At 36.6% G+C, this 84,444-nt stretch carries 89 protein-coding genes, 2 pseudogenes and 1 riboswitch; of the genes and pseudogenes, 31 read left to right on the plus strand and 60 right to left on the minus strand.

Annotated features, from left to right (window positions below):
• Positions 1-138: 138 nt before the first annotated feature.
• Complete coding sequence (locus tag ABH968_RS17585; protein WP_370046006.1) at positions 139-1,185, minus strand: DUF418 domain-containing protein; 1,047 nt, start codon at positions 1,183-1,185, stop codon at positions 139-141.
• Positions 1,186-1,405: 220 nt separating this feature from the next.
• Here ABH968_RS17585 and ABH968_RS17590 point away from each other — a divergent pair, with 220 nt between their 5' ends.
• The 3 genes from ABH968_RS17590 (at position 1,406) to ABH968_RS17600 (ending at position 3,924) form a co-directional block, all read left to right on the plus strand.
• Positions 1,406-1,669, plus strand: coding sequence for a Parvovirus coat protein VP1-like protein (locus ABH968_RS17590; protein WP_370046008.1), 264 nt, complete (start codon positions 1,406-1,408; stop codon positions 1,667-1,669).
• 498 nt (positions 1,670-2,167) lie between these two features.
• The gene (locus tag ABH968_RS17595; RefSeq protein WP_370046010.1) at positions 2,168-2,668 is read left to right on the plus strand and encodes a sigma-70 family RNA polymerase sigma factor; all 501 of its coding nucleotides are present in this window, start codon (positions 2,168-2,170) and stop codon (positions 2,666-2,668) included.
• Positions 2,665-3,924 (plus strand): DUF4179 domain-containing protein, encoded by a 1,260-nt coding sequence (locus ABH968_RS17600; RefSeq protein WP_370046012.1) that lies wholly within the window; start codon positions 2,665-2,667, stop codon positions 3,922-3,924. Before ABH968_RS17595 ends, ABH968_RS17600 begins: the two co-directional genes overlap by 4 nt.
• A gap of 324 nt (positions 3,925-4,248) precedes the next feature.
• Here ABH968_RS17600 and ABH968_RS17605 read toward each other — a convergent pair whose 3' ends face one another.
• Complete coding sequence (locus ABH968_RS17605) at positions 4,249-5,019, minus strand: GNAT family N-acetyltransferase (protein WP_370046014.1); 771 nt, start codon at positions 5,017-5,019, stop codon at positions 4,249-4,251.
• Positions 5,020-5,200: 181 nt separating this feature from the next.
• On the opposite strand from ABH968_RS17605, the gene ABH968_RS17610 reads away from it, so the two are divergent.
• Entirely contained in the window at positions 5,201-5,728 is a 528-nt protein-coding gene (locus ABH968_RS17610; RefSeq protein ID WP_370046016.1) for a GNAT family N-acetyltransferase, read from the plus strand.
• Positions 5,729-5,958: 230 nt separating this feature from the next.
• Here the strand turns inward: ABH968_RS17610 and ABH968_RS17615 are convergent, their stop codons facing one another.
• Both ABH968_RS17615 and ABH968_RS17620 read right to left on the minus strand, forming a co-directional pair.
• Positions 5,959-6,582, minus strand: coding sequence for an HAD family hydrolase (locus ABH968_RS17615; RefSeq protein WP_370046018.1), 624 nt, complete (start codon positions 6,580-6,582; stop codon positions 5,959-5,961).
• A gap of 183 nt (positions 6,583-6,765) precedes the next feature.
• The gene (locus tag ABH968_RS17620) at positions 6,766-7,629 is read right to left on the minus strand and encodes an AraC family transcriptional regulator (RefSeq protein ID WP_370046020.1); all 864 of its coding nucleotides are present in this window, start codon (positions 7,627-7,629) and stop codon (positions 6,766-6,768) included.
• Between the two features lie 399 nt (positions 7,630-8,028).
• Between ABH968_RS17620 and ABH968_RS17625 the strand changes: the two genes are divergently transcribed.
• Positions 8,029-8,421: an NUDIX hydrolase gene (locus tag ABH968_RS17625; RefSeq protein ID WP_370046022.1), complete on the plus strand. Its 393-nt coding sequence runs from the start codon at positions 8,029-8,031 to the stop codon at positions 8,419-8,421.
• Positions 8,422-8,542: 121 nt separating this feature from the next.
• Here the strand turns inward: ABH968_RS17625 and ABH968_RS17630 are convergent, their stop codons facing one another.
• The gene (locus ABH968_RS17630; protein WP_370046024.1) at positions 8,543-8,752 is read right to left on the minus strand and encodes a hypothetical protein; all 210 of its coding nucleotides are present in this window, start codon (positions 8,750-8,752) and stop codon (positions 8,543-8,545) included.
• Positions 8,753-8,774: 22 nt separating this feature from the next.
• Positions 8,775-8,951 carry a sporulation protein Cse60 gene (locus ABH968_RS17635; RefSeq protein WP_156304561.1) on the minus strand — a complete coding sequence of 59 codons (177 nt, stop codon included), beginning with the start codon at positions 8,949-8,951 and terminating at the stop codon, positions 8,775-8,777.
• A 218-nt stretch (positions 8,952-9,169) separates the two neighbouring features.
• Between ABH968_RS17635 and ABH968_RS17640 the strand changes: the two are divergent.
• From ABH968_RS17640 to ABH968_RS17650, 3 genes and pseudogenes are all read left to right on the plus strand, one after another.
• Positions 9,170-9,330, plus strand: a pseudogene (locus ABH968_RS17640) (IS1595 family transposase); the annotation flags it as partial.
• 28 nt (positions 9,331-9,358) lie between these two features.
• Positions 9,359-9,838, plus strand: a complete 480-nt coding sequence (locus ABH968_RS17645) for a hypothetical protein (protein WP_370046026.1) — start codon at positions 9,359-9,361, stop codon at positions 9,836-9,838.
• A gap of 127 nt (positions 9,839-9,965) precedes the next feature.
• Complete coding sequence (locus tag ABH968_RS17650) at positions 9,966-11,069, plus strand: hypothetical protein (RefSeq protein ID WP_370046027.1); 1,104 nt, start codon at positions 9,966-9,968, stop codon at positions 11,067-11,069.
• 112 nt (positions 11,070-11,181) lie between these two features.
• Here ABH968_RS17650 and glnA read toward each other — a convergent pair whose 3' ends face one another.
• On the minus strand, positions 11,182-12,516 hold the full coding sequence (gene glnA, locus ABH968_RS17655; protein ID WP_370046029.1) for a type I glutamate--ammonia ligase: 1,335 nt from the start codon (positions 12,514-12,516) through the stop codon (positions 11,182-11,184).
• A gap of 458 nt (positions 12,517-12,974) precedes the next feature.
• On the opposite strand from glnA, the gene ABH968_RS17660 reads away from it, so the two are divergent.
• The 4 genes from ABH968_RS17660 to ABH968_RS17675 all read left to right on the plus strand — a co-directional run bounded on the left by ABH968_RS17660 (position 12,975) and on the right by ABH968_RS17675 (position 16,833).
• Complete coding sequence (locus tag ABH968_RS17660) at positions 12,975-14,105, plus strand: SpoIIE family protein phosphatase (protein ID WP_370046031.1); 1,131 nt, start codon at positions 12,975-12,977, stop codon at positions 14,103-14,105.
• Between the two features lie 3 nt (positions 14,106-14,108).
• Positions 14,109-14,531 (plus strand): ATP-binding protein, encoded by a 423-nt coding sequence (locus tag ABH968_RS17665; protein ID WP_370046032.1) that lies wholly within the window; start codon positions 14,109-14,111, stop codon positions 14,529-14,531.
• 27 nt (positions 14,532-14,558) lie between these two features.
• The gene (locus ABH968_RS17670) at positions 14,559-16,253 is read left to right on the plus strand and encodes a methyl-accepting chemotaxis protein (RefSeq protein WP_370046034.1); all 1,695 of its coding nucleotides are present in this window, start codon (positions 14,559-14,561) and stop codon (positions 16,251-16,253) included.
• Positions 16,254-16,446: 193 nt separating this feature from the next.
• On the plus strand, positions 16,447-16,833 hold the full coding sequence (locus ABH968_RS17675; protein WP_370046035.1) for an STAS domain-containing protein: 387 nt from the start codon (positions 16,447-16,449) through the stop codon (positions 16,831-16,833).
• A gap of 70 nt (positions 16,834-16,903) precedes the next feature.
• On the opposite strand, the gene ABH968_RS17680 is transcribed toward ABH968_RS17675, so the two are convergent.
• From ABH968_RS17680 to ABH968_RS17750, 15 genes are all read right to left on the minus strand, one after another.
• The gene (locus ABH968_RS17680; protein WP_370046037.1) at positions 16,904-18,250 is read right to left on the minus strand and encodes a sodium-dependent transporter; all 1,347 of its coding nucleotides are present in this window, start codon (positions 18,248-18,250) and stop codon (positions 16,904-16,906) included.
• A 153-nt stretch (positions 18,251-18,403) separates the two neighbouring features.
• Positions 18,404-18,991, minus strand: a complete 588-nt coding sequence (locus ABH968_RS17685) for an ECF transporter S component (RefSeq protein ID WP_370046038.1) — start codon at positions 18,989-18,991, stop codon at positions 18,404-18,406.
• Between the two features lie 220 nt (positions 18,992-19,211).
• A riboswitch (FMN riboswitch) is annotated at positions 19,212-19,409 on the minus strand.
• 316 nt (positions 19,410-19,725) lie between these two features.
• Entirely contained in the window at positions 19,726-21,030 is a 1,305-nt protein-coding gene (locus tag ABH968_RS17690; protein WP_370046040.1) for an RNA polymerase subunit sigma, read from the minus strand.
• A complete protein-coding gene (sigX, locus tag ABH968_RS17695; RefSeq protein ID WP_370046042.1) occupies positions 21,027-21,560 on the minus strand; it encodes an RNA polymerase sigma factor SigX in 534 nt (177 codons plus the stop codon). The genes ABH968_RS17690 and sigX overlap by 4 nt, the downstream gene beginning before the upstream one ends.
• 83 nt (positions 21,561-21,643) lie before the next feature.
• The gene (locus ABH968_RS17700) at positions 21,644-23,419 is read right to left on the minus strand and encodes an ATP-binding protein (RefSeq protein WP_370046043.1); all 1,776 of its coding nucleotides are present in this window, start codon (positions 23,417-23,419) and stop codon (positions 21,644-21,646) included.
• Positions 23,412-24,128 (minus strand): response regulator transcription factor, encoded by a 717-nt coding sequence (locus ABH968_RS17705; RefSeq protein WP_049668637.1) that lies wholly within the window; start codon positions 24,126-24,128, stop codon positions 23,412-23,414. Before ABH968_RS17705 ends, ABH968_RS17700 begins: the two co-directional genes overlap by 8 nt.
• A gap of 170 nt (positions 24,129-24,298) precedes the next feature.
• Positions 24,299-25,486, minus strand: a complete 1,188-nt coding sequence (ccsB, locus tag ABH968_RS17710; protein ID WP_370046045.1) for a c-type cytochrome biogenesis protein CcsB — start codon at positions 25,484-25,486, stop codon at positions 24,299-24,301.
• The gene (gene resB / locus ABH968_RS17715) at positions 25,483-27,159 is read right to left on the minus strand and encodes a cytochrome c biogenesis protein ResB (RefSeq protein ID WP_370046047.1); all 1,677 of its coding nucleotides are present in this window, start codon (positions 27,157-27,159) and stop codon (positions 25,483-25,485) included. The genes ccsB and resB overlap by 4 nt, the downstream gene beginning before the upstream one ends.
• Before the next feature lie 13 nt (positions 27,160-27,172).
• The gene (gene resA / locus ABH968_RS17720; RefSeq protein ID WP_370046049.1) at positions 27,173-27,706 is read right to left on the minus strand and encodes a thiol-disulfide oxidoreductase ResA; all 534 of its coding nucleotides are present in this window, start codon (positions 27,704-27,706) and stop codon (positions 27,173-27,175) included.
• A gap of 352 nt (positions 27,707-28,058) precedes the next feature.
• Positions 28,059-28,790, minus strand: coding sequence for a pseudouridine synthase (locus tag ABH968_RS17725; RefSeq protein WP_370046050.1), 732 nt, complete (start codon positions 28,788-28,790; stop codon positions 28,059-28,061).
• 668 nt (positions 28,791-29,458) lie between these two features.
• A complete protein-coding gene (locus tag ABH968_RS17730) occupies positions 29,459-29,785 on the minus strand; it encodes a hypothetical protein (RefSeq protein WP_370046051.1) in 327 nt (108 codons plus the stop codon).
• Positions 29,736-30,047, minus strand: a complete 312-nt coding sequence (locus ABH968_RS17735; protein ID WP_370046053.1) for an Asp23/Gls24 family envelope stress response protein — start codon at positions 30,045-30,047, stop codon at positions 29,736-29,738. The genes ABH968_RS17730 and ABH968_RS17735 overlap by 50 nt, the downstream gene beginning before the upstream one ends.
• 196 nt (positions 30,048-30,243) lie before the next feature.
• Complete coding sequence (locus ABH968_RS17740; protein ID WP_370046055.1) at positions 30,244-31,314, minus strand: D-alanyl-D-alanine carboxypeptidase family protein; 1,071 nt, start codon at positions 31,312-31,314, stop codon at positions 30,244-30,246.
• A 90-nt stretch (positions 31,315-31,404) separates the two neighbouring features.
• The gene (scpB, locus tag ABH968_RS17745; RefSeq protein ID WP_370046150.1) at positions 31,405-31,998 is read right to left on the minus strand and encodes an SMC-Scp complex subunit ScpB; all 594 of its coding nucleotides are present in this window, start codon (positions 31,996-31,998) and stop codon (positions 31,405-31,407) included.
• A complete protein-coding gene (locus tag ABH968_RS17750) occupies positions 31,970-32,752 on the minus strand; it encodes a segregation/condensation protein A (protein ID WP_370046057.1) in 783 nt (260 codons plus the stop codon). Before ABH968_RS17750 ends, scpB begins: the two co-directional genes overlap by 29 nt.
• 55 nt (positions 32,753-32,807) lie before the next feature.
• On the opposite strand from ABH968_RS17750, the gene ABH968_RS17755 reads away from it, so the two are divergent.
• Positions 32,808-33,314 (plus strand): DUF309 domain-containing protein, encoded by a 507-nt coding sequence (locus ABH968_RS17755; protein WP_370046058.1) that lies wholly within the window; start codon positions 32,808-32,810, stop codon positions 33,312-33,314.
• Here the strand turns inward: ABH968_RS17755 and ABH968_RS17760 are convergent.
• The 12 genes from ABH968_RS17760 to ABH968_RS17815 form a co-directional block, all read right to left on the minus strand.
• On the minus strand, positions 33,308-33,682 hold the full coding sequence (locus tag ABH968_RS17760; RefSeq protein ID WP_370046060.1) for a GNAT family N-acetyltransferase: 375 nt from the start codon (positions 33,680-33,682) through the stop codon (positions 33,308-33,310). The two genes, ABH968_RS17755 and ABH968_RS17760, sit on opposite strands and share 7 nt — an antisense overlap.
• 199 nt (positions 33,683-33,881) lie before the next feature.
• Positions 33,882-35,201 carry a diaminopimelate decarboxylase gene (lysA, locus tag ABH968_RS17765; RefSeq protein ID WP_370046062.1) on the minus strand — a complete coding sequence of 440 codons (1,320 nt, stop codon included), beginning with the start codon at positions 35,199-35,201 and terminating at the stop codon, positions 33,882-33,884.
• A gap of 250 nt (positions 35,202-35,451) precedes the next feature.
• Complete coding sequence (locus ABH968_RS17770) at positions 35,452-36,900, minus strand: spore germination protein (RefSeq protein ID WP_370046064.1); 1,449 nt, start codon at positions 36,898-36,900, stop codon at positions 35,452-35,454.
• A 15-nt stretch (positions 36,901-36,915) separates the two neighbouring features.
• A complete protein-coding gene (gene sigF, locus ABH968_RS17775) occupies positions 36,916-37,707 on the minus strand; it encodes an RNA polymerase sporulation sigma factor SigF (RefSeq protein ID WP_370046065.1) in 792 nt (263 codons plus the stop codon).
• 10 nt (positions 37,708-37,717) lie between these two features.
• The gene (spoIIAB, locus tag ABH968_RS17780; protein WP_370046067.1) at positions 37,718-38,158 is read right to left on the minus strand and encodes an anti-sigma F factor; all 441 of its coding nucleotides are present in this window, start codon (positions 38,156-38,158) and stop codon (positions 37,718-37,720) included.
• Positions 38,151-38,504, minus strand: coding sequence for an anti-sigma F factor antagonist (gene spoIIAA / locus ABH968_RS17785; RefSeq protein WP_249075721.1), 354 nt, complete (start codon positions 38,502-38,504; stop codon positions 38,151-38,153). The genes spoIIAB and spoIIAA overlap by 8 nt, the downstream gene beginning before the upstream one ends.
• 657 nt (positions 38,505-39,161) lie before the next feature.
• Entirely contained in the window at positions 39,162-40,412 is a 1,251-nt protein-coding gene (locus ABH968_RS17790; RefSeq protein WP_370046069.1) for a thymidine phosphorylase, read from the minus strand.
• Positions 40,413-40,426: 14 nt separating this feature from the next.
• On the minus strand, positions 40,427-41,608 hold the full coding sequence (gene deoB / locus ABH968_RS17795) for a phosphopentomutase (RefSeq protein WP_370046071.1): 1,182 nt from the start codon (positions 41,606-41,608) through the stop codon (positions 40,427-40,429).
• An 89-nt stretch (positions 41,609-41,697) separates the two neighbouring features.
• On the minus strand, positions 41,698-42,600 hold the full coding sequence (gene xerD / locus ABH968_RS17800; protein WP_370046073.1) for a site-specific tyrosine recombinase XerD: 903 nt from the start codon (positions 42,598-42,600) through the stop codon (positions 41,698-41,700).
• 303 nt (positions 42,601-42,903) lie between these two features.
• Positions 42,904-43,368 carry a ferric iron uptake transcriptional regulator gene (fur, locus tag ABH968_RS17805; protein ID WP_370046075.1) on the minus strand — a complete coding sequence of 155 codons (465 nt, stop codon included), beginning with the start codon at positions 43,366-43,368 and terminating at the stop codon, positions 42,904-42,906.
• Between the two features lie 318 nt (positions 43,369-43,686).
• Entirely contained in the window at positions 43,687-44,199 is a 513-nt protein-coding gene (locus tag ABH968_RS17810; RefSeq protein ID WP_370046077.1) for a hypothetical protein, read from the minus strand.
• Positions 44,200-44,272: 73 nt separating this feature from the next.
• On the minus strand, positions 44,273-44,809 hold the full coding sequence (locus tag ABH968_RS17815) for an NUDIX domain-containing protein (protein WP_370046078.1): 537 nt from the start codon (positions 44,807-44,809) through the stop codon (positions 44,273-44,275).
• 76 nt (positions 44,810-44,885) lie between these two features.
• Between ABH968_RS17815 and ABH968_RS17820 the strand changes: the two genes are divergently transcribed.
• The 4 genes and pseudogenes from ABH968_RS17820 to ABH968_RS17835 all read left to right on the plus strand — a co-directional run bounded on the left by ABH968_RS17820 (position 44,886) and on the right by ABH968_RS17835 (position 48,071).
• On the plus strand, positions 44,886-45,785 hold the full coding sequence (locus tag ABH968_RS17820; protein ID WP_370046080.1) for an aldo/keto reductase: 900 nt from the start codon (positions 44,886-44,888) through the stop codon (positions 45,783-45,785).
• Positions 45,782-46,252 (plus strand): VanZ family protein, encoded by a 471-nt coding sequence (locus tag ABH968_RS17825; RefSeq protein WP_370046082.1) that lies wholly within the window; start codon positions 45,782-45,784, stop codon positions 46,250-46,252. The genes ABH968_RS17820 and ABH968_RS17825 overlap by 4 nt, the downstream gene beginning before the upstream one ends.
• Positions 46,253-46,502: 250 nt before the next feature.
• Entirely contained in the window at positions 46,503-47,060 is a 558-nt protein-coding gene (locus ABH968_RS17830; protein WP_370046084.1) for an aspartyl-tRNA synthetase, read from the plus strand.
• A gap of 229 nt (positions 47,061-47,289) precedes the next feature.
• Positions 47,290-48,071 (plus strand): annotated as a pseudogene (locus tag ABH968_RS17835) (MBL fold metallo-hydrolase).
• A 262-nt stretch (positions 48,072-48,333) separates the two neighbouring features.
• Here ABH968_RS17835 and ABH968_RS17840 read toward each other — a convergent pair.
• The 3 genes from ABH968_RS17840 to ABH968_RS17850 form a co-directional block, all read right to left on the minus strand.
• The gene (locus ABH968_RS17840; protein ID WP_370046086.1) at positions 48,334-48,651 is read right to left on the minus strand and encodes a hypothetical protein; all 318 of its coding nucleotides are present in this window, start codon (positions 48,649-48,651) and stop codon (positions 48,334-48,336) included.
• A 323-nt stretch (positions 48,652-48,974) separates the two neighbouring features.
• Positions 48,975-49,184 carry a hypothetical protein gene (locus ABH968_RS17845; RefSeq protein WP_370046088.1) on the minus strand — a complete coding sequence of 70 codons (210 nt, stop codon included), beginning with the start codon at positions 49,182-49,184 and terminating at the stop codon, positions 48,975-48,977.
• Positions 49,185-49,498: 314 nt separating this feature from the next.
• Positions 49,499-49,912: a topoisomerase gene (locus ABH968_RS17850; RefSeq protein WP_370046090.1), complete on the minus strand. Its 414-nt coding sequence runs from the start codon at positions 49,910-49,912 to the stop codon at positions 49,499-49,501.
• A 219-nt stretch (positions 49,913-50,131) separates the two neighbouring features.
• Here ABH968_RS17850 and ABH968_RS17855 point away from each other — a divergent pair, with 219 nt between their 5' ends.
• Both ABH968_RS17855 and ABH968_RS17860 read left to right on the plus strand, forming a co-directional pair.
• On the plus strand, positions 50,132-50,743 hold the full coding sequence (locus ABH968_RS17855) for a tyrosine-type recombinase/integrase (RefSeq protein WP_370046152.1): 612 nt from the start codon (positions 50,132-50,134) through the stop codon (positions 50,741-50,743).
• Positions 50,725-50,892 carry a tyrosine-type recombinase/integrase gene (locus ABH968_RS17860; RefSeq protein WP_370046153.1) on the plus strand — a complete coding sequence of 56 codons (168 nt, stop codon included), beginning with the start codon at positions 50,725-50,727 and terminating at the stop codon, positions 50,890-50,892. Before ABH968_RS17855 ends, ABH968_RS17860 begins: the two co-directional genes overlap by 19 nt.
• Positions 50,893-51,005: 113 nt before the next feature.
• Here ABH968_RS17860 and ABH968_RS17865 read toward each other — a convergent pair whose 3' ends face one another.
• Positions 51,006-51,485 (minus strand): SMI1/KNR4 family protein, encoded by a 480-nt coding sequence (locus tag ABH968_RS17865; protein ID WP_370046092.1) that lies wholly within the window; start codon positions 51,483-51,485, stop codon positions 51,006-51,008.
• 172 nt (positions 51,486-51,657) lie between these two features.
• A complete protein-coding gene (locus tag ABH968_RS17870; protein WP_370046155.1) occupies positions 51,658-52,152 on the minus strand; it encodes a DUF6584 family protein in 495 nt (164 codons plus the stop codon).
• A gap of 807 nt (positions 52,153-52,959) precedes the next feature.
• Here ABH968_RS17870 and ABH968_RS17875 point away from each other — a divergent pair.
• Positions 52,960-56,736, plus strand: coding sequence for a S8 family serine peptidase (locus ABH968_RS17875; protein WP_370046094.1), 3,777 nt, complete (start codon positions 52,960-52,962; stop codon positions 56,734-56,736).
• 395 nt (positions 56,737-57,131) lie between these two features.
• Here the strand turns inward: ABH968_RS17875 and ABH968_RS17880 are convergent, their stop codons facing one another.
• From ABH968_RS17880 to ABH968_RS17935, 12 genes are all read right to left on the minus strand, one after another.
• Positions 57,132-57,401: a CPCC family cysteine-rich protein gene (locus ABH968_RS17880; RefSeq protein ID WP_370046096.1), complete on the minus strand. Its 270-nt coding sequence runs from the start codon at positions 57,399-57,401 to the stop codon at positions 57,132-57,134.
• 398 nt (positions 57,402-57,799) lie between these two features.
• Positions 57,800-58,303 carry a GNAT family N-acetyltransferase gene (locus tag ABH968_RS17885; RefSeq protein ID WP_370046098.1) on the minus strand — a complete coding sequence of 168 codons (504 nt, stop codon included), beginning with the start codon at positions 58,301-58,303 and terminating at the stop codon, positions 57,800-57,802.
• A 320-nt stretch (positions 58,304-58,623) separates the two neighbouring features.
• Complete coding sequence (locus ABH968_RS17890; protein ID WP_370046100.1) at positions 58,624-59,277, minus strand: L-fuculose-phosphate aldolase; 654 nt, start codon at positions 59,275-59,277, stop codon at positions 58,624-58,626.
• 42 nt (positions 59,278-59,319) lie between these two features.
• A complete protein-coding gene (locus ABH968_RS17895) occupies positions 59,320-60,108 on the minus strand; it encodes a DeoR/GlpR family DNA-binding transcription regulator (protein WP_370046102.1) in 789 nt (262 codons plus the stop codon).
• A 20-nt stretch (positions 60,109-60,128) separates the two neighbouring features.
• The gene (mtnA, locus tag ABH968_RS17900) at positions 60,129-61,163 is read right to left on the minus strand and encodes an S-methyl-5-thioribose-1-phosphate isomerase (RefSeq protein WP_370046104.1); all 1,035 of its coding nucleotides are present in this window, start codon (positions 61,161-61,163) and stop codon (positions 60,129-60,131) included.
• The gene (gene mtnK / locus ABH968_RS17905) at positions 61,163-62,356 is read right to left on the minus strand and encodes an S-methyl-5-thioribose kinase (RefSeq protein ID WP_370046106.1); all 1,194 of its coding nucleotides are present in this window, start codon (positions 62,354-62,356) and stop codon (positions 61,163-61,165) included. The genes mtnA and mtnK overlap by 1 nt, the downstream gene beginning before the upstream one ends.
• Before the next feature lie 12 nt (positions 62,357-62,368).
• Entirely contained in the window at positions 62,369-63,343 is a 975-nt protein-coding gene (locus ABH968_RS17910) for an ABC transporter permease (RefSeq protein ID WP_370046108.1), read from the minus strand.
• Complete coding sequence (locus tag ABH968_RS17915) at positions 63,330-63,896, minus strand: ATP-binding cassette domain-containing protein (protein ID WP_370046110.1); 567 nt, start codon at positions 63,894-63,896, stop codon at positions 63,330-63,332. The genes ABH968_RS17910 and ABH968_RS17915 overlap by 14 nt, the downstream gene beginning before the upstream one ends.
• Positions 63,883-64,842, minus strand: a complete 960-nt coding sequence (locus ABH968_RS17920) for an ATP-binding cassette domain-containing protein (RefSeq protein WP_370046112.1) — start codon at positions 64,840-64,842, stop codon at positions 63,883-63,885. Before ABH968_RS17920 ends, ABH968_RS17915 begins: the two co-directional genes overlap by 14 nt.
• Before the next feature lie 249 nt (positions 64,843-65,091).
• Entirely contained in the window at positions 65,092-66,183 is a 1,092-nt protein-coding gene (locus tag ABH968_RS17925) for a sugar ABC transporter substrate-binding protein (RefSeq protein ID WP_370046114.1), read from the minus strand.
• A 558-nt stretch (positions 66,184-66,741) separates the two neighbouring features.
• A complete protein-coding gene (locus ABH968_RS17930) occupies positions 66,742-67,008 on the minus strand; it encodes a YqkE family protein (protein WP_370046116.1) in 267 nt (88 codons plus the stop codon).
• 23 nt (positions 67,009-67,031) lie between these two features.
• Positions 67,032-68,216, minus strand: a complete 1,185-nt coding sequence (locus ABH968_RS17935) for an acetyl-CoA C-acetyltransferase (RefSeq protein WP_370046118.1) — start codon at positions 68,214-68,216, stop codon at positions 67,032-67,034.
• Positions 68,217-68,471: 255 nt separating this feature from the next.
• Here ABH968_RS17935 and ABH968_RS17940 point away from each other — a divergent pair, with 255 nt between their 5' ends.
• A complete protein-coding gene (locus ABH968_RS17940) occupies positions 68,472-69,443 on the plus strand; it encodes an alpha/beta hydrolase (RefSeq protein ID WP_370046120.1) in 972 nt (323 codons plus the stop codon).
• A 332-nt stretch (positions 69,444-69,775) separates the two neighbouring features.
• On the opposite strand, the gene ABH968_RS17945 is transcribed toward ABH968_RS17940, so the two are convergent.
• From ABH968_RS17945 to sirA, 3 genes are all read right to left on the minus strand, one after another.
• Entirely contained in the window at positions 69,776-70,279 is a 504-nt protein-coding gene (locus ABH968_RS17945; RefSeq protein ID WP_370046122.1) for an S-ribosylhomocysteine lyase, read from the minus strand.
• A gap of 217 nt (positions 70,280-70,496) precedes the next feature.
• Complete coding sequence (locus ABH968_RS17950; RefSeq protein WP_049668607.1) at positions 70,497-70,715, minus strand: YneF family protein; 219 nt, start codon at positions 70,713-70,715, stop codon at positions 70,497-70,499.
• A 102-nt stretch (positions 70,716-70,817) separates the two neighbouring features.
• Positions 70,818-71,243: a sporulation inhibitor of replication protein SirA gene (gene sirA, locus ABH968_RS17955; protein WP_053483154.1), complete on the minus strand. Its 426-nt coding sequence runs from the start codon at positions 71,241-71,243 to the stop codon at positions 70,818-70,820.
• 273 nt (positions 71,244-71,516) lie between these two features.
• Here sirA and ABH968_RS17960 point away from each other — a divergent pair, with 273 nt between their 5' ends.
• From ABH968_RS17960 to ABH968_RS17985, 6 genes are all read left to right on the plus strand, one after another.
• Positions 71,517-71,870, plus strand: coding sequence for a lmo0954 family membrane protein (locus ABH968_RS17960; RefSeq protein ID WP_370046124.1), 354 nt, complete (start codon positions 71,517-71,519; stop codon positions 71,868-71,870).
• A gap of 15 nt (positions 71,871-71,885) precedes the next feature.
• Entirely contained in the window at positions 71,886-72,524 is a 639-nt protein-coding gene (locus ABH968_RS17965) for a PspA/IM30 family protein (protein ID WP_370046125.1), read from the plus strand.
• 108 nt (positions 72,525-72,632) lie between these two features.
• Entirely contained in the window at positions 72,633-73,757 is a 1,125-nt protein-coding gene (locus ABH968_RS17970; protein WP_370046127.1) for an alpha/beta fold hydrolase, read from the plus strand.
• Positions 73,758-73,821: 64 nt separating this feature from the next.
• Positions 73,822-74,514 carry a cell wall-active antibiotics response protein LiaF gene (liaF, locus tag ABH968_RS17975; protein ID WP_370046129.1) on the plus strand — a complete coding sequence of 231 codons (693 nt, stop codon included), beginning with the start codon at positions 73,822-73,824 and terminating at the stop codon, positions 74,512-74,514.
• Entirely contained in the window at positions 74,511-75,548 is a 1,038-nt protein-coding gene (locus ABH968_RS17980; RefSeq protein WP_370046130.1) for a sensor histidine kinase, read from the plus strand. Before liaF ends, ABH968_RS17980 begins: the two co-directional genes overlap by 4 nt.
• Positions 75,523-76,155, plus strand: a complete 633-nt coding sequence (locus ABH968_RS17985; protein ID WP_370046132.1) for a response regulator transcription factor — start codon at positions 75,523-75,525, stop codon at positions 76,153-76,155. The genes ABH968_RS17980 and ABH968_RS17985 overlap by 26 nt, the downstream gene beginning before the upstream one ends.
• Positions 76,156-76,362: 207 nt before the next feature.
• Here the strand turns inward: ABH968_RS17985 and ABH968_RS17990 are convergent, their stop codons facing one another.
• Together ABH968_RS17990 and ABH968_RS17995 are read right to left on the minus strand one after the other, a co-directional pair.
• Positions 76,363-77,016, minus strand: a complete 654-nt coding sequence (locus ABH968_RS17990) for an HAD family hydrolase (protein WP_370046134.1) — start codon at positions 77,014-77,016, stop codon at positions 76,363-76,365.
• Positions 77,017-77,036: 20 nt separating this feature from the next.
• Positions 77,037-78,023 (minus strand): serine hydrolase domain-containing protein, encoded by a 987-nt coding sequence (locus ABH968_RS17995; RefSeq protein WP_370046135.1) that lies wholly within the window; start codon positions 78,021-78,023, stop codon positions 77,037-77,039.
• Between the two features lie 137 nt (positions 78,024-78,160).
• Here ABH968_RS17995 and ABH968_RS18000 point away from each other — a divergent pair, with 137 nt between their 5' ends.
• Positions 78,161-78,508 (plus strand): hypothetical protein, encoded by a 348-nt coding sequence (locus ABH968_RS18000; RefSeq protein WP_370046137.1) that lies wholly within the window; start codon positions 78,161-78,163, stop codon positions 78,506-78,508.
• A 30-nt stretch (positions 78,509-78,538) separates the two neighbouring features.
• Here ABH968_RS18000 and tkt read toward each other — a convergent pair whose 3' ends face one another.
• Both tkt and ABH968_RS18010 read right to left on the minus strand, forming a co-directional pair.
• Positions 78,539-80,533 carry a transketolase gene (gene tkt / locus ABH968_RS18005; protein ID WP_370046139.1) on the minus strand — a complete coding sequence of 665 codons (1,995 nt, stop codon included), beginning with the start codon at positions 80,531-80,533 and terminating at the stop codon, positions 78,539-78,541.
• Positions 80,534-80,659: 126 nt separating this feature from the next.
• On the minus strand, positions 80,660-80,893 hold the full coding sequence (locus ABH968_RS18010) for a DUF896 domain-containing protein (protein WP_370046141.1): 234 nt from the start codon (positions 80,891-80,893) through the stop codon (positions 80,660-80,662).
• A 209-nt stretch (positions 80,894-81,102) separates the two neighbouring features.
• Between ABH968_RS18010 and ABH968_RS18015 the strand changes: the two genes are divergently transcribed.
• On the plus strand, positions 81,103-81,615 hold the full coding sequence (locus ABH968_RS18015) for a GNAT family N-acetyltransferase (protein WP_370046142.1): 513 nt from the start codon (positions 81,103-81,105) through the stop codon (positions 81,613-81,615).
• Positions 81,616-81,680: 65 nt separating this feature from the next.
• A complete protein-coding gene (locus tag ABH968_RS18020) occupies positions 81,681-82,220 on the plus strand; it encodes a DJ-1/PfpI family protein (protein WP_370046144.1) in 540 nt (179 codons plus the stop codon).
• Between the two features lie 278 nt (positions 82,221-82,498).
• Here ABH968_RS18020 and ABH968_RS18025 read toward each other — a convergent pair whose 3' ends face one another.
• Entirely contained in the window at positions 82,499-83,164 is a 666-nt protein-coding gene (locus ABH968_RS18025) for a YneB family resolvase-like protein (RefSeq protein WP_370046146.1), read from the minus strand.
• A complete protein-coding gene (gene yneA / locus ABH968_RS18030) occupies positions 83,161-83,475 on the minus strand; it encodes a cell division suppressor protein YneA (protein ID WP_370046148.1) in 315 nt (104 codons plus the stop codon). Before yneA ends, ABH968_RS18025 begins: the two co-directional genes overlap by 4 nt.
• 164 nt (positions 83,476-83,639) lie before the next feature.
• On the opposite strand from yneA, the gene lexA reads away from it, so the two are divergent.
• Positions 83,640-84,257, plus strand: coding sequence for a transcriptional repressor LexA (gene lexA / locus ABH968_RS18035; RefSeq protein ID WP_053483178.1), 618 nt, complete (start codon positions 83,640-83,642; stop codon positions 84,255-84,257).
• Positions 84,258-84,444: the final 187 nt, after the last annotated feature.

Consider the following 84,444-nt stretch of genomic DNA (forward strand, 5'->3'; position numbering starts at 1 on the left):
GGACACCCTTGCACTTGGCTAGTGGTTCGCATATCCCAACGTCCACAGTGAACTTTCATCACCTAGTTGACGGACATGCCCGGCACACCTAAAAACCCCCTGGCAGATTGGCCACCAGAGAGTTTCGCACAAAATTGTTTACTTATTTGGCATTGCTTTTCTTCCATATGTCATAAAGCGCCATACCTTTTCAAATGGCCCCATTTTAAAGAATTTGAACCAGATAACACTAATAATAATTTGAATGACAAAAGTGAGGGTTGCAATGATCACTACATCAGAAGGCGAAACAACTTTAAGCCCCATTAAAGAAATAATAGCTAGACCAATAAAGCTTTGAGCCAAATAGTTTGTAAATGCCATTTGACCAACCCGTCCAATTGGTTGAAGAAGCTTCGCGATGCTCTTATTCTCCAACATAACAAATAAACAAGTTAAATAAAAATACGTTGTCGGAATTACCCCTAAACCAATAATTAATTGTAGATTTTGATCTTCCCCTTGAGCTGCAAACCAAATCCAAAGAGAGATGCCTACAAAGAATGGGAATGTCACAAATTGTATCCACTTTATTTGTTTTGAGTATTCACTAATATGACTAATCCAATCAGCCTTTGCTGCTAAAAAACCAGTTAAAAACATGATAAAAATAGTAATTGCATCATTTCCTAATATACCAAAAACCGTTGAAAAGACTTCTTGATTTGGCATAAATAGTTGTCCGAGAATGCAAAGGACATGAACAGTAATAATAGCAAATAGCCATTTACTAATTGTTGAAATCTTTGCATTATAGAAAGGTATGAGGAAAAAACCTATTACTGCATAGTAAGCAAGGATTGAGCCCCAGAAAATAAAAATATGGACAATGCCGATTAATAATAAAGCTAGTAAACGTCTAGCAAAGCGCCATCTGGGCTTATCGCCACGCGCTTCTGCACGTGAAGCAAAAATATAAAAACCTACACCAAAGAGGAATGAAAAAATCGAAAAGAATTTCTTCTCAATAAAAATATCAATAAGCGTATCAATAATACCATTAATTCCACTATAGTCAGGCATCGGTCCTCCCTCTACTATCATCTGGTAGGCCGCTACATTTATAAACAAAATGCCAAATAACGCTAGCCCACGAATAATATCTAAGGAAACGATTCTTTCTTTTTGAGTAACGGATGGATTCATTCTTAAAAACTCCTTATCTTTCATACTTTACTGCGCTATGACTATCATAGCCTTCCATCCTTACAGTAGTTTTTTGAAAAGCTTACAGTAACCTTACATTTATAGAATTGTTTCATCAGTTAATGCTTTTTTCACTTACATTAGTTTTTAATCCCCTTCTACAAGCAAATATTTCATATTTTATAGTATCAATTATTTCTTTTAAAAAGGAGAATAGATAATGTACAGACACCGCAGATTTGGTTTTTGCTACCCTGGTTATAAATACTGTGGACCAGGATGTTCAGGACCAGGTAGACCTATCAATGCTGTAGATTCATGCTGCAAATTACACGACGAATGTTATGCTCGATATGGTAGATCAAGATATTGCGATGAAATGTTCCAAAACTGCTTACGACCACAAATGAACGCTAAGAGTAAAATGGCTAGAGATGCTAGATTGTTTTACAATATCTTTGAAATGCGCAATGGGTTCTTTTAAATAATAAAGAAAGCTCACGATGTTATTTTTTTATTAACAGTCAAGTTATAAGCTGAAACTGTTTTAAATAGTGAATTCTTATTTAATGTCACACATTATATGTATATATTAAAAGGATAGAAGAGCTTAAATAAATTCGCTCTATCTATCCTCTTTTTTACCAGAAATGATCCTATTTACTACAACAACTAATTTATTCGTTAATCAATCTAATGTTGCGGTAATTCAAAAGGAGCTTATATCAATTATTAAATGTACATTAAAGTCTATTTCTTAAACCTCAAAGTAATAAAAGATATAAGTTGTTTTCTAAAAGATTGTTGCTCTTCAATTAACGGAGCAGGTTAATTGAAGAAGGAATTAAAAACTTATGTCTTCAAAGGAACATCTTTGACGCAAAGATTAAAGGCAAATCCATAGAAGGTTTCCTGAATAATTTTAAAATTTTTGAACGAAATGAAGCATCGCTCCGTCTAATGGGGGAAGGAGGCGAAAAGGATGGAATTTGAAATCGTGCAGCGTGCTATTCGTGGGGATCATCAAGCGATACTTTCACTTATTGAAATGGATGAAGATATTTTATATGGCATGGCTTTTACATATCTAAAAAATGAGCAAGACGCTTTAGACGTGATGCAGGACCTAGTTTACAAGGCACTGAAAAAAATGCATACCGTTAAACAGCACGAATATGCCAGAACATGGCTCGTGCGTGTCTTAATCAATTGTTGTAAAGACCATTTACGAAAACGTCAACCAACCGTTTCAATTCAGGAACATCACCAAGTTGAATGGGTCATCTACTCTGATATGGAGCGGTTATTGGAACATTTATCCTTGTCGGAGCAGCAACTCGTCTATATGAAATATTTTCAGCAACTAAAAAACAAAGAAATTGCCGAGCTAAATCAAATTCCGGAGGGTACTGTAAAGTCTAAGCTTCATCACATACTAAAGAAGCTTAGAAACTTTGCTGGAGAAAAGGAGGACTGGCTATGAGTAAACTACCGATTGACGTTCCAAAGGAGAAACTTCAACAAGTTCGGATGGATATGTTTCGTAAAGTTCAACGAGAAAAAAGAGCAAAGAAGCGCATTGTTTCGGTTGCAATAGCCTTTTTGTTTTGCTTAAGCCTTTTATTTTCAATTCGTGTTTCTCCTACGATTGCTAGCCATGTTGCAAAAATACCAGGCTTTCAAGCAATTGTATCTGCGGTTGTAAGAGATAAAGGGATAAAAGATATTGTGGACAATGACTACTATGAAGAAATCAATGTAACGCAGTCTAAAAATGGCCTATCGCTTACATTGCAAGGCGTGATTGCAGATAATTCAGGATTAGTACTTTACTATGACGCCGATGCCTCATTTGATATTTCGGAATTACACTTGGAGGGAGTTCAATTGTTCCAAGGGGACGAAGAAATTAAAGGGGGTTCATTTACAAGCAATCAATCAAGTCAAACACGCATCTCTTCTTCAGTAGATTATAGTTTTTCTGAGCCTTTCGCTTATACATCAAAGGATTTTAAAGCGGTTTTTCATTTTTATGAAAAAGATAAGGGGAACATTGAAATTTCGATTCCGTTTTCACTACAAAATGAAATCGCTAAGGAGAAAACTTTTACTGCGAATCGTACTGTAAATGTCGATGGTCAAAAATTTACGATTACAAAAATTCGTCGTTCTCCATTAAGAATGGCTATCGATTTTGAATTAGATGAAGCGAATACGATGCAAATTTTATCGCTTGAAAATATTGCGGTCGAGATGGAAAATGGGGAGCGAAGAGAAGAAGGCGTTAAAAATGGCTTGTTTATAGGTAGAAATATTCGCGACGGCAAATTCACACTAAATTTACAAAGTAACTATTTCCATGATTCAGATTCACTCAAAATATTAATTGGAGCTGTTCATGCCGTTCCAAAGGGCGAGGATTTTATCGAAGTTGATTTTGGCACAAAAGAAGTACTCATGAAGCCCGATTATTTGGATTGGGATATTTCTGTAACGCAACAAGGTGTATCAGTTGCTGCAAAGAAATGGGATGATAGAAGTCGACATTCGTTTCTAAATAGTGCTGTAAAAGCAGATGGCACGCCGTTAGAATATACAGGTGGCTCGTACTCAGATGATGAGCAGTACCTATATGCGACGGAGAACTTTGAAAATTATGATGGCAAAGCAAAAATATATTTAAACTATTACTTCAATCCTATTGGAAAAAATATTGAACTGAATATTCCATTGAAATAAAGTAAAGATGTTCAAAAAGGCTCTTCTTTTTGAACATCTTATTATTTTTTCCATACCTGTGGTAATATTTCTGTATTGACTCCAGGTAAAGCCTACCGAATAACATGCTACTAGGTTATCTTGATTACAGTTTGTGCTGAAGCTATCGCGATTGGAAATGCAATTTCAAACGGAGAAAGATACTTTGATACAATTTTCGTTTATGATTCTCGACTATAATTTAATATAATGTGTGTCATTAAAGACAACCTCTTGATATTGCTGTTTTATAATACATTCACTTGTCTTTAATTACATAGTAACACCGTGAGCTTTCTTAATGAGTCAAGATTTTATATAAACTGCATATTTTTGCGGATTAGCAAAGCCGAGCTTAGTACCTAAATGATAGGATGCGTGATTTTGAATATCGCAATCCCAACAAGGCTGTATATCATTTAAAAGGCAATAATCAATGAATCCCTCTGCAATGAAGCTTGCTAATCCTTTTCCTCTATAATTCGGATTAGTTACTATATCAATCTCTGCGAATTGATGTGATTTAAAAATAGAGACAACTTCGCTAATAACCTTGTCTCCATGCTGCAGACAAAAACCAAAGCCATTTTCTAGGAAATTATTAGTAGAATCCCAGTATTCCTCATAATATTGATTGTTAAATTCTAAACAATGCTCAATTTGATGTTGCTTGATTTTAATGAATTCGTAGTCAAGCAGTTCTCGTCTTTCTCTATCGTTATAAGCATTTATAACAAAGGTAAAAGTGTATCTTTCTAGTTTTTTCACATGACCATCTAATCGTTGTTCAATTTTTGTGTTCCAATCATCTGAGTAAGAAAACAATGTAAAACGTTTACTTTGTTCAATTGATTTTTGGAGTAAAGATCCAAGATTACTTACGATTTGCTCGCTAGAAGAATCGCCATAAACATAGTATATTCCCGATTTGGTTTGAAATAGTAGTGAATGGAAGCTTTCATTGTCGGCATAGACAGTGCCTTCTATTACCTGATCTAGTATGCTATAGACAAATGTTGGCGCCCTTTCTATAGTGTCTTTTATAATCGAATAATTCTCGGCCGTTACCTTGATCATTATCATTCCCTCTATTCTTTTGATATATCTTCATGCATTATAGCATTTATAGAAATTACTAGAACTATTGTTTAATATTGAATTATTGTATAATAGGTATATAAAATTTGAAGGGACTGAATTATGCGCAGATAGCAATATTTTTCATCCAAACTTAATTAAAAACTTGGAGGTAAAAGTATTGATAGAACAAATTTACACAAAAAGATTATATTTAAGAAAAATGATGATGGCTGATGCACATAGTTTATTTAATATTTGGTCAGACCCCGAAGTTACAAAATTTATGAATATCACCAATTTTACTCATGAAGAACAAGCAAAGGAAATGATTGAGCTTTTTGATGAATTAACTGAGGAGCGCAAAGCTATTCGCTTTACCATTATTGAGAAGGAATCAAATGAGATAATCGGCTCTTGTGGATTCAATTCATTTGACTTAGTTAACGCCTCAGCAGAAATTGGCTATGATCTTGCTAAAGCTTATTGGGGGAAAGGCTATGCGCCAGAAAGTATTTCGGCTTTGATTGATTATGCTTTCACCACTTTAAACATAAATAAAATTGAAGCAAAAATTGAGCCTGGTAATAGTAATTCTATAAAAGTAGTAGAGAAATTGAATTTTACTTTTGAAGGAACATTTCAAGAATATGAAGAATCAAAAGAATCTTTTTATGACATTAATATTTATTCTTTAAAAATAAATTGATGTAAAAATTATAATAGCCAAGAATGTTACCTATGAACATTCTTGGCTACCTTCATTTCTGTTACTTAATCGGAATCCAAATTTCAGAATAAAAATCAGGACTAAATGGATCTTCTTCTGAGTACGTATGTACAAATAAGATAGGATGTTAAAGTCCCCTATTCTTTTTAATAAAATATAAAGAGTATAGAGACCGTTAGAAAAGACAGACTCTATACTCCCTCTCAAGTTTAAAATATATTCAATAAATCTAATGGCTTTTCGATGATATAGTCATACTCCTCCGGCTTACCAAAACCATATGAAGCAAAAACAAATGGAATTCCTGCAAACTTTGCAGAAAGCATATCCCCCTCTGTATCTCCCACATATACAGCGTTTTTTATATGATTTCTTTCCTTAATTAATTGTATATTTTCTCCCTTTGACAAGCCTGTACGCCCCGGATTTTCAAAGTCGAGAAAATATTTGTCTAGTTTATGAAATGCATAAAATGCTTCAATGTAGCCCTTCTGACAATTGCTCACAATGAACAAGCGGAATTTTTTTGAAAGAGCTAGTAAAGTTTCTTCTAACTGCGGATATAAGATACCGCCATTACGTAATAAATCATCTTGCTCTTGCTGGCAGCATGCTAAAATAAGCTCCATCTGCTTTTCTTCATCAAGATAATCAAATAATACAGCGGCTATTTCTTTAATTTGTAACCCCATCGATTTAGATAAATCTTCTTCGGTTATCTTTCCTTTACCGAAAGGAGACGCCTGAACTACCTGCGTCCATGATTGTGCTACTGTTTTTCTCGAATCCCAAAGTGTCCCATCCAAATCGAAAATAATGCTATCTATGTCCATATGCAACCTCCTTCATTACATTATACAAAATAAGGATATTTAGAAACGCGAAAATTTCTCTTAAGGAGGAGGATTTTAGTTATGAGATACGGTGTTCACTACGTTGGACCACACTATATAAAGCATCATCACTACAAAAAAATGGATTTGGTAAACTAATCGTTTACCAAATCCATTTTATCTTTATTGAATCGGAATCCAAATTTCAGAGTATGAATCAGGGCTATATGCATCTTCATCAGGGTAAACCTCTAGTTCAGCTGTTCCTGCTGCTTTATATGGATTGGATGGGAACCACTCTGAATAAATTTGTTTCCAAGTATTTTGCATAGCTTCTGGCATAGGACCATGCACTTCAAACACAACCCACTTCGATGCAGGTATTTCTGTCGCAAATAGATTTTCTTCCCCATCCCCTACATGATCCGTAGCAATCCAGTAATCAATGAAACCATTTTGCCCTTGGTTTGTATTTGGTACACAAACACCTAGCACCCCTTTGATGCTTCCGTTATTTAATTGGATAAGTTGATGATCGAAGTTTTTCGAATTCATCTCATCCCAAAATTGAGGAATGCCTTGCAAGTTCTCACCATTTTGACAATTATATGTTCTTTTTACCCCTACCACTTGAAACTTTTCTTTTTCTACGATTTTATACTTCATTGGTTCTGCTCCCTTCAGGCTTACCTGGATAACCAGGCGATTGTATGATTGTAGCTGTCCTTGCTTCTTTCTTGCTTCACTAGGCGTTAGGTTATGCTGCTTACGAAATGCCTTTGTGAAAGCTTCAGGAGAGTCGTAGCCATATTTGTAGGCGAGATCGATTACTTTTTGCTCTGTATTTATTAACTCCTGTGCAGCTAATGTTAACCTTCTACGTCTTATATAATCTGCAATAGACATATCCGTTAAAATCGAGAAAGTCCGTTGAAAATGAAAGACCGAAGAATTTACCTCTCGTGCAATTTGCTCCATTGTGATGTCATCTAATAAATGCTCTTCGATATAATTTATTGCTTTTTGAATCGACTCAATCCAACTCAAGTGCTCTCACTCCTTGTTTATAGTTTAAAACATCAAAATTAGTTATTCCTGTCTTTTTATGCTAACTTCGGACAGGTTAAAATGAAAGCTTTATTTTTATCGGCACATTACCATAGCGTGGGGTTGATTTCCGTTCCGACTTGGCGCTTTCCTGGGGGCGTCCGATGAGCCGCTTCACTCGCGCTGCTCGCTCCTGGGTCTCGGGCCAACACGATGTTGGTCACGAAGGCGTTATCACAGGATGTGATGGTTTAGCCTTCGTTCCTCTATTGCTGATCCCCAAGGAGTCGCCAAGTCTCCACTCCAATCAACCTATATACATAGAATTAACAAACGTCATACCCATTTTTAGATATTATAAGTTAAAATTAGCATAAATGGAAAATTAGATTGGAGGTTTTGATATTGGTTAAATGGCAAGGGGCTGCAGGAATTTGCTTAAATGAAGATAATCAATTATTAATGGTTTTGCAAGGTGCTAAAGAGGAAGTAAAAACATGGGCAGTACCATCGGGCGGAAAAGAAGCTACTGAGAATTTTGAGGCTTGTTGTATCCGCGAAGTGTATGAAGAAACAGGATTTGTAGTAGACATTGTCAGAGAAGTGTTACATAAAAATAATGATGTAGTAGAAGTTCGTTATTTCGAAACAATCATTAAGGGTGGACAAATGATGATACATGATCCTGATGAATTGATCTATGAAATTGCGTGGAAATCAAAAGATGAATTACTCGATTTAACATTAACCTTTCCTGAAGATAGACAATTTCTTTTATCATTATTGACTTAGGATTGATGGTTGCAGGAAGATACCTATGAAAATAAATAATGAGAAGCTTAGACTTAGTGCTTGGCATTACCTCGATCGCGGATATTTATCTTTCTTCCGCGGGTAAACTCTTAGATTATGATTATTTCATTTTTACTTTTTCAACGGCCGCTTCATATATCAATGCATTATCGATTTTAATATATTGATTTTTCGCTGCCTTACAATAGCCTTCTTGTTCTAGAAAATCCTTTAGCTCAGATTTCTTCGCAAATATTTTTTCAATGACATTCTGCTCCACTTCAGATTCATCTGTTCTTTTAGCAATTGATACCCAATATATTTTCGACAAGTTATTTCCCCCTCTGGATCAATCATTTATAAATAATTAAAGCTGAATGTATAACTGTATGTTCCCCTATATATAACGTATTGTATTTAATATCAACTATTAAATACTCGCTTAAATCCAATAGAGCGTTATTAATATCATGTTCAAATTGTACAATATCATTATTTTGGATTGTAACTACTTGAGTTGCTTGCGTCATACATTTTCCCCCTTTTCTTCTAATCATAGATTAATAGGAAGTATTTGTCACAAAATATTTTCGGTAGTAGCTGGGAACGCAATAGGAGTAGATAGACCACGAGAATATTATACGGAATATTCGGTAATATATGCTTCAAATTCCTTTTTAAACATAAGATGATTGGAGCGAAGCTGAGCAACTTCTTAGGTTCAACATTAATATGAAACCCTCGAGTTCGTTTTAAAGGTGTTGCAACTAAGTATCTTGATAATTATCTTACTTGGTTCTTATTTGTCGATAGTCGTAGTAATGAACGTACAAAACACAATTTACAACTTTTGTGTTCGAAATGACAGATACTTTTGAAAGTCTTCGTCTGTCTAAATTTAATGTTTAGCTGGTTCTGCTAAAGAAGAAGTTTTAGTATGGATGTAAAAGTAACAGCAGAAGTATATAGATTAGGGATTTTAATAGGTCTTTATACTGTTCAGGATGTGATTAAATGGGCTGATAATGTTATTGAATGCCTTGATAATCCACCATATGAAGTAATTGAAATATCATTGTCTTCACAGGATAAACCCATTGATGTCTGTTCGAAATTAAAATTGTTCAAAGGAGGTTTAAATAATGAAGACCTTCCTTCTAAGATATTACTCGGACTGCTGAACGAATATTTTCTTTCAACCAACAACGTATCAGACGTTTTTTCAATGTTATTTCGATTAAGTGACCATTTACAGTTAGAAGAAAGTAATGAGTGGATAGAGGTTGAAATGAATTACTTATCGGATGCTTTTTATTTAGCAGACCAAAATATATATGGTGATTTGAAAGAAGTGGGTAACAATTTAAAGAATTATTTATCTCAGTTCGAAGATTATTCAAAATATTTATCCATATAGTGGCATTTATGAACTACATTAAGTTGAAATATGATCGGGGAACCCTTTCCCTAAAATTCATTTGAAAAACAACATTAAACATTAACACAGCCTATAAAAATATCGTAGTTCAAATGGAGAGATTCAATTGAAAATTATAGAGAGAACAATAATACTATCATGTGCAGCTATATTCCTATTCATTGTTTTTAAAGCCGTATATAATGGTGTACAGTCAAATAGATCTTTGATCAAACCCCAAAGTTCAAATTATTATCAAATAATCGATAAGGATTTTAATAAAACAGTAGACGTACCTTTTACTAATATTACCTCATATAGGGGGAATGCTGACTATATTTATATGAGCGTAGATCAAGAGAGTCCTTCTCTTGATAATAAAATTGTTCAATATAATCGCAAGACTCAAAAATACAAAACTATATTTAACACCAAATTCAAAATGCCATCAGTTCAAGGGGTAGAATTAAATGATAATTGGTTATTGTGGGTAGATGCCGATGAAAGTGGGTGGCAGCTAAATCCATATTTTATGAATTTAAAGAAGCAAGAAATTCACCCCTTGACGAAAGAAAATGAAGAAAATGTTTTTAATGATTTTCCTGTATTAATTGGGGACTACGCAGCTTGGATAAAAATGGACAAAAAAAGTGAAAAAGCGGAAGTTATGCTTAAGAATCTCAAAACAGACGAAACAATAAGTATATTTAATTTAAATAGCGTTACATTCAGGAATATGTTTTTGTCTGCAAAGGATGGAAAAATATTATTTACTGATGAAAAAGATCATTTTGGATACCTCTATTTGTATGATGTGAAAAGTAAAGAAATAAAAGAATTTAAGAGTTCATTTGAATTTATTGGTTGGGCACGGCTACTAAATGATCAACAATGGGTTTACCTAACATTTGACGACCCTTCTGAACCTTCAACTGGTGATGGTAAGCTAATTTTTTATGACGCTTCGACCAATCATACGCAAGAAGTTGTTTCGGATATTGATTCGGTAAGTGAACTTAACACTGATTTTAATAATCAAGTATTTTTATATTTCAATGATAATGGATACTATAAAAAATTTAAGATAAAGGATCATCTATTAGTTGAGGATGGTTTGTTAGAATTACATTATTTCTTTAGATTTTCAGCTGAAAATGATATTTATATCTATGACCAAGAACTCCCAAATAAAAAATACAAATTAATTATCCAAAGTGAACTCCCTAACTAAAAATGGCTATCCCAATTAATGAAAAATTGGGATAGCCTTCTTCTTTGACACTCAATTCATCATATTTTAGATCAAAAAAGTGTCGGAGCACTAATGCCCCAACACTCTCCTTTTAATACATTTTCAAATATTCTTCCCGCTCCCAGTTATGGACACGCGTGCGGTATTTATTCCATTCTATTTCTTTAGCAGCCGTGAATTTTTCAAAGATATGGTCTCCAAGCGCTTCACGAACGATATGATCCATTTCTAGTTCAAGGAGTGCGTATTCCAATGACGATGGGAGGCTGTCAATACTGTTCAATTCACGTTCAGCTCGTGACATTTTATAAATATTGCGATCTACTGCATCCGGTGGTGTGAGATCTTTGCGAATGCCATCGAGCCCAGATGCTAAAATAACGGCCATCGCTAAATAAGGATTTGCTGCTGGATCGACAGAACGAAGCTCGATACGTGTTGATAGTCCTCTTGAAGCTGGAATTCGAATAAGTGGTGAACGGTTTTGTGCAGACCATGCCACATAGCAAGGTGCCTCATAGCCAGGCACTAATCGTTTATAGGAATTAACAAGTGGGTTCGTGACAGCTGTAAAACCGTGTACATGTTTTAATATTCCTGCCATAAAGCTACGTGCTGTTTGGCTTAATTGCAATTCTGCGCTCTCATCATAAAACGCATTGTTATCCCCTTCAAATAACGATAAGTTGAAATGCATACCAGAACCGTTAACACCAAATAGTGGCTTTGGCATAAAGGTTGCATGTAGTCCATGCTGTGCAGCTATCGTTTTTACAACAAGCTTAAACGTTTGAATATTATCACATGCTTCGATCGCACTTGCATATTTAAAGTCGATTTCATGTTGACCAGGTGCAACCTCATGATGTGATGCCTCAATTTCAAAGCCCATTTCTTCTAACTCTAATACGATATCACGTCGACAGTTCTCCCCTAAGTCAGTTGGGGCTAAGTCGAAGTACCCACCGCTATCATTTAACTCGAGTGTTGGATGCCCTTTTTCATCTAGCTTAAATAAGAAAAATTCTGGCTCTGGTCCTAAATTAAATGAGCTAAACCCTAACTCCTCCATCTCCTTTAAAACCCTCTTCAGATTGGAGCGTGGATCACCTTCAAATGGTGTACCATCTGGTCTATCAATATCACAGATCAAACGAGCCACTTTACCTTTTTCAGCAGTCCAAGGAAAAATGACGAATGTATCACGGTCAGGACGCAAATACATATCTGATTCTTCAATACGTACAAAACCTTCAATTGATGAACCATCAAACATAATTTTATTATCCAATGCTTTTTCTAATTGGCTAACTGGTACTTCAACGTTTTTTATTGTTCCTAATATATCAGTAAATTGTAGGCGAATAAATTTCACATTTTCTTCCTTAACACGACGTTTAATATCTTCTTTTGCATAACGTTTCATTTTTCACCACTCCAATGTCATTTTAATTAACACAATCCTTTTGTATCTGTTTTTAAAATACATTAAAAGGATGAAAAACACAATATCTATGTAAGGTTTTATTACATGCATTTTTTCGAATATACTTATCTTTTTTTCAGATGGATAGAGTCCCCCTCCCTTTCTGCTTATCATTTACGGTCTTTAGACTCATCATACGGTAGTTTAGTTAAAAAATTTTTGACTTTATTACTTGAAGCAAGAACTTTTTTTCCATATTTTATATCACATTAGTCTTGTATAATGTCATATTTATTGGTAAATTTATAGCAAATTAGAATTTTTATATTATTCATCAGATAAGTAAATATGGCGTATATATAATAGTCGGAAATTATTATATCAATTTTGCCTTGGCGTAATTTCGTCCGAGGCTTTATCTTCTGTTAAAGATACATAAGGCGGTGAATGTAAGAAGCATGTCAGTATTAGTTATTGGCAGCGTAAGCAATGATGTGTTGCGTCTGCAAAAATATTTTCATCGTATCGACATCAAAAATATTCATTGCTTTACAACAACTGACGCAGCAATGAATTATTTATCAGATTCTTTGAAAGAAGAGCTGGAATTAATTATTCTCGATGCAAAAATGACGCTTAAAAATTGCGAGAACATTTGTCAACAAATTGACGAACTAAAAAACTGGATTGATGCCCCTATTCTCCTTTCTACTACTTATGAAAAAAGCATTACAATTGATAGGGTTTTTGAAGCCGGGATTTTCGACTTTATTTTAAAACCATTTGATTTTACTCAGTTTAAAACTCGGATTCAGGTGGCCCTTAAATATCAAAAGGAAACCAAGCTACGAAAGCAACAAGAAAGTATTATTCAAAAAGATTTAATTATCGCGAAGAAATTCCAAAAAAACGCACTATCTCCTCCATTGAATCTTGAGCATATTCAGATCGATGGGCTTTATGTTACATCCAACACATTAGGAGGTGACATGTACTGCTGGTTTAAGATTAATGAACATTTAACTGCCATTCTTCTTTACGACGCAATGGGACATGGCATTGCCGCATCACTCGTCACAATGTCCATTAGATCTTTGTTAAAAGGAATGATTACGAAATTAATCGATCCAGTTTTCGTAATTCGAGAACTTAACCGCCAAATTTACGAGCTATTTTCTGATGAAGATATGGACCGTTTTTTAATGACGGCTATCTACATACTCATTGATACGAAAAACGGAACTGCACACTATGTTAATGCGGCTCATCCATCTGGTTTCTTATTTGGAAAATACGGAGAGACGGTGTTCCTCCCAGCAAATACACCTATTTTAGGGCTATTCCCAACCATTCCTATCAATAAAAAAACGATACCTTTATCCGGATGGCATCGCATAATACTTTATACGGATGGATTATTGACAATAAATGAGCAACATGTTGTTGATATGGACTTTTTCCATTCCTATGCTTCACATGGTAATGGCTATGCCTTGCAAAAATTTTCCCAAAAGTACGATTTATCCGATAATTTTTACAACGATGATATAACAGTAGTTTCAATAACAATTACATTACAGGGTCGGTGATTGATGATGGAATTCATACTCAATGTAAATCCTGATACACAAGCTATAGCTTATGTAGATCAAGTTATAGAGAATTATACAAATGTATATAATTTACCTTTTAAAAGAGAATTACGATTTGTCGTACATGAATTAGTTATAAATGCCGTGGAAGCTGTGAAGAAGAATGATCCATATTCCGAAAAGGCTATTCAAGTACACGTATCTCATTCTAATGAAGAAATTAAAATAACAGTTACTGATGAAGCGAAAGGAATCGCTGAAAAGGATTGGGATAAGGCTCTACAATTTGATTTAAACGAACTGGATTATTCAGATCGTGGGCGAGGTTTATTTTTTGTTAAAAATATGGTCGATCATATTTGGTTTGAAAATATTTCTGAAACGAAATTTTTAGTTGGTATTTCAAAAAAGATTCATGTATAAAGTAAACGTAAAATTGGAGGAGTTTTCATGAAGCTGTCAATCCGAAAAAAAATGAGCCTGTTAATATTCGGGTGTATTTTGCTACTCACTACACTTTTAGCAGGAATAAATTTTTATGTTGCCAAAAAAAATCTTTTAGAAAGCGCAAATACAAAGCTCTTATCAGATATTCAATTGGGCTATGAATATTTAGATGCTAAATTCCCTGGAGAATGGTCCATTAAAAACAATCAATTGTATAAAGGTGACGTCAAAATGGTAGACAATTTTGAGGTAGCTGATAAAGTGGGAGAGCTAACAAACGGAAATGTCGTCTCAATCTTCCAAAACGATACTCGTATTAGTACAAATATAGTCGAGAATGGAGAACGCGCATTAAATACAAAAGTTTCTGATGAAGTTGCGAAAGTTGTGTTAGGAGAAAAAAAACGTTTTATCGGATCAGCAAATGTCTTAGGTAGTATGCACCAAGGAGCCTATGACCCCATTTTAAATAGCCAAGGAGATGTTATTGGCGTATGGGCAACAGCTGTACCTACCGCTCCTTATATAAGCATTGCTACAAAGTCTGCACTGGAAAATGTAGCGATTTCCTTAGGAATTGCCATATTAATAATCGCTGGGATTAGTTGGTTTTTACAGCGACAAATCATCAGACCTATTAATATTTTAAGTACAAATGCTAAAGAGTTAGCTGATTTAAATTTAAATGTTAAGTTATTAAACCCTAAAAGTAAAGATGAGATTGCTGTTTTAGCAAATGCCTTTAGTGATATGAAAAATCGCTTAACAGAGACGATGACAATCGTAGCTGGTAGTGCTAACCAAATAGCTAACTCATCACACTCATTAGCAGAATCATCACACCAAACAAGTGAGGCTTCTAGCCAAATTGCACTTACGATGAATGAAATTGCAGTTGGCACTACGACTCAATCTGATCAGGCTGAACAAATAGTGTCAATGATGCAAAAAACACTTGAAGAAGTATCGAGCAGTTTACAAAAGGCCGAGAACACGTTAAATAGCGCTATAGATTCGACCAAAATTGCACGTAAAGGTGAAGAGGCTATTAATGAGGCTATTAAACATTTAAGCGACGTCACGCAAACAGTGTCTTATGCGACAGATTCTATCCAAAAACTCGGTAAACGCTCTGAAGAAATTGGTGGCATTATTACCGTTATTACTGGTATTGCAGAGCAAACAAATCTACTGGCCCTCAATGCAGCCATCGAAGCAGCACGGGCTGGTGAGCAAGGAAAAGGGTTTGCCGTTGTTGCATCAGAGGTACGCCAGCTAGCCGAACAATCAAGCTTAGCATCAGGACAAATTACAAATCTCATTAATGATATCCAGGCTGAAACTTCTGTGACAGTTCGCACAATGGAAAGTAATTTACTAGCTGTAGAGGAGCAAGTAACAATTATCAATAAAGGAGGAACGGCTTTAAAGGAAATTGTTGAAAAGGTTGAAGAAACAGAAAAAGGCGTTGAGCAAATGAAGGCTGCATTTACGCATGTAAACAATAACTCATTAGGTGTTCAACAAGCCATTCAAGATATTTCCCGTATTATCGAAGACTCCGCAGCAGCAACAGAGGAAATTGCCGCAACATCGGAAGAACAATATGCAACCGTTGCAGAAATTACTCAAAGTTCAGATGAGTTAGCATCAATTGCTGATAAATTACAAAATGAAGTCAATAAATTCAAGTTTTAATTTCTTTCAGCAATTATTTTCTGTAGCGAAAGCGAAGCGTCAGCTACAGATGTCTTTTGTACCGAAAGCGTAGCAACAAGTACAGATGTTTTATGTAACGTAAGTGAAACGGCAGTTACAAATGTCTTTTGTTTGATTTTCTCTAAAGAATCAGAATTCCCTAACATGAAAAAGAAAATGGAGGCACAATAGTATGAATCAGAAAAAAATCGCGATGGATATCGACACAAAGGCTGATTATATTTTGATTGCGTTTACTGGCGATTTAGAATACGGGATGATTGAAGAGATAAAAAAAGAGCTTCAATCATTAAGCTTGGAAACAAAGCATGGATACATTATCGATACGCACAAGGTTACAAACATTGATAGTACCGGCTTTGGCATGATCGTCAATTTCGCAAAGAAAGTATCTGTAAAAGAAAAGAAAATCGCCATTATTGTCGTCGATGATTTCATTCGCAACTTGTTTGCTATTTCGCAAGTCGATAAAGTATTCCCTATTACGAAAAGCGAAGAGAAAGCGAGACAGATCATTAAAGAAGGCTGGCTAGGTGAGCTATCACTTAGCGAATATTAACCTATTGTTGCCCCCATCATTATAAAAAAATAGGTTGCATTCCAATTAAACGGAACGCAACCTTCTCTTTTTAATATTGTAAAAGCATATTTACGAACACAACGATAATTACAAGAGGGACTACTATTAACATCAATAGATGATATGTTGAATAGAACCCCTGCCCCATTTGACTTCCTATTAATAATTCCTTCTTCACAAATTCTTTATCAACCACATACGCAATAAAGATAGCAATCAACAAGTTACCTAACGGAAGCATTAAATTAGATACTAAAAAGTCAGTTGCATCAAAAATTGTTTTTCCAAAGATTGATACGTCCGCCAATGTACTCGATGAAAGAGCTGCAGGAATCGCCGCAACAAAGACTACTACACCTAGTAGCATTGTCAATGCAGGACGAGACATACGCCCTTTCTCCATAAATGCCGCTACGATAATTTCATATAAACTGAAGGAAGAGGTTAACGTTGCAAATAAAAATAATATTAAAAACATCGCTAAGAATATTTCACCAAAGGGCATTTGGCTAAATGCTGTTGGCAGAACCATAAATAGTAAGCCTGGTCCAGACGATGGTTCTAAATTAAAAGCAAATACAACTGGGAAAATTGCCAATCCTGCTAAGAACGATACAAGCACAGTGAGAAGAACTACGGAGCCTGCAGAATTCGGTAAGCTCACATCCTTCTTTAAATATGAGCTGTACGTCACAAGACAAGAAAATCCTACCGCTAAGCCAAAGAAGGACTGCCCCAACGCTTCTAATATAGCCTTTCCAGTTATATTGGAAAAGTCCGGCCACAAGAAGAATTTAACCCCTTCCATTGCTCCATCTAATGTTAAAGCCCGCACAACAAGCACAATAAACATAATAAATAATAAAGGCATCATCCACTTATTAGCCTTTTCTATACCATTTTGCACACCAAGTGAAATGACTAGCACATTTACTAGCGTAAACAATCCTAAACCTAGTAATGTAATCCATGGTGTTCCTATAATCTTTCCAAATAGTTCACTAGGATCATTGGCAGGATCTATAACAGCCCCAGTCACACCAAGGCCACTATAGATAAAAATCCAACCTCCCACAACACTATAAAAACTTAACAATAAAAAACAACCAAGTACACCCATACGACCAACCCAAGCCCAGCCTGTTTTCGTAGGTGCAATTTTTTTATAGGCAGTCACAGCCTCAGACTGTGTACCACGACCTAAAACATATTCTGATAATAACATCGGTAAACCAATCAACAATGTAAATAGAACAAAAATAAGGAAAAACGCTCCCCCACCACTTTGTCCAGTAACATATGGAAGCTTCCAAATTGCCCCTAGTCCGATTGCAGCTCCTGCCGATGCTAAAATAAAGCCTAGTTTACTAGACCACTGACTCTTTTTTTCACTCATCTCTTCAAACTCCTCTAACATTCTAAGCTCTTCCTTATTCTACATTAAAATACTAAACCCGACTAGATTAATTCTATATGTTACTTTTGCGCAATATTATCCAACTCACATAAAAAAACCTCGAGCGTTTAACAGCTCGAGGTTTCATTCCAATTATTTTGTTAAATATATGGAACGCTGATGATCAATCCATTTACGCATTGTTGTGAATAGCAATGCCATGATGATAGTAATTAAAATACCTTTCACAATGTTAAATGGCAATATACCAGCTACGATCATTTTATATAGTGAATCACCTACAACAGGCTCCATACCTAAAAAGTAAGTGTACATAGGTAAAAATACTGCATAGTTAAGAATGCTCATTCCAACTGCCATTATGATTGTTCCAACAGCTAAACCTCCGATAAGACCTTGAACTGTTTTGACGCGATTAAAAACAAAGCTAACTGGTAGAATAAATAAAATACCTGTTGCAAAGTTCGCGATATGTCCTACCGGTACTCCCGTTGGCGTGCCTGAGAAAACCCAGTCCAACACATTTTTAAAGAATTCTACTAAAATACCGGCTACAGGTCCCATAGTGATCGCCGCTAGTAATGCTGGCATATCACTGAAGTCCACTTCCAAAAACGCTGGAAATGGCGGAATAGGGAAATTAAAAAGCATTAATAAAAACGAAATACTGCTCAGCATACCAATCGTTATAAACGATTGAAGTTTAACATTTTTCTTCATAAAAACTCTCTCCTCTTTGCTGATTCAATCTCGCAAGAAGAAAGGTTACGACCTAATCAATTATTATCATGAAAAAACCCTTATGCAAAAGAACATAAGGGAGAATAGGCATGATTAAAAAACGCCATTAATTAACTATTTTTGAGCATACGCTGTGTGAAGCCACATCGAAAAAACGCTCGTACATAGCTAAATTCATAACAATGAATGACGATCGTACCTCCATCTTCTCCCATCCAGACTTTAACTGTCGGCCTTGGAATCGCACCAAGTCAGCCATGCAAAAAATTATTTGCACAGGTCGCGGGCTGAAGAGCCTTTAGTAAATCATTCGAGCTAATATGACTTAAAGGAAATATTAGCGATTTACAACTCTATTACCGCCGGTCGGGATTTTCACCCTGCCCCGAAGATGAATCATTATTTTTTTGTTTCATAGCCTTACTATAATGAATTATTAGAGAAAAGTAAATAGCTTTGCTTAAAAAATTCCGATTAAACTTGTATGTTTTACAGATACTCGGTTAATATCCTTATAAAGTGAAACTGTAATCAGTAGAGGTTTTCCGCATCCCAATTGCTTATTAGTGTTCACCAATCAGGCAATTTATCGTTCCCTTAACTTCTTTGCTATTGGTGTTATAAAATGCCAAGAGCATTCACGCACATACAACGGCGAGAATGCTCCAAAAAAAATTATTTAAGTTAAGTTCGTCTATTTGTTGTAATGCTTTTTATGGCATATATCGTTTATTGGCTCCTACAGGCTTTGGCAAGAAATTTTTCAAATCCAATCCTTCCCAGATCTCCTGTACAACATTGTCTAGACGTATTTGTTTATCAAAGCTTGCAGCAGTGAGCATCATAGCTTCTATCAATTGAGTTGCACGAACCGCGTCTATTGTCGTTAAATCAAGCGGTTCATCAAATGTAACAATAACGCCTTCTGCTACCTCTTTCACAGTGTATGTTATATTTTCCGGTACGACAGGAAAGTATGCATCATCATTATTATTTCGCATAACAGTAAGCGCTTCTGTTACTGTGGAAAAAGTTTTACGAGAATCAGGTGATAAATATTCAGCCCCATTTTCATCTTTATATAAATAATAATTAAAATGATTTGAGCTTGTTAATGCCATGGGTTTACTTGAATCTTCTTCCTTGGCAAGCTCGCGGACTGTACCATCAGGATTTTCAAACTCAATATCTTTATACTCGGAATCTGAGAATGTATCCTGTATTGTCCCTAAATATTCGTCTGTATCTGCTGAAGCGACATCAAAGTCATTTTTCTTCGGCAATACATGGACTAGTTTATCACCCTTCTCCTTTATTTCCCCTTTATATGGATGATAGTTAGTAAAACCATTTGCTTTCTCATCAATTTGTGGCGCATACTTTTCATACATTTGTAGTGTTGTGGGCTTTTTCTTCCCAAAATCAGTAGCAACTCGTTCATTTGGAATGATATACGTCATCGGTACACTTTTCTTATCACGATTTGCCAAACCAATACGGAACACTACTGCATCTGTTAAATCTTCCTCATAAACAGATGATCGTAGTGACATGATCTGTGCACGGTCTGCTACTATGTTGGACTCCATAATTTTATCATGGTTGACAGAGCTTTTTGCTGCGCGATTATCCTGCAATGTTGAATATTGAGAAGGTTCAGGAGCATTAGCCTGGTCTATTTTTGCATCATTATGATTCATGAACATGGAGCCTGTAAGTACTGTTAAAGCGAAAACTGCTGCAACACTCATAAAGATTGGCCATTTACGAGCTTTCTTCTTTGTTGTTGCTGTCTCGGTACTTTCTTGTTGCTTATGCATACTGTGTTGTTGCTCTTGCGATGTTATTTCATCATCTATTGGTTGTTGTATAGCTTCTTGAAGATGGACATTATCCTGCAAGCGAGCATCTGCCAATAATCGATTTAATATTTCTTCTTTCGAACGGCGGTCAGAAAGCTTAGGGGCATTATTCAATACATGTTCAAGTTGGTCATCATCAAATTGATTATGTGTCATTGCCGTTTCGCCTCCTGTTCTCTAACCTGTTGTAGCTGTTGCCTTAAAAATTTAATGGCACGATGCTGAGTGGTTTTTACCTTCGCTTCTGTCCAATCTAGTATTTGCGCTGTTTCTGCAATCGATAAATCTTGAAAGTAACGCATAATAATGACCATTTTTTGGTCACCTGTACAGTGTTCAAGTGCTGCTTGCACCTGCATAAATTCATCACTGGCCTGCAACACGTCTTCCGGTGATGGTGTGGTTGAATGTAGCTGTTCCGTTTCCCAGTCAAAAAAATCAAGTGAATGTTTTTGGCGTACAGCCTGCTTTCTAAAATGATCAATAGCGACATTTTTAGCAATAGCAAAAAGCCATGTCTTTTCACTGCTATTTCCTGCGAACTGATCATATGAGCGCAATACGCGAACATAAACCTCATGCGCTAAATCCTCAGCAAGTGTACGGTTTTTTACTAAATAAATAAGAAACTGGAACACGTCTTGATGATATGCATCGTATAAACGATGGAACACGGAGTCATTCAAAGCACTCCACCCCCGTTCTATTTATATTTGTCGTCTTAATGTCCACAGAAGTTACATCCAATTAATACCACTCTTTAATAGTATTAATCAAAAGGTAAATAAAACGTGAAGGTAGTCCCCTCTTTCAGCACACTATCTACCATAATATTGCCTGAATGTGCCTTGACAATATTTCTAGCAATAGCTAAACCTAGGCCAGTTCCGCCCTTAGAACGCGTACGTGCCTTATCTGCTTTATAGAAACGTTCAAAGACATATGGTAAGTCCTCTTGTGGAATACCATGCCCTGTATCCTGAACAGATATTTTGGCAAAGGTTGGCTCCTGCTCAACCTTCACTGTTACTGACCCTTCAGCAGTATGCCGGAGAGCATTATCAACTAAATTTGTTAATACTTGTTCAATCCGATCCTCGTCTATACTAATCGTAGCTTCGTCATTAAATTCACTGTCAAATATCAGACGAACATGTTTCTCTTTTGCAACCTGTGCAAATTTTTGCGTAATGCGTTCAAATGTTGAATTAATTGGGAGTTCATCCTTGTAAAGTGTCATATGCCCCGATTCCATACGCGCAAGGTCTAATAAATCTGTTACGAGGCGTCCCATACGCTTCGATTCATCATAAATAATTTTTGTAATCTCATTTCGTTCTTCTTGATCCTGAATAAAGTCATCATCCATTAGGGCCTCTGAATAACCTTGAAGCATCGAGATTGGAGTCCGTAGCTCATGAGACACATTAGCAATAAAGTCTGAACGCAGTTTCTCTAAGCGATGCTGCTCCGTCATATCACGAATAACTGCAACCGCTCCACGTATCGATTCCTCACTATAAAGAGGGCTAATTGTAAACGTGTAGTAATTTCCATCCATCTCAATTTCTTCTTCAAGCTTATCCTCAAACATCAGTACATGGTCGAGCATATGATAAAGCTCTGGCGGAATTGGCTTCGCACTTTGTGAGCCTTTATTGACAAACCATTTTTGCATTAAACGGTCAGCTGGCGGATTACTTAATAATATTGTACGGTCACGATTAAACGTGATAACTGCGTCTGTCATCGATGTCAAAATATTTGAAAGCTGTTCATTTTCTTGATTGATCACTTCTAGATTGTGTTTCAATTGACGTCCCATTTGATTAAAGGCAACTGCCAGCTGGCCAATTTCATCATTTTGTGTAGTCGGCATCTTCGCTTCAAAATTCCCTTTAGAAATTTCAAACGCCAACTCTCGCATTTTACGTAATGGTGATGTAATACGTGATGAAAGGAAAAACGCAAAAAATGTCGTCAGCACAAAGGCAATGAACGCAGATAAAAAGACAATTTTCGTTGTCTCTTTCGATGTTTTATGCAGCGCATCTGGACTTTGATAAATAAAGACAGCCCCGTGCACTGCATCTTCCACATTTACTGGGAAACCTAGAACAACATACGAATCCATTTTTTCTTCGTCTGTGGAAGACGGCATCATCATTTCCTTAATAATCGGTTTATCTGATTGAAAAACTTCTTGGAACGATTTATTAGCTAAAATCATATCCTGGATTTCTTTTTTATTTACACCTTCCTGCATAGCAAAAGAAACTCTGTCATGGTTAATAGCAATAAGCGCATTCGTACTTTCAGGTAAAATATCTTTTAATAATTCCAAAGTCGACTCTGCTGTTTCATTATCATCTACTATACTTGCAACCGTTGCTGCAGTTTGACGCAAAGAGCTTTCTGCCTGTTGCATATGGTAATTCTGAAGAAACTCAAGCATTAAAATCGTGAAAACAAATAATACAAATGAAACGAGAAGCAATATGGTTACCCATAGCTTCCCGACAACACTATTCCATATTCTATTCATTGACAACCTCAAATTTGTAGCCAACGCCCCATACAGTAACAATCATTTTTGCAGCGTTTTCAGAGACACGGTTGAGCTTTTCGCGTAAACGTTTTACATGTGTGTCAACTGTACGTAAGTCACCAAAGAAATCATAATGCCAAACTTCTTTTAGTAATTGTTCACGGTCAAATACTTTATCTGGTGATTTAGCTAGGAAATAAAGCAATTCATACTCTTTAGGCGTTAAATTAACTTCAATTCCCTCCGCTGTTACACGGTGCGCATCATGATCGATCATTAAATGTTGGAACACAACTAAATCTTTTGAAGAAGAAGCATTTGTCGAAGGTGAGAATGCTTGTGAACGGCGTAATATAGCCTTCACACGTAACACAACCTCACGAGGACTAAATGGTTTTACAATATAATCATCTGCTCCAAGCTCAAAGCCTTGTACGCGATTCGCTTCCTCGCCTTTTGCAGTTAATAAAATAATCGGTGTTGCTGCTCGTTCACGGATTTCCGCACAAACTTCAAGCCCGTCTTTTTCAGGCATCATAATATCTAATAAAATACAGTGATACTCTTTTTCTAAAGATTTTTCGATCGCTTGTTCACCATTTTCTGCTTCGTCAACAAGGTACCCTTCTCGCTCCAAATACATTTTTAATAAGCGTCGAATACGATCCTCGTCATCTACAACTAATACTGAAATATTTTCTGACACTTTCACGATCCCTCTCTTCTAATCTTTCTCTACCTACTATTGTACATGGTACAGCACATATTGAAAAGAAAAGAAAGCCTTCTTGCCACAGCAAGAAGGCTCTTCTTTCCAATACTAGCGACGTAAAAAATCTCATATGTCTCAAATGAATCAGTTTTTATCAAATCAATTTAAGCTGATGCGTATGAGTGTAAACCTGCAAGAATCAAGTTAACAGCAATTAAGTTAAATAATATTATTCCAAAACCAATTAAAGCTAACCAAGCAGATTTTTCACCTTCCCAGCCTTTTGATAAACGTAAGTGTAGGAATGCTGCATAGAATAACCATGTAATAAGTGCCCACACTTCCTTCGGATCCCATCCCCAGAAACGACTCCACGAAAGTTGTGCCCAAATCATTGCAAAGATTAAAGCACCTAACGTAAATACTGGGAAGCCAATTATTACTGAACGATAACCAATTTCATCAACTAATTGTAAATTTACTCGTTTGACAAAAGGTTGGAAAATCGCACTAATTCGACGTCGTGCAATTAATCGAATTAATAAGTATAATACAGATCCTACTAATAATGACCAAACAACTGTTGTTAATTTCTTCGCATTAATGAGCGCAGGCATTTCTACTAAAGGAGACATGCCATGTTCTTCCACTGCCTTATATTCATTCATACCAAATACTGGTGGCATTTTGTAGTCAATTTGACGTTCCTTACCCTCTTTATCAACATAAGTATATGTTGAATCGTAATCCATCATATTAAAAACTGATGTTGCAACTACGAAACCAACGACTACTACAAGGAAGAACATTACCGCTTCTAACCAGAAACGTTGTTTAGAAGGCTTCTTTAAATCAACTACTTTTAATAAATAAATTAGCCCTGCTACTGCACTAATTGCTAAAATGGATTGACCTAAAGCAGCTGTAATAACATGAATTGTTAGCCAGTAACTTTGTAAAGACGGCATTAAAGGAGTAACCTCAGTTGGGAACATCGCCGCATAGGCAATTATTAATAACGCCACAGGCAATGCCACTAAGCCTAGAGCTGTCACACGATAAATAAAATAAATTAAAATGAACGCCCCAACAATGAACATTCCGAACGCAGTCGTAAATTCAAACATATTACTAACAGGTGCATGCCCTGCATAAATCCAACGAGTGACAAAATAACCAAGCTGAGAAAGTAGACCTATAATTGTTACAACAATTGCTACCTTACCCCATTTTTCGGTATTTTTGCCTGTTGCATTCGATTGCTTTATCGAACCACCAAACAATAACGTTGCAACTAAGTAGGCAATGAATGCTACAAATAATAGGTTTCCACTTATGTCAATCAAACTCATAAGGTGTTGTCACCTTCCTTTTCTTTAGTGCCTCGCTTTTCGGATTTCTTATCATCTTCAGGCTTATCTAACTGATCTATATATGGCGGAAGACAAGCAAACGTAGTGACTGTATCTAAATCCTTTTTCATACTAAACATATTTTTATTCACATGGGCAGCCATCAGCACTCGGCCATCCGGCTCCACCTGTAACCATAAACGTCGGTGGTTCCAATATGAGCCAATTACTACACCAATCATGAAAATAATACCGCCAACAAATAAAATTGGTATCGTACTATCCTTACGAATTGTAAAGTTTGATGAATTACGCATCTCTGCTCCCGCGAATTTCATTCTATATTTGTTTTCACCAAGTGGTTCAAGTGGTGGCTTTCTGATTTCTACAAAGCTTACTTCACCTTCAGGAGTTTCTGGTGTTGTCATTCTAAATAAAAATGCTGGGTTATTTGGTATTGATGATTTTGTCTGTGGTTCACCATTTTCAAAACCATCAAAATCTGGTGTATAAACAAGAATTTGTACTGAGGAACCATTTCCTAAATCATATTCTTTTTTAGGATTCGTTAAATCAATTTCAATTTGACCTAGTGAATCTTCTTCAGTTGCTTTATTCACTAAATTAAAATTCATCTGTCTCAATTCGTTAAGACGATAATTCATTTGATACAGCGCAAAACCGTTTTCTTTTAACGGATGATTAACACGAATAGAGTAATCTCTCAATTTTTCAAGATTGTCTGAATCTCCAGGAAGAGCTCCCTCAGGTTGTTTGTATAACGTGATGTCTGTTTGATAGTTTTTCGCCATAGCATTGACACCTTGGTTTGATTGCTCGTCCTGAGGTTTATCGCCATGGGTTTCTAAAATAAATTTATTATTTTTAATAAAATAGCCATCCATCCCTGGTATAGCTCGTGTCTCACCTTCGCGTATCCAAATCGTCTCATCCACATAAAAACCAGGTACTAAGCGCAACATAACACCTGTTAAAAAGATAATGAGACCGACATGATTTATGTATGGGCCATACCGAGCAAAACGACCACGCTCTGCTAGCAGTGCACTTCCATCACGACGAACATGATATTTTAATTCCGTCATTTTTTGCTCAACTTTATCAAGCGATTCATCAGGGTTTGGCACTTGTCCTTCTGCAACGATACGTTGACGCTTCATGAAACTTTCATGACGTTTAACGCGTTGATTTTTTAGAGACTTATGCAATGGTATACCACGGTCTAAACTCGCAACAATAATGGAGATCGCAAGCATTCCCACTAAAATTTGGAACCACCAAGTGCTATACAAATTAGAAAGTCCTAAATTATTATAGAGTTTGCCCAAAACACCATACACTTTCTCATAATACTCCGCTTTACTAGGTTCCGGGGCATTAACATATATCGCTTGCGGTAATATTGTTCCGATTGACGCTGCGACCAACGTAATAATAATGAGGGCAATCCCCACTTTTACATTCGAGAAGAAATTCCAAATTTTATCGATGACTGTCTTATTATACGTTTTTGAACGAATCGCCGTTCCATCGTAGCGCATATCAACAACTTTTGTTTGTTTACCTTCCTCAGTTAAAGGACGACCACATTTCTCACAAAGCTTCGTGCCATATGGGTTACTATGACCACAAGCACAAATGATGTTTTCCATAGTCATTTTCTCCTTATTTCGGCTTCACTAATTCCATGTACGAAGCAATATTTCCCTCCGTCATTTCACCAGTAATAATTTTGGCTACTTTACCATCTGGATCAATAAGGAGAGTTGCAGGTAAATTACCTACATTGTAGGTAGTCTGAACGCTTTTCGTTTTGTCAATAACTACTGGGAACGTTAACTCATATCTATCGACAAAATTCTGTACTTCAAAATCTGTTTGTGCAATATTGACCGCCAATGTTTGTACACCTTGATCTTTAAAAACTTTATACTGACGATCCATTGCAGGCATTTCCTTTTCACAAGGCTTACACCAAGTTCCCCAGAAGTTCAAAAATACGCCCTGCCCCTTATAATCAGACAGCTTATGTTTCTCACCGTTTAAATCTACTAACGTGAAGTCTGGTGCTTTAGAGCCCACTGCTATTAACTCTACCTTATCCTTTGTTGCTGTTCCGTATACCGTGTAACCAATAGCTAAGACTAAGACTGCCAAAATAATGGTACGAATGACGAGACGTTTTTTCTTTTTCTCCAAGTTAATAAACCCCCTATCAATTTACGGCTTAGAGTAACTACAATTGACGCTAAGCTTTTCATACAAACATTCATATGTATGGATTTTACCGTCTAATTTACAACATTTACATGTTTGTCAAATTTTACATTTGTCATTCACTTGTGCGTCAAACACCACCTTGCAAATCGTGGAAACGATTTCATCAGGATGCAACTATAATAGGTGAGCTATTCTCACCTATTATAGCAAAATGATACACAAACGCTTAGCTAATAATTATGAATGATTTATGAACGATTTCACTAATAAGAAAGTGAATACATTACTATTGCACATAGAAGTATTTCACTTTCTATTAGAAAATGCTCATTTATCCGAGTTTTCCTGTCTCCGCTAACACTCGCAATTGCTTCACTTCATGCTTTGTTAGTTCACGATATTCCCCAGGAGCTAGCCCGAATAAATCTAAAAAGGCAAAGCGTTCACGTTTTAGTTTAACAACTGGCGTACCGATCGCCTCGAACATGCGACGCACTTGACGATTTCGCCCTTCGTGGATCGTAATTTCACAGATTGCCTTACCTGCTTTTTCATCAAATGAAGTCATACTAACCATCGCAGGAGCTGTTTTGCCATCTTCTAACTTAATTCCTCGTTGAAGCTTTTTTAAACCTTCAATCGTTGGAATGCCTTTAACACGAGCAATATATGTTTTGTCGATTTTAAACTTCGGATGCGTCAGCACATAAGAAAATTCACCATCATTTGTCAATAGCAATAAGCCAGATGTATCATAGTCGAGACGGCCAACTGGGAAAATTCGTTGCGGGATATACTTAAACAAATCTGTGACAGTTTTGCGTCCTTTGTCGTCTGTTACAGCTGAAATCGTTCCACGTGGTTTATATAGTAAATAATAAACCTTATCCTCTTTCTCAAGCTTCACGCCTTCTACTTCTATCGTATCTGAGTTGGAAACCTTTGTACCTAACTCACGCACTACGACTCCGTTCACTTTAACTTTACCTTCTACAATCAATCGTTCTGCCTTACGTCTAGACGCCACACCAGCATACGCAATGACCTTTTGTAATCTTTCCATTCTTTCACCTCTAATTTTCATTCACCTTGGTTTGACACCAAGCATTAAACCTCATTCGCATTATGAATAAGGTTATTTTTCCCGCTAATCTGTGAAAATTATGTCATACTTTTATACATTATTAAAGAAAAACTAATTATGGATAAATAATTAAATGATTTGAAATAGTTTTTATCAACTATTTTTTGGATAATTTGCACTTGAATTTTAAGGATCCTCACCCGGACGTGGCGTTCTTAGAATGAGTTCCTCTATTTCATCGGATGTTTGTACACCCGCTGAAAAGTAACTTAAAACCCGCATTCATCTCACCACCTATAGAGGTGGGAGACTTCTGTAGCTGACGCTTCGCTTTCGCTACCAAAACATTTGTAGCTGACGCTTTGCTTTCGCTACCTAAACACTTGTAGCTGACGCTTTGCTTTCGCTACCTAAACACTTGTAGCTGACGCTTCGCTTTCGCTACCAAAACATTTGTAGCTGACGCTTTGCTTTCGCTACCTAAACACTTGTAGCTGACGCTTCGCTTTCGCTACTAAAACATTTGTAGCTGACGCTTTGCTTTCGCTACCTAAACACTTGTAGCTGACGCTTCGCTTTCGCTACTAAAACATTTGCTGAAAGAAGTTAAAACATAAAAAGCCACCGTTTTCGGCAGCCTTTTATAATTACTCATTTTCACTATATTTATTTTCGATTGTAAGTCCATAGTTACTTAATTCTTGATTAATAAATTGCTTCGTGCTTGATAACTTATCTGTTAAAGGTTGTTCAATTGTTGAACCATCTTTTAATGTAAAAATCAATTTATCTGGCAAACTTACACCATTTTTTTTCACAATAGTCTGTTCAACCTTCACAATATCTTCCCAGCTTGTATGATCTTCTTGCAAACTAAAAAAAAGATTCATATGAATTCCTTTTGCATCAATATATTGATAGTTATTAATACATAAAAATATCAATGCACCAGCAATTACAAACGATGTCCCCACGATTCCTCGTTGAATATTCTTCCTTTTTTTTTGTTTTAGGAATCACTAAAAAATTGACTAATAACGTGACTGCTAACATGAATAATACAACCATCAATATAATATAGGCTGTAAAAAAAGGATCAAAAAAGTAGTATTCCTTAGGTCGATAGAACAACTCTTGAATAGGATATAAAAAGATAAGAGGAGCGATAAAGCTTGACAAGAATAAAATTATTATTACCCCTATTTGATATTGCCTACTGTTTGATTCAGTGGTCATAAATACTTCCCCCTCTATAAATATTCAAAAAATTCAATTAAATGCCATTCTAATTAATTTTACCAAATTCCTCATCATTTATTAAATAAATCTAAATTAATTCACACACTATCGTAATATGCTCGAAAGGTACTGCCGTCGCCCACAAACGTTTTCCTAAATGTGGTTCATAAATAAAAAAATCAGCGAATCGCTTTTAACGATCCGCTGATTCAACTTTTACTGGCACTGCATAGATACGCTCTTCACCGATAAAGAGGGATAGTACACCTTCCTTACGTTTTCGTGAAACATGCAAAACTTGCCTTACACTTTCTTTTTCTTCTTTATTTAATTGCAAACGAATTGGTTGCTCTAAACGAATGGAAAGGTTTTTATTGACTTTATATTTACCTTTTTCCACCACTGTTTCAAGGCTATAATCTTGCCAAACCTTGTTCGCTAAACCCCGATGTACATTCCAGTCATCGGATTCATTCAAAGTGACGACAATACATGTTTGCCCGTCCTTTTGGAAGGCGGTTGCAAGGGTCCGACCAGCCACCTTTGTAAAGCCTGTTTTTCCGGCGAATGCTGAACCTTTTGCTGACTTTAATGCATTAACAGGTAGTTGTGTCTCATCACCTATTTCGATGGCAACCCCTGACCCTTCTCGTAATAGCCGGTGCTTATTTTCCCATAACATCCCATTTTCAGTATTGGCACGAAATAGAACTGTGGAAGCAATCTTCTTGAAAGTTTTATTTTGAAGAGCAATTCTCAACATTTCAGCAGTATCTCTTGCTGACGATAAATGCTCATCATGATGCAAGCCAGACGGGTTCATAAATACTGTATTTGTGAGACCCGAAACAACAGCCCGCTCATTCATTAACTTGACAAACCCTTCAACCGATCCACCGGCATGCTCAGCTAAAGCTGTTGCTGCATCATTTCCTGATCGTAGCATCAAACCATATAACAATGTTTCTACCGTAACTTTTTCCCCTGCCTGCAAGTAAATTGACGAGCCCTCAGCCGTTGCAGCCCTCGGTGAAATAACCACTTCATCTTGAAGATTGCTATTTTCAATAGCAACGAGTGCTGTCCAAATTTTTGTTAAGCTAGCAATTGGTAACCGTGCATCACTATTTGATTCGAATAAAATACGGCCTGTATCACCATCTAAGACAGCATATCCGCTACCACCCCGTGCTAAACTGGTTTGAGGAAGCATTAACATTACCACAACTATCATGAACAATATTAAACGTACTAACCGAAGCAACGAGCCACTCCTTATTAAAAGTAATAGGAAAATATAGATTATATTTATGTTTCAAACAAAGTATTATACCTTAAATTACATATTGCTTATTTACTTTACTCCACTAAAGGTTTCTTGGAATTTCGTCATAAATAAATCTGTTTCTTGCTCCGTTTCAACTAGCTCATCATCAGGTAAAGGCGGCATTTCTTCTATACTATTTAAACCAAAGTAGTTTAAAAATTCTTTTGTTGTACCATACAAGATTGCACGTCCTGTCCCTTCTGAGCGACCAACTTCTTTAATTAACCCTCTCGAAGCGAGCGTTTGTATAGGTCTTTCACATTTCACACCGCGTAAATCTTCAATTGCTACACGTGTAATTGGCTGTTTGTATGCCACAATAGCCAATACCTCAAGCGAGGCTTGCGATAATGATTGAACAGTTGGATTTTCTACTAATCTTTGAATAGTATCTGCTAGTTCAGATTTTGTTATAAGCTGATAAACTCCCGCTATTTCTTTTATAGTAAGGCCTCTAGCTAAATCTTCTTCATATGTTGTTTTCAACACTTCCATTGTCTGTACGACTAACTCTTCCGGTTCACCTAAAAGTTGTGATAATTGTTTAATAGTTAAGCCGTCGTCTCCAACGACAAATAATAAGGATTCTATTCTACTCTGTAGCATCATTGTTTTCGTCATCATCATCCCATTCCTCCTTCTGTAATGTAACTGTTAATTCTTCAAAGTTACCATCTTGCTCTACGATGACGATCTGACGTTTCATCAGTTCAAGAATGGATAAAAACGTCAGAATAAGCGTTGGCTTATCTTCATAGGGAAAAAGTTCGGAAAATGATGCACGTCCACCTGTAGATCGTAATGAATCGACAATCGAACGCATTTGATCTTTCACTGAGCGTTCCTGTCTCGCTACAGTTGTCTTCAGTGGTTTTTTTAATTTTTTTCGACGCATCAGTTTTTGAAATGCTCCAAGCATGTCATAGATGTTGACGTTCAAATCAAATAACGCCATTTGCTCATCTGATGCTAACTCAGATAAATCTGCTGGCGGCCGTGAAAATACCTGTGCTCGATCTGTTTCAAGCTCTTGTAGGCTACTCGCTGCTTCTTTATATTTCTTATACTCTATTAAACGTTGCACCAGTTCTTCACGAGGGTCTGGACCGTCGACTTCTAATTCGGCATCTTCAAGCTCACCTTCATGAATTGGCAGGAGCATACGACTTTTAATGGCCAATAATGTTGCAGCCATCACTAAATATTCACTAGCCTCATTTAACTCCAGTACCTGCATAGCATGTATATGGTCGATATATTGTTGAGTAATTTCAGCCATTGGGATATCATAAATATCAATTTCCAATCTGTGAATTAAATGCAATAATAAATCAAGAGGCCCTGAAAAGGCTTCTAATTTTACTTCATAAGACATTGTTTTACCACCCTGAGATTATATGTTCTTTTAGTATAGTAGAAAGGAGTCCAAAATGCATCCACAGCATCATACTTTATTTATCGATTACTGTGCTTTTTTCAATGGTAATCAAGATTTTTTTGAATGCCATGAAGTCCTTGAGGAATACTGGAAGGATATTGCTCCAGGTGATAAAAAGCACCCTCTCGTTGGATACGTACAGCTCGCAACAGGTTTATATCATTATCGACGTGACAATTATATTGGCGCTGCGCGAATCTTAGAAAAAGCACTCAATAATTTTCAATATAATATAGGGCACATCTTTTTTGACGAAATCGACTACGAAATACTACTAACACAACTAACAGATGCACTTTCTGCTATCAAAATGGGCAAGTCCTTTCAAGCATTTCAACTTCCTCTATCACCCAAATTGGAGGAATTAGTATTTGCTCGCATACAGCTTTTGCCATCAAGTAACTCTAACTATCTTCTTCATAAACATATGCTTCGAGATCGCTCACATATTCTTGCAGAGCGTCAAGAAAACAAACAAAGAAAAAGCAGACGTCAATGATCGTCTGCTTCTTCATCGATACAATTTATACATTTTTGAACAAAATTACGCGTTTCCTCCGTTGCACGCACACTTTCGTACTGGCCAAGTTCTGCTACTTCCTGTAGCATTTCCTTCGCAACACCTTCACCTCTATAAGATGGGACAACGGAAACATGTTGAATCGTAGCTATATTATTACTGTCTGTTAAAAGTCCAACAATGCCAACATACTCATCGTTCTTTTTCCATAAATATAAAACCCAATTATCATTATTTTCATAGGAGTTGATTGTCTCTGTGAGCTTTTTTATGTCTTTTTCGTTAGGCATAAACGAGAGTAGCCCCATTGCTATTTTCTCGAAAGCTTTCTTATATCGAATTAACATATTTGTCTATTCCCTCTTTTTCTAGCTGTACATAATCTTTGACTATCCTACACGATTTGTACTTTTACCGCAAGTCAATTTCTGTCTTACGAACCAGGTCCGAGAATACCTTTAGACGCCAATACCCAATAGAAAATGCCCCACAACAAAACAAAAGTTGAAATGGACGCTAGTAATACCCATTTGTTTTTTCTCATATTTACTCACCCTTTTTTAACGTTAGCGGGAGATCGTTTTGTACAATATCTTCATAACTTTCGCGTCGAATTGCTAATTGATGTTTGCCATTTTCTATAAATACAACTGCTGGTCGTGGTACACGATTATAGTTACTCGCCATAGAATATCCATACGCACCAGTACAGAAGATTGCCAGCACATCACCAGAAGCTGCTTCCTGAAGCTTAGCATCAATAATTAATTTATCGCCCGATTCACAAAGTTTACCAGCCACTGTATATGTTTCACTTTTTGATTCATTTGCTTTACTCGCAATGACCGCCTCGTACTTCGCATCATATAATGCCGGACGGATATTATCACTCATTCCACCATCGACAGCAATATATTTACGAACATTGGGCACTGTTTTTTGTGAACCAATTGTATAAAGTGATGTTCCTGCATCGCCTACAAGTGAACGCCCTGGTTCAATCCAAATTTCTGGCATAGTTAGACCGAGTACAGTCGCTTTGTTCTTTACAACTGTAATCATATCTTCTACATATACTTGTGGCTCAAGCGGTGCATCTTCCTCAGTATAACGAATTCCGAAGCCCCCTCCTAAGTTTAACACAGTACATGTAAAATCGTGAGTCTTGTTCCAATCAGAAATTTTATCAACTAGTTTTTCTCCTGCTAAGCCAAAGCCCGCTGTGTCAAAAATTTGAGAGCCAATATGGCAGTGTAATCCTAGAAGCTCTAGGTATTCATGGTTAAAAGTTTGTTGGAAAGCTTCATCTGCTTGACCATTATTTAAGTCGAAGCCAAATTTAGAATCCGCTTGACCTGTCGTAATGAAATCATGCGTATGTGCCTCAACACCTGGTGTGACACGTAGTAAAATACGCATTTTTTGTTGACGGCGTTCTGAGATTTCTTGTAAAAGTTGAATTTCATAGAAGTTATCCACAACAATACAACCGATTTTCGAGTCAAAGGCTAATTCTAATTCAGCAATGCTTTTATTATTACCATGGAAATGAATACGCTCAGCAGGGAATCCAGCTTTTAAAGCTGTAAATAATTCTCCACCAGAGACAACGTCTAAAGATAGATTTTCTTCTGCCGCTAATTGGTACACAGCTACACATGCAAATGCTTTAGAAGCATAAGCTACTTCTGCTTTTACACCTAGTTTTTTAAACGTATCAATAAAGCCGCGTGCACGCTTACGAATAAGCGCCGTATCATACACAAATAAAGGTGTACCATATTCTTTTGCAAGCTCTAATGTATCTACCTGTCCAATCGTTAAATGACCATCTTCAGAAATCGCTTGTGTTCCATATAAATGCATGTGCATCTCTCCCTTTTCACATCGTTCCATACTTGTGATAAAATTTGCACCTCTAATGGAAGTAGCAGTGCTACTATCCTTTTTAGAGGTATCATTCAACAAGGGTTCGAACAGTACACGAGGGCTAATATCACAAATATGTCAACACCTTGTCGTAGTGAACCTTTTGATGAATGAAGATAATTTTTGCAAAAATCACAAAATACTATATGTGAACTTTATCACATGAAAAAAACGAGTGCAACGGCTCCTATGATCTTTTTCGTTGTTCGGAATCGACTACATAGGGTCTTAATGCATCTGCTGTCATTGGGAAACGGACAAGTACGCGAAGCATCGCATTTGGAAAGAACGGAATAAGTGGCCACAAATATGGCGCTTGCATCGGACGTAATGAGCATAAATACGTAAATAATAAAAAGATCCCGATAAATAACCCATTTACTCCCCAAATTCCAGTCATTATTAACAACACTAGTCTAAAGAGTTTAATGGAGATACCCAGCTCATAAGAAGGAATAATAAAAGTCATAATAGCTGAAACGGCTGTATATAACACTACTTCTGGCGAGAATACCCCAACATCAATAGCAATCTGACCAATAATTACACCGGCAACTAACCCCATCGCAGTGGATAATGGAGATGGGGTATGAATGGCGGCCATCCTCAAAAATTCTATCCCAATATCTCCAATAAGTACTTGTAGTAAAATTGGGATATGTGATTTTTTCTTTGCCCCTAAAAAGGATAACTCATCCGGTAAATGTATCCCATGCGTTGCACATAAATACCACAAGGGCAATAATAATAAACCCATAATTGCTCCAAAATAGCGCATAAAACGGACGAAGGTTCCGACTGATGGTGCTTGCCTGTACTCCTCAGCATGCTGCAGTAAATGAAAGGCCGTTGCTGGCACGATAATGACAGAAGGAGACGTATCGACAATAATGGCTATATGTCCCTCAAGTAAATGCGCTGCGGTAATATCTGGTCGTTCCGTATAACGTACAAAAGGAACTGGATGAAACTTCTGTTTAAACAGCCATTCCTCTAGTGATTTATCCGTCATCGTCAAGCCATCATGATTAATTTGTTTAATGCGCTGTCGTAATTTATCGAGCGTTTCATCACTCGCAATACCCTTTATAAACGCTAGCGCGACATCGGTTTGACCGATTTCGGATATTTTATGTAGCTCGAAACGTAAATTACTATTGCGAATTCGCCGACGAATCAAAGCAGTATTTTGTGAAATACCTTCTATAAAGCCGTCCCTAGATCCACGAATAACCTTTTCATTGTCAGGCTCCGCAGGTGTACGTCCTGGATAGCTTCGAATCTCCGCAACATAGCCGTAACCACTTTTCGTTATAAAGGCTACTTGTCCACTTAATATTGATAATAAAATGGCTTCACGTTTGGTTTCCTCAGAACGACCTTGGAAATTAAAATAGGCTTCAAAATACTCCTTTTCATCCTCAATATCAATGTCCTCATCAGGTAACATATTGGAGAGTAATTGTGTTAACACTATTCCATCCACAAGTCCACTTATATATGCGCAAAGAACCGGCAAATCTTTGACAAATACATGCTTAATACTAATGTCAAACGATTCGCCGTCACCAAATTGCTCTTTAAGAAAATTTTCGGCTTCTTCTATGCTGTTAAAAAGTTTATCTTTTTCTGTCATGCTGTCACCATTTTCTTAGATGTCTTTTTTTACTTCTTCCTCTTCAACTGTGGCACTTGTGGCCATCCAATTTTTTAATTGAGCAAGAATTTTTTTCTCTAATCGTGATACCTGAACTTGTGATATGCCTAGCCTGTTAGCAATTTCAGTTTGGGTACAATCTGAGAAATATCGTAAATAAATAATTGATTGCTCTCTTGGCTCAAGTCTTGTGAGCACTTCTTTTAATGGTATATAGTCAAATGGCTGTTCAGATTTTTCGTCCTTCATCTGATCCATTAAAGTAATAGAATCCCCTTCGCTCTCATACAATTGTTCATGCAAGGAAGCAGGATCTCTTAATGCATCAGAAGCTGTTACAATCTCCTCAGGTGTGACATCAAGAACCTGTGCTAATTCATGAATGGTTGGTGGATGCTCATTTTTTTTAATGAATTCATCAGTTGCATGACGAATTTTAAAATTAAGCTCACGAATAGATCGACTAACTTTCACCATACCGTCATCCCTTAGAAATCGCTGAATTTCTCCAATGATCATTGGTACCGCATATGTCGAAAATTTAACATCATACGTTAGATCGAATTTATCCACAGACTTCATGAGACCTATGCAGCCAATTTGAAATAAATCCTCGAGCTCCACGCCCCTGCTTGTAAAGCGTTGGACGATAGACCACACAAGCCTCGTATTCCCTTCAATCATTCGTTTACGAGCCTCATGATCGCCCTGCTGTGCACGTGCAATTAAATCCCGCATTTCTCCCTGTGACAATAGCTTATCGGACGACTGTTCTAGCGGCTTCAAAATTGCATCCTCACATTACCGGTGTGCGAACCGAGTAAAATTTCTTCGTAAACGTGACAGTTGTACCTTGTTGCCATTTGGACATTACGGTCAATTGATCTGAAAAACTATCCATAATAGTAAAGCCCATACCTGAACGTTCCATCGCACTTTTCGTCGTAAATAACGGCTCCATTGCCTGGCTTACATCCTCAATACCAAAACCTTTATCCATAACAGACACAGTTACAATATCATCCTCACGTTTTGCATGAACTGTAACAAGGCCTTTACCATTCTCTTCATAACCGTGAATAATGGCATTAGAAACAGCCTCCGAGACAACCGTTTTAAATTCGGATAGCTCATCAATTGTTGGATCTAATTGTGCGATAAAACCTGTCACCGCTATACGCGCTAAGGCTTCATTTTCACTAATTGCTAAAAAAGTTAATGTCATTTCGTTATCCATTTACAATCCCCCTAACTCGATCAATTGCTTCTTCTTCAGTTGCATCCATCATCCACGGCCCTAAACCTGAAAATTGAAATACTTTTCGCATTGTCGGCGATGGATTCAATAAAATTGTTCGTCCGGCGACTGCCTCTAACTCACGCATCCGACCAAGCACTAAACCTACACCTGAACTATCCATAAAGGAAAGCCCCTCTAAGTTCCAAATGATGGTCGTTACAGTGCCTTGAAAAATTGCTGTAGAAATTTTAGCTCGAATTTGCTCTACTGCATGATGATCGAGCTCCCCAAATAAACGTATAACTACTGTCTCTCTTGTTACCATCTCTAATTGAAAATGCATGAATATCGCCTCCTCCTCGTGCAATTCCACATTCAATGTGGTGATTCCTTGCGGCTGACAGAACTAGTGCAAAGTCTTCCGAAATAGTGGCAAATCGACATACTTATAGCTTTTTAGGTTAAATTCAGTATGGGATAAATCAACATTTTTTAAACATGACTGACACTTTTCACAAGAATTATTATTATGTTAAAGGCAGCAAAAGTTGTGGGAGGTGATACAATGTGAAACTTCCCACAACGTTCCTGTGACTGCCACTCCCTTTTCCGTGATTTAAGCTTATTTTTTCGGTATCTCAGCAAGTTGCAAGAACCTTTTTACGAAGTCTATCCTTCTCTTTGATGATTCTATCCGTCGCTTTGGCTCTTCTTTCCGTCGCTTTAGCTTTCCTATCCGTCGCCCTGGCTTCTTTCCATCGCTTTGGCTTTTCTTTCCGTCACTTCGGCTCTTCTTTCCGTCGCTTTAGCTTTCCTATCCGTCGCCCTGGCTTCTTTCCGTCGCTTTGGCTTTTCTTTCCGTCGCTTTAGCTTTCCTATCCGTCGCCCTGGCTTCTTTCCGTCGCTTTGGCTTTTCTTTCCGTCACTTCGACTCTCCGCTTTTCAGAGCAGAAAAAAGCGAGAATCCCCTTTGTTAAAGAGAGTTCTCGCTTCGTATTATTTATGCAATTGTATAAGCCTTTTGTACTTTTTCGATTGTTTCCTCATCGATTTGACGATTTGAATATAAATAAGCAATCGTCTCGTCAGCACGAACATGGTCGCCTTTTTTGGCAATCAATTGAATACCAGCATCATAATCAAGCTCAGATTCCTTTGTTAGTCGACCTGCACCAAGACCAACGCTAGCTTCCCCGATTAACAATGCATTAATCGTCCCTACAGTGCCTTCAATTGGTGCTTTAACAGCAACTTTATTTGCTGTGTCTTTTTGCAAGATATCTGCTAAATCGCCACCCTGTGCTACGATAAATTCCTCAAATTTTGCTGCAGCTGAACCATCCTCTAATACTCGTTTAACAGCTGCTGTTGCTTCAGCCTCATTCACTCCAGCTGCAACTTGGTACATAAGCGAAGAGATAATAATACATTCCTCGAGCAGGTCCTCATGCGTTTCGTCCATACGTCCACTTAATAAAGCAAATGCTTCTACTACCTCAAGCTTATTACCAATCATTTTACCGAGTGGATTATCCATATCACTAATATGAGCGACTACTTTACGCCCTAGCTTTTCACCGATTGCAGTCATCGTATCAGCTAAAACTTGCGCTTCTTCTTCTGTTTTCATAAATGCACCTGAGCCACATTTGACATCGAGTACAATGCCGTCTGCACCACTTGCTATTTTCTTACTCATGATAGACGCAGCAATAAGTGGAATGGAATCGACAGTACCCGTCACATCTCGCAATGCATATAATTTTTTGTCAGCTGGTACAAGATTACCTGTTTGACCAGCAACTGCAATTTTATATTTATTGACATTGTCGATAAATTCTTGTGATGAAAGCTCTGTTTTAAAGCCAAGGATCGATTCTAATTTATCAATTGTACCACCTGTAATGCCTAAACCCTTACCACTAAATTTCGCCACCGGAATATCTAGTGCAGCAATTATCGGAGTGACAATTAGTGTAACTTTATCGCCTACACCGCCGGTCGAGTGTTTATCAATTTTAAAACCTTCAATAGAAGATAAATTAATAACATCTCCAGATTCTATCATTGCCTTTGTTAAATAAAATGTTTCATCATATGTCATACCCAATAAACGGATTGCCATTAGTAGGGAGCTTGCTTGATAATCAGGAATTGCACCAGTAGTATACCCCTCTACAAAATACTGAATTTCAGCCTGTGATAGCTCCTTGCCTTGCTTCTTCTTTTCAAATAGTTGTGCCATATTCATATCGAAAATCCCCCTTACTTCAGATCATTTAAGAAGCTTTTACCAAACTCTGGTGCTTCTACTTTGAAGTTTTCAGCAACTGTCGCTGCAATATCTGCAAAAGTTTCACGAAGTGTTAGCTCGTTACCACCGTTAAAGCGTGGTGAATAGACAATTAACGGTACATATTCGCGTGTATGGTCTGTCCCAGGGAATGTTGGATCATTCCCGTGGTCGGCCGTAATAATTAGTAGATCATCTTCTGTCATTGCCTCAGTAATTTCTGGTAAACGTACATCAAATTCTTGTAGTGCGTTACCATAACCTAGAGGGTCACGACGATGTCCAAAATTCGCATCAAAGTCCACTAAGTTTAAGAAGCTTATACCATGGAAATCACGACGCACTACCTCTGCAAACTTATCCATACCATCCGTATTATTTTTCGTACGTACTGCATCAGTAACGCCTTCACCGTTGAAAATATCAGAGATCTTTCCTATTGCTATAACATCTAAGCCTGCATCCTTTAAAACATTCATCGTTGTGCGACCAAATGGCTTTAACGCATAGTCATGACGATTAGATGTACGTGTGAAGTTTCCTGGTGTACCGATAAATGGACGAGCAATAACACGACCAACTAAATATTCTGGTTGTAATGTTAGCTCACGAGCAATTTCACAAATTTTATATAATTCCTCTAATGGAATAATTTCCTCATGTGTAGCAATTTGCAAAACAGGGTCAGCAGATGTATAGACAATAATCGCTCCTGTCTCCATATGCTCCTTGCCAAAGTCATCGATAACTTGTGTTCCGCTTGCAGGTTTATTGCAAAGAACTTTACGACCTGTACGTTTTTCAAGCTCTGCAATAAGCTCAGTAGGGAATCCCTCTGGATACACCTTAAACGGTTTATCGATATTCAACCCCATAATTTCCCAATGCCCTGTCATCGTATCTTTACCAACAGATGCTTCTTGCATTTTTCCGTAGTATGCTTTTGGTTTGTCGGTAGCTTGCATACCTTGTAATGGTTCAATGTTCGCTAAGCCGTAAGACTCCATATGCGGCATTGTAAGCCCATTCATTTTTTCAGCGATATGTCCGAGAGTATGTGAACCTACATCTCCAAAATCAGCTGCGTCTGGAGCTTCACCAATTCCAACTGAGTCCAATACTACTACATGGATTTTTTTAAATGGTTTATTCATAATTTTGCCTCCTAATCTCTTGTCTCTATTTTACCAAAAAACAGCGAAAAATAAAGGTCAGACCTCCGACTTACAAATAATTTTCTCTTTTAAGCGCGTGGATGAAATTGCTTATAAACTTCTGATAGTCGTGATTTACTAATATGTGTATAAATTTGTGTTGTGGAAATATCGGCATGTCCAAGCATCTCCTGTACTGCTCGTAAATCCGCACCGTTTTCCACTAAATGCGTTGCAAAGGAATGACGTAATGTATGTGGCGTTAATTCATGTTGGATGCCTGCTTTTAAAGCGTGCTCCTTCATTAATTTCCAACAACCTTGCCTTGTTAAACGTTTCCCTCTTTGATTGATAAAAAAAGCTTCTGTTTTTGGATATTTCCCTTGTAATTGACTCCGTGCGCCATCTAAATAAGTACTTAATGCAGAAAGGGCGCTTTTTCCAAGAGGAATGATACGCTCCTTGCCTCCCTTACCAAAAACGCGTACAAAGCCCATCGTTAGGTGAATATCAGCTAAATCCAATGCAATCAGCTCACTAATGCGCATCCCTGACCCATATAATAGCTCTAACATTGCCACATCCCGAATGCCCTGAGGTTTGCTGCGATTTGGTGCCGCTAACAAAGCTTCAATTTCTTCAATAGAGAGGACTTTTGGTAGCTTCTGCTCAATGATCGGCATTTCTAAATGGACTGTCGGATCTGTTTCGGCTCGCTTTTCTCGGAGTAAAAATTGATGGAAACTACGAATGGAGGAGATATGGCGGGCAACAGTACGACTTGTCTTTCCTTGCATACGTAACTGCTCTAAATGACGCAAAATGGTTGTCCTTTCCACTTTACGAAAATCAGACATTCCCTCCACTTCCCGCAAAAAATTCACGTAATTTTCTAAGTCTCGGCGATAGGATGCTAATGTATTATCAGATAATTGTCGTTCTACTTGGATAAAATGGATATAATCCTCTATTGCATATTGAAATTCATTCATCACAGCGCCCCCTTACTGTCAATTATTCTCTATTTTAGCACGGCTATTGGAATTGTGCTAAAACAGGATGTTGAATAACTATTTTTATCCATTTCTATTAAATAAAAGACGCTGATTTCCACTACGGGCTACAATCAGCTAAAAATGGGCATACATAAGCAAAATATCAATAAAAAATCCTTTAAGGGCAATTAAAAACCTTTTTTCCCAATCAACATGCCTAGTACTAATAAATCTTATTCGAATAAAACAAAAAACTGCCCGATTCAATCTTTACTTAAGATTAAAACAGACAGCTTCTCGTTATTTTTCTTCATTCAATTCGTCGTTTTTATCATGACAGCGCCAGCAAATGCCGTGGAAAGTTAGTCGGTGATCCTTTATGATAAAGTTCCAACGTCTTTCAACAACGGCTTCCACATCTTCAAGTAAATCTTCCTGAATTTCATCAACCGCACCACATTCGATACAAACAAGATGATGGTGGAAATGCGCAGCTCCCTCTTGGCGTAGATCATAGCGCGAAACGCCATCGCCAAAGTTGATTTTGTCGACAATTTTGAGCTCAGTTAGTAACTCTAACGTTCTATAGACAGTAGCAAGACCAATTTCTGGTGCCTTTTCTTTTACTAAAAGGTAAACATCTTCTGCACTTAGGTGGTCTTCCTCGTGCTCCAGCAGTACAGCAACTGTTGCTTCTCGCTGCGGCGTCAGCTTATAACTAGCACTATGCAACTGTTTTTTTATACGATCAATTCGGCTCTCCATGTGACGCCCCCCTAAACTCTTTCCATTATACCAAAGGAGTAAATCCTATTACAAGATAGTGAATAGATTTCGAATATGCTTTTGTATGTTTTTATCTGATGATCAATTATGCCGAGGCATAATTGCGTCCGGAATCGGCTTTGTGCTGCACAAAGCATTCCTTTCCGATTCCGTGACATCCGCCGGAGGCTTTAGGCCAAAACGAAGTTGGTCACTCAGTCATTCCACAGGACGTGGCGTTCTTAGACTGAGTTCCTCTATTTCAGCGGATGTTTGGACACCCGCTGAAAGAAGTTAAATTTTCATGAATTGTTTCAATCAATTTATTACATAAGAAATAACAATAAACTCAGCCACTATTATGATGAAAAATGCGATAAAATTCAACAAAATTGTCCGACCATGTATCATTTTCCCGATTTTTCTCTTTGACCAAGCTGGTACAAGTAAATTACATAGGTTTAGCAACAATATACAATAGATGAGCTGAAATGGAAACCACCAAATCGTATAAACCCAGAAAGCTTCAAGCTTTTGTAATAAAAAAACCGAGCTAAAGCCAAAAAAGGTAGCACGTATCGCTACTGTTACACGTACTAAAACCTTCAAGACACTATGTGTTGCCAGCAATAGTACAAGAGCTATTGAAACAGCAACAGGTAACACTAAACGAAATAGAGAATGCCTGTCCCCATTTGTTAAACGAGGCTCTATAAATGAAATAAAAGGCTCCGCATTCGGCCCACCAATAATATGAAATAAGATAACGCCACAAACAAAACTCACAGCAATAATGGAAGCGTGATAAAATATAGACACCGTACGAGACATAAACATGCTCCTTTTCTATCAAGGTTTGTACAGCTTATGCTCGTCCGCTTCTATTATGCTAAAGATTATTTTCTTATTGTGCCGCAAGCCAAAGTACTGCAAACGCTGTCTTAGCGTCAAATATACGCTCATCTGCAACCATTTGCCCCGCTTCTTCCAACGAAACTTCTAATAATTCGACAAATTCATCCTCATCTAGATCTGCCTTGTTTTCAATTTTATATAAATCTTTTGCCACAAATAGATGGATGATCTCATCTGCGAAGCCTGGTGATGTTGCAAACGCTTGTAAATAAGTTAAGCTTTGTGCACCGTAACCTGTTTCTTCCTCTAATTCGCGGCGCGCCGTCACAATCGGCTCCTCACCAGGTTCAAGCTTACCAGCTGGAATTTCAATAATTGAACGTTCTAAAGCTTTGCGATATTGCTCCACTAATACTAACTTTCCTTCATCGGTAACAGCAATAACTGCAACTGCACCAGGATGCTTTATAATTTCTCTTTTTGCAACATTACCATTCGGTAAAGTGACATCATCAACCTGTAGTTTCACAATTTTCCCGTCATAAATGGGTGTAGTCTTTGTCGTTTTTTCTTCAAACTTTTTCATTGACTATAACCTCGCTTGTTCTTCAGATATGTTCATTGTAACATTACAAGTAGAGAAATCGAAGGAGGGCATTGGCATGAAAAAAAGACAGCTTGGCTCGAGTGAATTGTTTATTTCAGAGATTAGTTTAGGGGGCATGTCTCTTTCGACAGATAAGAAAAAGGCTGCTGATATCGTCGATATGGCACTAGATGCTGGTATTAATTACATCGATACAGCGGATTTATACGATTTTGGAGCAAATGAAGAAATTATTGGCGCTATTTTAGGAAAGCGTCGACAGGATGTTATAGTCGCTACGAAAGTTGGGAATCGATGGACTCAAGGTGTAGAAGGTTGGCATTGGGATGCATCTCCGTCTTATATAAAGGAAGCTCTACACGCTAGCTTGAAACGACTAGGTACTGACTATATTGATGTTTATCAGTTACACGGTGGTACGATTGAGGACGATTGGGATGGCATTATCGACACATTTGAAGATTTGAAAAAGGATGGCCTGATTCGAGAATATGGCATTTCCTCTATTAGACCAAATGTACTAAAGCATTTTTTATCAGCAAGCTCTGCAAAAAGTGTCATGATGCAATATAGTGCTTTAGACCGTCGTCCAGAGGAATGGCTCGACTTTATCGCAAGTGAGGGGGCTTCCGTTGTAACACGTGGGACTGTTGCAAAGGGTTTACTAACAAATAACTGGAATGAACGTTTACAGCGTGTCAATGGCTATAACACATATACAATGGACGAATTAACAGCATTATTAACAGGCTTATCTTCACATTATGACGATTTACATGCACTAGCAATCGCCTTTAATCTAAAGGAACCTACTATAGCCTCAACAGTGCTTGGTGCAAGCTCACAGGAACAGCTAGCGCAAACACTCGCTGCCTACGAAAAAATGGATTCGATAACAGATTTTAAAGCATTAAAAGAGCTAACAAAAGCCGGCCAATATATGGAACACCGATGAAAAAATGGCTTATCTTATTAGCATTTTTAGTAGTACTTGCGATTTCCTCTAGCTTGACCTATGAACAACAGTCTATTATTCCTGAAATAAAGCAAATATTAGCAAATAAGCCGTTTGAAAAGCAATTATCTGTTTTAAAAATTCCTTATTGGGACACAGTTGTTTCTGTAGAAGAGCGTGGTTACTTTAAGTTTGTAGAATTTTTAATTCGGAAATTAACTCATTTTGTTGGGTTCGGCTGCATTGCACTTGGTATTTTCTTCGCATGGGGAAAACGCCGATTCGCTTCAGGTGTCGCTATTGCTGGGACAGCTCTTATTGCAATGCTTGATGAGTTTCGTCAAAGCTTTACACCAGGACGCATGATGAGCGGACAGGATGTTATTTTGGATACAGCTGGAGCAATTGTTTTTGTTGGGATTGTCGTGTTGATGAGGAAAATTTTCAAAAGACAAAGGGCGCTTTAAAAATTATTAAAAAGAGTTCAAGTAATGCACTTAAAGATTAGTATCCTATATACAATGCGCAACATTATTATTTATAAGCTGAACTAATTTTGGTATTAGTTCAGCTTTTATTTGTGTTTAAAGATATAGTCTAAAATATTTAATAAAAATATAGTAATTTTTCTATCGGTTATTCAACTATGGGGCTGGTTAGTTGAATAGAGGAATAGATTTTCGTGGTAAAATAATGGTAAATAAGTGAGGTGTTCAAATGAAAAAAGGCTCTTTAAACAAAAATACAGTTATCGCATTTGCAGTGATAGCAATTTTTATTACTGTTATATGGTTAGTTTCTGACAAATCAATTTCCTATCCAGAACCTCAAGAAGCTATATTTGCCGTTGAAAAAGATTTAGAGTTAATTCCAGCCTATAAAATAAACAGTAATGCTCTTTTCTTTTTCATAAAAGATAAGAATTATCTAGGAGCTACATACGCACGAAAAGGACTTTGGGGATGGAAAGCAGAATTCCTTACTTGGGAGCCTATGGATCATAACATAAATTATGAAAAATTAAACGGTTATAAAGGACATGGTGAAAATCTAATATTTGGATTAATTAAAGATGGCGATGACCGACTTCTTCAACTTGATGATAAAAATGCTACAATACTAAATTTAGAAATGTTACCTACTGAAGTCGTAGAAGAATATCAATTAAAAGGATTGTATATTTGGTACTTTGAAAGTGACACTGCTCTTGAAGAAGGAACAATCAAACTAATTAATAAAACCACCGAAAAAGTGCTAGATGAAATTGATTTATAAATAACTTGAAAATAGATATTTTTCCGTTCTAAGTTAAAAGGAAGAAAAAATAAAACACAGCGTTAGCCAATAAGAGCGTTAATTGTAGCTAACAGGGGCTTGAATTGCATAAGAAGCTCTTTTTTCTTTTTTGAACTATCGACGCAGGTTAGTTCAATAAGTGGCAAAAGGAAACTGGGTTATACTGTAGAACAAATAAGGAAGTAAAATAATTTTTTGGAGGTAATGAATGATTACAGATTCGTGGTTTACTGTGCAACAGATTGATTGGAATACTTACGCAATTAGTGAATATGGACATTGGGAGAAGGTACATTCATTTTTATTATTGGGTAATCAAAACGCGGTACTAATTGATACTGGTCTTGGAATTGATAATATTAGGAGAATTACTGACCAATTGACTACCTTACCGATTGAGGTCATCACTACTCATGTTCACACTGATCATATCGGAAGTCATGGAGAATTTGAAAGGATATATGTTCATGAGGGAGATAAAGATTGGTTAGTGAATGGAATAAAAGGCTTGTCAATAGGGCAAATTAGAAAAGATATTAGTAGAGATATAACATTACCTACTCCAAATACATTTAATCCAGACACATATCAACCATTTCAAGGGGAACCTACAAATTTGTTAGTTGATGGTGATGTAATTGAGTTAGGTAATAGAAAATTAGTCATCTATCATACTCCTGGACATTCTCCTGGTCATATTTGTGTCTTTGATGAAACAAACGGTTATTTGTTTACAGGGGATTTACTATATGATGAAACCCCTATATATGCTTTTTATCCTTCAACGACCCTGTTGATTTAGTCAATTCATTGAAAAAAATTTCAGAGATAGCAAACGTTTCAATGGTCTACGGTTCACATAATACTTTAGGGCTTGAATCAAAAATTTTAAAAGAAGTAAAAATTGCAGTTAAGTTTTTGAATGAAAATAAACTTACTAAATTCGGTACTGGAATCCATAAATTTAATGGTTTTAGCGTACAGTTTTAACGGTTCTTATTGAACGAAAGATGCTGGCCAGTTTAAGTAGCGATTCTAATGATATTTATAGCTCCTTTGTTCAACTAACGCACTCCGTTAGTTGAACAAGAGGAGTTGTGAAGCACCCATTCTGAAAAGTCTTATTGTAACTATGTTCATATACCTTTGCATAAAAATTTGTATAGATAATGTTCATACAAATAGCCACAAAACACTGATTTAACAGCATTCGTGACTTTTTAATGTGCGCCCAAACTTTTATTTGTGAACGTTATTCAGAGTATATTTTATTAATATTTATTTTACTAAAGTGAAATAAGCCTACGATAGTCCCTACCGCCATACACGAAATAGTACCCAACCCTAAGAAAACATACATAAAAACACTCTCTTTTGAAAAAAATCGAACTTTCATGAATTCTTTATTGAAATCAAGAGAAATATAAATAACGACTGGTAATATTAATGCCATCGCTAACCAATGTTTCCATTCCCCATCATTCCACGAAAGCTCCCATAAAGCATTATAAATTGGAAACATAATTGCAAATAAAAAACCCTGTGCATACTTCTTGATGTATCTCTTCATACCTATCCTCGCTCGTCATCTCATAATTTAAAAAGTCTTCTTAAAAGTGCTATTCAACAATTTTACTTTTTTATGGTCGCAGCTAGGAAAAGGTCGGATAATTTTTCTACAACAGTTAGTTTATTTTCAATTATCATCTTAGTCTCTTCACCATATTCATGATCTAATATATAGACAGGAGGATTATTTCCTTCGTGTATATTTATTGCATAAGGATTTCCAATACCTATTTCTAATCCGATACAAATATAACCGTTTTTATGTACTGCACATCCAGGAACATATAATAAACATTCTTTAATAATGCACTTTGGATTCAAGAATTATATTCGTAATTCAGCTCCTTTATTTAGAAGAACCACCAATTTACTATCACACACTTCTACCGTAGTCATTAATTCTATCAACCATTCTGGAAGTTTAATATCTAGTTTTTCATTTAGGTCATTTATTTCTCCAACTGTCGCTATCCTAGCGGATGTTCCAGACCTTTGAATCATTTCTTTAGCACGTGTAATTACTTCATTAACCAACTTGACTCCTCCATACAGTTAGAAATATTTATTTCTTCTTTAATTAACGCTATGATTAGATTTCTTTTCACCTTATACATCTACTAAAAAGTCCGTCAAATACAGCTTCACTTTTCAGCTATTGCACCCGTTAGCCATCCATGTAGCTCAAAAACCAGCGCTACACCACAGAAGATGAAAATGTACTCAGAACGGGTATTGAATACTACGGCTGGGAGAGGAAGGTCGATAAACTATGGTGCCTTGAGCCCTTTCACACTCCCATATAGCGACTGTGCTTTTATGCCTGTTAGTATCCTTTAGGAACTTCTCCTTTAGTATTTCTCTATTATTATTTTTGTATTTTCAATTGTTACATTTTCTGTTTCAGAAACATTCTTAATAGAATCATCAACTATTTGTTTAATCAAAGTATCATCAATTTTTACATTCTTCGGTAAACCTACTGAACACGTTAATTCAGTAGTGCCTCCATCTAACATCATTACTATTGAATCCGCCTCAATTGCTGTTTGTTCTGCAATCGATACTCTTATTTTATTTTGTAATTCAGATAATAAATTTGGCATCTTATCATTTTCTCCATTTTTTAAAGCAACTACATCCTGCTTACTTTCTAATACCTCAGTCATTTCTACTTGACTTTGTTCTTCGTTCTGCTTTCCATTACATCCAGCCAACAAAATTGAACTAAATACAATTCCTGAAATTATAGCTTTTTTCAACACTTCTAATTCCCCTTTCAAAAATAAATTACATATTTTACATCAATTTGCTACTCGTAAGTTTAACGGAATTAATGTGTAAAAGTTCCAAAATAAAGCACAAACTCATTAAACTAAACTGCTTACGTTAGTGAAGTATTTATTTTTCTATGTATACTCTTTCTAGCAAATTGGAAATAATTCCTCTATAAAATAATATTTTTGGAGGAATGTATTTTGTTAATGTCTAAAGCATGGGAAACATATGAATCTGAAAAGAGAATTGAAAGTTTTTCCTTACAAACTTTACAAGCATATCGTCTTCAGGCGGCATTACTTACTCGCTATTTTGAGGATGTTGATATTGAGTCACTTACGACTGTTCAACAAAAAGAATACTTAGCAAAATCTAGTGTGTATCTTAAACCATCTAGTCTTGCTCATCGAATTCGTTTTATGAAATCATTGTTCCGTTGGTCACATGAAGAAGGACATATATCTAAAAATCCAGCAGCTAAAATAATAGAACCAAAAGTCAGAAAACGAATTCCTAAGTTTTTAACCGAAAGAGAAATTGAACATTTAAGAGAGGCATGCCATACTCCCCTGGAAAATGCGATATTTGAGTTTATGTTTTCAACAGGATGTAGAATTGGAGAAATTGTTTCACTAGAGAAGAATAGTATTAATTGGTCAGAACGCTCTGCAATCGTTAGAGGTAAAGGAGATAAAGAAAGAGAAGTTTACTTTAATATTCGCTGTGATATTTGGTTTAAAAGATACATTGAAAGTCGTCAAGATAGAGAACCAGCAATCGTGCTGGAATTAATAAAGATATACATCCCCATCAATTAAGACATAGTTACGCTACACATCTATTAAACAATGGCGCACCCATTGAAGTAATTCAAAGTTTAATGGGGCATGAAAAAAGTGAAACTACTCGGATTTATGCACAACTAAGTGGAAAGCTTAGGAAGGAATTTTATCAGAAGTACTTTTAGTTTATTTAAAACAGAGAAACACCATAATAAATGTTTCTCTGTTCAATTAATGCCCCTGTTAGTTTAAGTACATTTATTCACAAACATTAAGTCTTAAAGGGCTATTCAACATTTTACTTTTTTATGGTCGCAACTAGGAACAGGTCGGATAATTTTTTTACAACAGTTAGTTTATTTTCAATTATCATCTCAGTCTCTTCACCATATTCATGATTTAATATATAGACAGGAGGGTTATTTCCTTCGTGTATATTTATTGCGTAAGGATTTCCAATACCTATTTCTAATCCGATACAAATATAACCGTTTTTATGTACTGCACATCCAGGAACAGCGTCTAAACATTCTTGAATAATACACTTTGGATTCAAGAATTCGATTCGTAATTGGGCTTCATCATCTTCCGCATCTAAAGGAACCACCAATTCACTATCACACACTTCTACCGCAGTCATTAATTCTATCAACCATTCTGGAAGTTTAATATCTAGTTTTTCATTTAGGTCACTTATTTCTCCATCTGTCGCTTTCCTAGTAGATGTTCCAGACCTTTGAATCATTTCTTTAGCATTTGTGATTACTTCATTAACCAATGTGACTCCTCCATACAATTAGAAATATTTTTCTTTAACTAACACTATGATTAAATTTCTTTTTACATTATCCTTTTACTAAAAGTCCGGCAAATACAGCCTCACTTTCAGCTATTACACCTCGTTAGAAAAAATTTCTTCTATTATCCTCTATTGAAAAAATAATTTTAATTTAAAATATCCAGTTAAAAAATGTATAAACTCCAACTGATGCAAAAATAAATATTAAAATTATTATTGAAAGACAACCAAAAATAATCCAGTTTTGTTTACCCTCTATTGGAGCATCTGGTCCCTCTACTAATTTTTCTTTTACTTTATTGATAAATAAAAGTGCTGGGTCTAATTCCATTCCTTTTAAAAGTTCAATATCGCCTTTATACTTTAAAGCTCTTGCTAAATTATTAATGTCATTTCCCATAGAGTTTTCAAATTCAATACACGCTTGTACCATTATTGGAGTCTTATTCTTTTCTAAATACCAGTATCGACCAGCCATTGCAGGATATTTTAACTCGAAATAAATGTCTCCCAACTTTTTACGGAGTTCTAATTCATTAGGAAAGGTTGATATTAACCCGTGTAATCTATCCCTTGCTTTCCCCAAATCATCATTTTTAATATCCTCTTCTATTCGTTTTAAAGTCTTTGAAATTTTCTTTTCAATAAAAGACACCCTCTTATGTCCTATTTCTTTACTCTTATTATTTTTCGATAGTATACTGCTTGGTTAGTAAAAAAACGTCTCCACTTGTTGAAGAAACGCTCTCGCTCTAATTTCTTTCCATGGAATACTTGACCTATCAAATCTTAACAATGTATTGTCTTATTTTATATATGTAATTTTTTCCTCATTCAACTATGCTGCCCCGTTCGTATTATAAGGTCAACCGGAGAAATCTGGTTGACTATTTTTTAATCAATTTATAGATTGATAGTAGCCGGAGTAGAACGGACCTGCCCGTGGGACTTGATCCCGATAACTAAACTGTTCGCCCTCTACTTGTTAACACATGATTAGGCTGGTTGGGACATTGTGATCCCGTATAACACTATTCGCTTTTGATATGATTCACCACAACCTATTAGCTGGCGGTTTTAAAAAAATAATCGCCAGTTATTTTAATTTCCCGGATCACATACTAAACCGATTCCCCTCCAATCACTCCTCTTACTGCCCTCCTAATTTTCTATAAGCAACTACACCACCGACTATACCTACAACTGCTGCCTTGATAGGATTAATTGAAAAAATTAATGAATTACTGTAAGTCATTTCTCATTTGAAAGTTCTACTTTTTTATTAAATTACTAGGAAGATAGATTTAATCTATATTTGATAAACTGATACTAATTATCAATATTTTATAATATTTAAATATTCAGATATTCGGATTAGTCCCCTTGTGATAAATTGGAAATATCACACTAAACTGAAAAGTGTGACAATTAAAGGTGGAGGGGGAAATGAGATTTGAAAACGTTTAAGTTTACGAAGTTCTTAAGTAGTATTCTAGCTTTCGTTATGGTGCTTTCTCTATTGGTTCCATTGTCGAGTGCTAGTGCTGAAGAATCGAAACCATTCAAGCAGGATAGTCAAAGTGAAAGTATAATTCAACAAAAAGCGGCTATCGCTGAACAGCTAAGCTTGTCTAAAGATGGTCCGACTCTTCACGAAAGCTTACAAAATGTATCAGGCAATCAAGATGTTGCAGTCATCGTTCATTTATCTGAAAAGCCTGTGGCACTAGAGCAAGGAATGAGCCAAGTCAAAGGCCAAAAATTCTCTAATGCCCGAGCAAATGAAGTTCGTTCAAATGTAAAAGCACAACAAGAAAAAGTTAAAAAAGAGTTAGCTACTAAAAAAGTTCAGATGACTCAAGGATACACATTTGATACTGTTTTAAACGGTTTTGCGGCAACTGTGAAAGCAAATGATCTCCCGAAACTGCTTACAGTAGAAGGAATTACATTAATCGAACCTGATGCAATTGTTTACGCATCAGAAGATAATACGATGAAATCATCGGAACTAATTAAGGAAGATCAATTAGAAGCTCAAATGAATACAAGTAATTCTTTCCTTGGCATCGAACAGTTTTGGAAGGAAGGAATTGAAGGACAAGGAATAAAAGTAGCAGTATTAGATACTGGTATTGATGCAGATCACCCTGAGTTCGCTGGAGTTTACAAAGGTGGGAAAAACTTCATTCCAAATTCAGCAACATACACGAAGCCTCGGACAGATGACGATGCATCGGAAACATTGCCTTCGGAACGTCCAGTTGGGACACCTGAATTTAATGAAAAGGGAAGCGCGTTTTATACTTCTCACGGTACACATGTTGCTGGAACAATTGCAGCAATCGGAGCTAACGAATTCGGTATTAAAGGAATTGCTCCAAAAGTAGACCTTTATGCTTACCGTGTTCTTGGGGCGTACGGAAGTGGAGCTACATCCGGTATTGTTAAAGCAATTGAAACTGCTGTAAAAGAAAAAATGGACGTTATCAACCTTTCACTTGGCGGGGGTGCTAACTCTGAAACAGATGCTGGTTCATTTGCTATTAATAATGCAATGATGGCTGGAACAATCGGAGTAATTGCAACAGGGAACGAGGGTCCAAATCGCGGAACAATGGGCACGCCTGCAACTGCTCGTTTAGGAATTGCTGTTGGTAACACAACAAATCCTGAAACAATGTATAACGGTGAAGTGAATGTTACAATTGGCGACTACAACTTAACAAAACAGCTTCCATTAATGGGAACGACTTTTGCGAAAAATTTAGCAACACAGCTTCAAGGAGAATTTGATCTAGTTGCTGTTCCTGGAAACGGGGAAGTAAAAGACTTTGAAGGAATTGATGTAAAAGGTAAAGTGGCATTGATTTCTCGTGGTAGTATCGCATTCGTTGATAAAATTGCGAATGCAAAGGCAAATGGAGCAGTCGCAACAATTATTCATAACTTTGCTGGTGGAACGAATGCACCGAACATTTCAGGCACATTCCTTGGTGATTCATTTGAATTTTTGCCAACATTTGATATGTCCCAAACGGATGGCGATGCAATTCGCGCTGCATTAGCAGGCGGAACCGGAAAAGTAAGCTTTAGTAAATTTGCTTCCACAAAGACAATGGGAGATGATGTAAACTCTTCAAGTTCACGTGGACCATCTACACCAAACTTCGATATTAAACCAGATGTAAGTGCACCTGGAACAAACATTATGTCAACGATTCCAATGTATAAAAAAGATTTCCCTGATGCAGATTATGAGGAAGCATATGGTCGTAAAACAGGAACTTCTATGGCAACACCGCATATTGCAGCTATTGTTGCATTAATTAAACAAGCAAATCCTGATTGGAACGCGTTCGATGTAAAAGTGGCGCTTTCTAATACAGCAAAGGTTGTAGATAAAACAACATACGATGTGTTTTCTCAGGGTGCAGGGCGTGTAAATGCTTATGCAGCAGCTCATCCAGAAATTCTTGCCTATGCACTTGATAGCGCAATTTTAGATGGAACTGGTGCAGTTACAGAAAACTTGAAAGGTACAGTTACTTTCGGTCCACAATCACTTAAAGACCGGGATATTTCTATAACGAAACAAGTTTTAGTAAAAGATATCAAAGGGAACGGCGGCAATTATAACGTATCAATTGATGTGACAAAAACATTTGGTGATGCAACTGTTACAGTAGATCAGCCGACATTTAATCTAGTTGGTGAGCAAGTTTTAAATATTACATTAACTGCTTCACAAGCTACGGCACCAAAAGGCTCTGAAATACTAGGGTATATTTACATCAGCGGTGGAGATACAGAAATTTCATTGCCATTCGCAGCTGACTTTGGCGGCGCGGCAGTAACTGAACTTAAAGATTTTAAGATTACAGAAACAGACCTATCCTTTAACGGAGATGGCGTGAAAGACTCAGCTGTACTTTCATTCACATTAACTGGAGATGTAACAACTAACTATATCGAGCTTTGGGATATTATGAATCCTGAAGGTGGAGAATACGGAGACGGCTACATTGGTTATCTACATGCAGGTACTGCGCTAGGAAAAGGCTCTTATACGCTGAATGTTAGTGGGCAGTACAAACCATGGGGAACAAAACCTGCCACAACGATTCCAGATGGTCTGTATACAATTGACTTCACCGGTCTTGCAGCATCAGGAGTAGTTTCCGATTATGTTGGACCAATTGTCGTGAAAACGACTAAACCAGAAATTACTGGTTCAGTAGCTGAAGGTGTAGCTACAGGACAGGTAACAGATAAGTATATCGACTACAATGAAGAGTTATATTTATACGGTTTAAATTACAATTTAAATGATAAATTAAAAGCTTCCTATATTTCGACGGTAAATGGCAAAGTACAAGCGCCAGTTGCTTTTGAATTAAATCAAGACGGTAGCTTCACATTCCCAGTAACGGCAGAAACTAATGCTGTATCAGTAATAATAAATGACGCTGCCGGGAATGTTGGTGAAGCAATGATATATGAAAAAGAAGTAGTAGAACCAGTAGTAGCACTTTCTGTAAATCCAACTAAGCTAGACCTAACAGTTGGAGAAACTGCACAACTTACGGTAATAGAAACGTCAACGCCTGCAGAAGGTGATGCAACAGAGGAAGACGTAACTTCAAAAGCTACTTATGTTGTTGGAGATGAAAATGTTGCAACAATAGTAAATGGATTAGTAACTGCAGTAGGTGTGGGCACGACTACAATTACTATTTCATACGGTGATAATAAAGTTACTATAAATGTTACAGTTAAAGCACCTGTTGTAGAAAAACCAATAGTAACACTAGAAATTGACCAAGCTCAGGTTGAAACTAGAATAGGTAAAGAAGTTACAGTTAAGATTACTGAAGTAACTACTTTTGATGGTAAAACAACAGAAAAAGATGTTACAAAGCTTGCAACCTACGAAGTAGCGAATGATAAAATAGCTACTGTAAAAGCAGGGGCTGTAAAAGGAAAAGGTCAAGGTAATACGACGATTACGGTAACATATGGTGAGCACACACTAACATTTGATGTGTTGGTTGTAAAGCCAGGGAATGACAATGGTAACGGCAATGGTAATGGCAATGGTAATGGTAACGGCAATGGTAATGGTAACGGCAATGGCAATGGCAATGGCAATGGCAATGGCAATGGCAATGGCAATGGCAATGGTAATGGCAATAAAAATAATAATGAAGTTACCGAGGATGAGTTATAATTAATTTCAGTTCAAGCAAAAAGAGAAATTGCACAGCGCAATTTCTCTTTTTGTTATTTATTATAAAGCAATCCCTTTAAAAAGATTATCTCCTACTAAACTAACTTGACATATTCTTTCTGATTTTCTTGCATTATTTGATACAAATCAGTTCCTCTTTATCTCTCCCAAATCAACGTCATTTGTTGTAGAAGCTCTTCCCATGTTTGCTTTTTTTCTTTCGTTACTTTGTCAAGGTCAAATTCGCCATAATAGATAGCGTCCGTGTATTGATTGTCTGGCAAAGTAAATTGATCAGAAGCTTTGGAACTCGGTAGCTTGATTTTAAAACTCTTACACCTCGTTAGTGAAAGAAAGCAGATTAATTAATGATTGTAATATCCCCTAAAAAAACTCTAGAGAGATTTAAAATTTTCATCTTTCTCGTATCCTCCAAGGCTTGGTTCTACAACGCTGTCTTTAAACCTTTCCTCACTTGCTCCGTAAATTTTGAAATTCCTTTGCGCTTGTTTCAAAGATACTTCATTAGCTCCACCTTTAAAGTCTGGGTCCTCATTCTGTACGAAATCATCTTCCCAATAGCAAACTTTACATATTTCATAACTATCCAGTGTTCCTTCTGCAAGAGTCATATAACCACAACAAGGACAAGTATACTTTCTCATTTGATATTCGCTCCAAACTCATAATCTTACTATCTTACTAATGTTATAATACATTAACAAAAATTAATTATCTCATCCTTGTTCAACTAAACTGCGCCGTTAGCCATCCATGAAGCGCAAAAAACAGCTCTTCACCACAGAAAATGAAAGATGATTAAGTTCTTTCATGGGAGTTGAATAAGGATGAGAAAAATTTACATATACTACATTTTTATTAAATATTTTCAGACTATATCTTTAAACACAAATAAAAGCTGAACTAATATCAAAATTAGTTCAGCTTAAAAGTAACGTATTATAATGTTGCACATTGTATATAGGAAATTGATCTATTAAGTGCATTACTTTAACTCTTGACTTTTAATAAAATTTAAAGTGCCCTTTGTCTTTTATTAATCTTATACGAATCTCCAAAAATAAAGTTCTTCAGATTCTGAATATAAAGTTGCCCCCGCTTTTTGTAATACCTTATGTGAGGCAATATTATTTTTATCAGTATCAGCAACTACATACTTAACATTAGATTGACGTAGTAACCAATCTTTCATCATCCTAACAGTTTCCGTCATGTATCCCTTTCCCTGATATTGTGGAAATGTATAATACCCGATTACGACTTCACCCTGCTCATTCGGTAGACCTTTTAGCATAATGCCACCAACGATACAGTTTTTTTCTTTCGATACGATTAACCAATTTGTGTACCAAATATAATTTTCCTCATCTTCTAATACTTTCGATAGTCTAAATTTCAAAGCTTGTCTTAGTTCTTCATCAAGAAAAACTTCTTTACTATTTAATGACAACTCTATTTCCAATGTTTCTTCTTCATTAATTAGTAAGTCTAAATACTCTGCGTTTAATGGGATTAGTCTTAATCTTTTAGTGCTTAATTCAATCATTTTTTCTCTCCTATCATAGATTTAACTAAAACTATTAAGAGATATATGTATTGGCAGCGTCTCCTGTTTTTAAATTTTTAAATAAAAGATAGCACTCTTTTATCCTTGTATTTAAAGGTGATTAATTTTATCATTCAAGGAATATAATGTAAATAATTTCTTCTTCACGACTAAATGTTCCGATAAAAACAAAAATTATTCCGATAAATCTTAGAATCTTTCCGATAAAACATAAAATTGTTCCGATAAATTTCGAAATCTTTCCGATAAATAAAATATCCCTCCTCGAAAAGTTGATAATTTGAGGAGGATTTATATGATTATTTATTTTCTACTGGTTTCCCGTAAGTTTGGAATCGTTCTAACATATATGTCATTTCTTGATCATCTAAAATAACTGGTGTACCAATAGATCTAGCACGAATATATACTTCTGCACATAGTTCTATTTCTTCAGCGATATTAAAGGCTTCTTCCACATTTGCACCAGCTGCTAACAAACCATGATTAGCTAGTAAAACTGCTTTCGAACCTTCCATTGCTTTAAGTGCATTTTCTCCAAGAGCTGGTGTACCAAAGCTTGCGTACTCAGCACATTGAACTGCTTTACCTGCTACTGCAACCAAATAAGAGACTGCAGGTAAGGGCTCACGCAAACAAGAAAGTGTTTTGGCAAAAATAGAATGTGTATGCACAACCGCTTTTAGTTCAGGGCGTCTTTTATACACCATTGTATGCATCGCCCATTCACTAGAAGGTTTATGATGCCCCTCGATTATTTGTCCCTCTAAATCAATCAAAACGATATCAGCAGCGGTTAGTTCCTCGTAGGGGATACCACTTGGACTTATGGCGACACAATTTTCAGAAGGAACATAGATGCTAATATTTCCGCCAGTTCCTTTTGTTAATCCATTTCGAATCATTAATTGACAATGACGAACAACTTTTTCTCGCTCTGTTTGAAGTCTCATCTAATTCCACCTTTCATATTGTCTAACACAATATGGTGACGCTTATTTTTTTCGCACAATGCGTAAATCTAAATTACTTTTCAAAAATTCATTAACGACTTCTTGCTGTTCGTCGTTAAATGGTTTAATTTCATCAACGATAATTGTAGAAATAGCATCGGCTGGCATGATTTGGAATAGTTTTTTGACGCCAACCTTGCTCTGATCAATAAGTGCTATTACCTCATTAGATTTGTGAATCATTGCTTGTTTAGCTTCACCCTCATCAATTGTTGAGTCTGTTAATCCTTCTTGTAATGTCAAGCCCCTTGCAGAGATGAACAGTTTATCGATATTGATAGATTCCATATATTTCTTCAAAGACGTTCCCATCGTTGAAATAGAGTTCGGGCGTACATAACCGCCGAGTAAAATCGTCGTCACTTCACTCGATATTAAATCAAGGGCAACGCTTATATTATTCGTAACAACTGTTATATTCTTCATCCCTTTAATCAATTTTCCGACTTCTGCTGCCGAAGTACTTGCATCGATACCAACTACATCCCCATCTTGAATTAATGTAACCGCTTCTTGAGCCATTAATTGCTTAGCTTTTAAATTTTCAGATGCGCGTAAATTTAAATTATCTTCAACAAAGGATTTTTGGATAGGCTTTGCGCCGCCCAACACACGAATTAATAACCCTTCACTTTCCATCTTTTCTAAATCGCGTCGAATCGTCATCTCAGACACTTGAAACCGTTCACTTAAATCTGAAATTTCTACGTAATTTTTTTGGTTCACTAGTTTATTAATTTCATCTTGTCTTCGTTTAAGAGAATTTGTCATGCGTGTCATCCTATCTTTGTTTAGTTAAAAATTGCACGCACCTTTTCTTCTGTCGGGTGTTCGATAATCCCTTTTTCTGTGACAATCGCTGTTATGAGTGCAGCAGGTGTCACATCAAACGAAGGATTGTACACCTTCACATCAGCTGGCGCGACATATTGTCCTGTTGGTTTTAACACTTCATCTACACTCCGCTCTTCAATCGGGATATTTGCACCAGTTGGGCAATGTAAGTCAATCGTCGGTGTAGGTGTCGCTACATAAAAGGGAATATTATAGTATTTAGCTAAAATAGCCACACCGAGTGTCCCAATTTTGTTAGCAACGTCGCCATTTGCAGCTACACGATCACAGCCAACAATGACTCCCTGTACTTTGCCTTGTGCCATCACCGTCGCGGCCATATTATCCGTAATCAACGTAACATCAATACCAGCATTAAAGAGTTCAAAAGAGGTAAGCATGGCACCTTGAAAACGAGGTCTAGTCTCGTCAGCAAATACTTTAAAACTCATCCCCCGCTCCTTTGCCAAATAAAAAGGAGAAGTTGCTGTACCGTATTTTGTCGTAGCCAGAGCCCCCGCATTACAATGAGTTAGTACCCCTTGGCCATCTTCCAATAGCGTCAATAAATGTTCACCTATGGAACGATTAATCTCGATATCTTCAGTATGAATAGCAATCGCTTCTTGTAATAAAATGTCCTGGAACGTTTCTAAATCATTCGTCTCTATTTGCAAGGCTTTCTGTTCCATTCTTTCTAAAGCCCAGAATAAATTGACAGCTGTTGGACGAGACGTGGCTAAATACTGTACTTGTTTTTGTACTTCTTTCTTTGCCGCAGTAACGGAACCTTCAAAGTGCTGAATCGCCACATATATCCCGTAAGCTGCTGTTACACCTATGGCCGGAGCCCCTCGTACAATCATTGTATGAATAGCATTCCATACTTTTTCTACAGTTTGGACTTCTACATACACAATGTCATTTGGCAACTTTGTTTGATCTAGTAGAATGAGTGTATCTTTTTTCCATTCTATTGTATTTAATTCCATTAAATCAACACCCCATTCTTATATTTAAGTAATAGCTTTATATAGCCTTGAATATGGCTGATTTCCTTATTTAAAATACATTCTTTCGCTATCTTTAAACAACGTCTTTCGGCTGTTATACGAGCGTCAATTGGTTCAATGGTCGTAATATCTGCTACTTTGGCTAAGCCAATTATACGACGGTTCATCTCAATCCCTGCAATTGCAAAAGCATCTCGACTGATTCGTTCCATATAGTCATCGAGTAAAGCCGAGTAGACAGCAAACTGCTCCGTTGATGTGGCTAAGATGTTTCGTGCCTTCTTTTGGAATAATTGAATAGTAGATAATAATGTTTCTTCAATCCATGAAACAAATTCATCTTCTTTGTAAGCTAATCCTCTTGCCCAGGCAAATGTTAAGTTTGCGATTAAATTCCCCACATCATAGCCTACAGGTCCATAAAAGGCAAACTCTGGATCAATAACCTTCAATGTTTCATCATTAATAAAAATAGAGCCTGTATGCAAATCACCATGTAAAAGCGCTTGTGCCTCTGTTAAAAACTGTATTTTTCGCTTAGCAACTTCTAAATGTAAATCTGTATCCTTATATATAAATGAATGTATCCACTCTTCATTCCCAGACGTTAAAATATTTTGCCTTTTAAAATCAATATAAGGCTCCGTATAAACTAGATGTTCTGTAATTTCACACAGCTCAGGATTGATGAATCGCTTTTGAAATTCTTTTTTCTTTTTTGGATCTAGTAAAAAATCCGTTGTTCGAATAAGATTTTCCGCCATAAAAGTAGAGATTAACTCGGCGAAATGATCATACGTTTTAAATACGTTCAATTGCTTTCTCATAATCTCAAAATCTTTTAAATCTTCCATTACGCAACAACTCATAACTTCATCAAACAATAAAATTTCTGGTACAAGAGAAGGTGTAAGGTCACCCTCAATTAATAATGCTTCTGTTTCTATTCGATTTCGATCTGTAGATAGCACGAAATCCTCAGAGATACGAGCTTGTGGACCAGCTTGTTTGACGATGACCGAGTCACCTTGCTCATTTTTCACACGAAATACATAATTTAAATTGCCATCACCAATTTCGTCACTATGTAGTGTTCCACTAAAACCTTTAATTTTTACTTGTACATAGCTTTTAATATCTTCTTCGTTCATTAAAAAATATTTGGAATACATAACAATAACCTCCTATTTTTTTCTACTGTAATACGTTGAAGCTAGCGCAAATGCTAAAACAAGTCCTTTGATAATATTTAAAGAATAGTAAGGAACTGATAACATTACTAATCCATTTTCTAAAATACCGACTAATGCGGCTCCGAATAATGTTCCAATGGCATTTGGTTTGCCATGACCAGCGAATGATTGCCCTATAAAAGCAGCAGCAACAGCTGGCATTAAATAACCTGCACCTGCATTGATTTGTGCAGACCCGATTTGAGACGCGAGCAATAGCCCACCAATCCCGGCTAAAACTGCTGAAAAAATATAAGCTAACATTTTATAACGGTTGACAGGAATCCCCGATAATTTTGCTGCTTCTTCATTGCCGCCAACAGCGTATAAAAAGCGACCATGTTTGGTATATGTTAAAAATACATGTACTAACATAACGATGACCAACATGATTAAAATGATCCAAGGTGTCTTACTTAACAATAAGAAGAAATCCGAAATTCTACCTTCTGTTGGCGTCCCATCTAAACGAGGCATACCAACAGAAATTGAACCGCCCCCTGTATAGGTCATAGCAACGCCTTCAACAATAAACATGGTTGCTAATGTTGCAAACAGATCGGGTATTTTCACTTTTACGATTAAAAACGCATTAAATAGCGCTACACAAAGTACGGCTAAAATAGCAACTAAAATGGATACACCTGTTGGCATGCTAAACCATACAAACATAGATACAACAACTGAATTTGCCAATGTGGCTGTCGAACCAATCGATAAGTCGAAACCATTAACAGATAAAGAAACCGTTAACCCAACTGCTATAATCGTAACGATTGAAATACTTCTTAAAATATTTAAGACATTATTTGTTTGCATAAAATTAGGGATAGAAACGGTAAAAACAATAATCAATAAAATAACAGCTAATACAATGGCCCAATCCTTTATAAATAATAGCGTTTGATTATTTTTACGCTCTTGCATACGCTTCGCCTCCAGTAGCATAGAACATAACTTCATCTTCTGTCGTTTCGCTAGTGACTAACTCTTTCACAATTTTCCCGTCGTACATCACATAGATTCGATCGGTAATTAACAAAATTTCACTTAATTCACTTGTCGCATAAATAACGCTCTTTCCTTCTTTTGCCTGCTCATCAATTAGATTAAAAATATCGCTTTTAGCTCCAACATCGACACCTTTTGTAGGTTCGTCAAACAGAAGAATTTCTGCATCGGTCATTAACCATTTACCAATCGCGATTTTTTGTTGATTACCACCAGAAAGATTCGCTACCTTTTGATGTTCGTTCGGTGTTTTAGCACCTATTTTTTGAATCATCGATCGAGCAGCCTCTCGTTCTTTCGCTTGTTTAATAAAACTTCCTAAATGTGTGAATGGATGTAAATTGGCCATTGATAAATTTTTGAATATCGGCTCTTCAACAAATATCCCTTCTTTCCGACGTTCTTCAGGAATTAAACCGAAATGGTTTTTAACAGCATGGTAGGGAGTTCGGTTTTTAATACAATTCAATGGAACCAGCTTTAATATTAGACATGCCAAATATCGCTTTGCATAATTCTGTTTTTCCGGCTCCGACTAAACCAGCAAGACCAATAATCTCATATTTATTGACATGAAAAGATACGTCATTAACTAAGCCTGAATCATCGACAAGATGGGTGACCTGTATGGCTATTTGTCCTTTTTCTTTTAATTGTTTGTGATGAACTAAATCGAAAGTTTTACCAAGCATTTGCTCGATAACTTGATTTTGAGTAATCTTTTCAATTAAGCTTTCTTTTACGATTCTACCGTCTTTCATAATGGTGATTTTTTCACAGATTTCAAATAGCTCTGGTAGCCGGTGAGAGATAAAGACAATTCCAAGATGATGATTTTTAACTAAATCTCGGACTATAGAAAACAATTTCTCAGTTTCTGCTTGGCTTAAAGGGGCGGTAGGTTCATCTAATATGAGAAATTTTCTCTCATGAATTAATGCCCGCGCTATTAACACCATTTGTTTATCCGCTAAAGTGATATCCTGCACCTTTTTTTCAATATTTAACTCAATACCAATCCGATCTAACACATCCTTTGCACACTGACGAATCTTTCGCCAATTGATAATTAACTTTTTATCGAATATCAGTTGATCTAGCATAATGTTCTCTGCAACACTTAAATAGGGTATTAACGCTGTATCTACTTCTTGATAAACAATATCTATACCTAATTCCTTTGATTTTTTCGCATCAGTAATAGAAACTAGTTCACCGTTTATAAAAATATCACCGGTATAATGCGGATAGGCTCCTGAAAGAATTTTCATTAGAGTTGATTTACCAGCCCCATTAGCACCAATGACAGCGTGAATCGTGCCTGATTCTAATTGGAAATCGACATTACTTAAGGCTTTCACACCGGGAAATTCAATTGAAATTTTTTTCATCTCAATGACTGTCTTGGCTTTCATAACAAACACTCCTTTCACATTAAGGTAAAAGAAAACGTCTTATTCAATTATGCCTCGGCATAATTGCGTCCTGAATCGGCTTTGTGTTTACACAAAGAACTCCTTTCCGATTCCGTGACATCCACCGGAGGCTTTAACTTCTTTCAGCTACAGTCTCCCACCTATAGAGGTGGGAGACTGTAGCTGACGCTTTGCTTTCGCTAAAAGACATTTGCTGAAAGAAGTTGAAAACAAGACGTCATCTTTGTATTATTTTGAATAGTGTTCACGTAGTGTTTTCATCCATTCCTCATCAAATTCAGTAGATACGCCCCAGCCATCAATAATTTCATTTAGATTGAGCATCGTTGTGTTATCTTTTAAATCACTTTGTTTAATTAACTTTGCTGTTAAATCATACTCTGTTGGTGTTTCTTCACCCGCTAATTTTTTTGCCATTAAACGCATATTCATACGCCCAATTAGCGCTGGATCTACAGCAGCTGTCGAAATCCATTGACTTTTATCTTCTTTCATTAAGTTAATATCTTGGTTTGATACATCGATTGAGACCAATTTAATGTCTAAACGATTGTTGTCTACTAACGATTTATAAGCCCCTTTTGCTAACTCATCCCATGAGCCCCAAATGGCATCTACTGTACCTTCTGGATATTTTGCTAAAACGGCATTCACTTTTGCAGCAATGTCACCTTGTATATCTTGGAAATTAGTAGGTCCAATTGTTTCTAAAGTGACAATCTCACCTTTTTCCTCAAACTCTTTATATATTTCCTGACGTCTATCTAAAGGAGATAATCCTCCAAACCATAGTTTAATAACCTTTACGGGCTCCTTACTCAAATCCGCAATTTCTTGAAGAGATAAACGTGCTAACTCATAATCATCTTGGAATGTTGCAGTAACACCATCTAAACTCTGACCATTCTTTTTAGCGACAGTATCAAATAATGTCACTTTAATTCCTTTATCAACAGCAGGCTTAATCATGTCATATGAATAATCTTCTTTTCCGTGCGAAATAATAATACCGTCATAGTCTTGCTGTGTAATTTGTGAAACTAATTCTTGGAACTTAGCATCATTATTTTCAACTATATGCGTATCCACTTTGAACCCCAAAGCTTCACCTTCCTTACGTGCACCATCTAAAAATTGCTTCGTATGATCGTCTGATGCTAGATTACGTAATACAGCAATTTTTTTGCCGTTTTGTACACCTTCAGGCACACCTTCAATAATTTCATTTGTGCCACTTCTATCAGTATTCCCGTTATCATTACTACAAGCTGCCAAAACAAGCATTCCCACAAGCATCAACGAGACTCCAAGCCTTTTCATGAAAATCCCCCTTTTCTATTAAAAATGATATGAAACTCTCGGTTAAGCATCGATTTCGTAATAATCATATTATTCAGAATATTTTTTGTCAACTTAAAATGTTAAATTAAATCATTTTTTAGTTATTTTTTTTCATTAGTAATTATGTTTTGTTTATTTTAAACTAAATAAATTATCAAAAAGGTTTATTATTTCACAATACAGAAGAATATATAATATCAACTCTTTTATCTTCGTGATTACCTACATATCTTTTTGGTAGTTTTCTCGATTCTTAAAGGGTTTTTAACTAAGCTAGTATTTATTTATTTCGCTATGATTCAATCAGTCACCAAACAAATTATTAAAAGAACTGTTTTTAAAAATAGTATTTGGCAACATCTATTTCTTGTGATAAATGTTCCGATAAAAACAAAATTCATTCCGATAAAACATAAAATTGTTCCGATAAATCTCGAAATCTTTCCGATAAAACGTAAAATTGTTCCGATAAATCTCGGAATCTTTCCGATAAAACATAAAAAACAGTGAATCCGCATTTGGATTCACTGTTTCTCTTTAGAATTTTGAGCCTTTATCGCCGTATTCGTTTAGTAGTTCTTCAAACGATTTGTTTTTTTCGCGTTGTTTGCGCTCAAAGGCTAGCTTTGCTTGGCGCTCTTCTTCTGCGGCCTGCTCTTTCGTTGTTAAATCTTGCTTGGCAGCTTTTAATTTGGCAAGCACGTCACCGCCTAGCTGATCGGCTAATGTAACTGCCTCCTGCTTTGGTAGACTAGATGTTACGCTACTATCCACGCGTTGCTGCTGTTTTCTTTTCTTTCCCATTGCAATTCACCTTCTTATTCACTTCAAGGGCGCTTGACAACTGTTGCCACACCTTGCCCACCACCGATACATAGTGTTGCGAGACCTGTTTTTGCATCACGCTTTTCCATCTCATGTAAAAGCGTTACTAAAATACGTGCTCCGCTTGCACCAATTGGGTGGCCAAGAGCAATTGCGCCCCCGTTCACATTTAGTTTATCATGATTAAAGCCTAGTTCGCGATCTACAGCGATAGATTGAGCTGCAAAAGCTTCATTTGCTTCAATTAAATCTATATTATCTAACGTCACATCAGCCTTTGCCAATGCTTTCTTTACGGCCGTTACAGGGCCAGTCCCCATAATAGCTGGGTCAACACCCGCACTTGCATTCGCTGTAATTAGTGCCATTGGTCGAATGCCTAACTCTTCCGCTTTTTCTTTCGACATGACAACGACAGCCGCTGCACCATCGTTAATGCCTGATGCGTTTGCTGCTGTTACGGAGCCATCCTTTTTAAAGGCAGGACGTAGTTTTGATAGCGACTCAGCTGTAACGCCTTGACGCGGGAATTCATCTTTATCAAAAATAATAGGATCGCCCTTGCGCTGAGGAATTTCCACCGTTACGATTTCATCGTTAAACTTCCCTGCTGCCATTGCCTCTTCTGCACGCTGTTGTGAACGTGCTGCAAAGGCATCTTGTTCCTCTCGAGAAATCTCATAGACATCACATAAATTTTCAGCAGTAACGCCCATATGGTAGTCATTGAATGCACACCATAATCCGTCATGAATCATCGTATCGACTACTTTTTGATCCCCCATGCGGAAGCCTTCTCGTGCATTTTTTAATACATATGGTGCCTGGCTCATACTTTCAAAGCCACCTGCAACGATAATATCCGCATCACCTGCTAAAATGGCTTGTGTCGCTAAGTGAACTGCTTTTAGACCTGAGCCACAAACTTTATTAATCGTTAATGCAGACACTTCATGTGGTAAGCCTGCTGCAATCGCTGCTTGACGAGCTGGATTTTGACCAAGTCCAGCCGATAAGACATTCCCCATAATGACCTCTTCAACTTGTTCACCTGCTACACCAGCACGTGCTAATGCTTCTTTAATAACAATACTTCCTAATTTTGTCGCTGGTACGTCCTTTAATGTTCCTTGGAATGAACCAATAGCTGTACGTACAGCACTTACTATTACTACCTCTTTCGTCATAAACATTCTCCCCTTTTCCCCGTTCAAAAATGAACACTGCATGCATATGCTACTAGCAGATATATCTATTTTAACAAATATTTTGACGATTTTCGATAACAGAAATAATCGCAGTTTTGCCAAAGATAATGTAAAATGTTGACGTGTTTTAAACAATCTCAGTTGGGAACATTACAATTAAGAAAGTGCATACATACGAATGATGTCGCTTGTATGCCTAGACAGCAAAAGAAACAGGACGTGGAGGTGCTAATAATGAAAAAGAAAATGCTTTTATTTTCAGGTATAACGACGACGATTGCCGCAGCAGCAACTGGTCTTTTCGGCTTCGCGCTCTCCAATAAATTAATGTACATTAAGCAAAAGGATCCTGAATTTGTTCGTGAACGTGAAACCACTGCTAAACGTTTTGACGAAGCTTGGTACAATAAAAATTTAAAATGTGAATTAAATATTGATTCTCCAAATGGTTATACGATTCGCGGTATTATGTTTCAGCCATTGGAAACAAATAATACCATCATTATTTGCCATGGTGTAACAGAAAATAAAATCAACTCTGTCAAATATGCTCGACTTTTTGAACGACTTGGTTACAATTCCGTTATTTTTGACCATCGTAGACATGGGGAAACAGGTGGGAAAACGACTAGCTACGGCTATTATGAAAAAAATGACCTTGACGCAGTTGTCAAAACTGTGAAGGCAATGATTGGTGAAGACGCCATTCTTGGTATACATGGTGAATCGATGGGTGCCGCAACAATGCTCCTATATGCAGGAACTGTAGAGGACGGTGCGGATTTCTATATCTCTGATTGTGCATTTTCTGATTTTTCAATGTTGCTGAAACAAATTGCGAAGACAGAATTTAAATACGGCTCGATTATTCCCATTCGTTTTGCAGATTTCTTTGTCCGCTTGCGAGATGGTTATTCCTTTAAAAGTGTGACACCTTCTGAGGCTGTAACAAATATTGAAAAGCCAGTGCTCTTTATCCATAGTATTCCTGACACATTTATCCCAGCTTCTATGTCACTGGATCTATACAATAAAAAAACCGGTCCTAAGAAGCTGAAGCTATTTGATAAAGGTGCTCATGCACAGTCCTTTAATGAAAATATGGCTGAATATGAGGATTTAATCCATGACTTTTTAGAAAATTTCATCTATCAAAAAATTAATCGTGATTCTTCTTCGTCTAATGTCATTCCATTTCATTTTTAGTACAAACGACAAACACTATTGTGTCAATAGGTGTCATTTAAATAAAAAATAGTTCTTCTGCAAAGCGAGGGGTTGATTTCCGTTCCGACTGGGCGCTTTCCTGGGGGCGTCCGATGAGCCGCTTCACTCGCGTTGCTCGCTCCAGGGTCTCATCTGTGACGCTAATCCCCAAGGAGTCGCCCAGTCTCCACTCCAATCAACCAATTCACTCAGCACGTCATTATAATTCCTTCAACAATGTATTTGTGTGAAAGCAATGCGGTACGACTCTCACAGACAACATAAAAAACCTTGCGACACTGAATGAACTGTACGCAAGGTTTTTAAATTTTTTATTCAGCAAAAACAATATGCCACTCTTCGCGTTTTGCTAAAAATTCTTTAGCTAACGCTTGTGCACCTTCTAGACTATGGCTAGCTGCCCAGCCGCATTGCACTTCATTGCACGCAGGAACTGCAGTGGCCTTTGTTACATCTGTAAATGTTTTTTCTAAAATATTTAATAAATCTTCGTAATCATTGTGATTGATTAGCGATACATAAAACCCTGTTTGGCACCCCATTGGACTGAAATCAACAATATGATCAGAGTAATTGCGAATAATGTCTGCCGATAAATGCTCTAAGGAATGCAATGCAGGTATTTCCATATGCTCTTTATTTGGCTGTTTAAAACGAATATCGTATTTGTACACTTCATCGCCATTTTTTCCTGTTTTAACACCTGCTAAACGTACATATGGCGCTTTTACTTTCGTATGATCTAAATCAAAGCTTTCAACATTTGTTTTTTCTTTCTGCAATGCACACAACTCCTTTATATAGAATATTTCCATTATAACGAGTTTTCCGATAGATTTATATGTTTTTTACGCATTATTCAAATAATTTATAAAAATCAATTTTGCCTTGGTGTAATTGTAGCTGTCGCTTTGCTTTCGCACAGAAAACAATTGTTGCTGTCGCTTCGCTTTCACACAGAAAACATTTGCTAAAAGAAGTTAAAAAAACAACCAGCCCCGGCTTGGACTAGTTGTTCTTTAAAAATTCCAATTATTTTTGGAATTTATTCATTTGTGACATCATTTGACGTACTTGCTTTTCAGACGGAGTACGACCCATTTGCGCCATCATCATACGAATCATTTGTTCGTTAATTGGTGGGTTTTCTTTTAAATATTTCATCATAGCTTGACGAGCTAAAAAGAAACCAAGTGCTGCGCCCGCTGCTAATGCGATAATTACAATAATAATCCAGCCCCATGTAGGCATACAACCAACCTCCTCCACTACAATATATACCGAGAAAAAAACTCTCCACGCTCCATTATACACCAAATATTAGCGTGTTACTATATATTGTAGTGAAATTTCCTAGTGCATTGTATACTTCATTGGCTTTAGCCACCCACACTCATTATCTTGTTTATTAAATGCAATAAAACGCTCGCTCATCTTCGCAAGCATTTGGAATAGATCCAAATCAAGCATACGTGATCCCTCACAATAGACACAAATTTTGCGTTCCACCAAATAAATAGCCATCTTCCCTTTTATAGGATGTTCTAAAAATAAAGCATTACGAGCTCTCTCTAAATGTGCATACTTGGAATCTAGTTGCGCCTCTAGCATCGTAGCAATCTCATCGAAGCGAACGGTTTCACATATATATGCAAGCTCTTTTAAGGATTTCTCGTTAGCGTCTTCACAGCCTTGCATCATTTCTAATAACTTGCGCTCTCTGCCGAAAATAAACGTTAAATGCTCTTCTTTTATTTTATATATGGAATAGGTTCTCACTAGAAATCCTCCTTCGCTCATTTCTTTTTCATAAGTATAACTCATTCAAACTCTTTAATTTGTCAAACGAAGGAAGTATTCATCTTCTATTTTTGTCGAAAACTTTCTACTTTCAGTTCTATCAAATACTTTATGTTTTACAAATTTGAGCTTCTTCTATAGTACTTAGAATATTCTCAGCCTCAAGACCTAGAGTAAAATCAATTTCCAGTCCGTTTTAGCAAAGCTTTCTAATAGGTAATATAAAGGTACAAACGAAAGGAGCTAAAACATATGAGAAAATTTTTTCTATTAACAGGAGGCATCATCGCAGGATGTGTTGCACTTGCCTTAACAGGACCACTTGCTGGTCTACTATTTTCAGGATTGTTTGTAGCACTCGGTATGCATTTCTACACTGCAAGTAAATCGTCATTCGGCAAAATCGTATGGGTTACAGTAGGTCTGATAGGTGTTCTATCAGCAATATCTAATATCCCAGCAATGATTGGTTTAGCAGCAATCGCTGTCATCTACGTTATCTATAAAAAATGGAACAACGAAGATGTAAAAATCCCAACAATTGAAGCTAAAGAAGAAGATCCGTTTACAAACTTTGAAAAAGAATGGTCTAACTTAACAAAATAAAAGGAGCGAATTTACATGAACTTATTTCAACGTTTTAAATATTCAATAGAGGCAGACTTGCATCATTTATTTGATAAGAAAGAACAAAAAAATCCAATTGCGATGTTAAACCAATACATTCGTGAAGCAGAAAAACAAACAGAGCAAACTGGAAAATTATTAGAGCGTCAAGGTCAGTTAAAAGAAAAACTAGAGCAGGAATTTAAACAAAATGCAGAATTACTGGCTAAACGTGAGGCTCAACTAAAATTAGCTACTACTAGCAGCGAACAAGATTTAATCGATTTTGCTTCGGATGAAGTTACTGCTTACACAGCACGTAACAATACATTGCAAGCTAGTATTGAGGCTAGTACACGTGAATATTTCGAGCTTGAACGCAAATTTGAAACGATGAAACACAAAATAAAAGATATGAAAGTGCGTCAATTACAGCTTATGGGTAAAGAAAACGTAACACGCGCTCACCATCAAATGGACGGTATGATTGCTAAAAACAATAAAACCAACTTTGAAGATTTAGAATCATACATCGATAAGCTTGCTTACCAAATCGACAAAGATCATGAAGTAACATCTTTCGAGTCTCGTCTTGCACAGCTAGAAAAAAATGTCATAGAAGATAACGAACCACTGCTAATTGAAAACAAATAACATGTTATAATAAAAGAAATAAGGGATGCCTCAATTATTGAAGCATCCCATTTCTTTGAAGAAAAAACTTTTGAAGGTGACCAAAAAGAGATAGAGGAAATAATCTTAATGAAAAAAAGTGTAAACAGAAAGTGGTTTAGTCCTATGATTAAAATATGTCTTTTTGCTTTTTTTATACTTATATTACTTATATTCATGTTATTAGGTTATCGCTTCATTGTACAACAACAAATTAAACAAAAAAGTGCTGAAATTATCGAAAATGGTGGTATTAGTGAGTTAAAGGAAATCAATGTAAATGGAGATAAACAATATATATTAGTGGAAGGAAAAGATAAGGAGAAACCATTTTGTTTATTCCTACATGGTGGGCCAGGATCACCATTCCCTTATGGCGTGAGTGCTCGAACATTGTATCCTGAAATAACCGAGAATTGCGTAGCAGTTTATTATGATCAAAGAGGTTCCGGAAAAAGTTTTAACAAGAAATTAACGAATACTACAATGACCCTTTCTCACTTTACAGAAGATGCTAATATAATAGTGGATTATATTAGAGAACATTATCAACAGGAAAAAATATTTGTCATTGGTCAGTCCTTCGGTACAGTAATTGGAACTCAATTAGTGTCTAATTATCCTGAGAAGTTTCATGCCTACTTAGGAATTTCTCAATTAACAAATATTAGTAAAGGCCAAGAACTTGGATACAATTGGTTACAGAGTGAAGCTATAGCTAATGAAGATAAAAAAACACTCCGAATTTTAGAAGATTTAGGAAAAGGTCCTTATTTAGCAAAAGATGAGGATCAATTTAGCGATCTTATCAATCAATATAAAGGCATGAATTATTTTGATGATACGATCAAGAAAGTCAATCTCTTTGAATTGATAAAAGGGGCTTTTACTTCCCCTGATTACTCTTTACAGGATCTGTATAAAGCATTTATTTCAGGGCCACAATTTAGCCTTATAAAAAGCCAAGAACTAAAAAAAGAAATCATTCTTACTAATTTTTTTGATTCTGTAAAAAGTATAGATATACCCGTTTATTTTATACAAGGTAAATATGATAAACAGACGAACTATGAATTAGCAAAGCAATATTATGAGTTATTAGATGCACCAAATGGTAAGGAGTTTATCACTTTAGAGCACTCTGCTCATTATCCAAATACACTTGATTCAACATTGATGAATGATACAATCAAAAAAATGCTTGAAGATCATTAATAATACATTTAAAAAAAATATTTAAGAGAAGTTCGTCTTCTCTCATCAATTTGTAGAAAGAAGGGTGACCCTCTTGCAAAATTTCACAACTAATAAGCTCACATTTTGGGTACTATGCTTCTTTTTACTTGTTTTTGTGGAGCTCACAATTTTTAATAACGGTGGCGCCTTTTGTCTATTGATTGGGGTAGGACTTCTTTATTTAAGCTTCTCGAAAAAAAATCGTTTCTTTAAATGGACAGGAATTTTCTTTATCTCGATTGCACTCTTTACGATGTGGAGTTTACGCTTATTTATCGTCATCATTCTCTTTTATATGCTCTATCAATACTTACAAAGAGAAAACTCAGCAAAAGTTGTTGGTTTGGAACTTTTCGAAAAGCTTCCCGCTACGAAAAACGAATTATTCGGTACATTGCCTACACCAGTGGAAGCCTATAAATGGCAAGATGTCCAAATACAGCGACTTGCAGGCGACATTACGATTGACACAACACAAACAATTTTACCAGCCGGCACAAGCATCATTACGATTCGACAAGGCATTGGTAAGGTTCAAATTTATATCCCATATGAAATTCCATTCCGCTTACACTATACGACATTGTTTGGTGAATTAAAATGCCTACATCTCGGACCACAACGCTTACTCAATGAAAGTGTAAGTTTCTCAGATGGAAACCCCGAGGATGCAAAGCGTACACTTGTCATACATGTTGCAACATGGCTTGGGGACTTGGAGGTGCTACGTAAATGATTGCCTTTATCTCAAGAATATTTACTCTACTTTTTATTTTGATGAGTGCTACATTCGGTCTCCTTGTCGCTGTTTGGGGCGAGCCAAACGAGAAAACATGGGAGCCATTATGGCAGCAGAATTATAATAATATTCCACTCGGTGGCTTTATTGCGGTCATTCTTTTTTCGCTTAGTTTAGTGATTGCAAGCTGGATTAGTATGACTGCCCGTGCCAGAGAAGCTCAGGCAACTCGCATCGTGAAACAGTTAGTTGAACCTGATTTTGTATTACCTAAAAAACAGCCTTTACCAAAACCTTTGAAAAAAGCTTTAGTTCAAACAAGTGAGTTAATTGATACTCAACGCAAAAGCTTACAGCGCTTATCCAATGAACGTGCAGAAGCTAATGATAAAATTATTCAAGAGCGAATTATTGCTGAACGTCAACGCCTTGCTCGTGAGCTCCATGATTCTGTATCACAGCAATTATTCGCAGCTTCGATGTTACTTTCCGCCTTAACCGAAACCGATGAAAATGCTACAAGCTTAAAGCAGGTCGAAAAAGTTGTGCAACAGGCACAGCTTGAAATGCGTGCATTATTATTACATTTACGTCCAGTAGCCCTCCATAATAAGACGCTTGCACAAGGTCTTGAGGAACTTATTATTGAGCTGCAGCAAAAAGTATTTTTTCATATTGAATATGAACTTGAGGAAATGGCGTTATCCAAAGCTGAGGAGGATCATTTATTCCGTATTGCACAGGAGGCGTTATCGAATACGCTACGCCATGCCAAAGCGAGCGAAGTTGAATTACTGCTCGTTGCCCGTGATGACTTAGCGATTTTGCGTATTCAGGACAATGGGCTCGGGTTTGATGTCGAAGCTGATAAATCTGCTTCTTACGGACTGCAAAATATTGCTGAACGTGCTGTAGAAATAGGCTGTACGTACAAAATTGTATCGGTGCCTGGAGAAGGTACAATTGTAGAGGTTAAAGTTCCTCTACAGAAGGAGGTTGAAGTGAATGATTCAAGTGTTAATAGTGGATGACCATGAAATGGTGCGTATCGGTGTTTCTGCTTATTTATCAGCACAACCTGATATCACAGTTGTAGGTGAAGCTGAAAACGGTAAAGAGGCAGTGGAGCGTGCTCTCGCTCTCCGCCCAGATATTATTTTAATGGACAATGTGATGCCAATCATGACAGGAGCTGAGGCGACAGCTGAAATTTTAGCTGCCTGGCCAGAGGCAAAAATTATGATGGTGACAAGTTTTTTAGATGATGACAAAGTCTATCCTGCATTAGAGGCTGGTGCAGTCAGCTATATTTTAAAAACGTCCAATGCGAAGCAAATCGCTGAGGCCATTCGTAAAACAATGGGCGGCGAAACTGTTTTAGAGCCAGAAGTAACATCAAAAATGATGCATCGCATGCGCCACGGCAATAGTACCCCACTGTATGAGCAGCTTACCGAGCGTGAAATGGAAGTATTATTGCTAATGGCTCAAGGCAAAGCCAATCAGGAAATCGCCGATGTCTTATACATTGCATTAAAAACCGTAAAAACACATGTCAGTAATATTCTAGCGAAGCTCGAAGTTCAAGATCGCACACAAGCAGTTGTCTACGCTTTTCAAAACGGGCTTGCGAAGTAAATTTGATTTATCAGGGTTTTTGCTGGGGTTATCAGCGATTTCCGCACTTTTATCAGCGATTCTACCCGGGTTATCAGCGATTTCCCTCCTTTTATCAGCGATTCTACCCGGGTTATCAGCGATTTCCGCACTTTTATCAGCGATTGCGTCTGTTTTCAAAAAAATACGAAACTGCATTTCTATCAATGCAGTTCGTATTTTTTTAGCCTAATTTTTTAAAAATTCTTGCAGCTCGTTTACATTGTTCACTATATATGTTGCTTGTGCATCTGTTAGTTCTTCAAGTGAGCCATAGCCATAAGTAACACCGATAGAATCAATTTGATTTTCATGTGCCCCAACAATATCGTATTTACGATCTCCAATCATAATCAATTGATCGATATTCACTTCATTAAAGTGTTCGCGTACAAATGCGATAACTTCTCCTTTAGCTGAGCGTGTCCCATTTAAATTGCTACCTGCCACAAGGTCAAAAAAATGTTCGAGATTGAAATATTGTATAATTTGCTCTGCAAATACAGTTGGCTTAGATGTAGCTATTGCTAACTGATATCCATCCTTCTGTAAACATTCTAATACTGAGGATATATTTTGATACAGTTTATTCTCATACATGCCGGTTTGGATAAAACGTTCACGGTAATAGGCAACCGCTTGCTGTATTTGAACATCATCCAATCCATATATTTCTCGAAATGATACTTGTAATGGTGGCCCAATAAATGTTTCAAGCTGATCTAAATCTTCTTCAACAATACCAATTTTTTGTAAAGCATATTGAACAGATTTCGTTATCCCTATTTTAGGATCAGATATTGTACCGTCTAAATCAAATAAAACAACGCTATACTTTTTCATTACTAGCTCTCCTTTTATTGTTAAAGAATTGATTGATATACTGTTGAACCGAAATCATGAATATCCTTGATATAATCAAACCCTTCAGGTGAACCAAAGCTGTTAAATCCACGAACTGCTACAATATTTTCTTTTGGAATTACCAATAAAGCAACACTTGTGTAACCAAGCAATTGAAAGCTTCCTTGTGGTAATATTGGGCTTAACTCTGTAATCCCTTCTCTCTGTTGAGGCTGAACAAACCAAAAAAAGCCATTAGTGGGCAAGTTCTTTGGTTTAGAATTCGGGGATTGAATTGTCGTTAATAACTGTATGATTTCTTCAGGTATAATTTGTTTTCCATTTATTCTCCCTTTCTCGAGATGCACTTGCCCCCACTGAGCTAGCTCTCTTAATGAGCTATACATATTCATTTTGCTGCCATCACATACTTCGCTTTCATACCAAAATGGACGATCATTATGTATTACTTCAATATGCTGTTCGTTTTTTTCACTGAACCAATTTGTTTCAGTAAAAGACAATGTCTGAAATACTTGCTCATCCACAATTTCCGCAATAGTTTTTCCAGTAGCTTTAAAAATGACTTGTGCAAGTAGTTCTACATTGATATCTCGGTATCCCCAGTTATTGCCTGCTTTGAATTCCTGCATCACTTTTTCATTTTGGCGACGTAAACCGTGAGTATGTGTTAGTAGATGTCTAATTGATACATCGGCAAAAACTTTTTCATTCTCTAAATAATCACTTAGTGTATCATCTATTGAGGCAATATAGTTATGAAATATCGCATATGCTACAGCAAATCCTACATATGTTTTACGAACTGAAGCAAGATGAAAAAGAGTATGTGGTCCTACTCTTTTGGCGTCTTGTTGTTGTCCTTGCACACCAAAATATTCTTCTAGTACGGTTTGACCATGTTTATTAATAATAACTCCGCCACCTGTACAATCTAATTTTGAGAAAGTTTTCTTTACTTGTGTGAGTATAGCTTGTGAATTCATTTAAATACCCCTCAACATTTCTAGTTCGATTCCTACACTTATCATTGTATATCAAATGGAAATTAATACTAGATAAGTTTCTTAATTCAAGAAACCTTTTATTACCAAAAACGTTATTATTTTTAAGGAGGGGTTATGTGGATACTAGATTTACTTATAAGCATTTCGTAAATGATAATATGTTTTCACTTCTTGATCCGATTTTTGAAGCTATCCTACTTTTTGCTGTTTTACTACTCATTATTGTGATTATAAAAAAAGTATCTATTTGGTTTTGTTTACTTTTTGCAAGCCTCTCCGTCATTGTCACAGGTCAGCTTCTTTGGTTTAGTGGGATTATTGTTGATGAACTAAACCTTGGAGGAAGTTCCAAGGCCTTTTACTACTTTGTTGCTATACTTCTAATTCAATGTGCAGCTATATGGATTTCTTTAATGAAATCTTCTAAACGCGAAAAAATACCGCAGCACTCAGTGGAAATTTAACCCCCTCTGAGTATTGCGGTATTTAATAAATTATAGCGCTTTTACCTTCGCTACAACATTTTCTACTGTGAATCCGTATTTTTCCATTACTAATTCACCTGGTGCAGAAGCGCCGAACTTGTCAATTGCAAGAACGTCCCCTTCAAAACCAGTGTATTTATGCCAGCCGAATGATGCGCCCATTTCGATTGCTAGACGTTTTGTTACAGCTTTTGGAAGAACAGCTTCTTTGTAAGCTGCGTCTTGTTTTTCGAAGCGATCCATAGATGGCATTGAAACAACTGCCACATCCATGCCTTCAGCTTTTAGTGCTTTTTGTGCTTCAACTGCAAGTGAAACTTCAGAGCCTGTTGCAATTAAAATAGCATCTGCCACTTCTTTTGTAGCAGGAGATACTGTATAAGCGCCTTTTGTAACACCTTCACGTACTGTATCAATAGATGCGTCAAGAACAGGTAAGTTTTGACGAGATAATACTAAAACAGTTGGTATTTTTTCAGATGCTACTGCTAGCTCCCATGCAACTGCTGATTCATTTGCATCAGCTGGACGAACAACAGATAGATTTGGCATTGCACGTAAAGATGAAAGGTGTTCGATTGGTTCATGCGTCGGACCATCTTCCCCTACAGCAATTGAGTCATGTGTAAATACATAAGTAACAGGAAGACCCATTAATGCAGAAAGACGTACAGCTGGACGAACATAATCAGAGAATACGAAGAATGTACCACCGAATACGTTAAGACCACCGTGAAGCGCCATACCGTTCATAGCTGCACCCATTGCAAATTCACGTACACCGAACCAAATATTACGGCCAGCATAATCATCTGCAGAGAAATCTCCAGCGTCTTTCATCGTTGTTTTGTTTGAGCCAGCAAGGTCAGCTGAACCACCGAAGAATGATGGAGTTTTCTTCGCAATAGCATTGATTGCATCTCCAGAAGAAGAACGAGTTGCTACTGATTTACCTGCTTCATAAACTGGTAATTCTGAAGCGAAATCTTCCGGTAATTGACCATTCATTGCGTTTTCAAATTGCACTGCTAATTCTGGGAACTCTTGCTTATATGCTTCAAACTTAGCATTCCAAACTTCTTCAGGTTGTGCACCTTGAACTTCAGCAGCTGCTGCGAATGTATCATATGCTTCAGCAGGAATTTGGAATGGCTCGTGTGCCCATTCATAAGTTGCTTTTGTTAAAACGACTTCATCTTGACCAAGTGGTGCACCGTGAGAAGCAGCTTTACCTGATTTGTTTGGTGAACCAAAACCGATTACAGTTTTCACTTCGATAAGTGTTGGCTTGCCAGTTGATTTTTTAGCTTCTTCGATAGCTGCATTAATTGCTTCAACATCTGTACCATCAGCAACTTTTAAATAGTTCCAGCCATAAGATTCAAAACGCTTTTGAACATTTTCTGAGAATGATTTTTCTAAATCACCATCTAAAGAAATATCGTTTGAATCGTATAAAACGATTAATTTTTCAAGTTTTAAGTGACCTGCTAAAGAGATAGCTTCAGCTGCTACACCTTCCATTAAATCGCCATCGCCACAAAGTGCAAATGTATAGTGATCAACGATGTCATGTCCTGGTTTATTGTAAGTAGCTGCTAAATGGCGTTCAGCCATTGCCATACCAACTGTCATAGCAATTCCTTGACCTAGAGGACCTGTTGTAGCCTCTACCCCTACAGTATGACCATATTCAGGATGTCCTGGAGTTAATGAATCCCATTGACGGAAGTTTTGAATTTCTTCCATTGGTAAGCCGTAGCCACCAAGATGAAGTAGGCTGTATAGAAGCATAGAGCCGTGACCTGCAGAAAGTACAAAACGATCGCGGTTAAACCATTTTGGATTCGCCGGATTATGGCGAAGTTGTTTTGTCCAAAGCGTATAAGCCATTGGCGCTGCCCCCATCGGTAAACCTGGGTGACCTGAGTTTGCTTTTTCAATTGCATCGATTGACAAAGTTCGGATAGCATTAATCGCTAGTTGATCCGCATGTTGAGTCATTATTTTGTGACATCCTTTCTCGTCCTATATATTGTTCTTTTACAGTTTAGTCAACATTGCTTCAGAAAACAATGGTTTTGTTATACTATTAACGTTTTATAACATACTTTATAGAAATGTGTCATATTAATTGAGAAATTTATTTTTTTTCGCTTGTTTTACTTTTTCTGGTGTTACATCATTTCCTTCAGCATCTACCACTTTTACGTTTTCAATTGTATCTCGCATCGTTGCTCTAAATGTATCTAGATATTCTTTACGAAGCGCTGATCGTTCCTTAGCTTCTGCCTCTGTTAATGTACCACTTTTAGCCTTTGCAGAAAGTTCATTGATTCGGTTAATTTTTTCTTTTGATAACATAATTACACACCTTTCAATACATATCTTAATGAATATGGTATGCAAAGTATAGCATGAATTTTCTTAAAATGCAGTTATACCAACCTTTCTAGTATCCTTATATTTTAGAAGTAAATACCATATATTGCATGACTTTGAGAAATTCCAAGTGTATAACTAATTTATAGGGTTCTAAAACAACAATCAATTTATGCTTGGAGGAATGCAAATTGTTTATCAAAATGAACAGACTATTAATAAGAGAATTTGAGGTTCAAGATTGGCTAGCTGTCTATGAATATACTTCAAATCCAAATGTGATGAGGTATATTCCGGAGGGCGTTTTTAATGAGGCACAAGCAAAAAAGTTTGTTTCAGAAAATAGCGGGGAAAAAGCAAAATACTTCCCTATTATTTTACTAAACGAAAATATTGTTATTGGTCATATTGTTTTCCATCAATATTTTGGTGATCATACGTACGAAATTGGCTGGGTATTGAATCCGAACTATTTCAATAACGGTTACGCCTCAGAAGCAGCAAAAGCTGTACTGGACTATGGATTTAAAGAAATGAAACTGCATAGAATTATTGCTACATGCCAGCCAGAAAATATCCCATCCTATAAAGTGATGGAGAAAATCGGCATGAGACGTGAGGGTTATTTTAAAAAATGTATACCACACAATGATGATTGGTGGGATGAATACTATTATGCAGTCTTAGATGAGGAATGGGTATAAGATACTTTCACTATACTGCTATGTCGAGTTCTAAATCTTCGTTGTTAAATAGATGGGAGAATTATATGAAAAAGACCGCTATATTATTGTATCCCCAATTTAGTGAATATGAATTGAGTGTAGCATTATCTATATTAACGCAAGGTGATAAGCCCACTATTACTGTTGGGTTAAACAATGAAAAAATTAAAGGGGAATCAGGGTTATCTTGTATAGCCGATACACAAATAAGTAAAGTTAATCTTGACGAAATCGATAGCTTGTTGCTACCAGGGTGTATGGATATAGCTTTACTAATAAATGAGCAAGAATTAATTGATTTTATTGGTAATGCGAATGCCAAAGGAGCAATTATTGCCAGTATTTCTAGCTCTCCATCTCTTTTAGCGAAAGCTGGAGTATTAAAAAACAAAAAGTATACTGTTGGATTGCCGCTAGAAGGTATAAGAAAATTAGACTTCTTCGATCTTAATTATTTCTCTGACGATCTAGTTGTACAAGATGGTAACATAATAACTGCAAGAGGTAGGGGTTTTATACAATTTGGTATTACTGTGGGTAAAGCCCTACATCTCTCTTTTGATGAAAATTGGTACAGAGAATAACGAAATAGCTCTAATTGATATGAAAGCATGTAGCAGTAATAGATGAGATAAATCTTTTCCAACGTTATAGTGAATTATTGAGAAAGAGAGGTAGAAATTATATTGCTACTTCTCTTATTTTATGTTCACAATCCAACATTTTAAATGGATGGATGGATTTATTTATTCTATCCATCGCTTTCGCCATTCTACCGTCACTACTCGGTCCTTCACCTTCATCTAGAGCCTATAAAAATAAAAAAATCAGTGGGACAATCAAACTCCCACTGATTAAAACATCATTTTATTTCGTTTCCCTCTTGATGTTCCCGATATCTCCTATGGACAGTAGCTTTGCTTACATCAAAGCCTAGCCCCCTAAGAGTCATAGCGATTTCCTCAAAGGTGAAGCCTCGATTGCGGAGCTTGACGATTTCTTCTACAGGGACATCTTTACGTTCTTGACCGTTTGGATTCCCTCGATTAGATAAATTGTTTTCAGGGCGATAGCCATTTTCAACGGCACGACGCATGCCACGGCGTATTTTAGCATTATGGATTCTCCGCTGGTATTCCTCTACAATTGCTAAAATTTCTAGGAGCATCGTATCCATTTCATTTAATTGTAAAGGTCCCTCGTCTCGCATAGAAAAAACATCCGTTTCAGTTTTCTGCAATAAATGCAACACTGCCATTCGAGCATTTCCACGTCCTAAGCGTGTTTCATCCTGCACGAATAATGCTTCTATTTCTTTTTCTTTAATAAAATCGAGCATTTCTAATAATCCTTCACGTTCCACATCATAGCCGCTATGCTTATCCTTAAAAACAAGCTTCACTTCGTAGCCCTGTTCTTTAGCATAGCGCATCAACTCCTCCTGCTGACGTTCTAACGAGGAACTTTGTGTCTCTTTTTCTGTACTCACACGGCAATAGACAACAGCCGATTGTTGATTATTTATCATTTTTCGTTTCTCGCAATTTCAATTGAATTTATAGGATTGGGTTGGTCACCCACTACTGGAATCACTAGAGATTTACCTGCAATAATTTGTACGTTCGATAATTCATTTTCTGTTTTCACAAGCTTAATCCATTCATCCGTTTTCATTTTACCACGGTATTGATCGGCTAACGACCATAAGCTATCACCATGTGCGATTTCAATTTCTGTGTACGTTACATCGCCTGGGTTTGTTATAAAAAGGTATGCTGCAAAAAGTAGACAAGCACCTAATAAAGTTGTAATATGTGGATTTTTCTTTAACCAGTTCATGTTTAAAACCCCTTTTCAAGAATGTTTGTTCGGAATATATGTTCTCATAATAGTACGAACAAACGTTTTTGTCAAACACTTTTCGAACCTATGTTTGCTTAAGTGTTCGCATTCTGTTATACTACTAATAAGTAGAATGATTAGAAAAAAAGAGGTGAGCTATCATGAAAAAAGTTTCGAAAAGACAAGAAGCCATATTAGAGTTCATTAAAGAAGAAGTGCGTGCAAAGGGGTATCCACCTTCTGTACGTGAGATTGGTGAAGCAGTTGGACTTGCTTCAAGCTCAACAGTTCATGGACATTTATCTCGTTTAGAGCAAAAAGGCTTGATTCGACGCGATCCAACTAAACCACGTGCCATTGAAATTCTAGAGCCAGAGGATTCTATTCAAAAGCAACATGTTATACATGTCCCACTTGTTGGGAAGGTTACTGCAGGTTCTCCGATAACTGCTATTGAAAATATCGATGAATATTTCCCACTACCAGATACTTATGGTACTAGTGAAGATCAATTATTTATGCTAGAAATTATGGGTGAATCAATGATTGAAGCTGGTATTTTAGACGGAGATTTAGTTATTGTTAAACAAAAAGCAACAGCTGATAATGGTGATATTGTCGTAGCAATGACTGAAGAAGATGAAGCTACTGTAAAGCGTTTCTTCAAGGAAAAAAATCATTTCCGTTTACAACCTGAAAACTCAACAATGGAGCCAATTATCGTAGACCAAGTTTCTATTTTGGGGCAAGTTGTAGGTCTTTATCGTCGTGTACATTAAAAGTATCTCAATATTAAAATATAAAAAGAGGATTTTATGTTCACAGAGGAGCATATACCTCTTTTTCTTATCTTTTGAGTTCCATTTTTTACAATCGAGTAGGAGACTAGCCATTAATTGACTAGTCGACCTCTCCCACCACCGTACGTACGGTTCCGTATACGGCGGTTCGAAAGTTTTATGGGTT

It is taken from the genome of Lysinibacillus sp. RC79 (assembly GCF_041262405.1).
Classification (GTDB): domain Bacteria; phylum Bacillota; class Bacilli; order Bacillales_A; family Planococcaceae; genus Lysinibacillus.

Bases quoted from the DNA above. Each gene is read 5' to 3' on its own strand.
- ABH968_RS17585 (WP_370046006.1), bottom strand. From the start codon at position 1,185: ATGAATCCATCCGTTACTCAAAAAGAAAGAATCGTTTCCTTAGATATT.
- ABH968_RS17590 (WP_370046008.1), top strand. From the start codon at position 1,406: ATGTACAGACACCGCAGATTTGGTTTTTGCTACCCTGGTTATAAATAC.
- ABH968_RS17595 (WP_370046010.1), top strand. From the start codon at position 2,168: ATGGAATTTGAAATCGTGCAGCGTGCTATTCGTGGGGATCATCAAGCG.
- ABH968_RS17600 (WP_370046012.1), top strand. From the start codon at position 2,665: ATGAGTAAACTACCGATTGACGTTCCAAAGGAGAAACTTCAACAAGTT.
- ABH968_RS17605 (WP_370046014.1), bottom strand. From the start codon at position 5,019: ATGATCAAGGTAACGGCCGAGAATTATTCGATTATAAAAGACACTATA.
- ABH968_RS17615 (WP_370046018.1), bottom strand. From the start codon at position 6,582: ATGGACATAGATAGCATTATTTTCGATTTGGATGGGACACTTTGGGAT.
- ABH968_RS17635 (WP_156304561.1), bottom strand. From the start codon at position 8,951: ATGACGCAAGCAACTCAAGTAGTTACAATCCAAAATAATGATATTGTA.
- ABH968_RS17645 (WP_370046026.1), top strand. From the start codon at position 9,359: ATGGATGTAAAAGTAACAGCAGAAGTATATAGATTAGGGATTTTAATA.
- glnA (WP_370046029.1), bottom strand. From the start codon at position 12,516: ATGAAACGTTATGCAAAAGAAGATATTAAACGTCGTGTTAAGGAAGAA.
- ABH968_RS17660 (WP_370046031.1), top strand. From the start codon at position 12,975: ATGTCAGTATTAGTTATTGGCAGCGTAAGCAATGATGTGTTGCGTCTG.
- ABH968_RS17665 (WP_370046032.1), top strand. From the start codon at position 14,109: ATGATGGAATTCATACTCAATGTAAATCCTGATACACAAGCTATAGCT.
- ABH968_RS17670 (WP_370046034.1), top strand. From the start codon at position 14,559: ATGAAGCTGTCAATCCGAAAAAAAATGAGCCTGTTAATATTCGGGTGT.
- ABH968_RS17675 (WP_370046035.1), top strand. From the start codon at position 16,447: ATGAATCAGAAAAAAATCGCGATGGATATCGACACAAAGGCTGATTAT.
- ABH968_RS17680 (WP_370046037.1), bottom strand. From the start codon at position 18,250: ATGAGTGAAAAAAAGAGTCAGTGGTCTAGTAAACTAGGCTTTATTTTA.
- ABH968_RS17685 (WP_370046038.1), bottom strand. From the start codon at position 18,991: ATGAAGAAAAATGTTAAACTTCAATCGTTTATAACGATTGGTATGCTG.
- ABH968_RS17690 (WP_370046040.1), bottom strand. From the start codon at position 21,030: ATGACACATAATCAATTTGATGATGACCAACTTGAACATGTATTGAAT.
- ABH968_RS17700 (WP_370046043.1), bottom strand. From the start codon at position 23,419: ATGAATAGAATATGGAATAGTGTTGTCGGGAAGCTATGGGTAACCATA.
- ccsB (WP_370046045.1), bottom strand. From the start codon at position 25,486: ATGAGTTTGATTGACATAAGTGGAAACCTATTATTTGTAGCATTCATT.
- resB (WP_370046047.1), bottom strand. From the start codon at position 27,159: ATGGAAAACATCATTTGTGCTTGTGGTCATAGTAACCCATATGGCACG.
- ABH968_RS17725 (WP_370046050.1), bottom strand. From the start codon at position 28,790: ATGGAAAGATTACAAAAGGTCATTGCGTATGCTGGTGTGGCGTCTAGA.
- ABH968_RS17735 (WP_370046053.1), bottom strand. From the start codon at position 30,047: ATGACCACTGAATCAAACAGTAGGCAATATCAAATAGGGGTAATAATA.
- scpB (WP_370046150.1), bottom strand. From the start codon at position 31,998: ATGACGAAAACAATGATGCTACAGAGTAGAATAGAATCCTTATTATTT.
- ABH968_RS17750 (WP_370046057.1), bottom strand. From the start codon at position 32,752: ATGTCTTATGAAGTAAAATTAGAAGCCTTTTCAGGGCCTCTTGATTTA.
- ABH968_RS17755 (WP_370046058.1), top strand. From the start codon at position 32,808: ATGCATCCACAGCATCATACTTTATTTATCGATTACTGTGCTTTTTTC.
- ABH968_RS17760 (WP_370046060.1), bottom strand. From the start codon at position 33,682: ATGTTAATTCGATATAAGAAAGCTTTCGAGAAAATAGCAATGGGGCTA.
- lysA (WP_370046062.1), bottom strand. From the start codon at position 35,201: ATGCATTTATATGGAACACAAGCGATTTCTGAAGATGGTCATTTAACG.
- ABH968_RS17770 (WP_370046064.1), bottom strand. From the start codon at position 36,900: ATGACAGAAAAAGATAAACTTTTTAACAGCATAGAAGAAGCCGAAAAT.
- spoIIAB (WP_370046067.1), bottom strand. From the start codon at position 38,158: ATGGATAACGAAATGACATTAACTTTTTTAGCAATTAGTGAAAATGAA.
- spoIIAA (WP_249075721.1), bottom strand. From the start codon at position 38,504: ATGCATTTTCAATTAGAGATGGTAACAAGAGAGACAGTAGTTATACGT.
- ABH968_RS17790 (WP_370046069.1), bottom strand. From the start codon at position 40,412: ATGAATATGGCACAACTATTTGAAAAGAAGAAGCAAGGCAAGGAGCTA.
- deoB (WP_370046071.1), bottom strand. From the start codon at position 41,608: ATGAATAAACCATTTAAAAAAATCCATGTAGTAGTATTGGACTCAGTT.
- xerD (WP_370046073.1), bottom strand. From the start codon at position 42,600: ATGAATGAATTTCAATATGCAATAGAGGATTATATCCATTTTATCCAA.
- fur (WP_370046075.1), bottom strand. From the start codon at position 43,368: ATGGAGAGCCGAATTGATCGTATAAAAAAACAGTTGCATAGTGCTAGT.
- ABH968_RS17810 (WP_370046077.1), bottom strand. From the start codon at position 44,199: ATGTCTCGTACGGTGTCTATATTTTATCACGCTTCCATTATTGCTGTG.
- ABH968_RS17815 (WP_370046078.1), bottom strand. From the start codon at position 44,809: ATGAAAAAGTTTGAAGAAAAAACGACAAAGACTACACCCATTTATGAC.
- ABH968_RS17820 (WP_370046080.1), top strand. From the start codon at position 44,886: ATGAAAAAAAGACAGCTTGGCTCGAGTGAATTGTTTATTTCAGAGATT.
- ABH968_RS17825 (WP_370046082.1), top strand. From the start codon at position 45,782: ATGAAAAAATGGCTTATCTTATTAGCATTTTTAGTAGTACTTGCGATT.
- ABH968_RS17830 (WP_370046084.1), top strand. From the start codon at position 46,503: ATGAAAAAAGGCTCTTTAAACAAAAATACAGTTATCGCATTTGCAGTG.
- ABH968_RS17840 (WP_370046086.1), bottom strand. From the start codon at position 48,651: ATGAAGAGATACATCAAGAAGTATGCACAGGGTTTTTTATTTGCAATT.
- ABH968_RS17855 (WP_370046152.1), top strand. From the start codon at position 50,132: ATGTCTAAAGCATGGGAAACATATGAATCTGAAAAGAGAATTGAAAGT.
- ABH968_RS17880 (WP_370046096.1), bottom strand. From the start codon at position 57,401: ATGAGAAAGTATACTTGTCCTTGTTGTGGTTATATGACTCTTGCAGAA.
- ABH968_RS17885 (WP_370046098.1), bottom strand. From the start codon at position 58,303: ATGATTGAATTAAGCACTAAAAGATTAAGACTAATCCCATTAAACGCA.
- ABH968_RS17890 (WP_370046100.1), bottom strand. From the start codon at position 59,277: ATGAGACTTCAAACAGAGCGAGAAAAAGTTGTTCGTCATTGTCAATTA.
- ABH968_RS17895 (WP_370046102.1), bottom strand. From the start codon at position 60,108: ATGACAAATTCTCTTAAACGAAGACAAGATGAAATTAATAAACTAGTG.
- mtnA (WP_370046104.1), bottom strand. From the start codon at position 61,163: ATGGAATTAAATACAATAGAATGGAAAAAAGATACACTCATTCTACTA.
- mtnK (WP_370046106.1), bottom strand. From the start codon at position 62,356: ATGTATTCCAAATATTTTTTAATGAACGAAGAAGATATTAAAAGCTAT.
- ABH968_RS17910 (WP_370046108.1), bottom strand. From the start codon at position 63,343: ATGCAAGAGCGTAAAAATAATCAAACGCTATTATTTATAAAGGATTGG.
- ABH968_RS17920 (WP_370046112.1), bottom strand. From the start codon at position 64,842: ATGAAAGCCAAGACAGTCATTGAGATGAAAAAAATTTCAATTGAATTT.
- ABH968_RS17925 (WP_370046114.1), bottom strand. From the start codon at position 66,183: ATGAAAAGGCTTGGAGTCTCGTTGATGCTTGTGGGAATGCTTGTTTTG.
- ABH968_RS17930 (WP_370046116.1), bottom strand. From the start codon at position 67,008: ATGGGAAAGAAAAGAAAACAGCAGCAACGCGTGGATAGTAGCGTAACA.
- ABH968_RS17935 (WP_370046118.1), bottom strand. From the start codon at position 68,216: ATGACGAAAGAGGTAGTAATAGTAAGTGCTGTACGTACAGCTATTGGT.
- ABH968_RS17940 (WP_370046120.1), top strand. From the start codon at position 68,472: ATGAAAAAGAAAATGCTTTTATTTTCAGGTATAACGACGACGATTGCC.
- ABH968_RS17945 (WP_370046122.1), bottom strand. From the start codon at position 70,279: ATGGAAATATTCTATATAAAGGAGTTGTGTGCATTGCAGAAAGAAAAA.
- ABH968_RS17950 (WP_049668607.1), bottom strand. From the start codon at position 70,715: ATGCCTACATGGGGCTGGATTATTATTGTAATTATCGCATTAGCAGCG.
- ABH968_RS17960 (WP_370046124.1), top strand. From the start codon at position 71,517: ATGAGAAAATTTTTTCTATTAACAGGAGGCATCATCGCAGGATGTGTT.
- ABH968_RS17965 (WP_370046125.1), top strand. From the start codon at position 71,886: ATGAACTTATTTCAACGTTTTAAATATTCAATAGAGGCAGACTTGCAT.
- ABH968_RS17970 (WP_370046127.1), top strand. From the start codon at position 72,633: ATGAAAAAAAGTGTAAACAGAAAGTGGTTTAGTCCTATGATTAAAATA.
- ABH968_RS17980 (WP_370046130.1), top strand. From the start codon at position 74,511: ATGATTGCCTTTATCTCAAGAATATTTACTCTACTTTTTATTTTGATG.
- ABH968_RS17985 (WP_370046132.1), top strand. From the start codon at position 75,523: ATGATTCAAGTGTTAATAGTGGATGACCATGAAATGGTGCGTATCGGT.
- ABH968_RS17990 (WP_370046134.1), bottom strand. From the start codon at position 77,016: ATGAAAAAGTATAGCGTTGTTTTATTTGATTTAGACGGTACAATATCT.
- ABH968_RS17995 (WP_370046135.1), bottom strand. From the start codon at position 78,023: ATGAATTCACAAGCTATACTCACACAAGTAAAGAAAACTTTCTCAAAA.
- tkt (WP_370046139.1), bottom strand. From the start codon at position 80,533: ATGACTCAACATGCGGATCAACTAGCGATTAATGCTATCCGAACTTTG.
- ABH968_RS18010 (WP_370046141.1), bottom strand. From the start codon at position 80,893: ATGTTATCAAAAGAAAAAATTAACCGAATCAATGAACTTTCTGCAAAG.
- ABH968_RS18020 (WP_370046144.1), top strand. From the start codon at position 81,681: ATGAAAAAGACCGCTATATTATTGTATCCCCAATTTAGTGAATATGAA.
- ABH968_RS18025 (WP_370046146.1), bottom strand. From the start codon at position 83,164: ATGATAAATAATCAACAATCGGCTGTTGTCTATTGCCGTGTGAGTACA.
- yneA (WP_370046148.1), bottom strand. From the start codon at position 83,475: ATGAACTGGTTAAAGAAAAATCCACATATTACAACTTTATTAGGTGCT.
- lexA (WP_053483178.1), top strand. From the start codon at position 83,640: ATGAAAAAAGTTTCGAAAAGACAAGAAGCCATATTAGAGTTCATTAAA.